The following is a 97,779-nucleotide window of genomic DNA, read 5'->3' on the forward strand; positions in this document are numbered from 1 at the left end:
ACCGAAGGGCATGCCGAACTGCAGTTGCTGTGCGCCGGGGTGCTGCTGGGCGGCAAGCAACAAGGCGTCGAGGTGCTCGGCTGCGGGCAGCCATTGGAGGAACTTCCCCTGGTGTGCGCGGCCATCCAGCCAGCAGCACTGGTGATTGCGCTGCAAGCGCCGGTGAACCCCATCCTGGCCAAGCGCCTGCGTTCGTTGCAGATGGACATCGCTTGTCCATTGGCCCTGATGGGCGCGGGGCTGGACCGTTCGCAAGCCGCCTTGGAAGGCATTCCGCTGTGCCTGTTGAACCAACAGGACGCCGATGTCGAGGGCGTGCTCAACGCCTTGATCAGGGGCAACCTGGATCTGTGACCAGCGTTTGCACGACTCTGCGGACAAGCATTCAGGCCATCCAAGTGATGGCCTTTTGATTTTAGTTGGATCCCGCTAGAATCCGCCACCCTCTCCATGAGCGGCATATAGCAAATTACGCAAGGAAGATGATATGCAATTTGGAAAAGCCATAGGCCTCGCCCTGGCCCTGAGCCTCACTGGCTGCGCCAGCTTCACCAAAGATGAAGTCGCCCCCGTGAACCTGCCTTCGATGGCCAGCTACTCGAACAAGCCGAACGTCTATGTCGACTTCGATTTCTACCAGGGCGAACCCGACAGCGCCAAGGCCACCGAGATGCCGCAAGCCCGGGACATGCTCAAGCCCGAGCTGAAACGTACCTTCGATGAATCAGGGCTGTTTGGCCGTGTGGTTTTCGATGAGTTCCAGAAGCAACCCGGCGACTACAGCCTGCGCCTGAAGGTGTACAACCACGCGCCAGGCGGTGGGCAAATGGTCCTGGCGTTCATCAGCGGTTTTTCGCTCGGGGTTATTCCTGCACTGGGAACAGATCAGTACACCATGAGCCTGGAAACCGTGGACGAGCGTGGTCAATCGTTGGCCAAGACCAGCAACCACGACGCGATCAACACCTGGATCGGCATCTGGTTCCTGCCGCTGGCAGGCAACACCCCCAAGGCGGCCGTCACCGACACCTTCAACCGCCAGGTCAATGCGCTGTTGAAGAACTGGGTCGACAACAACCGCATGAGATACTCCGCTGTCGACACCCGCATTCCACGGGGCTGACAGCCGATAAGAAAAGAGCTGCGATTGCGTAATAGCCGTCAGCAAAGCCTGTGGGAGCAAAGCTTGCTCGCGATAACGACAGACCAGTCAACATTACTGCTGACTGACTTACCGCAATCGCGAGCAAGCTTTGCTCCCACAGGTGTGTAGCTTAACTGACTGGCATTAGCTGCGATTGCGGCTCTTTATTTGTGCTTACTTCAACGCTTGAGTGAATTGTGGATCGCTGTACAAATTCTTGAGCAGGTCCTGCACCATCGGGTTGTAGTTGTTCGCAGCCGCCGGAATGGCGATCGGGCCGAAGAAACTGCTATCCCACTCACGCTGCACGTCCTTGGTGGTTTCGTAGAGAACCTGGTCACCCTTGCGTAGCGTGAAGCGCGCAGACAGCTCGCCATGACCGCTGCCCATGCCGGCAGTGAGCTGGTTCTTGATCAGTTGAACCTGCAATTGCCGGTCAGCACGTGGGTCCAGCAGACCCGCCTGGCGCAGCTCATCGTTGATCGCCGCCTGGATGTGCAGTGGAACGCTGCCTGCGGGGGAAGAGATCGGGTTCATGCGCACCATCAGCGACCCTTGGCCGGAATCGGCATTCACCTGGGCTTCGCGCAGGGGGTGCATCGGCTCATGTTGCTTGAGCTGCTGGACGTTCTGGAAATTGGGTTCATAGCGAGCCATGGTGACGCCGCAGCCTTGGAGCAGGAGAGCGCAGAACGGTAGAGCCAGGTAGAGCTTCTTCACAGCAAGTCCTTATGTGCTTTTTTGGAAGGAGGGGGATTATCGGTGGGTGGCATTGCGCTATCAAGGGTTGGAAGTGCTGACGTGCTCTTAAACATCGAGATGATAGGATCGGGTCTCTTTACATACGCGATTGACAACATGGACCAGAGATTCCAGGGAAGCTGTTTGTGCTCAGTGGTCAGGTACGAACTACTCACATCGCCAAAGGCAGTGAGTCATTGTCATTGCACTCAGTGCCGTAAAGGCCATGGGGCCGCATTTGCTTCATACGGTAGCGTTCCGCGGAGCGCGCTACGGATACTTGAAGGCGCTGCCAGTATCAAAGCATTTGCTTCCTCGAAGACGGTATTACGCGAGTTCTGCGTGGAATGTGGTTCGAGCTTGTTCTGGTCGAGAGCTGAAGGTCAGTTCGCTGATTGGGTATCGGTAGCGTTGGGTTCTCTTGATACGCCCTTCGTGGCTGGGAAGCAGAAACATGTGTATGTGGATTCTGTAGTTGATTGGTGCCCGCCATTGAAATCAGGTTCTCAGGGTGACTGAATGCCTTGGGATGGATTCATTGATCCTGGCTATTTAGACTTTATATATGAAGATTTCACTGGACTGACGGTACATGTCAAGGCGTGCCTGGAGCTCCAACATCCCTAAAGAATTTGATGTGCGTCCAGGCAGTGGCGCTGTAGTTCGCTTTCAGCCCAGGTTCGGTGAAAACGTTTGCGTCGATAGGGACAGGACTCCACGTTAAGTCTGTAGATATTCGGAGTCATCTTCACGTCTCTACAGGTCTGTCCGATATCATTCTCTTGCTTCTCTCAGATCAGGTCATGCCATGAACCATCATCCTATGGAATCCTGCCCCCGCTGTGGATCCGTCCAACACGTCAGACCAAAGGGAATTCTAATAGGAGCAGCAAGCCCAAAAAAACGCTTCAATGGGGAAGAAAAAGCAGGTTATCAACGCTTGGATCAACTAGCAGTTGATGAATGCAAACCTGCCTTTATGAAACCAGCGCCGCTGAAGCAACTGGTTGATGGTTTTTTTTGCGATCATTGCGGGGTGGGTTTTGTAACAAGCGATCTTGTGCAAGGTGTCGAGCGCTCATGAGGGACTGCATTGGTCAATTGCTACCGCTCGCTAATAGCGTCCTCCAACGGCTATCGCCCGCTTGACCCAAAGGCAAAAATGGTTATTGCCGACGGGCAAAAGTCGGTCAAGCATAGGCCGAACATATAACGGCTCAGGCGCAGCACGCGGCATCGACCACTCTCCAAGAACGACGTTTATCGTAGCGGGAAATTAATATTTGCCTTTGCCTCGGCTTTTCAACGTTTTACGGTCTCTCGATAGGTTTCTTATGAGTGAACTACCAACGGCCGGCGCGGGCCACGACGATGCGACGCGAAGAAAGGTCAAAGCAGCTGTCACTGCAAGAAATCTGACTAGCGCATCAAACAACACCAAATGGAATGAGCTGATCAGTCACTTCCGTCAGCGCGAGGGATGGCGTCCGTCTTACCGGTACAAGCCAGTAACGGGCTATGTCTCAGATTGGGATACAGAGTGGTTTTACCACCTGCCTTTTCCATTTGCAGGCGTCGAGTGGTTTGACATAGGCGTGTTCGAAAGCGGCCCGTGTGTCGGTCACTTGCTTGCCGGTGCAGTCGTCGACCATAGCGATGAAATAGCCGAGGTTGTTGGGCAGATTGGATTTGAGTTTGAAGTGTGTGGGGGCGTTTTGAGGATCTGGGGATATTTGCCGAAAACGTATGAAGACTTTCCTACAGCCTGATTGTTGCTTTCATCTGGAAGCAAGCCAGTCCGCAGCGAAACCGCGTTGGCGTTGGGGGCAAGAAAAATATAGAGCTGCTCAGGTAGGCTGTTTGCATATATTCGCGTTCAATAGCATCTCAACCAGATTCTCCGGCCATACCGTATCGCTCGTGGTTCTCAGCTCCTGAATCGACCACCAGTGATGATCCGCCATGACCATCTTCTCATGCGCTGTCCACTCAGATCGGGAAAGGACCGTATCCTGAGCATGCACGACGAAATACTGCTCAACAGCGAGCACTGTTTCGCCGCTGGGTAAAAGCAACGGAAGCCGCCGATTTGCCAAAGGCTCGCCAACGGTCGCGACTTGAATGCCTGTCTCTTCGCGTAGCTCACGTATTGCGGCTGTGTGGAGCGTCTCGCCATCCTCCAAGCCACCACCAGGCGTGGCCCAGTGGCTTTGGCCGGCCAACGCATCGTCCGTATGGTGAAATCGAAAAAGAAGGACTTCTTTTGAGGGGCTTATCACCAGTAATCGTGCTGCCTGTCGCTCTCGCATATGCGGTCCCTCGTGAAAGGGGCGCAGATTAGGGGCTGTTAAGTTAACCGGCAAGCTTGGAGAAAGGCAGGCTGGTGGCTGCCACATTCAGTGGAAAGGGACTGGTTGCACCGATAGCAAAGTAGAGACCGCCCAAGAACCTCCTTTCGTCTCGTAAAGTGGCAACCAGACTGACCCGTGTCTATGGTTTCGGGCGACAGATAGCTAACGGAGGCAAGGACATGGGCCAGAGCATTTCGCCCGCCGCTTCAGCTGTGCGGAACACAGGCATGGTGGTTACGCCCTTATGGGGGTCGGACAAAATCGGCGGTATCACGGTCGATTCGGACGGTGCAATCTGGCTGGGCGCTTATAGTCGCCTGGGACTAGGAGGCGAAGAGGATTCGGGTTTCACCGGCAGCCTGGTCCGGTTCAATACCAACGGTAGCCTGGACCGCAGCTTCAGTGGAGACGGTAAATCTCTGCTGCCTGTAACGCTCGATATCGAGGACGGCGGTAATGCCGCGGTGCAGCCGGGAGGCGGGTACCTGGCGACGCATTACGTGCAAGTTGGCGGCGCCTGGGTGTCGGGTATAAGTCGTACCTTGGCTGACGGGAGCCTCGATACGAGTTTCGGGAACGGCGGCGTCGCCACAGTGCCTTTCTACTGGAATGATTTTCTAAGCCAGCAAGCGTCGTTCTCTGTACAAACCGACGGCAGCTTTTTCGCAAGCGCTGGGTATCCCTCCGGGGAGATCCATATCGCCCGCTTCGACGCGACGGGGACTTTGGACTCGTCTTTCGCCGAGGGCGGGATCCTGGACCTGACGGCGTCCGTCGGCATTCACCCTGCCAGCATGATCGACGTTTCGCTGCAGACAGACGGAAAAGTATTGATCACGGGGCGGGATACCCTGACTCGCGTCAACCAGGACGGTACTCTGGATAGCAGCTTTGCGAACGGGGGCAGCCTGGCTCTGGATGTCCATGCAAATGCCCTCGTCATCCAGGACGACGGCAAAATCCTCCTGGCGGGCGCCTCGGGCGGCGTGGCGACTGTCATCCGACTCAACAGCGACGGCTCGCTCGACACCGATTTCGGTCATCAGGGGCAGGTCAGTTGGGGTTCGGAAAGCGCTCCTTTCGCTGTAGCCGACATGATCGTGCTGGCCGACGGCAAGCTGTTGATTGGCGGAAGCCAAGGAACGAGCGCGGACGGCTATCTGGCCGCCTTGGTTCAGTTGAACGCCGACGGCAGCCTGGACCACAGCTTCGGCAATCCCGACGACGGCTATCACCACCTTGATGGTGGCGGCGATGATGATTTCTTGCTGGGTACCGCCTCGTTCGACGATGCGATTTCGGGCGGCGCCGGTAACGATCTGCTCGATGGCCAGCAAGGCCGTGACCTGCTGACGGGCAGTGCCGGGACCGATACGTTCCGTTACCAGTCAGTCACGGATAGCTACCGAACCGCAACGGCCGCCCATAGCGACCGAATCACCGACTTCGACCCCAGCACCGATACCATCGAGCTCTTCTCCCTGGGCTTCCTCGGGCTGGGCGATGGACATGACGGAACGCTGGCGATACGAGTCAATGAAAGCGGGACGCGGACCTACCTCAAAAGCTTCGATGCCAACGCGAATGGGGAACGCTTCGAACTGGTTTTCGACGGTGACTTGAGCCAAACGCTGAATGAAACCAACCTTCTGTTTCAGCAAGCCAGCTTGACGGGCACCGAAGAAGCCGATCGTTTACAGGGCAACGCCCGAGGCGAAATCATCGAAGGATTGGCGGGCGATGATCGTCTTCATGGCGCGCTGGGGAATGACATATTGGTTGGCGGGGAGGGCCGGGACCTGTTGGTGGGGGGCGGCAACAACGATGTGTTCCGCTTCGATGCACTGAACGACAGCTACCGTACCGCCACCGAGAACCACACTGATCGGCTGATTGACTACACCGTGGGTGAAGACAGGATCGATGTGTCCGCCTTGGGCTTCACCCAGTTGGGAAATGGTTACAACGGCACCTTGGACGTGGTGTTCAATGAAACCAAGAACCTGACGTACTTGAAGACCTATGAAACCGACGATCATGGGGCTCGATTCGAGTTGAGCTTGGTAGGGGACCACTCCGGTTACCGGAACCTGGACATCATCTTCGCCGAGCCTTCGGGAGAGGAGGTTTTTCAATTGATCGGAGTGGTGGATCTCTGGGTGTAGGACTCTTTTCGGGTGTTTTTGGGGGCGGCGATACTACGTCAGTAAGCGTCTTCGTCAACAACAATCGGTCAGCGGGACAGGCTGCTTCCGGCCGATTGTGTTGAAAAAGTCGGTCCTTCCTGATTGCCCACATACTGGCTGCTGAAAATGCCTTTTTTGCGCGCAGCTATGCGAAATCTGAGCTCGGAATCCTCTGCACAAAGTAAAGATTTCAATCTCAAGCGCTTACTTTTCTGCAGTGGAAACCATGGCAGACTTTTTCAACAGAATCGGCCGAAAGCAGCCTTCCGGGTTGTGAGTTTTGATGGCAGTCTTCGGTTACGCATGATCACTGACATGTTCGATAAAACCGACGCATTAGTAAGGCTTGAGGACGCGAACGGGTGAGTCTGCCTGTGCAATCCTCCGGGAGGAAAAAACGGGCACTCTCAAGCGCACGTCGTTCTATCAGCTTTCAACCTGCGCCTGAAGTCTTCGTCCAATCACCCCCAGCAAATCACATCCATCACGCAACGGAATCACCAGAAGCTGTGCAAAGTCCGAAAGCACCACCGTATCGCTGGCAATCTCTGATCGGAACGCCATGTTCTCCAATACCTGAGTCACCACACGAATCCGGTAGTCAGCGGTTGCGTGAAGAACGTCAAGCGGTGCTTGTGTATCGATGAGCAGGGAAGCCGGGGTGCAGTCAATGCCTGTGATGGGGACGTATCGTTCCATGTTTGAAACTCCGATCTAGTGAGGTTAGACCACTCAATCGTCGCCAAACAATTGGGTGGCAGTTGCACGCAGGTTGGCGAACCGGGATCGGAAACCGGCAGACCCTAAGGTCTCCCGCGCGCAACTACCATAACGGGTAGCCGCGCAAGTGTGCCAAAGCCTTCGCAAAAAGCGCAGTACTTTTGCACGTGATCCCAGGTCGCCAAACCTGATCGCCCCCCTTGGGCGACGGGAAAGACTATAGTTTTTCGCGCCCAAACCGGACAAGGTGAGAGATTCCGAGAGCATCGTAGGAATCGTGAGAGTTCTGCGCGGAAACGAACCAACATTTTCAGGATTCGTAGGACAGTGAGAAGGAGTTCTGCATGTTGATCGGACACCGCTTCGAACGCACCGCCCAGGATGACCTGCATATCCACTCGCACAATAAGGTGCAGAGTACCGCCGTGTTGCTGGTAGGCGCGCTTGCCTTCCTCTTGCCGATGGCGTTCGCCGTGTTCGCGGTCGCTGAGGGACTTTCGCCATCGGTTGGCCTGGATCCGCTGTCCTCGTTGCTCATCGTTCTCGGGCTGCTGCTGATTCCGTCCCTTGGCCTGATGCTGATGGTTTACACCGGCATCCGCGAGAGCTTGGTGTTGTCGCGCGTCGACGGTGAAGGCAAGCGCCTGACCCGAAACTTTTTTGGACGTCGCGAGCGTGTGCAGTTGGTATTCAGAATCGACGCCGTCAAATACCTTGAACTTCGTCGTCTTCCGCAGGCTGAGCAAGCCCGAACCCAGCTGTGGCTGGTGATGCGCGATGGCAGTGAGCATCGCCTGACCACCGATAACGTTCCGGTAGTGCCGGGGAGTCAACGCACCGACGTGTGGCTGCGTGAGCTGGCCGGCTATCTGAACGTGGCGGTGCCTACCGAGGTCGTCGGTGCTTCGGCGGTGGCTGCGAAAGTACCCTACAGGCCGGTTCCAGCGCCTACCAGCGGCAAGGCGGTGAGGGAAGCCAGAAGGCGCAGAGGGAAGGGGGCCGCGGCTGCGTCCGAATCGAGCGAGGAGCTCGGTATGCCTGCCCGCGCCTTGCTCATGCTGTTGGGTACTTTCCTGGCGGTGCTGGAGCTGATTAACCTGGTCGCATGGGTGCCGTCTGTGTTTACCGGACGGTTGCATGCCAGCGGTTTTCGGACGGGCTCGACGATTTTCTATTGGGCCGAGAAACCGCTGACCTTTTCCTTCAACTTGCTGATGGGGGGCGCGGAGGTGTTGATCGTTGGAGCCATCGCCTGGGGGTGCCTGCGCGTGGCGTTTCGGGGGCGGATGGGTTCCAATTCCTGAGTGCAGTTCTGACGCCTCGATGGGGGCCGCTTCGCAGCCCAGCGGGGATGAATCCCCTCGCCACATACAAGGATATTGCCAGCGCCATGACCAACCGCAATCAACTCCACCTGGATGGCTACGTCCTGCTGCATCGTGCGATCCCAACCGAGTGGCTCGCAGAGCTGCGTAGCCTATTCGATGCGGGCGTAATACCGTCTGATCAATGGCCAACCCCCCGTGGCTGGGATTGGCGTCATTCGCTGCTGGACTGCAATCCAACGATCCAGGCGGTGTGTCGTCTGCCACCGTTGCTGGCGGCAGTGGGCGAGTTGATCGGCGAGCGTTTTTTTCTCGCGCAGGTGGAAGGACGCGAGCCCCTGGCAGGTGGCGGTCATCAGCAGTTGCACCGCGACCTGTCGGCCCAACGGCCAGGGGATACGGCAGTTGCCCTGGCTTTTTTCGACGATTACGGTCCCGAGAACGGCGCGACGCGTATCGTGCCTGGCAGCCATCGCCCGACGCCGGGAACGCCGTCTTTCGACTTCGCTGACGAGTCCCGCTCCGTGCAGCTTTCAGGGGGGGGCGGCGACATCCTGGTGTTTGATGCCGAGCTGGTTCACGCGGCCAGTCTGAACGTGAGTGGGGCTCGTCGTCGTTCGATCTTGGTGGGCTATTTTTCGGAACAGCTTTATGCGTCGCACCTGGAAACGGCGCACTTACGGAATATCCGGATGGACACGAGCGAGCGGTTCGAGCCTGCCGATTTTGTCTTTGGTTCGGTATAGCCGATGCAGCTTTCAGTTACCGTCTCTGAGTAGTACGCCCCAGCCACTGCTCACGGTCCAATGCCCATACCTCTTTGTCCAATTCCCCGCTGACAAATCGCCCCCGTTCAGTCCTGAGTAATCGCATCCCCTCACGTTCCGAAATGCGCCGAGAGGCCTGGTTACCAACGGCCTTGGGCACCACCATTACCGGGCGATCAAGCGTCACGAACCAATACTCGTTGATCACCTCGCACGCCTCGCTCATGTAGCCGAACCCTTGCCATTGCGGTGACAACCAGAAGCCGCGGTGGTTGTCTGGTTGGTCAAAGAGGGAAATGCTGCCGATGATCTGGGTCGGGTCTGACGCCAGGCGGATCATCCAGTGCCACTCTTTGCCACGCTCGATGGCGGGCAGGGCGTGGTCGCGCACGTAGGCCAGCGCGCCGTCGGCGGGGTAGGGCCAAGACACTCGGCTATCGAGGTAGCGGACCACTTCCCATTGGGGGAACAGCGCCTGGATGGCGGGGGCGTCGGTCAGTTGCAGTGGAGTGAGGATCAGGCGTTGGGTTTGGAAGGTCGGGAAGCTGGGCATGGCGGTCGGTCCTTGAGCGCGGATGGATGAAGGTAATTGGATTCCGGTATCGATGTCGACTGGGATGGGAGTGAAAACGGTAGGTCTGTTGGCATCGGTGCTGGATGTGCTGCCGTCTTCGCGAGCAAGCCCGCTCCCACATTGGATTGTGGCCTGCTACATGACCTGAGTTCGTCCCCGGATCCCCTGTGGGAGCGAGCCTGCTCGCGATAGCGGTGGGCCTGCTGGCATCGGTGCTGGATGTGCTGCCGCCATCGCGAGCAGGCTCGCTCCCACATTGGATTGTGGCCTGCTACATGACCTGAGTTCGTCCCCGGATCCCCTGTGGGAGCGAGCCTGCTCGCGATAGCGGTGGGTCTGTTGGCATCGGTGCTGGATGTGCTGCCGTCTTCGCGAGCAAGCCCGCTCCCACATTGGATTGTGGCCTGGTTACATGACCTGAGTTCGTCCCAGATCCCCTGTGGGAGCGAGCCTGCTCGCGATAGCGGTGGGTCTGTTGGCATCGGTGTTGAATGTGCTGCCGTCATCGCGAGCAGGCTCGCTCCCACAAAAGCAGAGCCTCGGGATTCCTTAGTGACTCATACCCTTGAGCCGCTCCGACATTTTGACCAACGCCGCCAACGAGTCCGCATCCATCTTGCGCATCAACGCGCCGCGCCGGACCTTCACGGTCACTTCGCTCAACCCCAAGCGTCCGGCCACTTGTTTGTTCAGCAAGCCTGACACCACCCACTCCATCACGTCCCGTTCGCCGTCAGTCAGGCTGTCATAGCGCCGTTTCAAGTCATCCATCACCGAGGCGGCCTTGCGCCGTTCCCTGTCGCGGTTCAGGCCCTGGCTGATGGCGTCGAGCAGGTCTTGCTCACGGAAGGGCTTGGTCAAGAACTCCAGCGCCCCGGCCTTCATGGCTTTTACCGACATGGGGATGTCGCCGTGGGCGGTGATGAAGATCACGGGGAGCTGGAGGTTCAAGCGTGCCATTTCCTGCTGGAAGTCCAGCCCGCTCATCCCCGGCATGCGCACGTCGAGGATCAGGCAGGCGGGGATGTCTGGCAGCGCGGCGTCCATGAATTCGCGCGCCGAGGCGAAAGCCATGCTCGGCAGGCCCACGGAGGCCAGCAGGTCTTGCAGTGAGACGCGTACGGAGCTGTCGTCGTCAACGATGTACACCATCGCTTCGGCAAGTTGGGGCTCAGTCATCGGATTCTCTTGTCACCGCCGGCAGGGTGAAGTGGAAGGTTGCGCCGGATTGCGGGTTGCTGGATACCCAGATACGCCCATCATGGGCCTCGATGATCGAGCGACTGATGGCCAGGCCCATGCCCATGCCGTCTGGCTTGGTGCTGTAGAACGCGTCGAACGCCCGCTCGTGGTCGTTTCCAGACAGGCCCTTGCCCTGGTCGGACACGGAAAACAACAGTTGCTGACCGGACTCCAGCACGGCATGAAACTCCAGGAACCGCTGGTCGGCGTCGACCTGGCGCATCGCGTCGATCCCATTCATCGCCAGGTTCAATATCACCTGTTGGATCTGCACTTCATCCGCCAGCATCGGCGGCAGGCCTTCCTGGATATGCACGCGCAGGGTGATGCCTTGCTCGTTCAGTTCTCCGGCCAACAGTCGCAGGGCGGTATTGACCGTGTCGGCGACGTTCAACCATTGCTTGGTGGGGGCCTGGTGCCGGGCCATGCCGCGCAGGCGGGTGATGATTTCACTGGCCCTATGGGTATCGGCGATGATGCGTTCCACCGCCAGGCGGGCCTTGGGCAAATTGGGTGGCTCCGTTGCCATCCAGCGCAGGCAGGCGCCGCTGCTGTTGGCGACGGCGGCCAAGGGCTGGTTCACTTCGTGGGCGATGGAGGCGGCCAGTTCGCCCAGCATGTTGACCCGAGCGATGTGTGCCAGGTGTGCGCGGGTTCGATGCACGGTTTCGATGGCGGCCGACAGGCGCAGGGCCAGGTAGGTCGTGCCGGCGATGGCGGCGAGGCTGATCAGCACGTTGATCTGGCCGGCCTCCGAATCACCGAAGCGTGTCAGCCGATAGCTGAAGATCGTCAGCACCATGCAAATGAACGATACGCCCGCGACCGCACGCGCTGGCAGGATCCTCACGGCAATCAGCACCACGACGATCTGGAAGACTCCCACGGCGATCTCGAGATCGGTGATGGTGTCTATCGCCGCGATGCCGAGCGCCAGCCCCAGCAGAAGCAGCAGACGCAGCGCCCATTGAGTTTTTCTCATTGAATATTCATCTCGTATCGCTCGATCCGGCCGGGCTTCGACCTTGTCATTTGAATCACCTCAGGACGGATTGTCCAGGCTGAACTGATCGGCCACTTCATCGTAGGCGAACAGCTCCGCATAGCGTCCCCACTGCGTGACGCAGTCCAGGGTGTGGGCGGCGTCGTGCTCGGACATGAAGTCCTCCAGTTGGTCCCGGAAACGTCGGGCGGGCGCCGTGCGGGTAGGGCGGTCGTCCAGCACTCTTCGCACATGCCCCACCAGCGGGACATACCGGAGCAGGTGCCGGGCGAACAATTGCTTGCGCTCATCGACATCTGACTCCCCGTAGCGATGCCCGGCGGGTAGCAGGGTGAGGGTCCCATCATGCAGGTCGGCGAAACGCATCAGCTGCAGCACCTCGGCGACCGGAAAAAGATCACTGTCGCTGTAGCGCAGCGCCCCCGCAAGCTCCCGCAGATCGGCCTGGCCGTCAAAGGGGTGATCCTGGACCGCTTCGATCAATCCGGCCAGTGCGTTGGTGGAGATCGACGGCAAGACCATGCCCACGCCCGTACCTGCAAACACACCCTGGCGTGGAGAATCCGCACGTCCACCACCGGCCATCTGCACGTAGATGTGTTCCACCAAGGCCTGGAACGCCAGGTCGGAGCGATTGCGCGGCTGGGGTAGGTCGACGCTGATTTCCTTCATGATGCGCCCCGGATTGGAGGAAAAGATCAGTATCCGGTCGCACATCAGCACGGCTTCTTCGATGTTATGGGTGACCATCATGATCGACTTGAGCGGCATCCTCCCTTCGCGCCACAGGTCCAGCAAGTCGGTGCGCAGGGTTTCGGCGGTGAGCACGTCCAATGCGGAGAACGGTTCGTCCATCAACAGCACATCCGGGGCGACCACCAGCGCCCGCGCCAGGCCGACACGCTGGCGCATGCCGCCGGACAACTCCTTCGGGAAGGCGCTTTCAAAGCCGTCGAGGCCGATCATGTCGATGGCGGCCAGGGCCCGTCGGCGGCGCTCGGGCACCGGCACGTTCAAGGCTTCGAGGCCGACCTCGACGTTCTGCAATACCGTCAGCCAGGGAAACAGGGCGAAGCTCTGGAACACCATGCGTACCGAACTCGCTGATCCCTGGGCATCGACGGGGAATTCAACCACGCCCGCGGTCGGCGAAATCAGGCCTGCGATGGAGCGCAGCAAGGTCGACTTTCCAGACCCTGAGCGTCCCAGCAGACCGACGATTTCGCCCTCGTTCAGGCGCATGCAGACATCGTCCAGGACCCGCCGCTCGGCGCCGCCGGCCGTGCCATAGACATGACCCACTTGCTGCACGTCGACCAGGCAGCGCTTCTCCATCACTTGCATTGGTTCATCCTCAATCGATTCGCAGTCGGCGCTCGGCGAAACCGTACAAGGGACGCCACAGCAGTTGATTGAAACCCACGACAAAGATCGCCATGACCGAAACCCCCAGCGCCACCCGTTGCATGTCTCCCGCCTCGGTGGCCTGGGCAATGAAGGCGCCGAGCCCTGACGCGTACAGATGCTCGTTACCCCAGGATACGGCCTCGGCGACGATGCTGGCGTTCCACGATCCGCCCGCCGCCGTCAGGGCGCCGGTGACGTAGTAGGGAAAGACGCCGGGCAGGGCGAACTGTCGCCACCATTGCCAACCGCGCAGGTGGAAGCTGCGGGTGGCTTCTCGCAGGTCGGTTGGGAGCGCACTGGCCCCGGCGATCACGTTGAACAGGATGTACCACTGGGTGCCCAGCACCATCAGCGGCGACAGCCAGACATCGGGGTTCAGTTTCAAGGCAACGATGGCGACCACCGCAAACGGGAACAGCACGTTGGCGGGAAAGGCCGCCAACAGTTGTGCGATGGGCTGCAGGCGTTCGGCCCAGCGCGGGTTCAGGCCGATCCACACGCCGACGGGTACCCAGACCAGACTGGCGAGCGCGATGAGCACGACGACGCGCAGCAGGGTGGCAAGCCCCAGGCTGACGGCGCTGATGACGTCCTCCAGGCCCAAGGTACTGCTAATGAAGGCTGACAACTGAAAGATTCCGGCCATGCAGGCCAGGACGATCAAGGCAATCCAGAGTAGGTCGGTCGTGCGGCTGAAACGGGCACTGGCCTTGAAGCGCAGGCGGGGCAGCGTGGGGAGTTTGTCCAGGAATAAGGAACTCCTGAGACTGCCCAGTGCCAGCAGCGCCAAGGGCACCAGGCGAGTCGAGCGCAGCAGGTCGTAGACCCTGGAGCGAGGGCGCTTCTGGGAGGCGGTCTGCTCGAAGCGAAACCGGTCCGCCCAGGCCACGATCGGCCGGAAGAACAACAGGTCGTAGAGCATGATCACCACGGCCATGGCCAGCACGGCCCAGGCGGTCGCGACGATGTCTTTGCGTTCGATCGCCAGCGCCAGCCAGGAACCGATCCCCGGCAAATTCACGGTGGTGTTGCCCACAGTAATGGCCTCGCACGCCACCACGAAAAACCAGCCACCGGACATGGACATCATCATGTTCCACACCAGCCCTGGCGTGGCGAAGGGCAACTCCAGCCTGATGAACCGCTGCCAGGGCGAAAACGCAAACTGCCGGCTGACTTCGTAGAGATCGTTGGGTACGGTCCTCAGTGATTGATAGACGCTGAAGGTCATGTTCCAGACCTGGCTGGTGAAAATGGCGAAGATCGCTGCGCACTCCACCCCGGACTCCTTGCCTGGGAAGAGCCCCATGAAGAACACCACGGTGAAGGTCAGGAACCCCAGGACCGGCACGGATTGAAGAACATCCAGTGCCGGCAGGATGACCAGGGCGGCCTTGCGACTTTTCGCCGCCAACGTGGCGATGAGCAGGGAAAACACAAAGGACGCAAACAGCGCGATGAACATGCGCAAGGTGGTACGCAGGGTGTATCCCGGCAAGTGGGCCAGATCGAGTGACAGCGGCGAGGCATCCAGCACACCGAGCGGCTGGTTCATTTGCTCGACGCCGTAGGTAATGAATACGACCAGCACCACGATGAGGCCAACCAGCGTGACATCAGCCCACCAGGCACCTGGCTCGTTGTATTTGAAAGGGGTCAATGCTGAGGCGGCGAGTGGAGAGCGCATCGTGCACCTCTTTTGTATCGTCGGTGTTTGAGTGCGGCGAGATTAAGTCCAGCCTCTGGCGATGACCACTGAGATTAAGGGCGGGAAAATATACGTTGGTATATCGAGGGGCGTGGCAAGGGGATCTGATCCGGTTTTTTTGCTGACAGGTGCGGCTGTAATGCAACCTGAGTTTCAAGCCAGAATATTGCGAGGTATTCATCGGAAACCGAGTTCACCTCAGAGTCCTGTGGGAGCGAGCCTGCTCGCGATGGCGCTCTGTCAGTCGGCAAGGAAGTTGACTGTGCCGACGTCATCGCGAGCAGGCTCGCTCCCACAGGGGTTATGAAGTGGCTGCTTGCTGTGTGTTTCTTTCTGGAGTGCTTATGACGAAGATGGCAATTTTTCTGGGTGGTTTCCTGGCGTTGACCTTGCTGATTGGCGTGCTTGCGACGATTCCGCCGGTGTAGACGCCTGTGGCGAGGGGATAAATCCCCTCGCCACAAAGCCCCCGATGGCTACCGATGCAAAATCACCTGCGCAATCTCCTGCAACCCCATCACCCGTTGTGCGGCGTTGAGTTTGATGGCTTCCTTGGGCATGCCGAAGACCACGCAGCTGGCTTCGTCCTGGGCCACGGTGGCGCTGCCGGCGTCGAGCATTTCCTTCAGGCCGCGGGCGCCGTCGTCGCCCATGCCGGTCATGATGACGCCGGTGGCGTTGCGGCCGGCGAATTTGGCCACTGAGCGGAACAGCACGTCCACCGACGGGCGATGGCGATTGACCAGCGGCCCGTCCACCACCTGCACGTGATAGAACGCGCCGCTGCGGGTCACCATCATGTGTTTGCCGCCGGGGGCGATGAGTGCCAGGCCCGGGTGGATGCGGTCGTTGTTGCGGGCTTCGCGGACTTCGATCTGGCACAGGCTGTTGAGCCGGGCGGCGAACGAGGCGGTGAATTTTTCCGGCATATGCTGGACGATGACGATCCCCGGACACACCCGCGGCAGGGCAGTCAACACCGCCTCCAGGGCTTGCGTGCCGCCGGTGGAGGTACCGAGGGCGACGATGCGTTCAGTGGTCTGCGCCATGGCGTGGCCGTTCGCGGCGGGCAGCATGGCATCGGCGTTGAGCTTGACGGCCGGTACCAGTGGCGCGGGACGCTTGCCCAGATTGCGGACATTGACCTGGGCGGCCCCCCTGATTGCCGCCACCAGTTCCGCCGCTGACTCCAACAGAAAACTCTTCAAGCCGCTGGTGGGCTTGGTGATGATTTCCACCGCGCCGGCGGCCATCGCCTGCAAGGTGGTTTCCGCGCCCTTGGGGGTCAGGGACGAGCAGATCACCACCGGAGTCGGGCGCTCGTTCATGATTTTCTTGAGGAAGGTGATGCCGTCCATGCGTGGCATTTCCACATCCAGCACGATCACGTCGGGCCACTCCCGGGCCAGTTTTTCCATGGCGAAAATCGGGTCGGAGGCCGCGCCCATGACGTGGATATCCGGGGTGTCACTGAGAATCGCCAGCAATACCTGGCGAACCACGGCAGAGTCATCCACCAGCAATACATTGATCTTTTTTGACATGGTTAATGCCGGGTCCTTATCGGTTGGTGCCTGACCCACACATCGCCGCTGCACAGGTCGAAGATGATGTTGCGGTAGCCGGTGCTGCCCATGTCCTGGGCAATCAGGTCCAGGCGGTAGAGGGCGGCCATTTCCAACGCCGCATTGACGTTCAGCCGCGCGACATCACCAAAGGGGACATGCCGTTGCAGCTCGGGGAACATCTCGCCGCCGCCGAACAGCTTGAGCTGGTACTCCTCGGGTTCGGTATGATGGACCCGCGCCTCACGGATGAACAGTTCGATGGCTTCGTCGGCGTACATGCCGTTGAGGGCCGTGGAGCAGCGTATGCGGCTGGGCAGCATGAAATGGCACATGCCGCCGATCCGGTGTTCGGGATGCCACAAGGTGATCGCCACGCAGGAACCGAGGATCGTACGCAGCCGGGTCGGGCACGTGGCGAAGCGGAATTCGCCCGGTGCCAGGTAGACCTCGGCAACGTCCCTTGTCGCGGGTTGCATGGCGGCGCTCATGGTTTGCGATAAATCGATGGCATCACCATCTTCAAGGCATCGGAAACCCCGTTGAGGCTTTCCGAATGGCTCACGATGAAATACCCCCCAGACTTGAGTCGGGGGATCAGTCGGGCAACCACTTTGCTTTTGGTGGGTTGGTCGAAATAGATCATGACGTTGCGCAGGAAAATCACATCGAACTCCCCCAGCTCCGGCAGGGTGTCGTTGAGGTTGACCTGGACGAAGTTGACGCGGTTGCGCAACGCCCGGTCGATCAGGAACGTGCCTTGCTGGCTGCCGGTGCCCTTGAGACAGTATTTCTTCAGCAGCGGCTGGGGCAGGGTGCGGGCGCGCTCCATCGGATAGTGCCCGGAGCGCGCCTTGGCCAGCACCTGGGTGCTGATGTCCGAACCGATCACTTCCCAAGGTGTGGTGCCCAGCCCTTCGGCCAGGGTCATCGCCAGGCTGTAGGGTTCTTCTCCCGACGAACTGGCCGCGCTCCAGAGGCGAAAGGTCTTGCCCGGTGTCGCCTTGGGCAGTACATGCTGGCGCAGGAAATCGAAGTGCTTGGGTTCGCGAAAAAAGTAGGTTTCGTTGGTGGTGAGCAAATCCAGCGCCACCTGCAATTCATCGCTGCGCTGGCCGTTCATGATCAGTTTGAAATACTCGCCGTAGCTGCCCAGCTCATAGTGCTTGAGGCGCTTGAACAAACGTCCGGCCACCAGGGCTTTCTTGGCGTCGGACAGGTTGATTCCGGCAGCCTTGTACAGCCAGGATTGAAACTGGCTGAACTCTCGATCACTGAGGGCCAGTGAGTTCACGGTGCGTTCCTTGCAGGTGTCGGCGTTCACTGGCTTTCAAACTCCAGCGCGGTGGGGCTGGCTTCGGCCAGTTGGGACATTTCGTCGATGGACAGCACACGCCCCACCTCCAGCACGATCACGAACTTGCCGTCGACCTTGGCCATGCCGCTGATGAAGTCAGCACGGATCTTCGCCCCGAAACTCGGTGGCGGTTCGATCTGCGAGGCCGGGATTTCCAGCACCGCCGACACTGTGTCCACTAGCAGGCCGATGTCCTGGGCGTGGCCGTCTTCGGTGTTGGCCTCGATGATCACTACGCACGAACGCCGGGTGATCGACGAGTTCTGCCGACCGAAACGGGCCGACAGGTCCACCACCGGCACGACCGCGCCGCGCAGGTTGATCACCCCGCGGACGAAGGCCGGCATCATCGGCACCACGGTCAGGTTGCCGTACTCGATGATCTCCTTGATGCAGAGGATGCCGATGGCAAACATCTCTGTGCCGAGCATGAATGTCAGGTATTGCGCTTCTTCCTCGACCGCGATGGCGGTCTGACGGGTAGTAGCGATGGCGCCCATGGCTTTTCTCCTTTAAGCGAGCCTGTGCAAGCGGACCGTCAGAACCGGGTGAATTCGGATTCGTCCGGTGCGCCGGCCATGTTGTAGGCGAACGCCTTGGGCAGAGTAGTCACCGAGGCCCGGGCCGGCTTGCGGTTGGTCGGTCCGGGTGTGTGGTCGACCTTCACTGGCAGGCTGGCCGACTTGGGTGGCGTGTCCAGGGTGAAGAAACTCATGGCCTGTTGCAGTTGTTCGGCCTGGCTGCTCATTTCCTCGGCGGTGGCGGCCAGTTCTTCGCTGCTGGAGGCGTTCTGCTGGGTCACCTGGTTGAGCTGGGTCATGGCGGTGTTGATCTGCGCCACGCCGGCGGCCTGTTCTTCGGAGGCGGCGCTGATTTCCTGCACCAGGTCCGAGGTCTTGTTGATCGAGGGCACCATCTCATCGAGCAGATTGCCGGCCTTCTCGGCCATGTCGACGCTGCTGGAGGACAGTTCGCCGATTTCCTGGGCGGCGACCTGGCTGCGCTCGGCCAGTTTGCGTACCTCGGCGGCGACGACGGCGAAGCCTTTGCCATGCTCGCCGGCACGGGCGGCTTCGATGGCGGCATTGAGCGCCAGCAGGTTGGTCTGGTAGGCGATGTCGTCGATGATGCTGATGCGCTGGGCGATTTTCTTCATCGCCACCACGGTCTGCTGCACTGATTCGCCACCGTCGGTGGCTTCCTTGGCGGCCTTGCTGGCCATGCCGTCGGTGACCTTGGCGTTCTCGGTGTTCTGGTTGATGCTGGCGCTCATCTGCTCGATGGAGGCGCTGGTTTCCTCGACGCTGGCCGCCTGTTCGCTGGTGGCCTGGCTCATGGACTGCGCGGTGGCGCTGACCTCTTCGGAGGCGCTGGCCAGGTTGTCCGCGGCGTTGCGCACTTCACCGATGATGTGGGACAGCTTGCCCACCATGTTCTGCATGGCGTTGAGCACCATGCCGGTTTCGTCCTTGGAGCCGGCCTCGATTTTCGCGTTCAGGTTGCCTTCGGCCAGCTGTTCGGCCACCAACGCGGCTTGCTTCAAGGGACGGGAAATGATCCGGGAGATGAACAGCGCCAGGCCCAGGCCGATCAGCAGGGCCGCAGCCAGCACGGCGATGATCGACAGACGTGATTTTTCAAACAGTGCCGTGCCGCGTTCGCTGGCCGCGCCAGCACCGACGTCATTGAGTTCCACCAGTTTCTGCAGGTCACCGGTCACCAGCTCGAAACGACGCCGGGACTCGCCCTTGAGCAGCGCATGGGCTTGCTCGGTGAGGTTTTGCCGGGACAGTGCCATCAGGTCTTTGCTGATCGCCAGATAGGCGACCCAGTCATTGCGGGTTGTCTCGAACAGCTGACGGTCTTCGGCGTTGGAAAGCAGTTTTTCGTAGGTCGCCATACGGGTCTCGAAACCTTTCCTGGCTTCTTCCGCTTCCTGTTCGACTGTGGTGCGTTCCTGCTCGGAATCAGCGGTGATGTGACGGTTTTCCTTGAGGCGATAGTTCGCAGCGTAGAAACGCATGCCGGATGCCGCGCGCATGGACGGCATCCAGTTTTCACGGATTTCGGTGGTGGTGCCGTTCACTTCGCCCAGTTGGATGATCGAGAACACCCCCATGACGGCGGTCAGGGCCAGCACCACAAGAAATGAGGTGATCAGTTTGGTGGCGATTCTAAGATCGTAGAACCATTTCATTGGGAAATACCTCTCCATGGAGTTGCTAAAGCGTCAGCGAGCGTTGGCTTGTGAGAATTGGGTAGGGGTGTAGCGGTTTTCTATCTGGGCGATCTGGGTGAGCAGCGCCGGCACGTCGAGAATCAGGGCCACGGCGCCGCTGCCCAGGATGGTCGAGCCACTGATGCCGCGCAGTGCGCCGAACAACTTGCCCAAGGGCTTGATGACAGTCTGGAATTCGCCGAGCAGGTCATCCACTACCAGGCCGGCCTTGAGTTCGGCATAACGCACCACCACCACGTTCTGCCGGCGCGAAGCCCGGCCTTCGTGATTGAAGTGGTCGCGCAGGTACACCAGGGGCAGCACCTCGCCGCGCAGATCCAGGTAGCCCTGTTCGCGACTGGCGGTGCCGTCGTCTTCGCTCAGCTCGATGCACTCCTGGACCATGTCCAGTGGAATGACATAGGTGGACTGATCGATGCCCACCAGGAAGCCATTGATGATCGCCAGGGTCAGCGGCAAGCGGATGCGCACCACGGTGCCCCGGCCCGGCTGGCTGTCCAGGTCCACGGTGCCGCGCAGCAGGGTGATGTTGCGCTTGACCACGTCCATGCCCACGCCCCGCCCCGACAGGTTGGTGACGGCCTGGGCGGTGGAGAAGCCGGGTTCGAAAATCAGGTTGTAGATCTCCTGGTCGGTCGGGCTGGCGCCTGGGGCGACCAGGCCACGCTCCTGGGCCTTTTCCAGGATCCGGTCGCGGTCCAGGCCGGCGCCGTCGTCGGCGATCTCCAGCACGATGCTGCCCGAGTCGTGGTAGGCGTTGAGGTGCAGATGCCCCTTGGCTGGCTTGCCGGCGGCCAGCCGCGCTTCGGCGGTCTCGATGCCGTGGTCCATGGCGTTGCGCAGCAGGTGCATGAGCGGGTCGCCGATTTTTTCCACCACGGTCTTGTCCAGTTCGGTTTCCGCGCCGCTGATGATCAGGTCGATGTCCTTGCCCAGTTCCTGGCTGACATCGCGCACCACCCGGCGGAACCGGTTGAAGGTTTCACCGATGGGGATCATGCGCAGGCGCAACGCACCGTCGAGGATTTCTTCCACCAACCCGGACACCGTCGAGGTGGCTTCCTGCAACGAGTCGTCGTGGCAGTTGCGGGCCAGCAGGCTGGTGCCGGCACTGGCGATGACCAGTTCACCCACCAGGTTGATCAGTTCGTCGAGCTTGTCGGCATTGACCCGCACATAGGCGCCATCCTTGGCTTTGTTTTCACTGCTGGCCGGTGGCCTTTCGGCAGGAAGTTGGGCCGCCGTTCGCGGCGTCTTGCGCTGGTCCGGCAGCAGTTCGCCGGTGGCGACCAGCGCCGTGCTCTCGTCGTTCGATTCCTGGGCGGTGGCGACCAGCCCGGTGTTCGCACGCTCGTCGACGGCCACGATCTCGATCAGACAATCTTCCCGGACGAAATCGAAGACTTCGTTGATTGCGCTGTGGCTGGCGGCTGAACGGAAGTCGATGTCGAATCCCAGGTAGCAGGATTCGGCGTCAAAGGCTTCGACGCTGGGCAACGTCTCTGTCTGTGTGTCGAGGTGGACGATTTCACCGAGGGTCTGCAAATAGCGCAGGAACGACAGTGGGTCCATGCCGTTGCGGAACACGTCCTGGCCGAAGCGCAGGGAAATGTGCCAGAGGCGCGTTTCGGACGGCTCCTGCGTTGTGGCTTCAGCCGCCGGTGCCGGCGCGTCGTCAGGCGGGGGCGCCTGGTACTCCTGCAAGATCTGGCACAGCTCCATCTCCCGTTTCAGGGCCGGCGGGGTCAACGTCCCGCCCTGGTTGGCCACCACGTTGATCAGTTCCAGCATGTGATCGCTGGACTTGAGCAGCACGGCGATCAGGCCGGTGTCTACCTCGACGCTGCCGTTGCGCAGGCGATCGAGCACATCTTCGACGATGTGGGTGAAGCTGACGATCGGTTCCAGGCCGAACAGTCCGGCCGAGCCCTTGATGGTGTGGGCCGCACGGAAGATCGCACCGATGGCGTCATCGTCGGCCGGGTCGTTTTCCAGTTGCAGCAGGGATTCTTCCATTGCCTGCAACTGCTCCCGTGCCTCGACGATGAACGTTTGTTGTGCCTGGTCGAGATTGATGCTCACGCTCATATCCTTTGTCGTGTCGGGCGATGACGGCTGGACCCTAGGCCAGCAGGTTGCACAGCTCGAGCGTTTCGCTGACAGCTTTGCTGCGAGCGGTCAGGGTCAACTGGGTGCCGGCCTTCGGCGCCTCGCGTAGGGCTATCAGCAGCAGTTGCAGGCCGGCGCCGTCCATTTCGGTCACCTGTGACAGGTCCAGCTCCATGGCCGGCGCATTGCCCAGGCATGGCAGCAATTGCGCGGCCAGGTCGGCGGCGGTGTAGATCGTCAGCTCGCCGTCGATCTGCACCTGTGCGGTGTCACCCTGTGTTTTGTACAGCAGCGGCATCACAGCCTCCGGCCATCAAGGAAGGATCAGTTTGGAAACCGCCGCCAGCATTTGCGCGGGTTGAAACGGCTTGACCACCCAGGCCTTGGCGCCTGCCGCCTGGCCTTCCTGTTTCTTCGATTCCTGGGACTCGGTGGTGAGCATGATGATCGGCGTGAACTTGTAGCTGGCCAGCTTCTTGACCTCCTTGACGAAGGTGATGCCGTCCATGTTCGGCATGTTCACGTCACTGATGATCAGGTGCACTTTCTGCCCGTTGAGCTTGCCCAGCGCATCCTTGCCATCGCTGGCTTCGATCACGTCGTAGCCGGCACTTTTCAACGCAATGCCGACGACCTGCCGAACGCTCGCGGAGTCGTCGACAACCAATACACTTTTAGCCATGAACGGCTCTCCTAAAAGAAGGTTATTTCCTGTGAAGCTTGTTGCACGCCCGAGTCGCCGTGGTGGTTGCGGCGTTGCTCGTCGGTGGCATAAGTGGTTTCCATGCGGGCCAGCCATTGGCGGGCATCGATGGACACGGCCTGGTCGGGCGACTGGCTGGCCTGCTGCATATGCACGTGCAGGTCCTCGATGTTGTCGCGCACGTGGCTGAGGATCTGGCTGACCCGATCCTGGAATTGCAGGCTGACCAGCACCTCGGTGAGTTCGTCGCGGATGCCGAAGCTTTCCTGCTGCAGCAGGTCCGCCGACTGGGCCAATTGCCCGGTTACGTTTTTGAAACGCTCCAATACGTGCTGGATGCTGTCCTCGGACGTAGAGACCGATTGGCTGTCCTGATCGGCGCCACTGGAGGCGGCCTGGACCAACTGGGTGATGGCGGTATTGATGATGTCGACCTTGGCCGACATCTGCTGGCCGGTCTCGCTGGACTTGCTCGACAGGCTGCGCACGGCGTCGGCCACCACCGCGAAACCGCGCCCGGCTTCACCGGCCCGAGCGGCTTCGATGGCGGCGTTGAGGGCCAGCAGGTTGGTTTGCGCGGCAATCGCGGCGACGTCGGCGGCCATGGTCCGCAGCTCGCCGGTGTAGGCGGTAAGGTTGCGCACCTGGGCCAGGGTTTCGTCACGGCTGGCTTGGGTGGCTTTCAGGGAATCGATCACCCGCACCAGTTCATTCTCGCTCTGGGCCAGCACCTGCACGGCACCGCCACTGCTTTTCCCGGCCAGCTCGCCAGCGGCCAGTTGCGAGGCTTGCACGGTTTCTTCCAGGCGTGACGAAATGCCGGTGAAGCGGCTGGTCAGCGAGACGATCGCGGCCTCGGTCTGTTGCCGGGAGCTTTCGACCTGCTTGGCCCAGATCGGCATGGCCCCGAGGATGACTTCGTTGAGTTGCGTGCTGGCTTTGTGATTGGCGTGTTCGATGGTGTGCAGGTCATGCCGGGCGGTGGCGGCGGTGACCGCGTGATCCAATTGCCGGCGCTGCGCGCGCGCGCCCCATACGCCAACACCGAGACCAAGGACCAGCAGCGCTGCGCTGAAACCGATGTTTTGTGCGTTCGTTTCGTTGAGCAGCAGCACGCCGGCGGTGGCGGCAACCGCCACGAGCACGGGACTCCAGAGGAGGCGAGGTAGGTTGGAGGAAAAGGAATGACCGTGTGGATACGACGTCATGGTTCGGTCCTTGAACAGTGTTGCTAACAGGTTATTGGCGAATAACTGGTTATCTGCGACCTCGGATTTGTCTTGAAGACCAGTCGTCCGATTTCTGACATCTGTAGGCAAGGGCCTACTCAGGGCGTGGCACTGTGCTACTTCAGGTTAGCTACAGTCTGTGAAATGTCGAATCGGGCCGACGGGATGAAACCTGTGGGAGCAAGGCTTGCCCTGATACACGAACCTGTGGGAGCAAAGCTTGCTCGCGATTGCCGTAAGTCTGCCAGCAACCATTTTGGCTGGTCTGCCGCTATCGCGAGCAAGCTTAGCTCCCACAGTTTTTGCGCCGTTTGATCCTTGACTGACTGGCATTAGGGCAAGCTTTGCTCCCACAGTTTGCTCAGGATTGCGCTAAATTACCGACACCTGAATCGTCGAACCTGCCATCAAGAGCCCCCATGCCGACCCAGCCGCTCTGGAAAACCTACCTCCTGTTCCTCATTCCCATGGTCCTGTCCAACTTCCTGCAGTCGATGTCCGGCACGCTCAACAGCATCTACATCGGTCAGATGCTCGGCACCCAGGCACTGGCGGCGGTGTCGGGGATGTTTCCAATCCTGTTTTTCTTCATTGCACTGGTGATCGGCCTGGGCGCGGGGGCCGGGGTGTTGATCGGGCAGGCCTACGGCGCCCGGGAAACCGGCACGGTGAAGGCGATTGCCGGCTCGACGCTGTTGTTGGGAGCGATCATCGGACTGGTGGCGGCGGTGCTCGGCAGCGTCTTTACGCGTCAGGCCCTGCAAGGCTTGGGCACGCCGGCGGATGTGCTGGAAGACGCCGTTGCCTATGCCCGGGTCATGATGTGGATTCTGCCAATATTGCTGGTGTTCGTATTGTTCACCCAGCTGTTGCGCGGGGTCAGCGATACGCTGACGCCGTTGCTGGCGTTGATGGTGTCCACCGGGGTCGGGATGCTGCTCACCCCGGCGCTGATTCGTGGCTGGCTGGGCTTGCCGCAGATGGGCATCCAGAGCGCGGCACTGGCGGGGCTGGTGGGCACGGCGTCGGCCATGGTGTTGCTGGCGTGGCGCTTGAACCGTCGTGAGCATGCCCTGGCACCGGACCGGGCGTTGTTCGCGGCGATGCGCCTGGACCGGGAGATCCTCGCCAAGGTGCTGCGCATCGGCCTGCCGACGGGGTTGCAGATGGTGGTGATCTCCCTGTCGGAACTGGTGATCCTGGCGCTGGTCAATCGCCACGGTTCACAGGCCACGGCGGCCTACGGCGCGGTGACGCAGATCGTCAACTACGTGCAGTTCCCGGCGTTGTCGATTGCCATCAGTGCCTCGATCCTCGGTGCCCAGGCTATTGGCGCCGGACGCCTGGAGCGCCTGGGGCCGATCCTGCGCACGGGGCTGCAGATCAACGTCTACCTGACGGGGGGACTGGTGCTGCTGGGGTACCTGTTGTCCCATTGGCTGCTGGGGTTGTTCATCACCGACCCGGCGGCACGGGTCCAGGCCGAACACCTGCTGCACATCATGCTCTGGAGCTTGCTGGTGTTCGGTTTCCAGGCCATCGTCAGCGGCATCATGCGCGCCAGCGGCACGGTGCTGCCGACGGTGGCGATTTCGATTTTCTGCATCATTGGCGTGCAGGTGCCGGCGGCTTACCTGCTCGACGCTCACTTCGGCCTGGAAGGGGTATGGATAGCGTTTCCCGTGGCGTACCTGAGCATGTTGTTGCTGCAGGTGCTGTATTACAAACGGGTCTGGCAACATCAGTCGATCGAGCGGTTGGTATAAATACCCCAGACACCATAGCCCCCCTGTGGGAGCGAGCCTGCTCGCGATAGCGGTGTGTCAGGCAACCTCCAATCGACGGTGCCGACGCATTCGCGAGCAAGCCCGCTCCCACCGGGGACCAATGTTTTGACTGTGAGAATCCGATGTCCGTAAAGCACTCATCCAAGGCCTACCACGCCTTTCTCTTCGACATGGACGGCACCCTGCTGAACTCCATCGCCGCCGCCGAGCGGATCTGGACCCGCTGGGCGCTGCGCCACGGCGTGGACGTGGCGGCGTTCCTGCCCACCATCCATGGCGTGAGGGCCATCGACACCATCGCGCGCCAACATCTGCCGGGCGTGGACGCCCAGGCTGAAGCCGAGCGGATTACCCGGGAGGAAATCGAAGACGTCGAAGGCGTGGTGGCCGTGCCGGGCGCCGTGGCGTTCTTGAATGGCCTGCCTCCCGAGCGCTGGGCGATCGTCACCTCGGCCCCTATGGCACTGGCTTTGCGTCGGATGGAGGCCGCCGGCATCCCGCGTTCCGCCGTGATGGTCACCGCCGAAGATGTCAGCGACGGCAAACCCAACCCCGCCTGTTATCGATTGGCTGCCGAGCGGTTGCGAGTGGCATCGGAGGATTGTCTGGTGTTTGAGGATGCCGACGCCGGTATCCGGGCCGGCGAGGCGGCGGGAGCGGATGTGATGGTGGTGACGGCGACGCACGTGCATCCGGTGGACACTGTCCATCCGTCGATCAAGGATTACCTTGGGCTTGGCGTTGGATTGGATGCATCAGGATTGATGCAGCTGAACACAATTCTGTAGCCGCAGCAGACCCCTGTGTGGGAGCGAGCCTGCTCGCGATGACGGCGGTACATTCAGCATCAATGCAACTGAACCACCGCTATCGCGAGCAGGCTCGCTCCCACAAGGGGCCGGGTGTTCCGGAGGGTCAGGTCACCACGCGATAGCACGGCACATAGGCCGCGCCGCCCGGCAGTTTCATCCGGTGCTGGGCGACGAAGGCCTGGAGCAGGCGGTCGAGGGGTTCCATGATGGCGGGGTCGCCGTGGATTTCGTAAGGGCCGTGTTCTTCGATCAGGCGGATCCCCTTGTCCTTGACGTTACCGGCCACGATCCCGGAGAACGCACGGCGCAGGTTGGCGGCCAGCTCATGGGACGGCAGGTCGAGGCTCAAGCCCAGGCTGGCCATGTTGGCGTGGGTCGGATCGAACGGACGCTGGAAGCCTTCATCGATCTTCAGCAGCCAGTTGAAGTGAAAGGCGTCGTTGCGCTCGCGGCGGAACTGCTTCACTTCCTTGAGCCCCTGAGTCATCTGCCGTGCCACTTCGGCCGGGTCGTCGACGATGATCTGGTAATGCTTCTGGGCCGCTTCGCCGAGAGTCGCACCGACAAAGGCATGCAACTGATCGAAGTACGGCGCGGCGCTTTTCGGCCCCGTGAGCACGACCGGGAAGGGCAGGTCCTGGTTGGCCGGGTGCATCAGGATGCCCAGCAGGTACAGGAACTCTTCCGCCGTACCGGCACCGCCCGGGAAGATGATGATGCCATGGCCGACACGCACGAAGGCTTCCAGGCGTTTCTCGATGTCCGGCAGGATCACCAGCTCGTTGACGATCGGATTTGGCGCCTCGGCGGCGATGATGCCCGGTTCGGTCAGGCCCAGGTAGCGGCCGCCATGGATGCGTTGCTTGGCATGGGCAATGGTGGCGCCTTTCATCGGGCCTTTCATCACGCCCGGGCCGCAGCCGGTGCAGATGTCCAGGCTGCGCAGGCCCAGTTCGTGGCCAACCTTCTTGGTGTACTTGTATTCTTCGGTGTTGATCGAGTGACCACCCCAGCACACGACGATTTTCGGCTCTACACCTGGACGCAAGGTGCGGGCGTTGCGCAGCAGGTGGAAGACGTAGTCGCTGATGCCCTGGGACGAGCTCAGGTCGATGCGCTGGCTGTCCAGCTCGTTCTCGGTGTAGACGATGTCGCGCAGGGCGCTGAACAGCATTTCCCGGGTGCTGGCGATCATCTCGCCGTCGACGAAGGCGTCGGCCGGCGCGTTCAACAGTTCCAGGCGCACGCCACGGTCCTGTTGATGAATGCGGATCTCGAAGTCCTTGTAGGCCTCCAGGATGGTCTTGGCGTTGTCGACATGGGCGCCGGTATTGAGGATGGCCAGGGCGCACTGGCGGAACAAGGTATAGATGCTGCCGGAACCGGCTTCGCTCAGTTGCTGGACTTCGCGCTGGGACAGGGTCTCCAGGCTGCCTTTCGGGCTCACTGAAGCGTTGATTACATGTCTTTGAGTCATTCAGCTTTCCTTGAAAACGATGCCGTGCACACAACGACGGCATCTTGAAAAAAACGTCCCCGCGCAAAGATCGCACGATCCTTGTGGTATCGCCATGGACTTTGATCCGGTTCCTTCGGCTCGTCTGCCGCACAAAATGAGCCCCAGCATAGCTAAATCGGCCGGGCAGGCGATAATGCTCGACTCTTTTTGTCCCGTACAAGGAAATTGCACTGCGATGTTCGAGATCAAACCGTGGGACGCCGACCTCTACCGACAGCAGACCCGCCGCAGCACACTGATCATCGCCGTGGTGTTCCTGGCGCTGGCCATGCTGTTGTCCAGCCTGGCCGTGATGCTGTTCGGCACGCCTGGGGCCGATAATTTTCGCTTCAACCTCGGCGGGGTGATTGTGGCAGTGCTGGTGATGGCCGCGCTGATGCGTCTGTATCTCTGGACGCAACCCTGGATGGCGGCGGCGGTGTACGGCTGGCAACTCAAGCGCAATTTGATGCGCGTCACCAACGTCATGCATCAGGTGACGGACGGCGTACAGGCCCGGGATCCGGTCGCCATGAAGGTGTTGCGGTTCTATCACCTGGGGCTGGCCCAGATGCATCACCTGGATGCCAACTCAAGTGATCAGCAGGCGCTGGTGCGAGAAGCCGATGGACATGCGGAGACGATGCGGGGGATGGGCCTGGAAACTGAGCAGTCGAGCCTGGACCTGGCGTGGATCGATACGCTGAAGAAGACTTATGCGCAGCGTTGATCGGCTATCGGATAACCTGATAAACATTTAAACACTATCAGCTATGGCTGTTTAAAGTGTCCGGGTACGCCATGTTCCTGTTCAATGGGGCGTGTTCTTTTCTGAACTTGAACATCACTCAATTGAACGTCTTGGAGTTCACTGAAAGAAACTCTTAACAGGGCTTCGGCTTCGCTGACACTCAATGTCTCGCTGTCGGCTTCCATCACGCGGCTATCAGGTTGGCCGTTGGCGATAAAGCTGACGATGAACCGCTCCTGGTTGCTCATGCTTCACCTCGACTCATCGAGCACCAGGGCGCAGCAAGGCTGCGCCCCAGCGGGTCTCAGGGGTTAAGACTTCCTGCCAGCGCCGCTTTGGCCGCGTTCGCTGCCTTTGCTGCCAGCGCCAGAGCCTTTTTGGCGGTCGTTGGTGTTGCTGCCGCCCGATGCCTGTCCGCCTTTCTTACCGGCTTCAGATGCTTTTTCACGATCATTTGCGAAGTTGCCTGGGTTTTTGTTTCCGCTGTTAGCCATTTCGAGAATCCTCATACTGGTTTAAGCGAGCAACGTGCCTCGCATTAAATGTGAAAGGTAAGTGGCGAAGGAAGTTTAATAAAAGCGTTGTACTGGCGACGAATGGTCATTGGATGTTAATTAAAAGAGTTGTCTCGCCGCTTCGCTTCGTAGTTATAGGGAATTGAATATTTTTATAATGAAGCAAGGAATACCTCATTTTGTTAATCGCATTAAAAGAGCGTTGCTCCCACAAACGGTGGCTTAACTGACAGGCGTTGCGCCACCCGGGGCCTCAATCCTCACCACCGCTGACTTTCCAGTGCCTGGCGTCCGTGGGGAAGACCACCTGTTCGACCCGGTGGGCGATGCCGAAGGCCAGGGAATTTTCCGCCGGAATGACCCTTTCCTCGTTGCACAGGCATTTGAATATATCCAGCTGCGTGGCAGCCCCGGCGGTTTCCTTGACGTAGATCTCCACGTATCGCGCGACGTCGTTGTCCAGGCTGGACAGGTATTCGCGCAGACGCGAGTGATCCACCGATTTCTGGCCGAAATACCAGTTCATGGGATGGATCAGGAAGCGCGAATGAGGGGTTGTGGTGCGGTCGCTGGCGGCCAGGTACATGACGATGCCCATGGATTCGATATTGCCGGCGTTTACCGCACGCACCGGCACGGGGAGGGACTTGATGAAGGTGTAGAGGGTGAAGCCGAAGTTGGTGCTGCCGCCGACCGTGGAGAGATTGAGCATCAGTGAATCTGCGCCTTTCTCGATCGCCTCCAGGCAGTTGTCGCGGAAACGTTCGGTGGTTCCCTGATCGATCTGGCAATGAAAATGGACAATGTGTTCAGACATCGAGGACTCCTGTCGATTTCACGCGTGAGGTATTGCGGGACCGTACAGTTGGGAGTTCACCGTTGGCTGGATGTTCCTGAGGGAGAAACCATTGTTCGGGTCGTGTCAGCTTCCGAACTTCGACTCGCACGCTTGCGTGGCTTGCATCACCCGTTGCAAAAAAATCGCCAGCCCGGCTTCTTCTTCGCTGAGACCTTTACGGGCCCGGGGCTTGGGCAGTTGCTTCAACGTGCCGAGCAGGAAACCTTCCAGCACCGCAGGATGAATGTAGCACTTGCGACAGACGGACGGCGTATTGCCCAATTGCCGGGCGACCTGCCTGACCATCTCGGCGATGTGTTTTTTCGCTTCTGTCTCGGTTTCCCAGCCCAACGTCCGCAAGCCTGCCAGGGCCGCCGCACTGCCGGCCCAGGTGCGGTAATCCTTGGCGGTGAACTCGGCGCCGGTCAGGGTCTTGAGGTAGGCATTGATGTCCGAGGAACTGATGGCGTGGCGCTCACCGTGTTCGTCCAGGTACTGGAACAGATTCTGCCCGGGTATTTCCTGGCAGCGCTTGATGATCCGTGCCAGGCGCCGGTCCTTCACGGTGATCTGGTGCTCGACGCCGCTCTTGCCACGGAACTGGAAGGCGATGGCGCTGCCGTTGACCTCGACATGTTTGCTGCGCAGGGTGGTCAGGCCATAAGAGCGATTCTCCCGGGCGTACTGGCTGTTGCCGACGCGGATCAAGGTCACGTCCAGCAAGGTGATAACGGTGGCCATGACTTTGTCGCGACTGAAACCGGGTGTCGCGAGAATCGCCTCCAGGCGTTTGCGCAAGCGGGGCAGGGTGCGACCGAACTCCAGCATCCGCGAATACTTGTCGGCATCGCGCACCTCGCGCCAGCGCGCGTGGTAACGGTATTGCTTGCGCCCGCGGGCGTCCCGGCCGGTGGCCTGGAGATGCCCGCGCGGGTCGGTGCAGATCCACACATCGGTATAGGCTGGCGGCACCGCAAGGGCATTGATGCGCTGGATTTCGGCCGCATCGGTGATACGTTGACCCTGAGGATCGAAATAACAGAACTTGCCCCGTAACTTCCTGCGGGTGATACCGGGGCCGGTGTCGTCGACATAATGCAGATCGGCCGGCAATGCTTCGGGCAGCGGAGTGTCGGGCATGGAGAAATCCTTGGCAGCTATGCGGTGGCCTATGGATTCATTGACCGCGGCCCGTTGCGGTCGTGCCGAAATTCTGAGAACACCCAGAACCCCTGTGGGAGCGAGCCTGCTCGCGATGACGGCGGTACGTTCAGCATCAATGCAACTGAACCACCGCTATCGCGAGCAGGCTCGCTCCCACAGGGAATAGCGAACGCTTCAAAAGACCGGTCGGCTGTCAGGCCGCGTCTACTGCTCAGGCCAACACCGCCACCGCCTTGATCTGCGCCCACAGCACCTGCCCCGGGTGCAGCGCCAACTGATCGCGGGAATAGCGGGTGATGCGGGCCAGCAGCGGCGTGCCGGCGGCTTCCAGGCGGATCAGCACGTGGGCGGCGTTGTCGGCGGCCAGTTCGCTGGTCACCGTGACCGGCAAGCGATTGAGGATACTGGTCTGGGCATCGTTCGCCAGGCTGAGGCTGACGTCCCGGGCCTGGACCTTGAAGCGCAGCGGCTGCCCGATGGCCAGCGGCGTATGGGCTACCCGCACGTGCAGCGGGCTACCGGGCAGTGTCAGGGTGAGCAATTGATAGGCGGGGTCGTAATCGCTGACCGTACCCTGGATCACCACGCCGGCGTCATCCCCCAGGGCCAGCGGCAGGTCGAGCCGCGCCAGGGTCTCGCCAATCGGCCCGCTGGCCAGCGCGCGGCCACCGTCGAGCAACACAATGTGATCGGCCAGGCGCGCCACTTCGTCCTGGGAATGACTGACGTACAGCACCGGGATGTCCAGCTCATCGTGGAGCCGTTGCAGGTAGGGCAGGATCTCGTTCTTGCGCCGGATGTCGAGCGCGGCCAGCGGCTCATCCATCAACAACAGGCGTGGGCTGGTCAGCAGGGCGCGGGCGATGCCCACCCGCTGGCGCTCACCGCCGGACAGGTTGTGGGGCTGGCGGTCGAGCAAGTGGCCGATGCCCAGCAGTTCGGTGGCCTGGTCCATGTCCACCCGCCGTTGCCCCGGGGCGATGCGCTTGAGACCGAATGCCAGGTTGGCCCGCACCGACAGATGGCTGAACAGGCTCGCCTCCTGGAACACATATCCCACTGCCCGTTGATGGGGCGGCACGAACATACCGCGCTCGCTGTCCTGCCACACCTCGCCGTTGATCCGCACGAAGCCTCGTGGCGCGCGCTCCAGACCTGCGATGCAGCGCAGGCAGGTGGTCTTGCCGGAGCCGGATGGACCATACAACGCCGTCACGCCCCGGCCCGGCAGTTGCACATCCAGGTCCAGGGAAAAATCGCCCTGGTCGAGCTGCAAACGCGCCTGAATCATCGATCAGCTCCAGGCTGTCCGGGTCCTGCGGCGGGTATACAGCGCCAGCAGCACAACGAATGAAAATACCAGCATCGCCGCCGCCAGCCAGTGGGCCTGGGCGTATTCCAGGGCTTCGACGTGGTCGTAGATCTGCACCGACACCACCCGGGTCTTGTCCGGGATATTGCCGCCGATCATCAGCACCACGCCGAACTCGCCGACAGTGTGGGCGAAGCCGAGGATGGCCGCGGTGATGAAGCCGGGGCGGGCGAGGGGCAGGATGACGCTGAAGAAGGTGTCCCAGGGACCGGCGCGCAGGGTGGCGGCGACCTCCAGGGGGCGACTGCCGATGGCCGAGAACGCGTTCTGCAGGGGCTGCACCACAAACGGCATGGAATAGATCACCGAGCCGACTACCAGCCCGGCGAAACTGAACGTTAGGGTGCCCAGCCCGAGGGCCTGGGTCAACTGACCGATCCAGCCATTGGGCCCCAATGCCAGGAGCAGATAGAAACCGATCACCGTAGGCGGCAGCACCAGCGGCAGGGCCACCACCGCACCCACCGGCCCGCGCAACCAGGATCGGGTGCGCGACAGCCACAGGGCGACGGGCGTGCCGATGAGCAGCAGAATCACTGTGGTCAGCGAGGCGAGTTTGAGGGTCAGCCAGATCGCTGAATAATCGGCACTGGTCAGCGGCATTTAGCGTTGGTAACCGTAGGCTTGGATGATGGCGGTGGCTTTCGGGCCCTTGAGGTAGTCCATCAATGCCTTGGCGGCGGGGTTGTCGCGGCCTTTACTGAGGATCACCGCGTCCTGTTTGATCGGGTCGTGCAGTTCGGCCGGGACGATCCATGTCGAACCGCTGGTGAGCTTGCCGTCCTTGTACACCTGGGACAGCGCCACGAAGCCAAGTTCGGCGTTGCCGGTGGAGACGAATTGATAGGCCTGGGTGATGTTCTGGCCTTCGACGATCTTACCCTTGACCTCTGCGGCCAACCCCAGTTTGTCCAGCACCTGGGTCGCGGCCAGGCCGTAGGGCGCGGCCTTGGGATTGGCGATGGACAGGTGCTGGAAGCCGTTGTTCTTGAGGACCTGGCCCTGGTCGTCGACATAGCCGTCCCTGGCCGACCACAGCGCCAGCGTGCCGATGGCGTAGGTGAAGCGTGAACCCTTGACGGTGTCACCTTCGTTTTCCAGCTTGGCCGGGGTGGTGTCATCGGCGGCGAGGAACACTTCGAAGGGCGCGCCATTCTTGATCTGGGTATAGAACTGCCCCGTTGCACCGTAGGCTGCCACCAGTTTGTGGCCGGTGTCTTTTTCGAAGTCAGCGGCGATGGCCTGGATCGGTGCGGTGAAGTTGGCGGCCACGGCCACCTGTACTTCATCGGCCTCGACGGCGCCAGCGGCCAGGAAGGTGGTCAGCAGCAATGACGCGAAGCGGGTGGGGCGCATTGAAGACTCCGTAAGGGGTGGTTTCGCTATATACGGAAATATATAGCGAATGCCTGACAAACGGAATGTGAGTTTTGTGTTGTTGCTGTTGGCAGTGGGGTGAGAATGTGCCGGCCTCATCGCGAGCAGGCTCGCTCCCACAGGGATCTGTGCTTGATCCTGTTCTAGTACCGGACACTGTGGGAGCGAGCCTGCTCGCGATGGCGTCCGGGCCGGCGATGAGGCTCTCAGGCACTTGAACACTTGCCAAGCCGCGCCAGTGTTTCATCAGCCAGGCGCCGGGTCAGTTCGCCGGTCGGCAACTCCCGGCCCATGGGAAACGCCTGGCCCGCCCAGAGGTTGCTGAAATCGGCTTCGTCCTTGGCCCGTAGCGGCATCAAGGCACCACCTGCCAGGGGAAATGCCGGTGCCAGCGGGCTCATCGGGCCGACTTCGCGCATCACCCGGTTGACGATGCCCCGGGCCGGCCGCCCGGTGAATAGGTTGGTCACGGCGGTCTGGCTTTCCCGGGCGGTGCGCAGCGCCCGGTGGTGGGATGCGCTGATCTTGGCCTCGGGGGTGAACAGGTACGCGCTGCCCAGTTGCGCCGCCGATGCGCCGAGGGCAAACGCCGCAACGATTCCCCGCGCATCGCCGATGCCGCCGGTGGCGATCACCGGCACTTTCACCGCATCCACCACTTGGGGCAGCAAGGCGAACAGACCTACCTGGGTGTTGAGGTCGTCGCTGAGAAACATCCCACGGTGGCCGCCGGCTTCGTAGCCCATGGCGATGATCGCGTCGCAACCGTGCTGTTCCAGCCAGATAGCCTCCTCGACGGTGGTTGCCGAAGAAAGGATCTTCGCCCCGGTGGCCTTTACCCGATCCAGCAGGGATTGCTCCGGCAAGCCGAAATGGAAGCTGACCACTTTCGGTCGCATCTCCTCCAGCACCCGGCAGGCGGCATCGTCGAATGGCGTGCGGTTGGACACCGGCGTCGGCGCCTCGAAATCGGCGCCCAGTTCGTCATAGTAGGGCTTGAGTCGCTGCTTCCAGGCCTCGGCCCGCTGCTCGTCGAAGGCCGGTGGCTGATGGGAGAAAAAGTTCACATTGAACGGCTTGTCGGTCTGCTCGCTGATCGTCGTCAATGCCTGGCGCAGTTGCTCGACGTCCAGCATCGCCGCCGGCATCGAGCCCAGCCCGCCGGCATTGCAGGTGGCGACCACCATGGCGGGCCCGGTCACCCCGGCCAGCGGCCCCTGGATAATGGGCAGCTCGATACCGAGCAGGTCGAGGAGGCGGGTGTCTGGCCATTGGCTCATGTGCAGGGTGCTCCGGCAGGGCAAGAAACCCCGTTTGTAGCAGGTGTGGCCCCGCCAGGGCCAGTCGAGTTTTTCAATCGAAGGCAGCGCTTGATCCCTCGGGCGAGAGGATTACCATGCGTGCTTCACTCACCCAGGAGCCTTAGCCATGGATGTAAAACTCAAGGCAGTCGAACCCTTTAGCGTGGCGGGTTTGCAGGTCCGCACCCGCAACACCGATGAGCAGCAACCCGACACGGCAAGGATCGGCCCGATGTGGGAGCAGTTCTTCACCGAGGGCCTGTTCGACCGGATTCCAGCCAGACGCTCGGAGTCGTTCGTCTATGGGGTGTATTCCAATTATGAGTCCGATGCGACCGGGCACTTCGATGTGACGGCCGGCGTGGAGGTCGACGCGACGAGTCCAGGCTACCCCGCCGTGGACATCGAGGGCGGGGATTACCTGGTGTTCTCGGCCAAGGGGCCGATGCCCGACTGCGTGATCCAGACCTGGGGTCTGATCTGGGCGTATTTCGCCGACAACCCACAGACGGTGCGCCGCTTCGCCACCGACTTCGAGGTCTACAGCGGCCCCGATTCGGTGGCGATCTACATTGGCGTTCAGTCCCCGGACGAGCGCTCCAACGCCAGCAACTGACGCTTGCGCTCCACGCCCCAGCGATAGCCCGAGAGGTTGCCGTCGCTGCGCACCACCCGGTGACAGGGGATCGCCACGGCCAGGCTGTTGGCGCCGCAGGCCTGGGCCACTGCGCGCACGGCCTTGGGCAGGCCGATGCGCTGGGCGATCTCGGCGTAGCTGGCGGTGCTGCCGGGCGGAATCTCCCGCAGGGCCTGCCAGACTCGCTCCTGGAACGCCGTGCCTTGTAAATCCAGGGGCAGGTTCAGGCCCAGGGCGGGCGCTTCGATGAAGCCGACCACCTGGGCGACCAGTTGCTCGAATTCCCGGTCGGCGCCGATGAGGTTGGCGCGGCGGAATTTATCCTGCAGGTCGCGGACCAGCGCGTCCGGGTCGTCCCCCAGCAGGATGGCACACACGCCTCGTTCGCTTTGCGCCACCAGGATCGCTCCCAGGGAGCATTGCCCGACGGCGAAGCGGATGTCGGTGTTCTGCCCGGCGGCACGGTAGTCGGCGGGTTTCATGCCCAGCACTTTATCGGCCGCTTCGTAAAAGCGGCTGTTGGAGTTGAAGCCGGCGTCGTACAACGCTTCGGTGACGGTCCCCGCGTCGGCCAGGCGTTCGCGCACCCTGCGCGAGCGGTGGGCGGCGGCATAGCCCTTGGGGGTCAGGCCAGTGACGGTCTTGAAGATCCGATGGAAATGGAAGGGGCTCAGGCCTGCGCTTTGCGCCAGTTCATTGAGCCCTGGCAGCTCCTCTGCCGCCTCGATCTGCCGGCAGGCCGCCGCGACCCGGGCGGCTTGTTGGGCGGCCACCTGGGTCTGGTCCCTGGCGGCGCGTTTGCTGGGACGATAGCCGGCGGCCTGGGCCTGTTCCGGCGTGTCGAAGAATTCGACATTCCGCGGATTGGGCAGGCGCGACAGGCTGCTGGGGTGGCAGTAGATACCGGTGGTTTTCACGCCGTAGACGAATTGCCCATCAGCGCGTGGGTCCCGGGCGAGCACGGCGGCCCAGCGGGGATCCAGTTCAGGGGCGAGGGTGTTCGAAGTGGTGTTCATGGTCGTTTTGTCCATTGGCCCGTTTTGGCTACCGTAACCAGCCTGCGGGAGGGCGACACTCCGGCTCTTGCGGTTGAATTCTGCACGGTTATCCGGCGGTGCGGAATGTCATGTTGATGCGCTGCGCGCCCAGCCGTGAATGCCGGCCGTCCTTGAGCGGCAGCACGCCGTGGTAACGCAGCCGGTCGACGCCGCCCCAGACCACGATGTCGCCGTGAAACAGCGGAACGCGCAAGGGCTTGTCGCTGCGCTCGAATCCGCCGAACTGGAACACCGCCGGCAGACCCAGGGAGATCGAGACGATGGGGGCGGTGAGGCTGTGCTCGTCCTTGTCCTGGTGCAACGACATCCGCGCGCCCGGCACGTAGCGGTTGATCAGGCAGGCGTCGGGCACGAAGTCCTCGAAATGTGCTGTCCGCGCGGCGGCCCGGGCCAGTTCGCGGAACAGCGTCGGCATGTCGGGCCAGGGGCGGCCGCTCTGTGGGTCATAGGTGGTGTAGCGATAGCCGCTGCGGTCGGTGGTCCAGCCCAACGCGCCGCAATTGCTCAAGGCCACCGACATGGTAAAGCCGCCGGGCGTGACCATCTGCCGAAACGGCGCAGCCTCCAAGACCGTTTCCAGGTCCGGCAGCAACCGTTCCAGCCAAGGCAGGGCGAAGCCGCGCAGCACGAACGCCTGCTGGCCAATCTGTTCGATCTGCCCGGCTGTCGTCGTCGGCTCGTCGGCGAACAGGTCCAGCGTGATCGGGGTGTCGTCATTGCGCGTCATGAAAAATGATTCCGAGGGTGTGCCGTTGGCCGCTGTGCACGCGGCTGACGCCATGGCGCATGTTCACCCGATAATAACCGCGAACGCCTTTGACCGGTCGTTGATGCACGGCAAACACCACGGCATCGCCTTGTTTCAGACCGATGACCTGGGGACGTGACTGCATGCGCGGGCGTTGTTCGGTAAGCACGAACTCGCCACCGGTAAAGTCCTGGCCCGGTTCCGACAGCAGAATAGCCACCTGCAGCGGGAACACCTGCTCGCCGTACAGATCCTGGTGCAGGCAGTTGTAATCCTGGGGACCGTATTGCAGCAGCAACGGCGTCGGACGCTGTTGCCCGGCGTCATGGCAGTGCTGGATGAAATCGCTGTGCGCGTCGGGGTATCTCACCTCAAGGTCCATGCGTTCGTTCCAGCGATTGGCCAGGGGCGCCAACAGCGGATACAACGCTTCTCGCAGTTGCTGGACGATAGCGGGCAGCGGGTAGCGGAAATACTGATATTCACCGCGTCCGAAGCCGTGGCGAGCCATGATCACCCGGGAACGGAACAGCCCGGACTGCGCGTACAGGCTGCTGAGCTGTCGGCATTGAGTCGCCGACAACAGGTGGCGAAGCACGCCGCTGCCATCCTGTTCGAGGCTCTGTTCCAGGGCTGGAAGGTCGACTGCGTTGATGAACTGGGGCGGAGGAGACATGGTGACAATCCTGGGGGAGAGGATTGGTCAGTTTGGTGGATGTCCTGTTGGCCAACACTCCGGGGCTTGCGGTCAATGTTCCATTCTGGACCGGGGGCCATCTCTCACGCCGCATCACCCTGTGGCGAGGGGGTAAATCCCCTCGCCACAAAAAGCTTTACAACGCCTTGCTGACCTTGACCTCGCTGATCACATCGTCGGACTTTCCATGCATCGCTTCCAGCGCCGCCCGGGCTTCTTCCTCGGTGCCGGTTTCCAGCTGCGCGAACTCGAAGCGGCGTTCGTCGTTGAGTTTGTACTTGATGACGTATTTGGTTGTCTGGGCCACGGTTTTGCCTATGTGAGCTGGGGGCTCAGCTCAGTTTCGAGCTGGAGCGCCGGATGATTTTGATCTTGTGGGTCAGGGTCGGCTTGCGCGTGACGCTGATGGCCCGACGGCTGACGGTATCGATGGTGATGTTCCAGAAACCGGTGCTCGGTGCGGTGATCCGCGCCGGGAACGTATCGAACGCGCCGCCATGGTAAGTATGCCGTCCGCCATTTTTGAAACTGCGGAAGTTCGCGTCGTTCATCAAGCGGATGTTGCACGTTTGGGAGCATTCGATGACGACAATATCGTCTTCGTTGAGGTGCTCGCGTTGGTGGATGAATTTCATGGGCGCCTCCAGAAGGGCTTTTTCTACACGCTCGACACGGTAGGGGGCTGCAATAATGGGACGCAGTTTATCAGCACCGAGGGTGAAATAGCCGCCCTCGACCTAGGCTCTGTACGAAAAGCCTAATACGGCGCAAAACCTGTGGGAGCAAAGCTTGCTCGCGATAGCGACAGAGCAGTCCACATTGCTGCTGACTGGCTTACCGCAATCGCGAGCAAGCTTTGCTCCCACAGGTTTGTGGCTTGACTGACTGGCATTAGCCCTCGACCCGGCTTTGCTGATTTAGCGCAGCAGTAGCGGATAAAAAAATGCAGGGCACCGGAGAAAAACAGCTTCTACGCTGTCGGAGGGTCTTTGTCGGAGGAATCATATGAAGCGTAGTGCGTGGGTGTTGGCAGTGGCCGTAAGTGGATGTGCATCGGTATCGGACATCAACCAGACGCCGCCCACCATGAGCGTTATCTCCGGTAAGAAACCTCACGAATATGCCAAATGCGTCGCCGACAAGCTGGCCGGCAGCCGTGGCGCATTGCAGATGGAACCCCATAAGAACGGCGTCCGGCTGATCGTTCCCGGCAAACTATCGAGCCTGCCGGCGGCCGTGTTCGATATTGACGAACGCTCCAGCGGCAGCAGCATCAAGCTGCATGAAAGCATGTCCAATGTACCGCTGCGCCCGGGTGATGTGCAGGATGCGGCCAACGCCTGCATTTCCGGTTGAGAAAGGTATCAGCTCCGGCTGGAGCTTACTTGCATACCACCACGACACTGCGGCTGGTGAAGTTGCCGACATTCACGCCCAGGGTCTTGTCGCTTTCATTGGCCTGGGGCGTACCTTCGGTGCCGACGATACGGTAGCCGGTGCCGGCGCAGGAGGCATCTGCCTTTTCATAGCAGGCGGCCCAGGAATTGGCTTCGCCTGAACAGTCAATGGTCAGGCCCTGTTCGCCGTTGGCCAGATAGGTATTTTCAGTCGAGGCACAACCCGCCAGGGCCAGGACCGTAAACAGCGCCAGAAAAGTTCTCATGGAGTGGTCATCGCAAGGGAAGGGACAAGCGCGAGGTTATAGCGAATGGTCATTTCGGTACAGATAAACAACAGGCCTGCGCCAACGCCACAAGGCAATTGACCCAGGCCCGTCCGGTTATTTCTTGCGGCGATCGGTGCGTGCCGGAGCTTTTTCGCGCTCCTTGGCGGCGGGCGCAGGGCGCTCATCCTGGAACACCGCGGCCACTTCCACCGCCATGGTCTTGGTGGGCAAGGGACCGGCAACCTGCTCGCCATGGTAATTGACAATCCACCACTGGCCGTCCTTGTCCTGACTGACCGAATAACCGTTTGCGTTTCGTGTTGCCGACATCTAGCTGCCTCATTGGCGGGATCAAGGGCGCCATGATACGCCAAATGCACGCAAACGGTGCCTGCGGGCTTGCAGCAAGACCGTTGAACCCCCGAAACGAAAGGCGATTGAACTATCCGCCGGTTTATTTCTCTATGATGGCATCGGTTGGCCAGTGCAGGCATTGTAAGGTGCCTGCGGCCTGATTAGACTGCGCCGAAACTCGTCGTACACACCGCCTTTTAAAGGATTCATATGATCAAGAAATGCTTGTTCCCAGCAGCCGGTTACGGTACTCGCTTCCTGCCAGCGACTAAGGCCATGCCCAAAGAAATGCTGCCGGTGGTGAACAAGCCACTGATCCAGTACGGTGTCGAAGAAGCCCTTGATGCGGGCCTGACGGAAATCTCCATCGTGACCGGCCGTGGCAAGCGCGCGCTGGAAGACCATTTCGACATCAGCTACGAGCTGGAAAACCAGATCAAGGGCACCGACAAGGAAAAATACCTGGTCGGTATCCGCAAGCTGCTGGATGAGTGTTCGTTCTCCTACACCCGCCAGACCGAAATGAAAGGCCTGGGCCACGCGATCCTGACCGGCCGTCCGTTGATCGGCGACGAACCCTTCGCCGTGGTACTGGCGGACGACCTGTGCGTCAACCTGGAAGGCGACGGCGTGCTGACCCAGATGGTCAAGCTGTACAAGCAGTTCCGCTGCTCCATCGTGGCGATCCAGGAAGTCGATCCGCAGGAAACCAACAAGTACGGCGTGATCGCCGGCGAAATGATCCGCGACGACATCTATCGTGTGCACAGCATGGTTGAAAAGCCAAAGCCTGAAGACGCTCCGTCGAACCTGGCGATCATCGGCCGTTACATCCTGACGCCGGACATTTTCGACCTGATCGAACAGACCGAACCAGGCAAGGGCGGTGAGATCCAGATCACCGACGCCCTGATGAAGCAAGCCCAGAACGGCTGCGTCATGGCCTACAAGTTCAAGGGCAAGCGTTTCGACTGCGGTGGTGCCGAAGGCTACATCGACGCGACCAACTTCTGCTTCGAGAACTTCTACAAGACCGGCAAGGCTTACTGATAGCCCACGCCGCGGACTGAAAAACGCCCCGACTGGTTCGGGGCGTTTTTTTTGGGGCAATGTATTGCCGTGTCTGGCATAGAACCCTGTGGCGAGGGGATTTATCCCCGCTGGGCTGCATAGCAGCCCCAAACCAACCAACTCAATCTGCCTGACACACCAAGTCGCCTGGTTTTAGGGCCGCTTCACAGCCCAGCGGGGCGGTGCGACGTTTCGCTAAATCCCCTCGCCACAGGAGCCGCGCTTGGCTTGATGACGCTCACCCTGGCTTTTTCATTTTCCGCCCCCATAACCCACGCAACGCTGACCCGTCTGGAAACAGCGGGTATGCTGATGGCCTGCCTAAGGAGACAGTAAATGGCCTACGATTTTGACCTGTATGTGATTGGCGCCGGTTCCGGTGGTGTGCGGGCTGCGCGGTTTGCCGCCGGTTTTGGCGCCAGGGTGGCCGTGGCGGAAAGCCGTTACCTGGGCGGTACCTGTGTGAACGTTGGCTGCGTTCCGAAAAAGCTGCTGGTCTACGGCGCGCATTATGCCGAAGATTTCGAGCAGGCTTCGGCCTACGGCTGGTCGGCGGGCGAGGCGAGTTTCGACTGGGCCACGCTGATTGCCAACAAGGACCAGGAGATCAACCGCCTCAACGGCATCTATCGCAATCTGCTGGTCAACAGCGGCGTGGCGTTGCATGAGGGCCATGCGAAGATCACCGGTCCCCATGAGGTCGAGATCAATGGCCAGCGCCATACTGCCGAGCACATCCTGGTTGCCACCGGCGGTTGGCCGGTCATCCCGCAGATTCCGGGGCGTGAGCATGCCATCAGCTCCAACGAGGCTTTTTTCCTCAAGGAATTGCCCAAGCGCGTGCTGGTGGTGGGGGGGGGCTACATTGCGGTGGAGTTCGCTGGGATTTTCCACGGCATGGGGGCGCAGACGTCCTTGCTGTATCGCGGTGAGCTGTTCTTGCGCGGCTTTGACGGCGCGGTACGCAAGCACCTGGCCGAGGAACTGACGCGCCGGGGCCTGGATCTGCAGTTCAATGCCGATATCCAGCGCATCGACAAGCTGGCCGATGGCAGCCTGGAGGTGACGCTCAAGGACGGCCGCACGCTGTTGACCGATTGCGTGTTCTACGCCACCGGCCGGCGGCCGATGCTCGATAACCTCGGCCTGGAGAACACCGCTGTCACGCTGGATGAGAAGGGCTTTGTCCAGGTCAATGAAAAATACGAGACCTCCGAGCCGTCGATCCTTGCCATTGGCGACGTGATCGGGCGCGTACAGCTGACACCCGTCGCGCTGGCCGAAGGCATGGCGGTGGCGCGGCGCCTGTTCAAGCCCGAGCAGTACCGCCTGGTGGACTACCGGATGATTCCCACTGCGGTATTCAGCCTGCCGAACATCGGCACGGTTGGCCTGAGCGAGGAGCAGGCCCGGGAAGAGGGGCATGAGGTGCAGATTTTCGAAAGCCGTTTCCGGCCGATGAAGCTGAGCCTGACCGACTGTCAGGAACGTACGCTGATGAAACTGGTGGTGGATGCCCGGACCGACAAGGTCCTGGGTTGCCATATGGTTGGCCCGGACGCCGGGGAAATCGTCCAGGGCCTGGCCATTGCCCTCAAGGCCGGCGCCAGCAAGCGCGATTTTGACGAAACCATTGGCGTGCATCCGACTGCCGCCGAAGAGTTCGTCACCATGCGCACCCCTGCGGCCTGACGCTGTGGAGTAGAAGCTGCCGGGCTGCGGCAGCTTCTACAGATTTTTTCTATCTATACCGTTCCCTGATAGCCAAAACCAATTATTCGCATCAGCTTTGCCAATGAGCCAGGTTGGGCATGAGTGGGTAAGCTTCTCTCCATCAACTTTTCAACCCTGATGGAGAAACACCGATGCCTATCATCAACAGCCAAGTTAAACCGTTCAAAGCTACCGCATTCAAAAACGGCGCTTTCGTCGAAGTGTCGGACGCCGACCTGAAAGGCAAGTGGTCTGTCGTGTTCTTCTACCCGGCTGACTTCACCTTCGTTTGCCCAACCGAACTGGAAGACCTGGCCGACAACTACGCCGAATTCCAGAAACTGGGCGTCGAGATCTACAGCGTGTCCACCGACACTCACTTTGCCCACGCTGCCTGGCACAACACTTCGCCAGCCATCGGCAAGATCCAGTACACCATGATCGGCGACCCGACCCTGACCATCTCCCGCAACTTCGACGTGCTGATCGAAGAAGCTGGCCTGGCTGACCGCGGTACTTTCGTGATCAACCCTGAAGGTCAGATCAAGATCGTCGAAATCAACGACGGCGGTGTAGGCCGTGACGCTTCCGAGCTGCTGCGCAAGATCAAGGCCGCCCAGTACGTCGCTGCTCACCCTGGCGAAGTCTGCCCAGCCAAGTGGAAAGAAGGCGAGGCCACCCTGGCTCCGTCCCTGGATCTGGTTGGCAAGATCTAAGCCCGTGGGTCATCCGAGGGCGATCAGCTCTTGATCAAGTAAGCCGCTTCGCCCCCAAAAACGCCCGGGCGAGATTCGCTCGGGCGTTGTTTTTTCTGAAATTCAAAAATGGAAATCGCCCGTATGTTGGACGCCAATCTTAAAGCTCAGTTGAAGTCATATCTGGAACGGGTCACCCAACCGATCGAGATCGTTGCATCCCTCGACGACGGTGCGAAATCCCAGGAAATGCTGGCGCTGCTCAAAGACATTGCCAGTCTCTCCACCCAGATCATCTTGCTCGACAACGGCACCGATGCGCGCAAGCCGTCGTTCTCGTTGAACCGCCCGGGAGCCGATATCAGCCTGCGTTTCGCCGGTATTCCCATGGGCCACGAATTCACTTCGCTGGTGTTGGCGTTGCTGCAAGTCGGCGGCCACCCTTCGAAGGCCAGTGTCGAAGTCATCGAACAGATCCGCGCCCTTGAAGGCGAGTTCAACTTCGAGACCTATTTCTCGCTGTCGTGCCAGAACTGCCCGGACGTGGTCCAGGCGCTGAACCTGATGGCGGTGCTGAACCCGAACATCCGCCACGTCGCCATCGACGGTGCGCTGTTCCAGGCCGAGGTCGATGAACGTCAGATCATGGCCGTGCCGAGCATCTACCTGAACGGTGAGAACTTCGGTCAGGGCCGCATGGGCCTGGAAGAGATTCTCGCCAAGATCGACACCAGCGGCATCGAACGCCAGGCCGAAAAAATCAGCGCCAAGGACGCCTTCGATGTGTTGGTGGTCGGCGGTGGCCCGGCCGGTGCGTCGGCGGCGATCTATGCGGCCCGTAAAGGCATCCGCACCGGTGTGGCGGCCGAACGCTTCGGCGGTCAGGTGCTCGATACCATGGCCATCGAGAACTTCATCTCGGTCCAGGAAACCGAAGGGCCGAAACTGGCCGTCGCCCTGGAAGAGCACGTCAAGCAGTACGACGTGGACATCATGAACCTGCAACGTGCCGATGCGCTGATACCAGGCACGGACGGCGCGCTGCACGAAGTCCGGTTCGCCAGTGGTGCGCGCCTCAAGGCCAAGACCGTGATCCTGGCAACTGGCGCCCGCTGGCGTGAAATGAACGTGCCGGGCGAGCAGCAATACCGCAACAAGGGCGTGGCGTACTGCCCGCACTGTGACGGTCCGCTGTTCAAGGGCAAGCGCGTGGCGGTGATCGGCGGGGGCAACTCCGGTGTCGAAGCGGCCATCGATCTGGCCGGCATCGTGGCCCATGTGACTTTGCTGGAGTTCGATGTGCAATTGCGCGCCGACGCGGTGTTGCAGCGCAAACTGCACAGTTTGCCGAACGTGACGGTGGTGACCAATGCCCAGACCACCGAAGTGACGGGCGATGGTCAGAAGGTCAACGGCCTGCGCTACAAGGACCGTCCAAGCGGTGAAGTGCGTGACGTGGCGCTGGAAGGGATATTCGTGCAGATCGGCCTGTTGCCTAACACTGATTGGCTCAAAGGTACTGTCGAGCTGTCACCGCGTGGCGAGATCATCGTCGACGCCCGGGGTGAAACCTCCATCCCCGGTGTGTTCGCCGCTGGCGATGTGACCACCGTGCCGTACAAGCAGATCGTGATCGCCGTAGGCGAGGGGGCCAAGGCTTCGTTGAGCGCCTTCGACCATCTGATCCGGACTTCCGCGCCAGCATAAACAGCCAGGCACTGGAAAAACAAAACCCCATGGGCCTGGCCCATGGGGTTTTTTATTGAGCTTTCATATCCACCACCGAGCCCTGTGGGAGCAAAGCTTGCTCGCGATAGCGCTAGACCAGTCAACATTGTTGCTGACTGAATTTACCGTCGTCGCGAGCAAGCTTTGCTCCCACAGGTTTGTGGAGGGCGAGCCTTGCTACCACAGCTAGGTTTCTCGGTGGGTCTTAGAGCGGCGCAGGCTGGATAATCTCGACCCAGTAGCCATCCGGGTCCTTGATGAACGCCAGGCTTTTCATGCGGCCGTCGCTCAGGCGCTTCTGGAAGTCACAGCCCAACGCTTCGAAGCGTTCGCAGGCTGCGACCACATCCGGTACCGAGATGCAGATGTGACCGAACCCGCGTGGGTCGGTGTTGCCGTTGTGGTAGGCGAACGCCGGGTCGCTTTCGGTGCCATGGTTGTGGGTCAGTTCCAGGATGCCAGGAATCGATTTCATCCACTCGGTGCGCGCCGCAGCGTCCGCCGGGATCTGGCGCTTGTCCACCAGGGCGAGGAAATACAGGCTGAACTCGGCTTCAGGGAAGTCGCGCTTTTCCACCAGCGAGAAACCCAGTACGCGGGTGTAGAAATCCAGGGACTTGGTTATGTCCTTGACCCGCAGCATGGTGTGGTTGAAGACGAAGTTGGCCGTGGCGGCATCGGGTTGGGCGGTGACGCCCGGGAAAGTGTCGAGTTCGTGCAGGCTCATGGGCCCTCCGGAAAATAAGTGGGGCAAACGACGTCGCAGGGCTTGGCGCGACGGTTCTGTGGCTTGCGTCAAACATGATACGCAGGGTGCGCGGCATCGCCAAACCGTGTGCGGCTATTGCCTGGTGCTGCAGTGAGCTTCAGACTTCGCGATTCGTCCTTGAGTGCAGCGCAATGATTCGACCGTTCCTTTCGTTGTTCGTCCTGTTTTTTGCCATGGCTGCAAATACCGCCGTCCAGGCCGCCGAACCGCAGGTCACCTGGCCCCAGGGCTGGTTCATCGAGCCGCTGCCTGCCGATGCATCTGTCGCGCCGGTGGCACCGGGAACCTCTCGGCAACGGGCGACAAAGAATGACCCGGCAGGCAATGCCGTGATGGTCATGGAACTGACCACCACGCCCACCGAGCCCGGTCATCAAGTCAACTTGCAAGGCGTGCTTCTGGAAATGCGCAAGTCGATCCAGAAGGATTTTTTTCAGGGTGGTTATCAAAGTGTATGCAATAAGATTCATGCATCCCTATTGGGCGGCGTAACCGCCCTGGAAACTACCTGTACGATCACGCAGAACGGCCGACATGTGTTGTCTCAGACACTGGTCGCAGCACTTAATGAAGGTCGGGCTTATGTACTGTCCTATGCGGGACAGGCCCAGGTGTTTGTTGAAAGCCAGGATGAAATACAGGCGGTACGAAATAGTCTGAAACTATAAGGCTATCCACCTAATGCACCAGGCTTACTCCAGAAGTGTGAGTCCATGAAAAAGCCCTGCTATGTTCAGGGCTTTTTTATTCATCCTGGATGTCAGGTACGTACCCAGGAGTCGACGGTGCTTGCGCCGTATTGTTCTTTCCAGGCTTTCAGGCCGCGGTGATTACCGCCCTTGGTTTCGATCAGTTCGCCGGTGTGTGGGTTCTGATAGACCTTGACCACTCGGGCACGGCGGGTTTTAGGCGCCTTGGCCGATGAAGCCCCCGCTTTTGACGGGTTTGGGTCAAGAATTGCGATGATGTCGCGCAAACCCTTGTCGTAGGTCTTCATCAGTGCCTGGAGCTTTTCTTCGAATTCGATTTCTTTCTTGAGCCCGGCATCATTCTTCAGCAATTCCAACTGTTTGAGCTGATCCTGAAGGGCCTTTTCGGCTTTACGAAATTCAACGAGTCTGGACAATTATCGTTACTCCAATCAAATATTTGGCTGAGACCAACCGCAGACAAAGCTATAAGCCAAGCGCTTTGAAGCGCCTCGTGATAAATGACTCTCCTGCTATCCAGCACAGGCAGAAAAATTGTAGTAGTTAAACCGGACAGTGTAAATCGTATCTTTTTCATCATGTAACAAGAGCAAACGTTTTCCTCAAGTTGCATCGCAGTCTGCGCCAGGTCGGTGTGTGTACAAAGTATAGATTCAAATGGGTAATCCGATTGGAAGTTGTGCTTCGCTTGTCGATAGATGGCATTACGATATCGCCCAGTACAACCCAGGCTTTCTTCATTCAATAGCCAAAGCCAATTCGATAAATGCCCGAGTGGCAGGCGAAACCTGGCGACTGTCCAGCACCGCCAGGCCGATCTGGCGCGGTACCGGGGGCGACAAGGGCCGTACGACGAAGTGCGGTTGGTCCCCCTGTGGCAGCGAGCCTTCGGAGATCACGGTCACGGCCTCGCCCCGGCTGACGGTGTTCAAGGTGCTGAGCAGCTGTGAACAGCGATAGCGCACATTCGGGGTGAGCCGGGCGGCACTGAACAGGCGAGTGACCAGCTCCGCCGATCCGGCCTCGGTGAGCACGAAGGGGTCGTGGCACAGATCGCTGAGACTCAAGCTGGTTCGGGCAGCGAGGGGGTGGGCGGTGGGAAGGAGGGCGACCATCTGGTCCTCCATCAGGGCAAACGTATCGAAACGGTCCTCAGGCAGTACCACGAAGCCGACATCGATCCGTCGCTCATCCAGCCATTGGATGACTTGCCGGTCCGGCCCTTCGTCGATGTGCACCTCGATCCCCGGATGCAAGGCACGATAGCGCTGCAGGATGGCCGGCAACAGCTTCATCGATGAGGTCGGGCCGAACGAGCCGATGCGCAAAGTGCCACGGCGCATGCCGCGGGCGTCGGCGGCTTCCTGGCGCAGGGTGTTGGCCAGCCCAAGCATGGCGCGGGCGCGCAGGAGCAATTGCTGGCCGATGTCGCTGAGCTCTACCAAGGACTGGTGCCGCCTGAACAGTTCGACCCCCAGTTCCTGTTCCAGCGATTTGATGGCATGGGACACCGCTGATTGGCTGATGCCCAAGCGCGTCGCCGCAGCGGTGAAACCATGCAGTTCGGCCACCAGGGAGAAGATTTCGAGCTGGGTGAGGGTCATGAGGAATTGCTCATTTTACGATGACTTAATATGAGCTGGATAATGGGGCATCCGATTCGAACTGGATAGACACCATCTTGTGGCGAGGTGGTGTACCTCGTTTTATTTGTCTGTGGTGAACATGAAAACCCTCGAACACACCTTTTCGACCCCCTCGGACCTGCCGGTCTACCTGAAGCTGTCCATGGTCACCATGATCTGGGGCGGCACCTTCGTGGCTGGCAGGGTTCTGTCCGATGCCCTGGCGCCCCTGTTGGCCGCCAGTCTGCGCTTTTTGCTGGCCAGTGTGGCACTGCTGCTGTTCCTCGGCCTGGCGAGGATCCCGCTGGCCAGGCCGACGGTGAAACAGGGTCTGCAACTGGCGGTGCTGGGATTCTTCGGCATCCTTTTCTACAACCTGTGTTTCTTCTACGGCTTGCACTACATCAATGCGTCGCGGGCCTCGCTGATCGTGGCCTTGAACCCGGCGGTGATCGGCCTGGCGTCCTGGTGGTTGTTCAAGGAGCGGTTGAGTCGGTCCAAGGTTGGTGGCATCGCGCTGTGCATCGGCGGCGCGGGGCTGGTCATTGTCAGTCGCGATCCTTCCTTGCTGCAGGCGTCCGCGCAGGGCTGGATTGGCGACCTGTTGATTTTCGGCTGCGTGCTGGGATGGGGCGTCTATTCGTTGTTTTCGCGCAGCCTGAATGAAAGTCTCGGCCCGTTGCAGACCGTCACCTGGTCGATTCTGCTGGGCACGCTGATGCTGTGGCTGGCCTGTGCGGTCGGCGGTGAGGTTCGCTTCGAAGCCCTGCGCGGGTTGGACGGCAGGCAATGGTTGAGCTTGCTTTACCTGGGGGTGTTGGGCTCCGCCCTGGCCTACATCGCCTGGTACGACGGCATTCGCCGGATCGGCGCTACCCGTTCCGGTGTATTCATTGCCCTCAACCCACTGACGGCGGTGCTGTTGGGGGCGGTGCTATTGGACGAACGGCTCACGGCCTTGATGAGCGTGGGCGGCGGGCTGATCCTGACAGGCATTTTCCTGTGTAACAGACCCCTTGCGCGGTCGGCGAAAAAGACGATTTGATAGAGGAGGCGGACAAATCCGGTTACGCTGTGTAGAATCGATTTACGCATATAAGAATAACGTCTTCTGGCAGCAGAAGCCTCGCCCGCAAAAGCCTTGGGTCGACAATGAAGATACTTGGGTTACAACTGATCTATGGCGATTTCCTCGCCCGCAGCGTTCGCGGTATCTCCTGCGCGCCACCTTGCACCCTCAGCATGGCCAGCAACTAACGTTCCGTTAATTGATAAGCATGATGAGGCGCCGACATGGCAGATCTATACGAAAACCCGATGGGCCTGATGGGCTTTGAATTCATCGAATTCGCATCGCCTACACCCAATACCCTGGAGCCGATCTTCGAGATCATGGGCTTTACCAAAGTCGCCACGCACCGTTCCAAGGACGTGCACCTGTATCGCCAGGGCGCGATCAATCTGATCCTCAACAACGAACCCCACAGCGTGGCGTCGTACTTTGCGGCCGAGCATGGTCCGTCGGTCTGCGGCATGGCGTTCCGGGTCAAGGACTCACAGCTGGCCTACCGGCGTGCCCTGGAACTCGGCGCCCAGCCGATCCATATCGAAACCGGTCCGATGGAACTGAACCTGCCGGCGATCAAGGGCATCGGTGGTGCGCCGCTGTACCTGATCGACCGTTTTGGCGAAGGTAGCTCGATCTATGACATCGACTTCGTGTTCCTCGACGGTGTCGACCGTCATCCGGTGGGCGCGGGCCTGAAGATCATCGACCACCTGACCCACAACGTGTATCGCGGCCGCATGGCCTACTGGGCGGGCTTCTACGAGAAACTGTTCAACTTCCGCGAGATCCGTTACTTCGACATCAAGGGCGAGTACACCGGTCTGACGTCCAAGGCCATGACCGCCCCGGACGGCATGATCCGTATTCCGTTGAACGAGGAATCGTCCAAAGGCGCAGGGCAGATCGAAGAGTTCCTGATGCAGTTCAACGGCGAGGGCATCCAGCACGTGGCGTTCCTCACCGACGACCTGGTCAAGACCTGGGATGCGCTGAAGAAGATCGGCATGCGCTTCATGACCGCGCCGCCGGACACCTACTACGAGATGCTCGAAGGGCGTTTGCCGAACCACGGCGAGCCGGTGGATGAACTGCAATCGCGGGGCATCCTGCTGGACGGTTCTTCCAACCCGGACGACAAGCGCCTGCTGCTGCAGATTTTCTCGGAAACCCTGATGGGGCCGGTGTTCTTCGAATTCATCCAGCGCAAGGGCGACGATGGGTTTGGCGAAGGCAACTTCAAGGCATTGTTCGAGTCCATCGAGCGTGACCAGGTGCGGCGTGGGGTGTTGACGACCGAGTAATACCCGAATCCTGTGGGAGCGAGCCTGCTCGCGATGGCGGTGTGTCAGTCACCGATGCATTGACTGACAGGCCGTCATCGCGAGCAGGCTCGCTCCCACATGGGTCAAGTCCGGCGCCGCTGCCGCGTCAGATGCTTGAAGCCTTCAAACACCAACACCGCCACCGCCAGCCAGATGGGGATGTAGGTCAGCCACTCGGCGGCCTTGATGCTTTCCCCCAACAGCAGCGCAACCCCCAGCAGCAACACCGGTTCGACGTAGCTCAATAACCCGAACAGGCTGAACGGCAACAACCGGCTGGCGACGATGTAGGTCACCAGCGCTGAGGTGCTGATCACGCCGAGCACGGGGATCAGCAGCGATAACCATGGGTGTTGATCGAAAACGGCGAAACCTTGTTCACCGCTTTGGACGAACCAGAGGGCGACCGGCACGATCAGGGCCATGTCCAGCCAGAGGCCGCCCAGGTGGTCGGTCCTAAGGCGTTTGCGCAAGATAAAATAGATCGGATAACCCACTACCACCAACAGGGTCGCCCAGGAAAAGCCGCCGACCTGGATCAGCTCGTTGAGCACGCCGAGGGAGGCGAGGAAGACGGCGATTTTCTGAAAGTAGGACAAGCGTTCGCCAAAGAACATGCGCCCGGTCAGGACCATCGACAGCGGCAACAGGAAATACCCCAGCGACACATCCAGGCTGTAGCCGTTGAGCGGCGCCCACATGAACAGCCACAGTTGCAACCCCATCAACGCCGAAGAAGCCATCGCCCCGAGCAACAGGCGCGGCGTGGCGATCAGGCGCCGGACCAGTTCAGTGACCCGCGTCCACTCCTTTGCCATCAGCATGAACACGGTCATGCAGGGCATCGTCAGCAACATGCGCCAGCCAAAGATTTCCAGGCCGCTCAATGGAGAGAGCAGCGAGGTGTAGTAATACATGACGGCGAACAGCGTGGAGGCCGAAACTGATAGGGCGATGCCTTTGGACACGATAACTCTCTGGAAAATGAGACAGCACCAGAACAATGAGCGCAACACTGTGGGAGCAAGGCTTGCCCGCGATGAAGTCAACGCGATTCACCTGGGAATCGAGGCGTCTTCGTCGCGGGCAAGGCTTGCTCCCACAGCCCGGCACACCACAATGAGGTTCGCTGTACGCAGTGGTTTTATGACGTCCGCGGCACGCGCCCCGGCACGAAATGCCCCACGTCGTTGAACCCCGGTGTCGACGCATGCCCCGGCGTCACCAGCGAATCGATGAAGGCTTCGTCCTCGGCGGTGATCGTCACGGCTTGCGCCTTGGTGTAGCCATCCCACTGTTCCTCGGTGCGCGGCCCGACGATGGCCGAGGTGACGGCGCGGTTGTTCAGCACCCAGGCAATGGCGAACTCGACGATACCCACGCCCCGTTCCTGGGTGTACTGCTGGATCTGCTGGGCAATGCGCAGGGACTCGACCCGCCATTCGGTTTCCAGGATGCGTTTGTCCTGGCGGCCGGCGCGGCTGTTGGCGTCCGGTGCCACGTCCGGCGCATATTTGCCGCTGAGCACGCCCCGGGCGAGAGGGCTGAAGGGCACCACGCCAAGGCCATAGTTCTGGGCGGCGGTGATTTGCTCGGTTTCCGCCTGGCGGTTGACGATGTTGTACAGCGGCTGGCTGATCACCGGCCGGTCGATGCCCAGGCTGTCGGCGATGCGGATCACTTCGGCGATGCGCCAGCCACGGTAGTTCGACAGGCCCCAATAGCGGATCTTGCCTTGGCGGATCAAGTCGCCGATGGCCGACACGGTGACGTGCAGCGGTGTGTTGTGGTCTTCGCGGTGCAGGTAATAGATGTCCAGGTAATCGGTGCCCAGGCGGGTGAGGCTGGCCTCGATGCCATTGAACAGGTGCTTGCGGCTCAGGCCGCTGCGGTTGGGCACGCCGTCCGCCGGGCCGAAGCCGACCTTGGTGGCGAGCACCCATTCCTGGCGGCGACTGGCAATCGCCTCGCCGACGATTTCTTCGGAGCGTCCGTTGGTGTAGACGTCCGCCGTGTCGATGAAGTTGATGCCCTGGTCCCAGGCCTTGTCGATGATCCGCAACGAATCCTCGGTGCTGGTCTGTTCGCCGAACATCATGGTGCCCAGGGTCAATGTCGAGACGTGTAACCCGGAGTGACCCAGTGTGCGGTAGCTCATGACAAGATCCTTTTTATCGATGGGAAAGGCTCAATCAAACCCCAGAACCACCGCACGGATCAAACACATTTATCAAACACCCAGGAACCCATATGGGCGGGCCTCTGTGGGAGCATGGCTTGCTCCCACAGTCTTGCTCCCACAGTCTTGCTGTCACAGCCTTGCTGTCGCAGATCTGGTGTCAGGCTTTCAAAGTACGGGTCATGCGCAATGCCAGCCCGCTCCCGCAGACAATCACCCCCGCCAGCAGGTACAGCGCCGCATCGGTCGACCCGCTGGCGTCTTTAACCCAGCCCACCAGGTATGGGCTGAGAAAGCCCGCCATCTGTCCCATGGAATTGATCAGCGCCAGGCCGCCGGCCGCCGCGCCCGCGCTGAGCAGGGCGGTGGGCACCGGCCAGAACATTGGCAAGCCGGTGAGGGCGCCCATGGTGGCGATGGACAGGCCCAGTATGGCGATGACCGGGGTGCCGGCGAAGTTGACCGCGATCAGCAACCCCAGCGCGCCCATCAGCATCGGCACCACCAGGTGCCAGCGACGTTCCTTGTGCAGGTCCGCCGAGCGCCCCACCAACAGCATGAACAGCGCAGCCAGCAGGTAGGGAATCGCGCTCAGCCAACCGATTGTCAGGTTATCGCTGAAGCCCAGGTTCTTGATGATCGACGGGAGCCAGAAGTTGATCGCGTACACGCCACTCTGGATGCAGAAGTACACCAGGCCGAACGCCCAGATCGCCGGGTTCCTGAACACGGCGAGCAGGGAGTCGCTGCTGGTCATCGGTTTGTTCGCCAGGTCTTGCGCGTGGTCGGCGGTGAGCACGGCGCGTTCTTCCGCGGTCAGCCACTTGGCGTTGGCGAAGGTGTCGCTGAGCAGGAAAAACGCCAGGGCGCCGAGAATGACGGTGGGGATCCCCTGCAGCAGGAACATCCACTGCCAGCCCGCCAGGCCGCCCTGGCCCGCCGCGAAGTGGTTGAGGATCCAACCGGAGAACGGGCTGCCCAGCAGGCCGGACACCGGGATGGCCGACATGAACAACGCCATGATCCGGCCGCGGCGGAACGTCGGGAACCATTGCGAGAGGTACAGCACCACGCCGGGAAAGAACCCGGCTTCGGCGGCGCCGGTGAGCAGCCGCAAGGTGTAGAACTCGGTAGGAGTGGTGACGAACAGCAGGCAGGTCGACAAGGTGCCCCAGGTGATCATCATCAGCGCGATCCAGCGCCGTGGGCCGAATCGGGTCAGGGCCAGGTTGCTCGGCACACCGCACAGCACGTAGCCGATGAAGAAGATCCCGGCGCCGAGGCCGTACACGGTTTCGCTGAACTTCAGCGCGTCGAGCATCTGCAGCTTGGCGAAGCCGACGTTGACCCGGTCAAGGTAGTTGAACAGGTAGCAGATGAAGATAAAGGGGATCAATCGCAGGGTGATGCGTTTGTAGACGCTGTTTTTTTCGTCTGGAGTAGCCAGGACGGCTGTGGCGCTCTGGGACATGGCGAGTCTCTCTTTATTATGATTTTTGCGGGCCAAGGGGTAACGTTGACCGCCCCTTGAGTCTCGGCCAGCCCAAGGCCCCGTGTCTTTGTGCCTGGGCACAGGGTTTGCGCCCGGACCCTGTGCGCCTGACCAATCCCCCTTGCAAGGAACTCCGCCCATGTTCGAACTCGATCACGACCTGGCGCAGGACATCGTCGACCGGGCGATGGCGATCCTGCCGTACAACGTCAATGTCATGGACAACCAGGGCCTGATCCTGGGCAGTGGCGAGCGCGAGCGGATCAACACCCGTCATGAGGGCGCGCAACTGGTCCTGGCCAATGGTCGGGTGGTGGAGATCGATGCGCACACGGCGCTGCGGCTCAAGGGCGTGCAACCGGGCATCAACCTGCCGCTGATGCTCGATCAACGGCTGATCGGTGTGCTGGGCATCACCGGCGAGCCGGAGCCGTTGCGCACCTATGCCGAGCTGGTGCGCATGACCGCCGAAATGCTCCTGGGCCAGCGCAACCAACAGGCCGAACAGCAGTGGCGCCGCCAGCGTTGCGATGACTTGCTGGCGTTGTTGCTGGGGGACGCGGGGGATTCGCCGAGGTTGCTGGATGAGGCGCGGCAGATGGGCCTCAAGCCGCAATTGTCACGGGTGCCGTATCTGTTCGAGTTGGGGCTGGAACATGGGCCGGGGCAGACCGTCGAGGCGCTGAGCGCCTGGCTGATGTCCCGCTACCCCGACAGTTGGTGCCTGACCTCGTCCAAGTCCTCCTTGCTCTGGTGCCGACCGGTCACCGCCTCGGTGGAGAACGAGCGCTTGCTGGGCAAGCTCGACGGGTTGGGCTGGAATATCCTGCGGGTCGCGGTGGGCGGCCAGGCCGAGGGACTGGCGGGTCTGCGGCGTTGCTACCGACGGGTGGGGGACTTGCTGGCCTATGGGCGTGATGTGCTGCCGCAATCGAGGTTGCTGACGCTCAATCGCTATCGGTTGCCGGTGATGCTCTGGCGCCATCGCAACGATGACGCCCTGGACGAGTTGCTCACGCCGTTGCGCAAAGTCATCGCCAAGGACAGCAACGGCCAACTGCTTGCGACCTTGCGCAGTTGGTGTGAACACGACGGCCAGAGCCAGGCCTGCGCCGAAGCCCTCGGCATCCATCGCAACAGCCTGCGTTACCGCATGGAGCGCATCGCCGAGCTCAGTGGTGTGGACCCGCTGCGGTTGGATGGGATGCTGGCGTTGTACCTTGGCATCCAACTGCTGCCACAGACCGAAAGTCCCGCCACATAACCCTGTGGGAGCGAGCCTGCTCGCGATAGCGCTGTGTCAGTCCACATCAAGGTTGATTGAACTGACGCTATCGCGAGCAGGCTCGCTCCCACAGTGGATCTTCGGTGTACGCACCTGCTTTTGTGAATCTGAACAATAATCCCACGTGTCTTTTGTGCGGCAGACCGGCGCGACGTCGGCGGTCTGCTGGCAGCATGTCGAGCATCGGAACCGGAGACCAGAATGAAAATAATCATTGCCCCCGACTCGTTCAAGGACAGCCTCAGCGCCCAGGGCGTAGCCGATGCCATCGCCGTCGGGCTGGGTGAGGTCTGGCCGGATGCGCAGTTGATCAAATGCCCGATGGCCGATGGTGGCGAGGGGACGGTGGAGTCGGTGCTGGCCGCGTGCAACGGCGAATGGCGTCATACCCGCGTCCGTGGCCCCCTGGGCGCTGCGGTCGAGGCGCGTTGGGGCTGGTTGGCCGACAGTCGCACGGCGATCATCGAAATGGCCGAGGCCAGTGGCTTGCAGTTGGTGCCGCCGGGGCAGCGCGATGCCTGTACCAGCAGCACCTATGGCACCGGCGAGTTGATTCGTGCGGCCCTGGATGAAGGGGCAGGGCGGGTGATCCTGGCGATTGGCGGCAGCGCCACCAACGATGCCGGTGCGGGTGCCATGCAAGCACTGGGCGTGGCGCTGCTGGATGAGCACGGGCAACCCCTGCCGCCCGGCGGCCTGGCCCTGGCAAAGCTGTCGCGCATCGACCTGAGTGGCCTGGACCCGCGCCTGGCCGGGGTGAGTGTCGAGATTGCCGCCGATGTCGACAATCCCCTCTGCGGGCCTCACGGTGCTTCAGCGATTTTCGGTCCCCAGAAAGGCGCCTCCGCGCAGCAGGTGCAGCAACTGGACCGGGCCCTGGCGCACTTCGCCGGACACTGCGCCCAGGTGTTGAACCGCGACGTCAGGGACGAACCGGGCAGCGGCGCCGCCGGTGGGCTGGGATTCGCGGCCAAGGCATTTCTGGATGCGCAGTTTCGGGCCGGCGTGGACGTCGTCGCCCAACTGACTGGCCTGGCCGATGCCATCGAGGACGCCGACCTGGTGATTACCGGAGAAGGCCGCTTCGACGCCCAGACCTTGCGGGGCAAGACACCCTTTGGCGTGGCTCGCGTTGCACGCCGTCATGGCGTGCCGGTGCTGGTCATTGCCGGCACGCTGGGGGAGGGTTACCAGGCGCTGTACGAGCATGGCATCGATGCCGCCTTCGCATTGGTCAGCGGGCCGATGACGCTGCAAGAGGCTTGCGTCGACGCACCACGTTTGCTGCGCGAACGAGCCCGGGACATCGCCCGGCTCTGGCGGGTCGCCGCCCGGTGACCGGCTAACCGTGGCGCAGGGAGCACGCGCCCTTGCCACGATTTTTTGACACATTATGAAATATATTTCATGGGTGCCCTAAATGAAGGCTCACGTCCAGCCGATAACGGGGCAAGCGTTCTCATAGCTCCTGCAATCGATACGCTGACCGGCATGGACGCTCGACCCCATCACACCGAGGTCCACCCATGTCGTTACGCAGCCTGAATATCGCCCCCCGAGCCTTTCTCGGCTTTGCCTTCATTGCCTTGCTGGTCATTATCCTCGGTGTTTTCGCCGCCGATCGTATGTCCGACGTTCGCCAGGCCTCGCTGGACATGGAGCAGAATGAGGTACCCAGTCTCGGCCACCTGTCCAATGTGATGGAGAGCGTGCTGCGCATGCGCATTCTCTCGTTTCGCATATTGGTCAACCGGGACCCGGCCAGCTTGAAGGAAGCCGAGACCCGTATCGGTGTTCTGGTGGAAAAGCTGAACAAGGCTAACGCCGCTTACGCGGCGCTCCCGGCCGGCGCCGAAGAGGCCGGGCTGTACAAGACCTTTTCCGTGACCCTTGAGAAATACCTGAAGGATCAGGAGCAAATGCTCGAGCTGTCGCGACAGGACAAGCTTGATGAGCTACGTGCGCACATCAATACTCGGATCAAGGAAGGCACTGACCTCATGGGCGAGCAGCTCAACGGGCTGATCACGCTGAATGTGGCCAATGCCAGCAAGGCCTCGGCCAGCGCGGGTGAACACTACAGCGGCGCCATCACCGGAATCATCGCCGTCTCGGTCATTGCCGCATTAGCCACCGTATTGCTCGCTGTGCTCCTGACTCGCAGCATCGTCACGCCGCTCAACCGCGCGTTGGAGGCGGCACGGGTCATCGCCGGCGGTAACCTGGTCCAGGCCATTGAAGTCGACGGCAAGGATGAACCTGCTCGTTTGCTCCAGGCCCTGGCCGACATGCAAAGCAGCCTGCGCAAGACCATCGAGCAGATTGCCGGTTCCGCCACCCAATTGGGCGCGGCGGCCGAGGAATTGAGTGCGGTGACCCAGGAATCCTCCCGTGGCCTGCAACGCCAGCACAATGAAATCGAACAGGCGGCGACCGCCGTCAATGAGATGACCGCCGCCGTGGAAGAGGTTGCCCGCAACGCCGTGTCGACCTCCGAAGCGTCAAACCAGTCGACCCAGGCCGCACAGGAGGGGCGCAGCCGGGTGGTGGAAACCGTCGAGGCGATCCAGACCATGACCCATGACGTGCAAGCCACCGCCACCATGGTCGAGGGCCTGGCCGTCCAGGGGCGCGACATTGGCAAGGTGTTGGACGTGATCCGTGCCATCGCCGAACAGACCAACCTGCTGGCACTCAACGCCGCCATCGAAGCGGCCCGTGCGGGCGAGGCCGGACGCGGTTTCGCCGTGGTGGCCGATGAAGTCCGGGCCCTGGCCCATCGCACCGCACAGTCGACCCAGGAAATCGAAAGGATGGTCGCCGGCATCCAGAACGGCACCGGCGAGGCGGTGCAATCGATGCAGCAGAGCAACCAGCGCACCCAGAGCACCCTGGAGCTGGCCCGCGCCGCCGGCGTCGCCCTGGAACAGATCACCCAGTCGATCCACCAGATCAACGAACGTAACCTGGTCATTGCCAGCGCTTCGGAAGAACAGGCCCAGGTGTCCCGTGAAGTGGACCGCAACCTGGTGAACATCCGCGACCTGGCGACGCAATCGGCTTCGGGCGCGCAGCAGACGAGCGACGCGACCCACGAACTGTCGCGCCTGGCAGTGGGCTTGAATGCGATGGTGGCGCGGTTTGTGATTTGATATAGGGTTGAGGCTGGACACCGCATAAACCAGGAGCCGTACATGCGCTATTCAGCCTTGACCCAACGCATCACCGGCGAGGGTGCCGCCGCGTGGCAGATCCACGACCGGGCACTGGCCATGCGTGAGCAGGGCAGGGACGTGTTGTTGCTGTCGGTGGGCGATCCGGATTTTGACACGCCGCGGGCCATCGTCGACGCCGCCGTGGACAGCCTGCGGGCCGGGGACACTCACTATTGCGACGTCCGTGGCCTCCACGGTCTGCGCGCCAGCATCGCGGACCGTCATCGTCGGCGTAGCGGCCAGTCGGTCGGGGCTGAGCACATCACGGTGCTGCCGGGCGCGCAGTGTGCGGTGTATGCGGTCGCGCAATGTCTGCTCGACCCCGGCGACGAAGTCATCGTGGCCGAGCCTATGTACGTCACCTACGAAGCGGTGTTCGGCGCCTGCGGGGCGAAAGTGATACCGGTGGCGGTACGCCCGGAGAATGCGTTCCGGGTCGAACCGGCCGATGTGGCCCGCCTGATCACCCCGCAGACCCGGGCCCTGCTGCTCAACAGCCCCAACAACCCCTCCGGGGCCAGCCTGCGACTGCCCACCTGGCAGGCGCTGGCGCAACTGTGCATCGAGCATGACCTGTGGCTGATCAGTGACGAGGTCTACAGCGACCTGTTGTACGAGGGCGAGCACATCAGCCCGGCCAGCCTGCCGGGCATGGCCGAACGCACCGCGACCATCAACAGCCTGTCCAAATCCCACGCCATGACCGGTTGGCGCATCGGCTGGGTCATTGGCCCCGAACCCCTGGCCGAGCACCTGGAGAACCTGTCGTTGTGCATGCTGTTCGGTTTGCCGGAGTTCGTGCAGCGGGCGGCCCAGGTGGCGCTGGAGCAGGATCTGCCTGAGGTGGCGCAGATGCGTGAGGAGTATCGCCAGCGTCGCGACCTGGTGTGCGCCATGCTGGATGACTGCCCGTGGCTCACGCCCATTCGGCCCGACGGTGGCATGTTCGTGATGGTGGATGTGCGCCGGACGGGGCTCGTTGCCCAGGCATTTGCCGAGCGGCTGTTGGATGGGTATGGCGTGTCGGTGCTGGCGGGGGAGGCGTTTGGGCCGAGTGCGGCGGGGCATATTCGCATTGGGTTGGTGGTCGACCGGGTGAAGCTGACGGAGGCGTGCCGGCGGATTGCGTTGTGTGCGGCAGAACTGATTCGATGTGCTTGAGGGGCGGTTGAAACGCTTTCACCTCTTGGCTCTCAACCATGGCGGACAACTCCAAGTTGTAAAAAAGCGTCCGCTATGACTAATCAACATTCAAGTGCCTATCCTTATTGTTTACAGCCGCTCCAATGCCTTTTTCGTTTCAAAACATCCGGTGATCGCGGGCTGTCTGCGCACGTATCGCTCCGTCAAATCCGATAAACGGTATTCAGACCTGTCAGATATGACAGTAGGCAGTCGGATAAGTCCAGTGCCTAATTGAATCGAGGGTTTCTCTAGAAAAACATGTGCACAAAAGCACTTTCTCCGGAGTGAATATGTGATGTCATCTCCTAACGAGCAAATCACCGCTCAGCCATTGCGTATAGACGGAGTGAGTGATCAGGATCCGGAGGGCAAGATACCGCTGGAACAACTGATTAATGGCACAACCGGAAGAATACCGCGTTGGGCGGATTTTCCTGATCAACCTGGGGAATATACCGATCTTGTCGTATTTTGGGTTCAGCCTAATGACAGAGAAATTTATCGGAATAGATATACGCCCGCTGATGACAGGCCGGAGTTTACGTTTCCGATAACGCCTCAAGACATGAGTGTGGACGGTATCGCTTATATTCATTATCTGTTGACTAAGCACGACGGTAATACGGATCCTTCACCCGTACGCCGGCTGACCATCGATCATACACCTGTGCTTGTGCCGACGTTGGCGGAACCGACCTTTCCGGACAGCAACCTATGGGGCTACCTCAACTGCACTTCACCCGTGCCGATCTGGGAAAAGGTCCGAGTGGCAATAGCGCCGGAATCCATTTTCAGCGGGCAGGATGAATGTGTTCTTGAATGGCAGGGTTTTGACACTTTGAATGGTAGTCCACCGGCATTGACGCCTGTTTATGAGTTTCGCAAAACGCTAACTAGTAGCGAGGCGGTCAATGGCTTTGTCATGGAGATCCCTTTCGTACCTTACGTAAAGCCCATGGTGAATAACGATTCCGGTATTGCTCAATATACGATTTATCGAAATCGTATTCCCATAGCCAAGTCGTATAAAGGCTTGGTCAAAATTGACCGCGTCATTCCTGGGGAGGAAATGCCGTGCGGGGGATTTGCTTGAGGGAAATGGAGTTTGGGTAAGGATGAGTGTGTAAGTCGGGTCGAAGCAAGATAAGTGCTTGAGGCGTTCGTCGGTGTGGTTGGATAGATCCGCCAATTCAAATCAGGTGGTCGAGTCGATGCGTGTGGTCAATCTGGGTTCGCATGACTTGATCGATTTAATGTCATGGAGAAACGAGAGATGACTAGTAGAAGCGTAAATGTAAATGGTGAGATCTTGACGCTGCGGCAGATTGCCGACCGTTCTCGATTGGCGTTGCGCACCTCGACGACACGTTCCGGTGTCTTGGTGGAGACGCCAATCATTGTCGGTAAGATTGTAGACGACTTGATACCTAAATCGATACTGGATTCGGGTACCATGATTCTGCAGTTTAAAACCGCTGAAATTCAACCTCCTGATGAATTTGATGCATGGAGTTTGTACCAGCTTGCACCGGATGGGTCAGAAACATTAGTGGATCAACGAGCCTTCGGTCCGATAGGTAATCGCCCAGTATTACTTGATGTTCCAATACCAACTGTTCCGCTGCTGGATACTGACACGACTAAGGGTTCAAGTACTTACCAATACCAATTTAATATTATCTGGGGAGGCAATACTAACCCAGATCCATTGCCTTGGGTCCCCGTTGAAATTGACCGGTATGCACCTGAACATGACAAATCATCAGGCGTGAGGCTAAAGCCAGAGGCGGCTGAATTCGTAAACTTGAGCACCGGCGAAGTCATTGATGACGAGTGGCTCGATAACAATACGGCACTTGAACTCACCGTCAATACGACCTATGCCTTCTATCGTGAGGACGACCGTATTGACGTCTATGCAGGGTCCAATTATGGCATCGGGACGCCGATCCACACGCAAACGTTGGCGCCGTCAGGCGAGGTGTCCGTGCCAAAGGCTGATATCCCAGAACCGGATGGGCTCTACTATATTTGGTATGTGTTGCATGACGTGGTGGGCAATGAAAGTGAACCCGCATTCGCGAGTCCTTTCAATGTCCAGAAGCGTCCTCGACCTCTACTTCGAGATCCCGTTATTCCAAAAGGGATATTGCCGGATGTCATAGACCTAGCCGACTTGGAAAGCCCGGTTTATGTAGAGGTGCCCTACACCATCAACGGCCAGGAGAACGATCAGATTCTTCCGCTGATTCGCAATGCCAATGGCAATACCTCATTTAATTTGCCGCCGCAGCCGTTAGGTACGGAGGTGCCTAACAAAAGGCTCCAGTTTCTCCTTCAGAAAAATGTGTTGGTTGCACTTTGGGGGAACTCTACTGCGGACTTGCCTGTCTTTGCGGAATATAACTTTTCACGAGGTGTCGAGGGCCTGATTCCCTCCAATCCGACGGAGTCCGCCCTGGATTTTACCTACCGCGGCCCTATAAATCCGATTTTTCCAGGGTTGGAAAACCCGAACATGGTGAAAGTTACGGTTGTAGCAGTCAATGGTTCCGGCACACTCAACCATATTACTGCGGACGACCGGGGAAAACCGGCGACAATCAGCACACCAATGGTTGACGGGACCAGTACCTGGGTGCCAGTTGGCGATGAACTTGCCAAGTTGTGGTTCGATGGACAGGAAGTTCACAGTGAAGCGCTCGTGGCCGGGACGGTGTCGACATTAACGTATGAGATGGATGCTGCATTCATTGACAGCGTCGGGGTGGGTAGAAAAGTTGCCCATTGGACCATTGAGGAAAATGGTGGCCGTAACCGAATGAGGTCACTGCCTACCGAGGTCCAGATCGATGCCGTTAAGGTTGATTTACCCCCTCCTAGAATCAGCGTATTTGGATCGGGAAGTTATGTTTCGTGTGCTTCCTTGATAAGGAATACTTGGGCATTGCCGGTGAAGATTGATATCGATCCGGTTCATATGCCTGCCGGCACTGTCGTTACCTTGAAGTCAGTTGGTACAAGGGATTCGCTAGGGCTTGATCCTATTATTGGCACAGAGTACAGCGATACTTACACTATCTTGGGTACGGAGCCGGGAGGGGAGTTCCAAAAAAATATCGAGCCTTATCTGACAAAAATTAAACCCATCCAGCCTCCTTATAGTTCCGGTCTGCCGAATGGCTTTATAAAGGTATGGTATGAGGTGACTATTGGAGGCGTGCTCACGCCTTCGCAAGAGTTTTTTAATGAGGTTTCTCTACTTAACACCAGTCATAACTATTGCGAAGGAACTCCAACTCTGTAGTCGGCATTGCGCCAATGTCGGGAACGATTCGATTTCTCGACATTGGCGCTTGGTAAGACGAGGAAAAACCCCGCAGCACGATCGGACTTTTCCTACATCAGTCTGTGACAGATATCTGTAGTTTACCCGCCGTCTGGGTGAAGGGTTCGTCGCTCGTTAATCAACTTCGTCATTCTTTGTGGAGTGGCAACTGTGGGTAGTTCTGTTATGCGATCAATAAAGTACGTTGGAATGAGACCGGGGACAGCAAGATGGCTAAGCAGTTCGTCGCTGTCTTTGTCATTATTACTGGTTGAACCAACACTAGCCGGGACATTGGTCGGCCAAAGCGAGACCATTACCAACGGTCACGCCGTGGAAAGCTGGGCGCTTTCGCAGAACGCCACATTGAATGTCGATGGTGCGCAAACGCTCGATATCGTTGCTACACAATCGACGGTAAATGCCAGTGGCGCCACTACCGAACGCATTATTGGCAGGCAGGATTCAACCGTAAACCTGTCAAACACCACGGTCGTCGGTGGCAACTCGTTTGCCGGGCTGGAGCTCCAGAACAGCAGTGCTACCGTCAACGGCAGCACCATCACTGGAAATAGCCTGGGTTTATCGGCCCTGCATGTTGTCGGTACGACGACCGGCTCGACGGTAACGGCTACGGACAGCAGCTTTACAGGCGTCACGGGCGGTGCTCTCGCGACAGCCTTCAGTTCCCTGGGGTTCTCGAACTCGACAGTCGAGGGGACGGGAGCCACCAGCTTCGGGCTTTCGCTGCGCAGTGCTTCAGCGTCCGCCAGCAACGGCACACGCATTATCGGTGGTCAAAATGGCGTCGTCATGGGGCTTGAGACTGGCATATCCACTGCCAGCCAGCTAACGCTGGATCGGTCGAGTGTCGAGGGCAGAAACGGTTCTGCCATCGTTGTGGATTACGCCGGCGGATCTGCTCCAGTTGCGCAGATCGACGTGCTCAATGGTTCGACGCTCACCGGCAGCAACGGGACGATTCTGGAGGTGCGTGGGGCGGGTGACGCCGCCATGAATGTCGGACTCAGCGACCTGACGGGTAATGTCCTGGTTTCCGACAACAGCACCGCCGCATTGACGTTTACCCAAGGTTCTTTGACCGGTGACATAACGGCCGAGGCGGGCAGCACCGCGACGGTGGCGCTGCAACAAGGCTCGCACTTGACCGGTGTCATGACCAATGTCGCGACGGCCGGTATCGACGCTCAATCGAGTTGGACCATGACGGGCGACAGTCAGGTCGGTGACCTCACGCTCAATGGCGGTACGGTGAGAATGGGCGCCGATAATGCGTTCTATCAATTGAACGTGGGAACCTTGTCCGGCAATGGCCTGTTCCTCATCGGCACCGATTTTACGACCAACCAGACCGATTTTCTCAATGTCACGGGAACAGCGACTGGCAATCATCAACTCATGGTTGCCAGTAGCGGCGTCGACCCGGCCAGTGGTCAGCCTATCCAGGTGGTCCATACCGGAGGCGGGGACGCGTCGTTCTCCCTTGCCAATGCCGGTGGCGAGGTCGACCTGGGGGCATACTCCTATGGCTTGAAGCAGAGCGACACCGGCAACGATTGGTTCCTGGATCCGACGGCCCGCACAGTCAGCCCTTCCACCCGCGCAGTCATGGCGTTGTTCAATACCGCGCCGACGGTGTGGTATGGCGAACTCACGTCGTTGCGCAGCCGAATGGGGGAGTTGCGCTTCAATCCGCAGAAATCCGGTGCCTGGCTCAGGGCTTACGGTAACAAATACAACGTATCCGACAGCTACGGCGCGGGCTACCGCCAGGCCCAGCAGGGCTTCACGCTGGGTGCAGACGCGCCTTTGCCGGTAGGCGATGGACAGTGGTTGCTGGGGGTCATGGCCGGTCATAGCACTTCGGACCTGGATCTGCATTACGGTACTTCGGGCACGATTAAAAGCTACTACATCGGTACCTACCTGACATGGATGGACGATGTCAGCGGCTACTACGTCGATAGCGTGCTCAAGCTGAACCGGTTTCGGAATGAAGCCAAGGTCGGTATGAGCGATGGGCGTCGATCCAAGGGCGACTATGACAACAATGGCCTCGGCGGTTCGGTGGAGGTCGGTCGCCATATCAAGCTTGACGATGGTTACTTCATCGAGCCGTTTACCCAATGGTCTGCCATGGCGATACAGGGGAAGGATTATCACCTGGACAACGGCTTGCAGGCAGAGGGTGACCGCACTTATTCATTCTTGGGTAAAGCCGGTGTGACGCTGGGGCGCGACATGCAACTGGACAACGGCGCGACGGTACAGCCTTATGTTCGTGCGGCATTCGCCCATGAGTTTTCCAAGAACAATGAAGTCAAAGTCAACAACAACGTGTTCAACAACGATCTTTCCGGATCACGCGCTGAATTGGGAGCAGGTATTGCCGTCAACCTGTCGCAGCGCTGGCAAGCTCACGCCGAAGTTGAATACATGAATGGTAAGGGTATTGAAATGCCAATAGGGGGCACCGTCGGCGTGCAATTCAAATGGTAGGGTGCCAACAGCAGACCATCTGATGAGTGGTTAATCAGAAAACAAAAGCCCTGATTCAGAGTCAGGGCTTTTTTTATGGCCATTTAATTTACGAGCTGAGTACAGTATCAAAGCGACCTCTGCACAAATAGCTGCCGTTCCCATCGGCCTTGTCAATGTTCGCTTCGAATGATCCAGTGAAGCGTTGTGATGATCCCATTGTGTAGGTGATGCTTCCGGATCTCGCTTTCTGCAGGGTTGGATTGTCCGGATCTTCGTAGTTGTTGTAGATCAGATTGACGTGTCGATCGATATCGGTAATTTCCGCACCGATAGCGTCCTTGATATCTCTCGAATAGGTGATCGTGAATGTCCTGGGTTTGCCGTTGCTCCATTCAGTGGCGATCACGACCCACACATCACCCCGCACAGGGGTGGTAGAAGCCCTCAATGTGGTGAGGGCGGCGCTGAAATTCGAATTGTCTTCAAGGTTGGCAGTGAAGTCCACCTCGGTCTCAAGGGGGGCATTATCTAAGTTTGTGGCTGCGCTGCTCATGAGTAAAAATCTCCATACTGTTCGACGGAAGATCCAGCGGCATCCTACGATGTCGCATGCGTGGACAGTTCATATAAGACTCATATTCTTCCGCTGTATACTGTCAGACATTACAACTATACAAAGCGCAGCTTCTGTGCTTGATGCCGTGTGACGTCCTTGTCAAACCCATTCAGTTAAGATCCTTCCGGCGACCACGCACCAACCTCATCACCCCCACAAAAAACACCGGCACAAACACCACCGCCAACGTCGCGCTGATCATCCCGCCAATCACCCCGGTCCCGATGGCCTGCTGGCTCGCCGAACTGGCCCCGGTGGCGATTGCCAGGGGCACCACACCAAGGATGAACGCCAGGGAGGTCATGATGATCGGCCGCAGGCGCAGGCGTGCGGCCTGGAGGGTGGCGTCGACCAGGTCGTGGCCTTCGTCGTACAGGCTCTTGGCGAACTCGATGATCAGGATTGCGTTCTTCGCCGACAGGCCGATGATGGTCACCAGGCCGACTTTGAAGAACACGTCGTTGGGCATACCGCGCAACGACACCGCCAGCACCGCGCCGAGTACCCCCAGCGGTACTACCAGCAGCACCGAGGCGGGAATCGACCAGCTCTCGTACAGCGCCGCCAGGCACAGGAACACCACCAGCAATGAAAGGCCCAGCAGGATTGGCGCCTGGGTGCCGGACAGGCGTTCCTGCAACGACAGACCGGTCCATTCCTGGCCCAGGCCTGCCGGCCCCTGGGCCACCAGCCGTTCGATCTCCGCCATGGCCTGGCCGGTGCTGTAGCCCGGTGCCGGTTCGCCGGAAATGCTGATGGCCGGGTAGCCGTTGTAGCGGGTCAGTTGCGTCGGGCCCTGAGTCCACTTGGCCTGGACGAAGGCCGACAACGGCACCATTTTCCCGGCATCGTTGCGCACATGGATCTTCAGCAGATCGGCCACCTGGCTGCGCTGGTCGCCTTCGGCCTGGACCACCACCCGCTGCATGCGCCCCTGGTTGGGGAAGTCATTGATGTAGCTCGAACCCACAGCGGTCGCCAGCACATTGCCAACATCGGCGAAAGATACTCCCAGGGCATTGGCCTGCTTGCGGTCGACTTCCAGCTGTACTTGCGGCGCTTCGGCCAGGGCGCTTTCGCGCACGTTGATCAGCACCGGGCTTTTTTCGGCGGCGGCGAGCAATGCGTCGCGGGCCTGCATCAGCGTCGCGTGGCCGAGACCGCCGCGATCCTGCAGGCGGAACTCGAAGCCGCTGGACGTTCCCAGGCCATCTACCGGGGGTGGCAGCACGGCGAAGGCCATGGCGTCCTTGATCCCGCCGAAGGCCTGGTTGGCACGCTCGGCAATGGCACTGGCCGAGTCGTCGCTGCCACGGTCCGACCAGTCCTTGAGGGTGGTGAATGCCAACGCCGCGTTCTGCCCGCTACCGGAGAAACTGAAGCCCAGGATCACCGTGCTGTCACCCACACCCGGCTCGCCGGCGTTATGTGCCTCGATCTGCTCAACCACTTGCACCGTGCGGTTCTTGCTCGCGCCGGGCGGCAGTTGGATGTCGGTGATGGTGTAGCCCTGGTCTTCCACCGGCAGGAACGAGGAGGGCAGGCGACTGAACAGCAGACCCATGCCCACCAGCAGCAAACCGTAGATCACCAGGTAGCGTCCGGTACGTTTGAGGGCATAGGCGACCCAGCCTTGATAGCGCTCGCCCAGTTGATCGAAGCGGCGATTGAACCAGCCAAAGAAGCCGCCCTTGGCGTGATGCTCCCCCTGGCCGATAGGCTTGAGCAAGGTGGTGCACAGTGCGGGCGTCAGGCTCAGGGCCAGGAACGCCGAGAACAGGATCGACGTGGCCATGGACAGCGAGAACTGTCGATAGATCACACCCACCGAGCCCGGCATGAACGCCATAGGAATGAACACCGCCACCAGCACCAGGGTGATGCCGATGATGGCCCCGGTGATCTGGCGCATCGCCTTGCGCGTCGCGTCCTTGGGCGACAGCCCTTCGCTGGCCATGATCCGTTCGACGTTCTCCACCACGACGATGGCGTCGTCCACCAGGATGCCGATGGCCAGCACCATGCCGAACATGGTCAGCACGTTGATGGATAAGCCCAGGGCCAGCATGGTGGCGAACGTGCCCATCAGCGCCACCGGCACCACCAGGGTCGGGATCAGGGTGTAGCGGATGTTCTGCAGGAACAGGAACATCACGGCGAACACCAGCAGCATGGCTTCACCGAGGGTGTAGATCACCTTGGTGATGGAGACCTTGACGAACGGCGAGGTGTCGTAGGGAATCTTGTACTCCACGCCGGCCGGGAAGTAGCGCGCCAGTTCGTCCATTTTCGCCCGCACCAGGGTCGCCGTGCTCAAGGCATTGGCCCCCGGCGACAGCTGCACGCCGACGGCCGTGGAGGGCTTGCCGTTGAGGCGGGTGGAAAACTGATACTCCTGGCTGCCGACCTCCACCCGCGCCACATCGCCGATGCGCACGGTGGAACCGTCGGGGTTGGCCTTGAGCACGATGTCGGCGAACTCTTCCGGCGTCGACAACTGGCCCTTGACCAGGATGGTCGCGGTGATTTCCTGGGTGCCGCGGCTCGGCAAGTCGCCAATGCTGCCCGCTGAAACCTGGGCATTCTGCGCCAGGACGGCGGCGTTGACGTCGGCCGGAGTCAGGTTGAAGCCGAGCAGTTTCTGTGGGTCGATCCAGATCCGCATCGCCCGTTCGGCGCCGTACAACTGCGCCTTGCCGACGCCGTCCAGGCGCTTGATCTCGTTCATCACGTTGCGCGCCAGGTAGTCGCTGAGGGCGACGTCGTCGAGCTTGCCGTCGTTGGACGTGAGGGTGATCAGCAGCAGGAAACCGGCCGAGACTTTGTCCACCTGCAAGCCTTGCTGGGTGACCGCCTGGGGCAGGCGCGACTCCACCGCCTTGAGGCGGTTCTGCACGTCGACCTGGGCCAGTTCCGGGTTGGTGCCGGGCTTGAACGTCGCGGTGATAGTGGCGCTGCCCAGGCTGCTCTGGGAACCGAAGTACAGCAGGTTGTCGGCGCCATTGAGCTCTTCCTCGATCAGGCTGACGACACTCTGGTCCACGGTTTGCGCCGAGGCACCGGGGTACACCGCGTAGATCTCGATTTGTGGTGGCGCGACGTCCGGGTACTGGGCCACCGGCAATTGCGGGATCGCCAGCACACCGGCCAGCAGGATGAACAACGCGACCACCCAGGCAAACACCGGACGGTCGATAAAGAACTGCGGCATGGGAAACGTCCTGCTTACTGACCAAGTGCCTGGGCGAGTGGGAGAGGGGAGTTGTCGATCTGGACTTTTTCACCGGGGCGGGCATGTTGCAGGCCTTCGACGACGATGCGGTCGCCCGGCTTCAGGCCGTGGGTGACGATCCAGCGGTTGTCCTGTACGCCGCCCAGTTCCACCGGTTGCAGGCTGACTTGCTGCTCGGCGTCGACCAGCAACACCTGGGCGACGCCGGCACTGTCACGCTGGATGGCCCGTTGTGGCACGCTGATGCCTTGACGGTCGAAGGCCTGCTCCAGGCGCACGCGCACGAAGCTGCCGGGCAGCAGGTCGAGATCGGGGTTGGGGAACTCGCTGCGCAGGGTGATCTGGCCGGTGCCCGGGTCGACGCTGATGTCGGTGAACAACAGCTTGCCCGGTAGCGGGTAGAGGCTGCCGTCGTCCTGGATCAGCGTGGCCTTGGCCTGGTCCTGGCCGACCTGCTGCAACTGGCCGGCACGCAAGGCCCGGCGCAGCTCGTTGAGTTCGCGGGTCGATTGGGTGAGGTCGGCGTGGATCGGGTTCAATTGCTGGATGAGGGCCAGCGGCGTGGTTTCGTTCTGCCCCACCAGCGCGCCCTCGGTCACCAGTGCCCGGCCGATGCGTCCGGTAATCGGCGCGGTGACCGTGGCATAACCCAGGTTCAACCGGGCCCGCTCGACGGCGGCCTTGTTGGCGGCGACATCGGCGGCGGTCTGGCGTGCGGCGGCGCGGGCGTTGTCGTAGTCCTGGGCGCTGATGGCGTTGTCCTCGATCAACCGGGCGTAGCGCTGCTCCTGCAAGCGCGCCTGGAACGCGTTGGCCTCGGCCTTGCGCAACGCCGCCTCGGCGCTGTCCAGGTCGGCCTTGAACGGCGCTGGGTCGATGCGGAACAGCACGTCGCCCTTTTTCACATCGCTGCCTTCGCGGTAGACCCGTTGCAACACCACACCGGGCACCCGTGCGCGGACTTCGGCGATGCGCGGCGCGGCGATACGCCCGCTCAATTCGCTGCTGATGGACAGCGGCCGGGCTTCGACGGTTTCGATGGCAACGGTGGGGCGCGGTGCCTCGTCCGTGGGTGGCGAGGCCTTGTCGCAGGCGCTCAACGACAGTACCCCGAGCAACAGGCCCAGGGTGGCGAAAGAGTTCTTTGGCATGGTGCTTCCCCAATGATGAACATCGCCATGCTACGGAGAGCGGTGGGGGACAGCGGTAAAGGTTTGTAGGGGGTGTGTGAAATTGTGTAAGGGGTTTGCTCGCGAGCGGGTGAGGACGTATATCCTTGGCAGCTTGAGATTTTCTGCGCCTGGCAGGGCCTCATCGCGAGCAGGCTCGCTCCCACAAGGTTCACGCAAAACCCTGTGGGAGCGAGCCTGCTCGCGATGGTGCCCTGCCAGGCGCCACAGCACTTTCTGGAACTCCCCATGCCCAACATCCTCCTGGTGGAAGACGACACCGCCCTCAGCGAACTGATCGCCAGTTACCTGGAACGCAACGGCTATCAGGTCAGCGTGCTCAGCCGGGGCGATCATGTGCGCGAACGGGCGCGGGTCGATCCGCCGGACCTGGTGATCCTCGACCTGATGCTGCCGGGGCTGGACGGCTTGCAGGTGTGCCGTTTGCTGCGGGCCGATTCGGCGACCCTGCCGATCCTGATGCTGACCGCCCGGGACGACAGTCACGACCAGGTGCTGGGCCTGGAGATGGGCGCCGACGACTACGTCACCAAGCCGTGCGAGCCGCGGGTGTTGCTGGCGCGGGTGCGCACCTTGCTGCGGCGCAGCAGCCTCAGCGAGCCGCAGACGGCCAACGACCGCATCCTCATGGGCAACCTCTGCATCGATTTATCCGAACGTACCGTGACCTGGCGCGGGCAAGCGGTGGAGTTGTCTAGTGGCGAGTACAACCTGCTGGTGGTGCTGGCCCGTCATTCCGGCGAAGTGTTGAGCCGCGACCAGATCCTGCAACGCTTGCGCGGCATCGAGTTCAACGGCACCGACCGCTCGGTGGACGTGGCGATTTCCAAGCTGCGGCGCAAGTTCGACGACAACGCCGGCGAAGCGCGCAAGATCAAGACGGTGTGGGGCAAGGGGTATCTGTTCAGCCGCTCCGAGTGGGAGTGCTGAGTCGATGTGGAAGCTGTTGATCCGCCTTTACCTGGTCACCATCGTGTCCTACAGCGCGGCGATCTACCTGATGCCGGAACTGGTGATCCGCCTGTTCCATGAGCGGTTCATGAGCTACAACCTCGACTACTCCCGTGGCCTGCAAACCCTGATGAGCAAGCAGTTCCATGCCGTGCCGAGTGAGCAATGGCCGGCGCTGGCGGCGCAGATGGACAAGGAATTCGAACCGCTGCGCATCGAGTTGGCTGCCATTGATGACGCGGATTTCAGCGCGGATGAGCAGGCGCGTCTCAAGCGTGGCGAGAACGTGGTGCGCCTGGGTGACTGGGCCTGGCGCACCCTGGCGGTGGCGCCTCTGGACGAGCGCACGGTGGTCAAGATGATCGTTCCTCCTGACCCGACCGACGTCAATTGGTTGTACTGGAGCATCAACGTGTTGATCGGCGCGACGATGCTGGCGTGCCTGTTGCTGTGGCTGCGGCCGCACTGGCGCGACCTGGAGCGCCTCAGGAGCACCGCCGAACGCTTCGGCAAGGGCCATTTGAGCGAGCGCACGCACATCGCCTCCAGCTCGAACATCGGTAGCCTGGCCCATGTGTTCGACACCATGGCCAGTGACATCGAGAACCTGCTCAACCAGCAGCGGGACTTGCTCAATGCGGTCTCCCATGAATTGCGTACCCCCTTGACCCGGCTCGACTTCGGTCTGGCCCTGGCGCTGTCCGATGACTTGCCACCGGCCAGCCGCGAGCGCCTGCAAGGGTTGGTGGCGCACATTCGTGAACTGGACGAGCTGGTACTGGAATTGCTCTCCTACAGTCGGTTGCAGAATCCCGAGCGCCTGCCGGAGCAGGTCGAAGTGCCGCTGGACGAGTTCATCGACAGCATCCTGGGCAGCGTCGACGAGGACCTGGCTGCGCCGGACGTGGTGATCGACGTGCTCTTGCATGGGACGTTGGAGCGTTTTGTGCTGGACCCGCGGCTGACGGCCCGGGCACTGCAGAACCTGTTGCGCAATGCCATGCGTTATTGCGAGAAGCGGATCCAGGTCGGTGTGCGAGTGGGCGACGAGGGCTGCGAGATCTGGGTCGACGACGACGGCATCGGCATTCCCGACGGCGAGCGCGAGCGGGTGTTCGAGCCGTTCTACCGCCTGGACCGCAGCCGCGACCGCGCCACGGGCGGTTTCGGCCTGGGCCTGGCCATCAGTCGCCGCGCCCTGGAAGCCCAGGGGGGCACCTTGACGGCTGACGTCTCACCGCTGGGCGGCGCACGCTTCAGGTTGTGGCTGCCAACGCCCCAGCCATAACCTGCAGTTTCCTGTGGCGAGGATTTACTGTGGCGAGGGGATTTAGCGAAACGTCGCACCGCCCCGCTGGGCCGCAAAGCGGCCCCCCCTTCATCACCCAAACAACCCCGCCGCAATATTGATCGAGAACCCGAGAATCGCCGTGTTGAACACAAACCCGATCAACGACTGCGCCAGCACGATCTTGCGTAACTGCCGGGTGGCAACGCCCACGTCCGAGGTCTGGACGGCCACGCCGATGGTGAACGAGAAATACAGGAAGTCCCAGTAATTGGGCGTGGTCAGCCCTTCGGCAAACCGCAGGGCCGGCTCCTTACCGTCCCAGGTGTAATACAAACGCGCGTAATGAACGCTGAAGATCACCCCGATCAGCAGCCATGAACCGATCACCGTGAGCGCGGTGAAACCGTAATGCAGCAGCTTGCCTGCGGTTTGCAGGTCGCGGCTGCCGGCCAGCTCGAAGGTGATGGTCGCCAGGCTGGCCAGCGCCGCGATGCAGACCACCAGCAGGACCAGCCCGGCATTTTCGTCTTCGATCTCGGCGATGCGCCTGACGTCGGGCGCCTTGGCGCGCACGGTCAGCCAGACCATCAGTGCCAGGTACGTCCAGACTCCGACATTCCAGCCGATGAGGATTTTGCCGATGACTGAATCCGCGGGAACCAGGAGTCCCGCGATCAGGCCAAGGGCCGTTGCGCCGGAAAGGCGTGGGTGGGTGCGAGCGAGGAGGGGCACAGGTTAGTTCGTCATGTCGGTGGACTGAATCAATTGCACACCCGCTTGTTGCATCCGTCGGAGCGCCGCGTCTATCGAACCCTCGATATCGATGCCCCGGCAAGCGTCGAGTACCACGACGGCATTGAACCCCGCGATCCGCGCATCCAGGGCGGTGAACATCACGCAGAAATCCAGGGCCAGCCCCACCACATAGACGGTGTCGACGCCGCGCTCCTTGAGGTAACCCGCCAACCCGGTGGGTGTCTGGCGGTCGGCCTCCATGAACGCCGAATAACTGTCGATGTCCGGGTTGCAGCCCTTGCGGATGATCAGTTGGGCATGGGGCAGGTCCAGTGCCGGGTGCAACGCCGCGCCTTGGCTGCCTTGTATGCAGTGGTCGGGCCACAGGGTTTGTTCGCCGTAGGGCAACGGGATGGTGTCGAACGGTTGCTTGCCAGGGTGGCTGGACGCAAACGAAGCGTGTCCGGCCGGGTGCCAGTCCTGTGCTAGGATGACCCGCGTGAATGACCGGCCCAGACGGTTGATCAGTGGCACGATCTCATCGCCCCCTGGCACGGCCAACTGGCCACCCGGGATGAAATCGTTCTGTACGTCTATCACCAGCAATGCAGTAGTTGTGGCGCGAGTCATGGCTACGTTCTCCTTGAAGTCGTCTGCAAGCTTAGCGGAACCGGATCGGATCCAGTATCGTCGCGGGCTACTACGTCATCGCGAACAGCCGCGCGAAGCGGCGGCACACCCAACAGTAATCTCCATGCACGGCGAAGTGTCTTTCGTCGTAAACATTCCCAGATTGATGGCTTTTTGATACTTCCTGCGAAGGGATTGAGTACAATCGCAGCCTCAACCGGGCATGGAGGCAGTTCGGCGTTTCAGCTACGAGAAAACCCCCCATGCTCATCGGCAGTTATTCCCCCGCCCTTGTTTTGATTTCCCTATTGGTTGCAGTACTGGCGTCCTACACCGCGCTGGATCTGGCCGGACGTATCGCCACCACCCGTGGCCACGCTGCTCACCTCTGGATGGCCGGTGGCGCATTCGCGATGGGGGTGGGTATCTGGTCAATGCATTTCATCGGCATGCTGGCATTCACCTTGCCGGTGGAACTTGGTTACGACCTGTCCATCACTGCGCTGTCGTTGCTGATTGCCATTCTTTCCAGTGGTTTTGCCCTGTGGCTGGTCAGCCAGCCACGTTTACCGGCCTGGCAGTTGGCTTTTGGCGCGCTGATCATGGGCGCCGGCATCAGCGCCATGCATTACACCGGCATGGCGGCCTTGCGGATGCAGCCGGGCATCGACTACGACCCGACGCTGTTCGGCGCTTCGCTGGTGATCGCGGTAGGGGCCTCCGCCGCGGCGTTGTGGATTGCCTTTCGCCTGCGCCACAACAGTCCCCGTGTTCGACTGGCCCGTGCCGGCGCCGCCGTGATCATGGGCGTGGCCATTGTCGGCATGCATTACACCGGCATGGCGGGGGCGCAGTTCAGGGAGGGCAGCTTCTGTGGTTCCCTCGACGGCTTGAGCGGCAAAGGCCTGGACAATGTGGTGCTGATCACGACGTTGGCGGTGCTGGCCATTGCCTTGCTGACGTCGATTCTCGACGCACGCCTGGAAGCCCGTACCGCGGAACTGGCCCAATCGTTGACCCAGGCGAACCGGGAACTGACTCAACTGGCCCTGCACGACCCCCTCACCGGATTGCCCAACCGGGTGCTGCTGGCGGATCGCATCGACCAGGCCATGCACCGGGTGCAGGAGCAGGGTGGCTGCTTCGCCTTGATGTTCATCGACCTGGACGGCTTCAAGCCGGTCAACGACGCCTTTGGCCATCACATGGGTGATTTGCTGCTGCGCGACGTGGCCCTGCGCCTGCGCGAAGACTTGCGAAGCCAGGACACCCTGGCGCGGATCGGCGGTGATGAATTCGTGCTGCTGGTGCAACTGGCCGAGCCCGACGATGCCCTGCGGCTGGCGGCGCGCCAGGTCGGCTTGATCGGCCGCACGTTCCGGGTCACTGAGCATGATCTGCAGATTTCCGCCAGCGTCGGTATCGCGCTGTTCCCCGGTAACGGTCTGAGCGCCGAAGAGCTGCTGATGAACGCCGACGCGGCGATGTACCACGCCAAAGGCGCCGGCAAGAACGGCTACAGCTTTTTCGATGCTTCGATGAACAGCAATGCCCGCAAGCAATTGCAGTTGCTGCAAGACCTGCGCATCGCCGTCGAACAGCGGCAGTTCAGCCTGCATTATCAACCCAAGTTCGACGCGGCCAACGGTCGTCCGGTCGGCGCCGAGGCGTTGCTGCGCTGGCACCATCCGACCCAGGGCCTGTTGATGCCCGACACCTTCATCGACCTGGCGGAAAAGACCGGGCTGATCATTCCCATTGGCGAATGGGTACTGAACGAGGCCTGTCGGCAGATGCGTGAATGGTACGTGCTCGGTTATACCGATTGGCGTATCGCCGTGAACCTCTCGGCCTTGCAGTTCTGCCATGCCGGACTGGTGCAAAGTGTCGCCAAGGCCCTGGAGGTGCACCATTTGCTGCCCAACAGCCTGACCCTGGAAATCACTGAAACCACCGCCATGAGCGACGCGGATGCCAGCATGACGGTATTGCAGCAGCTTTCGGACATGGGTGTGGACCTGTCCATCGACGACTTTGGCACCGGCTATTCGAGCCTGATGTACCTCAAGCGGCTGCCGGCCAACGAGCTGAAGATCGATCGCGGCTTCGTGCGCGACCTGGAGCACGACAGCGACGACGCCGCCATCGTCTCGGCCATCGTCGCCCTCGGCCAGGCCCTTGGCCTGCGGATCGTCGCCGAAGGGGTGGAGACCGATGTGCAACAGGACTTCCTGACCCAACTGGGCTGCGACTCACTGCAAGGCTACCTGCTGGGCCATCCAATGCCGGCCGATCGCTTCCTGCAGAATATCCGCCAGGTGCCACGCTTGGCGGTGGTCTGAAACAGCATCGCCTGTGGGAGCGAACCTGGTTCCGGGATGACCGGAGAGCTCATGTCTACCGCCATTCCCTGTGGGAGCGAGCCTGCTCGCGATAGCGATGGCTCAGTTGCAGGTGAGTCGACTGCGCAGCCGTCATCGCGAGCAGGCTCGCTCCCACAGGGGGAGTCATGGTGCAGGAGATATCGAGTACGCCGCTGGACCTGTGGGAGCCGGGCTTGCCCGCGAAGGCGGCGGTCCATTCAACATTTTTGTGGCCGATATACCGCTATCGCGAGCAAGCCGCTCCCAGGCTTTATGTATCTTGGTTGGTCGCTACAGTAAAAGGAATGATTCGCCACCGTTGAAGTCGGAGATTCAGTACCTTGATAACTGGAGTCTTTCTATGCGTAAACCAACCTTGATCGCCAGCCTGGCGCTGATCGTCGGCCTTGGAGCCCTTGGGCCTGTTGCACAAGCGGTCGAGAAAACCGGGGATGCCTTGGAGCATTCGCCGAGCAATGGCCGCAGGCTGGTGGAGAACGACCGGGTACCCGCGGATTACCAGCGCGCGGACAGGGCCATGAAAGACTGGAAACAGAAGAAGCTCGAACAGCCGACAAACGACCAGCAATGGGTGCATATCGACGACAAGTACTTGCTGATCGAAACCGTGTCCGGCGCGATCGTCAAGATCGTTCCGGCCACGCGTTAGGCTCTGTGTGAAAAGTCTTTAGGACTTCAGAGCACTTCCCCCTTGTCCCACAGATGAACCAGCTCGCCGGGTGCCCGGTCCTCGGGCACCTGTAACACCATTTCATTGTCCTGATCGTCAGTGCGATAGCGTACTTCGATCTGGAAGAAGCGTTGATCCCCCTGACCCGAGGTGGAGGAGGTCAGCGGCAGGCAACCCTCCAGAACCGAATGGATGCGCGTGCGCTGGTCGAGGTCGCATTGGGCGAACTCGATTTCCCGCGGGCGGGTCAGGGCATGGATCGCTGCCACGCCGCCCTGGCGCGACAGGCGCACCACGGCGTTGTCGTCAAGGTCTGGAAGGGTTTTCATCAGCTCTCCTCGGTCAGGTTGACGCCGACCTGGGCCCAGCCGTCCTGTACCGCTCGTACCTCCCGCTCGCCGAACCGCTGGCGTGCATGCTCGACGGTCAGGTGGGCGAAGGCACTGAAAGTCGCGTCGTTGGCCAGGTTCCTGTCGCACAAGGTTTCATACCAGATCCGCCCGGCCTTTTCCCAGGCAAATCCGCCCAGTGCGGTGGCTATCAGATAAAAGGCGTGGTTGGGGATACCGGAGTTGATGTGCACACCGCCGTTGTCCTCACGGGTAATGACGAACTGGCGCATGTGAGCGGGCTGCGGGTCCTTGCCCAGCAGCGGGTCATCGTAGGCGGTGCCGGGATTGGCCATGCTGCGCAGGCCATCGCCGTTGATCTTATCGGTGAGCAGGTCGGCACCGATCAGCCAATCGGCCTGGTCGGCCGTCTGTTCGAGGACGAACTGCTTGACCAGCACACCGAACACGTCGGAGATAGACTCGTTCAGGGCACCGGATTGATTGGCATAGATCAACCCGGCTTCGCTTTCGGTGACGCCGTGGGCCAGCTCATGAGCCACGACGTCCAGGGAGCGGGTAAAACGCTGGAAAATTTCCCCATCGCCGTCGCCAAAGACCATCTGCGCGCCGTTCCAGAAGGCATTCTCATAGCCCTTGCCATAATGCACGCTGCCTACCAGGGCAAAGCCTTTGTTGTCGATGGAGTCGCGGCCCAGGACCTTCCAGAAGAAATCATAGGTAGCGCCCAGGGCGTCGTAAGCCTCGTCCACGGCCGCATCGCCACTGGCCGCTTGACCCTCGAGGCGCACCGGCTGGCCGGGCAGCTCCATGCTGTTCTGGGCATCGTGAACGCTGCGCTGTGGGTGTCCGGCCTTGCCCTTGGGCAGCACAGCGGCGGCGGGAGAGTTGCCAGGCGGACCCGGGTTGTGCCGCAGGCTACGCACATGGGTCAGGGTGCCGAGGGCACTGGAGCGTTGCTGTTCTGAGCCGTGGGCGATGATGCGATTGAGGATATAGGGAGGAATAAAGCCGTTGAGAGGGCGAGAGTCGATCATCAGAACATCCTTATCTGAATAGCAGGGTCGATACCCATGTGAACCGACGCGGGCGCTACGGTTCCCTCCTGTTTACCGGATTCATCCGCCGGCGCACGTTGCGCTCAAAGACCATTGGAGTTGCCAGGCGCGCCGATTTCTGCGAAAAACCGCGCCTGGAATCACTCGGGAATACCCATGAACGAAGTACTGCAAATCATCGACCTGGAACAGGGCGACGGCAAAAGCGTAGTCAAAGGCGCGCTGATTACCACCCAATACCGCGGCACCCTGGAGGACGGCACCGAGTTCGATTCGTCCTACAGTCGCGGCAAGCCTTTTCAGTGCGTGATCGGCACCGGGCGCGTCATCAAGGGCTGGGACCAGGGCCTGATGGGGATGAAAGTCGGCGGCAAGCGCAAGCTGCTGGTGCCGGCGCACCTGGCCTATGGCGAGCGATCCATGGGCGCCCACATCAAGCCCAACGCCAACCTCATCTTTGAAATCGAACTGCTGGAAGTGCTGACCAGGGACGATTGACTAGCGCTGGGGCACGTCAAGGTGCTTGGGTGCCTGACTGGTCGCTGAACATCGGGATGCGTCCGTTGATCGAGGGGCGGTAGCTCCAGGTCAAACGGTCCCATCGCGGTTCTCGTTCAAGCATCGCTTCGAGTGTGGCGTGGGCGATGCTCAGCGCCAGGGTTTGCCCGGGACATTCATGACGCCCGGTTCCGAAACTGACGCTGCGACGGTTCGAGCGATCCAGCAGGAAGTCGTCCGGTTGCGGATTGAGCCGCGGGTCACGGTTGGCCGAGGCCAGCAGCACCAGGATCACATCGCCGCTGTTCAGCGTCGCGCCGAGGATTTCGCTGGGGGCGGCGACGAAGCGGCGGGTGTTTTGCACGCCCGGGTCGAAGCGCTGGACTTCGGCCAGCAGCGGGCTGATCTGCTTGGGGGCGGCGATGACTGTCCGTCGCAACGCCGGGTCGCGGATCAGTGCCAGCACCGCGTTGCCGATCAAGCCCGCCGTGGCTTCATAGGTCTGCGAAAGCAGGCCGATCAGGTTGGGGACCAGGCTGTCCGGATCGGTTGCCAAGTCCTGACAGATGCGTTTCAGCAGAGGGCTGTCCGGCGTGTCGATGCGTTCCCGGAACAGCATTTCCAGTTGTTCGGTGGCCCGGTGCGCCGCATCCAACTGCGTGGTTTGACTCAAGGGCGACAGGCAGGCGACGAAATCCCCGGTGAGTTCACTGACCAGGTGGCTTTGCGTCGGACTGAAACCCAGCAGCGTCGCTACCACGCTGGCCGGTCCGATGAACTGCCGAGGGTGCAGGTCGACATCGTCCTCCGTGATGAAACGTGCCCTGACCAGTGCCTCCACCTGTTGCGGGTCGATGTCCTGTAGCCCAGGTGCAATGGCCGCTCGGGGGCAACGCTGGCGCTCGCCTTCGTTCATGCGCATCAGGCGCCCGAACACTCGGCCGGCAGGGCCATCGGCAATGGCTTTCGGCACGGGTTCGTGGGCCGGGCGCACATGGCAATCGGCGTGGCGCAGCACGGCACACACCGCCTCGGCGCTGCTGGCGATCCACAATTTCAGGTGCGGATCGAAGGTCAGCCCTCCCTGGGCTCGCAGGCTGGCGTAGTAAGGGTAGGGGTCGGGATGGGTCGCGGCGGTGATCGGGTCCATGCAGCGCTGCCTTGTTCGTGTTGACGAAAGTGTTGCTACTATCCCCAGTCGATGCATGACTTGATTCGTCCGGGAGCGAAATATGAGCGCAGAACACTTTGATCTAGGTGTGTCCCAGGTGGCTGCGGCCATTGCCGAACCGGCGCGTACCCGGATGCTCTGCTCGTTGATGGACGGTCATGCCCGTACCAGCACAGAATTGGCGAGCATCGCCGAGGTCAGCGCCTCCACCGCCAGTGCCCATCTGGCGAAGCTCAAGGACCTGGCCCTGGTCCGTCTACATGTCCAGGGCCGCCATCGCTACTACAGCCTGGCGGACAAGCGTGTCGCCCAGGCGCTGGAAGCGTTGATGGTGATCGGTCAGAAGCCCGCGCCGGCTTTTGTGTCGCGTACTCCGGATCGCCTGCAATTTGCTCGCACCTGCTACGACCACATGGCTGGCACCCTGGCGGTGCGGTTGCATGACCGCATGATTGACGCCGGATGGTTGGTAGAGGGGGAGGGGCAGGATTATCGGCTGAGCGAATCCGGCAAGACGCTGTTCGAGGCGTTAGGCATTGACGTCCAGGCACTGGCCAGTGAACGGCGCCGATTTGCCTGCCCCTGCCTGGACTGGAGCATGCGTCGGCCGCATCTGGGCGGTGCCTTGGGGGCGGCGTTGCTGCAATTGGCGATCAGGCGCCAGTGGCTGACTCAGGATCTGGACAGCCGGGCATTGGCCGTGACGGCCAAGGGGCGCCGGGAAATGCCCGGGCGATTGGGTGTCAGTGCGCAGAGGGATGTCGAACCCGCCGGTGCTATCGCGAGCAGGCTCGCTCCCACAGTGGATTTGCGTTGAACGCAAGCCTCATGACCACTGAGAATCCCTGTGGGAGCGAGCCTGCTCGCGATGGCGTCATCAGCAACACCATGCGAGAGGGCAAGCCCCCTCGCTTCTATCGGATCAGACCTTGACGATCCAGCCAGCCGGCGCTTCCACATCGCCGGTCTGCACGCCAGTCAGCTCTTTATAGAGCTTCTGGGTGATCGGGCCGACTTCGGTTTCGCTGTGGAACACGTGCAGCTTGTCCTTGTAGCTGATGCCACCGATCGGGGTGATCACCGCCGCGGTACCGCAGGCGCCAGCTTCCTTGAAGTCCGACAGCTTGTCGATGAACACATCACCTTCAATCACTTCCAGGCCCAGGCGGGTCTTGGCCAGCTCGATCAGTGACAGGCGGGTGATGCCCGGCAGGACCGACGGGGAGTTGGGCGTGACGAATTTGTTGTCATGGGTGATGCCGAAGAAGTTGGCCGAGCCGACTTCCTCGATTTTCGAATGGGTCAGCGGGTCAAGGTAGATGCAATCGGCGAAGCTGGCTTTCTTGGCCTGAGAGCCCGGCATCAGGCTGGCGGCATAGTTGCCACCGACCTTGGCGGCCCCGGTGCCTTGTGGGGCGGCGCGGTCGAAGCTGGAGATCAGGAAGTTGTGCGGGGTCAGGCCGCCCTTGAAGTAAGCGCCGACTGGAATGCAGAACACCGAGAAAATGAACTCGGGGGCGGTGCGCACGCCGATGTTGTCACCCACGCCGATCACGAAGGGGCGCAGGTACAGCGCGCCGCCGGTGCCGTAAGGTGGAATGAAGCGCTCGTTGGCGCGAACCACTTGCTTGCAGGCGTCGATGAACTGCTCGGTGTCGACGTGTGGCATCAGCAGGCGGGCGCAGCTGCGCTGCATGCGGGCGGCGTTCTGGTCCGGGCGGAACAGGTTGATCGAGCCGTCCTTGCAGCGGTAGGCCTTGAGGCCTTCGAAGCACTGCTGGCCGTAGTGCAGGGCGGTGGAGCCCTCGCTGATGTGCAGCACGTTGTCGTCGGTCAGGGTGCCGGTGTCCCAGGCACCATTGCGCCAGTGCGACAGGTAGCGCTTGTCGGTCTTGATGTAGTCAAAGCCCAGTTTGTCCCAATTGATGCTCTCGTTACCCATGACACCCTCTATATCTTCATAACCGTCGAAACGGTCAAGGCTTCTGACGTTTTTTGGATGGGGACAACAATACTTCATTCCAGGGGTGTTTCGCAGCCTCACTCGCATGATTGTTCACACGCTCCGCGTGGGAATACTTCAACGGACGCTCCGCGTTCGGCTTTGGGACGCGGAGCGTCCCTGGCTGCATTCCCACGCGGAGCGTGGGAACGATCCTCAGGTCGCTATCTCACAGATGCAACGCATGCCCCAATGCCCGCAGCGCCGCTTCCTGTACCGCCTCGCCGAGCGTCGGATGGGCGTGGATGGTGCCGGCGATGTCTTCCAGCCGTGCGCCCATTTCCAGGGATTGGCCAAACGCGGTGGACAGTTCCGAGACGCCGACGCCGACCGCTTGCCAGCCGACGATCACATGGTTGTCCCGACGCGCCACCACCCGCACGAAACCACTCTTCGACTCCAGCGTCATCGCCCGGCCGTTGGCGGCGAACGGGAAGCTGGAAACGATGCAGTCCAGACCGGCTGCCTTGGCTTCGTCCGGCGTCTTGCCCACCACCACCAGCTCCGGATCGGTGAAGCACACGGCTGCGATGGCCGTCGGGTTGAACTCGCGAGGCTGGCCGGCGATCAGTTCGGCGACCATTTCACCTTGGGCCATGGCCCGGTGGGCGAGCATCGGTTCACCGCTCAGGTCGCCGATAGCCCAGACGTTACGCATGCTGGTCTGGCAGCGACTGTCGATTTTCAGCGCCGAGCCGTTCATCGTCAGGTTCAAGGCCTCGAGGTTCCAACCTTGGGTATTGGGCTTGCGACCGACCGCCACCAGGACCCGGTCGGTGGACAGGCTCAAGGTGTCGCCGGCGGGGTCACGCACTTGCAACGTGCTGGTCTGGGCGTCGAAACCCTCGACGCTGTGCTTGAGGTACAACTTCACGCCCAATTGCTTGAGCGCCTCATGCACCGGCTGGGTCAGCTCGCCGTCGTAGGCCGGCAGCATCCGTTCCTGGGCTTCCACGACGCTGACCTCGGCACCGAGCTTGCGGTAGGCAATGCCCAATTCCAGGCCGATGTAACCGCCACCGACCACCACCAGGTGCTTGGGCAGCGAGGTCGGGGCGAGGGCTTCGGTGGAAGAAACGATCGGCCCACCGATGGGCAGCATCGGCAGATCGACGCTTTTCGAGCCGGTCGCCAGCAGCAGGTGTTCGCACTGGATGCGGCTATCGCCGACCTCGACGGTCTTGCCGTCGATGATCTTGGCCCAGCCGTGAATGACCTGGACCTTGTGCTTTTTCAACAGTGTCGCCACACCGGTGGTCAGGCGATCGACGATGCCGTTCTTCCATTCCACGCTCTTGCCGATGTCCAGCACCGGCGCGGACACCGTGATACCCAGGGTTGAACCCTGGCTATGGTGTTGTGCCTGATGAAACTGTTCGGCCACATGGATCAACGCCTTGGACGGGATGCAGCCGATGTTCAGGCAAGTCCCGCCCAGCGCCTGGCCCTCCACGAGAATGGTCGGGATGCCCAGCTGACCGGCGCGGATCGCCGCTACGTAACCGCCAGGGCCACCGCCAATGATCAGCAGGGTGGTGTTCAAAGTCTGTTGCATGCCTGCTCCTGGTATCAGTCCACAAACAAGGTGGCGGGTTGTTCAAGCAGGCCGCGCAGGGCCTGGATGAATTGCGCAGCATCCATGCCGTCGACCACCCGGTGATCGAAGGAGCTGGAGAGGTTCATCATCTTGCGGATCACCACCTGGCCCTTGATGACCACAGGCCGCTCGACGATTTTGTTCACGCCCACGATCGCCACTTCCGGCAGATTCAGCACCGGAGTGCTGACGATCCCGCCCAACGCGCCGAGGCTGGTCAGGGTGATGGTCGAGCCGGACAGTTCGTCGCGGCTGGCCTTGCCATTGCGGGCTGCCGTGGCCAGGCGCGCGATCTCCGCCGCGCTGTCCCACAGGCTGCGGGCCTCGGCATGACGCACCACCGGCACCATCAGGCCGACATCGCTCTGGGTCGCGACCCCGACATGCACCGCACCGGAGCGGGTGATGACCTGGGCCTCGTCGTCATAGCGCGCGTTCATCTGCGGGAAATCCCGCAAGGCCACGACCAGCGCCCGCACCAGGAATGGCAGCAAGGTCAGCTTGCCACGGCTGGCACCGTGTTTTTCATTCAGGTGAACCCGCAGCTCTTCGAGGGCGGTGACATCGATTTCCTCGACGTAGCTGAAATGGGCGGCGCGCTGGGTGGCTTCCTGCATGCGCTGGGCGATCTTGCGCCGCATGCCGATCACCGGGATCTGCTGCTCGTCGTGGCGCTCGGCGTAGCCTGAGCCGCCCTTGGCCGGCGTCGAGGGGCCTTGGGCCAGATACGCTTCCAGGTCCTCGTGCAGTACCCGGCCGGCAGGGCCGCTGCCCTGGACCAGACGCAGTTGGATGCCCAGGTCCAGGGCGTGTTTGCGCACAGCCGGCGAGGCCAGTGGGCGCTCGTCGGGATCGCGGGCCACAGGGGCCTGGGGTTGCTGGGCCGGGCGGGGCGCGGCGGCAGGTTTTTCCGCCACCGGCTCAGGCGCTTTGGGCGGTGCGGGCTCGGCAGCCGGAGTCGCAGCCGCAGCCGGTGGTTGTGCCGATTCCTTCAGGTTGCCGGCGCCTTCCACTTCGATACGGATCAGTTCGCTGCCCACCGCCATGACTTCACCCGGCTCACCACCCAGGGCGATGACCCGGCCATGTACGGGCGAGGGGATGTCCACCATGGCTTTATCGGTCATGACATCGGCCAGAACCTGATCCTCGGTCACCAGGTCGCCAACCTTGACGTGCCATGCCGCCAATTCCACTTCCGCGATGCCTTCGCCGATGTCCGGCATCTTGATAACGTGCGTGCCCATTCAGACCTCCATGACCCGTTTCAACGCCGCGCCCACCCGGGACGGCCCTGGGAAATATGCCCACTCCTGCGCATGCGGGTAGGGGGTATCCCAACCGGTGACACGCTCGATAGGGGCTTCCAGGTGATGGAAGCAGTGTTCCTGGACCAGCGACACCAGCTCGGCGCCGAAGCCGCAGGTGCGGGTGGCTTCGTGGACGATCACGCAACGGCCGGTCTTCTTTACCGACTTGACGATGGTGTCCAGGTCCAGCGGCCACAGGCTGCGCAGGTCGATGACCTCGGCATCGATGCCGGTTTCCTCGGCGGCGGCCTGGGACACATAGACCGTGGTGCCGTAGGTGAGGATGGTCACGTCCTTGCCTGGGCGGGTGATGGCGGCGACGTCCAGCGGTACCGTGTAGTAGCCGTCGGGTACTTGTGCCGTCGGGTGTTTCGACCACGGCGTTACCGGGCGGTCGTGATGGCCGTCGAACGGGCCGTTATACAAGCGCTTGGGTTCGAGGAAGATCACCGGATCATCGTTTTCGATGGAGGCGATCAGCAGGCCCTTGGCGTCATAGGGGTTCGATGGCATCACGGTGCGCAGGCCGCAGACCTGGGTGAACATCGCCTCGATGCTCTGGCTGTGGGTCTGGCCGCCGTAGATGCCGCCGCCGCAGGGCATGCGCAGGGTCATGGGCGCGGTGAACTCGCCGGCCGAGCGATAGCGCAGGCGCGCCGCTTCGGAAATGATTTGGTCCGAGGCCGGGTAGACGTAGTCGGCGAACTGGATCTCGGCCACCGGCCGCAATCCGTAGGCGCCCATGCCCACGGCCACGCCGACGATGCCGCTTTCGGAGATCGGCGCGTCGAACACCCGCGAGGTGCCGTATTTGTTCTGCAGGCCTTCGGTGCAGCGGAACACGCCGCCGAAGTAGCCCACATCCTGGCCGAACACCACGACGTTGTCGTCACGTTCGAGCATCACGTCCATGGCCGAGCGCAGGGCCTGGATCATGGTCATGGTGGTAGTGGTCATGGCGGTATCCAGCGCAATAGTGTTGTTGTGATCGTTCATGTCAGATCCCCAACTGCTGACGCTGGCGCTTCAAGTGCTCCGGCATCTCTTTGTAGACGTCTTCGAACATCGTCGCGGCGCTCGGTACCTGGCCGCCGGCGAGGGTGCCGTACTGTTCGGCTTCCTTCTGGGCCGCGATGATCTGCGCTTCCAGCTCGGCGGTGACGGCGGCGTGTTGCTCTTCCGACCATTGACCGATGCGGATCATGTGCTGCTTGAGACGGGTAATCGGATCGCCCAACGGGAAATGACTCCAGTCATCGGCAGGCCGGTACTTGGAAGGATCGTCGGAGGTAGAGTGCGGGCCAGCGCGGTAGGTGACCCATTCGATCAGGGTCGGGCCGAGGTTGCGGCGGGCGCGTTCGGCGGCCCAGCGCGAGGCGGCATAGACGGCCATGAAGTCGTTGCCGTCGACCCGCAGCGAGGCGATGCCGCAACCGACGCCGCGTCCGGCGAAGGTGGTGGCTTCACCGCCGGCAATGGCCTGGAAGGTGGAGATTGCCCACTGGTTGTTGACCACGTTGAGGATCACCGGCGCCCGATAGACGTGGGCGAAAGTGAGGGCGGTGTGGAAGTCCGACTCGGCGGTGGCGCCGTCACCGATCCAGGCCGACGCGATCTTGGTGTCGCCCTTGATCGCCGACGCCATGCCCCAGCCCACGCCCTGGATGAACTGCGTGGCGAGGTTGCCGGAGATGGTGAAGAAGCCGGCTTCCTTGACCGAATACATGATCGGCAACTGGCGGCCCTTGAGCGGGTCCCGCTCGTTGGACAGCAACTGGCAGATCATGTCCACCAATGGCACGTCACGGGCCATCAGGATGCTTTGCTGGCGATAGGTCGGAAAGCACATGTCGTCGATGTTCAGCGCCAGGGCCTGGCCGCTGCCGATGGCTTCCTCGCCGAGGCTCTGCATATAGAACGACATCTTTTTCTGGCGTTGGGCGACCACCATGCGGTTGTCGTAGATCCGCGTCTTGAGCATGGCGCGCATGCCCTTTTCCAGGATGTCGAGGGGCACGTCTTCGGCCCAGGGACCATGGGCATTGCCCTGGTCGTCGAGCACGCGGATCAGGCTCCGGGCCAGGTCGGCGGTATCGGACGGCTCAACGTCGATGGAAGGTTTGCGCACCGTGCCCGCATCGCTCAGATGCAGGTAGGAAAAGTCGGTCTTGCAGCCGGGACGGCCCGTAGGTTCGGGGACGTGCAGGCGTAGCGGTTCGTACGCTGGGTTCATGGCTTTCTACGCTCGATCTTGTGAATTTCTTGTAGTGGGCGCGCTAGCTGACAAATCCCCTGGATGAGGAGAATTGTCCTACAACAATCATAGGCTCGACGGCGAAGAATATTTTTCTCAGTTGGCTTGCTGTTCGGACCAATTGCAGATAAAAAATCTGCACAACGATAAAAATCAGGAATATCTGTCTCATGCGTAAACTGGATCGCACCGACATCGGCATTCTGAACAGCCTTCAGGAAAACGCCCGCATCACCAACGCCGATCTCGCCCGTTCGGTCAATCTTTCGCCGACGCCGTGCTTCAACCGGGTCCGCGCCATGGAAGAGCTGGGGGTGATCCGCGAGCAGGTCACGCTGCTGGATGCCGACCTGCTGGGCCTGCACGTCAACGTGTTCATCCACGTCAGCCTGGAGAAGCAGGTGGAGGAGGCGCTGCAGCATTTCGAAGAAGCGATCTCGGACCGGCCCGAGGTGATGGAGTGCTACCTGATGGCGGGCGATCCGGATTACCTGATCCGCGTGCTGGTGCCGACGATCCAGTCCCTGGAGCGGTTCATGATGGACTTCCTGACCAAGGTCCCGGGCGTGGCGAATATCCGCTCCAGCTTCGCGCTCAAGCAGGTACGCTACAAGACTGCATTGCCGCTGCCGGCCAATGGGTTGACCTTGGGTACCTGAACCTCAACGGATAGTCGCAATCCCCTGTGGGAGCGAGCCTGCTCGCGATAGCGTCAGCGCCTGCGACATCAATGCAAGCTGGCCCACCGCTATCGCGAGCAGGCTCGCTTCCACAGGGTTTTTGCCCTTAAAGCTGATTGAGCGGAATCTTCAGATACGTCACGCCATTGGCCTCGGCGGGCGGCAGGTTGCCTGCCCGCACATTGACCTGGATCGCCGGCAACAGCAGCGTTGGCATACCCAACGTGGCGTCGCGCTGGGTGCGCATGGTGACAAAGGTGGCTTCGTCGATGCCATCGTGAACGTGGATATTGTGCTGGCGCTGTTCGCCCACGGTGCTCATGCAGTGGGGCTCGCGATGATCCGGCGGATAGTCATGGCACACATACAGCCGCACGCTGGCGGGGAAGGCCAGCAGCTTGCGGATCGAGGCGTAGAGCTGGTGCGCGTTACCGCCGGGGAAGTCGCAACGGGCGCTGCCGACATCGGGCATGAACAGCGTATCGCCCACCAGGATCACATCGTCGTCGATCAGGTAGGCAATGTCCGCCGGGGTATGGCCGGGCACGTGTAACGCGGTGGCCTTGAGGTTGCCGATGAAGAACGTTTCATCGGGGCCAAACAGATGATCGAACTGCGAACCGTCCACGGCAAACTGCGCTTCGAGGTTGAACAGTGCCTTGAAGACGTTCTGGACCTGGCCGATGGACTGGCCGATGGCGATCTTGCCGCCCAGTTCCCGACGCAGGTAGGGCGCGGCGGAAAGGTGGTCGGCGTGGGCGTGGGTCTCCAGCAGCCACTGCACGGTCAACCGGTGTTCGCGTACGAACGCGATCACCCGGTCAGCCTGCGTGGTGCCGCTGCGCCCCGAGGCCGGGTCGTAGTCGAGCACCGGATCGACCACCGCGCATTGTCCTGCGTCCTGCTCATAAACGACATGGGTGTAGGTCTTTGAAGCGGGGTCGAGGAAGCTTTGGATCTGCGCGGGCATGACGACTAACCTGTACGGAAGGAACCGGTTGCAACACGTAAGGTTGGCAACATATGGTCCGCAGCTTAGTGAGGGCCAAGGCCTCCTGCAAATGCGATCGCACCTGCCAACAGGTGTGCGCGGCTTGAGAGAATCTTATGTTGCTGGCAAGTTTTTTCGGCGTGGTCATGGGCCTGGTCCTGGGATTGACCGGGGCGGGCGGCGGCATCCTCGCGGTTCCGGCGTTGGTGCTGGGGCTGGGCTTGACCATGACCCAGGCCGCGCCCGTGGCGTTGTTCGCCGTGGGCAGTTCGGCGGCGGTGGGCGCCATCGATGGCTTGCGCCATGGCCTGGTGCGCTATCGCGCGGCGTTGTTGATCGCATTGCTGGGGGCGGTGTTTTCGCCACTGGGCATCTTCCTGGCCCATCAACTCCCGGAAAAAATCCTGATGATCCTGTTCAGCTTGTTGATGGTGCTGGTGGCGGTGCGCATGTTGCGACGGGAAAGCGCGCAGCCGGGGCCGAGCGACCACGGTGCGGCCAGTTGGGGCCAGAAGAATTGCATGCTCGATCGCCAGACCGGACGCCTGGCCTGGACCCCGCGCTGCACCGCCACGCTGGCGACGCTCGGCGCGGTGACCGGCGTGGTGTCCGGCCTGCTGGGCGTGGGCGGTGGTTTCCTGATCGTGCCGGCATTCAAGCAACTGACCGACGTGCAGATACGCGGGATCGTCGCCACCTCGCTGATGGTCATCAGCCTGATTTCGCTGATCGGCGTGGCGGGGGCCTTTCATGCCGGGGTGCGTATCGATCAGGTTGGGGCAATGTTCATCGTGGCCAGCATTGTCGGCATGGTGCTGGGCCGGCGACTGGCGTCCCGGGTCCCGGCCCGGGTGTTGCAGGTCGGGTTTGCCGGAGTGTGTCTGGGGGTGGCGGCGTACATGTGGGTGCGGGCGTAATGCGCGCAGCTGTGGAAACCCAGTGTGGGAGCAAGGCGCGCCCGCGATGAAGTTAGCGCGGTTTTTACCTTGGACCGTGTCGCCTCTATCGCGGGCAAGCCTTGCTCCCACGGCAAGCTCCCCCGCCACAGGGATTACAATGGCTTGCACTGCATCGAAAACCCCAACGCCACAGACTGCCCTTGTTCCAGCAGGCGCAACCCCGGTCGCCCTGGCAGGTGGTGCGCGTTGACCGGGTGGCTGACCGGTTCGATGCAAAAGAAGTCCAGGCCCACCGGGCAGTACAGCAGGAAGTAATCGCTGCCGCTGGCTCGGCATTCCAATGCATAGCCCAGGTCGGGTTGTTCGATCAGGCAGTGTCCGTCCCAACCGCCGAAACCGTTATCCACGAGGGCATCCGGCAGCGCACGAGGCTGCTGGAAGTCCCAGTGTGCGGGAATATCACTCAACTGCGTCGGCAGCTTCGTGGCGTCGCACAACCAGACGTCGGTGGCGCAGGTCTGCAAGCGGGTGTTGATGGTCCGGGGGAAGTAAGGATGCAAGCCCAACCCATGCCAGGCCGGCTGTTCGGCCAGGTGGGTGACCTGCATCGAAACCTGCAATTGGCCACCGTCCAGGCGGATGCGCAGATTGGCGCAATAGGCGAACGGGTATTGGCTGTGCAGTTGCAGCAATGCCTCCTGAGGGCTCTGTTCGATCACCTGCCACGCCTGTTGCCAGGCGCTGCCATGGATCGGAAACGGGTCGTTGGGGCTGTTGGCCTCCAATGCCAGCCAGCCGCCGGGACAATCGAAGCCGCCGTTGGCGATCCGGTTCGACCAGGGGATCAATGGAAAACAGCCGAGCTTGCCAGGCAGGCAGTTTTCCAGCGCCTGCGGTGCGGGCGGGCGCAACAGAGGCTGGCCGTTGCTGCGCAAGGTCCAACTCACCAGGCTGGCACCCAGGTGCGGCGCCACGGTGAGGTGGGTGAGTTCGTCTTCGAGGTGCAGGAGGGATGTCATGGTGGGCGTTGTCTGCCGAGTGGGAAGGGGTGGTGCAGGAGTTCTTGTGTGAACGCAGTTGTGGCGAGGGAGCTTGGCTGTGGGAGCAAGGCTTGCCCGCGAAAAAGGCGACACGGTTTCAAAGTAAAACCGCATTGACTTCATCGCGGGCAAGCCTTGCTCCCACAGCAAGGTCCCTCGCCACAAGGGGGCTTGCTCGCTTATGGGATTACAACACCAGATGCGGCAGCCACAGCGAAATGGCGGGGACGTAAGTCACCAGGATCAGCACCAGGAACAACATGGCGTAGAACGGCAGCAGGGCCTTGACGGTGGATTCGATGCTGACCTTGCCAATGGCTGAGCCCACGAACAGCACTGCGCCCACCGGCGGCGTGATCAGGCCGATGCCCAGGTTCACCAGCATGATCATGCCGAACTGTACCGGGTCCACGCCGATGCCCATGATCACCGGCATCAGGATTGGCGTCAGGATCAGTATCAGCGGCGCCATGTCCATCACGGTGCCGAGCAACAGCAACATCACGTTGATGCACATCAGGATCACATAGCGGTTGTCCGACAAGGTCAGGAACGCGGTGGTGATCTTCGCCGGGATTTCCATCAGCGTCATGATGTAGCCGAAGCTGGCGGCGAAGCCGATCAGTATCATCACGATGGAGATGGTGCGCACCGTACGGTGCATCAGTTTTGGCAACTCGCTCCACTTGTAGTCGCGATAGATGCACATGGTCACGAAGAATGCCCAGACCACGGCAATGGCGGCCGACTCGGTGGCCGTGAAAACACCCGAGAGAATGCCGCCCAGGATGATGAACAGGGTCATCATGCCCCACATGGCTTCCTTGCAGATCTTCAACGCTTGCTTGAGCGGAATCACCTCGCCCTTGGGGTAATTGCGCTTTCTCGCAAAGACCAGGCACAGCGCCATCAGGCAGAGGTTCATCATGATGCCGGGGACGATGCCGGCCATGAACAGCGATCCGATGGAAACGGTGCCGCCAGCGGCGAGGGAGTACAGCACCGCGTTGTGGCTGGGCGGTGTCAGCAGCGCTTGCACCGAACCACTGACGGTGACGGCGGTGGCGAACTCACGGGGATAGCCGCGGCGCTCCATTTCCGGGATCAGTACCGAACCGACCGAAGCGGTATCGGCTACCGAGGAACCGGAGATCGCACCGAAAAAACTCGAGGCCACGAGGTTGACCAATGACAGGCCACCGCGCACGAAGCCGACCAACACACTGGCAAAAGCCACCAACCGGCGGGACATGCCGCCCTCGGCCATGATCGCACCGGCCAGGACGAAGAAGGGAATGGCCAACAACGAGAATTTGTTCACGCCGCCCGTTATCTGAATCATCATGGCCTGGAACGGAATATCGATCCACCACGCCCCGATCAGGGCGGCAGCGCCCAGCGCGTAGGCGACCGGCATGCCGATCAGGATCAACAACAAAAAACTGCCCAGCAGAATCAGAGCGTCCATTAAGCGGCACCTTCGTTTTCTTCAACCAGGTCGAACTGCACGACCCGACGCTTGCTTTGATCACCCAACAGGAGCTTTTCCAGGACAAAAATCAGTGTCAGGAAGCCACCGACCGGGATCGGCATGTAGGTGATGCCGACGCGCAGGGTGGGGATGGCGCTCATGAATTGATTCCAGGTGGTCATGCACAGCTTGGTGCCCCAGACGGTCATGAAAATGCACACCGCGGCCATCAGGAGCTGGGTGAAAATCGAAGCCAGGGTTTGCCAGCGTGGGGGCAGCCGGCTGGTGACCATGTCCACGGCCATGTGCGAGCCGGAGCGATAGCTGGCGGCGGCACCGATGAACGTAAAAACGATCATCAGCAGGATGGCGGTGGGCTCCGGCCAGCTTGAGCCGGTACCGAGTACGTAGCGGGCGAACACCCCCCACGGAATCATCAGCGCAACGGCAAGGACAGAAAGGCCGGCCACCCAGATGCAAGTCATGTAAATCGTGTCGTTGATACGCAGCAGCAAATTCTTCATCGGGTTCCACCGTAACCGGGCGCGCCTTTTAACCGCAGGCGCGCCCAGCCTTTTCATGAGTACAGATCGAGAGGGGTTACTGGACCGCTTCGATACGCTTGATCAGATCGGCATAGGGTGCGCCGTATTTGGCTCGGATCGGTGCGGTGGCGTCGTAGAAAGGTTTCTTGTCGACGGTGATGAACTCGACGCCGGCAGCCTTGAGTTTTTCTTCACTGGCGGCGGACTTCTTGTCCCACAGCACGCGCTCTTCGGCCTGGGCCGCCTTGGCGGCTTTTTTCACCAGGTCCTGTTGCTCCGGCGTTAGCTTGTTCCAGGTGATCTTCGACATCACGATCGGCTCGGGCAGGATCAGGTGACCGGTCAGACTGTAGAACTTGGCGTTCTGGTAGTGGTTGTGCTCGAGCATGGTCGGCGGGTTGTTTTCCGCGCCGTCGATCACGCCGGTCTGCAAGGCGCTGAAGATCTCACCAGTGTCCATCGCGATACCGTTGCCGCCCATGGCATTGATGGTCTCGATGAACATCGGGTTGCCTTGCACGCGAATCTTCATGCCCTTGAGGTCTTCGAGCTTGCGCACTGGCTTCTTGGTGTAGAGGTTGCGCGTGCCGCCGTCCATCCAGGCCAGGGCCACCAGGCCAAACTCGGAGTTGGTGATCCGGTCGAGAATCGCATCACCCACTTCACCGTCGATGACGGCGCGCATATGGGCCTGGTCGCGGAAGATGAATGGCATGTTGAAGACGTTCACGTCTGGCACCACAGGGCCGACGATACCCAGGCTGACGCGGGACATCTGGATCGCGCCGGCTTGCATCTGCTCGATGACTTCTTTTTCAGAGCCCAGTACGCCACCTGGGAAGTACTTGAATTTCAGCTCGCCGTTGCTCTCCTTCTCCAAGGTTTTACCCATGGATTCCTCGGCGACCACGGTCGGGTAGCCCTTGGGGTGGATGTCGGCGATCTTGATATCGAGGGCATGAGCTGCCTGCGCCAGGAAGGCCAGGGGCAAAGCTGCGATCAAAAGCGTGCGTTTGAAATTCATGATCAATCTCCAGTGTTGTTGTTTTTATGTCTATCGATGTGAAGCGGCAAAGCAGATCAGTTCGCGGAGTGTTTCCGTCCTCCGAAAGCAGGTTCAGCCAGGCCCTTGATGCCGGGGTTGAGGGCAAACACGCCACCGGCCAGGGATTGCGGGTCGTTGTCATCGCCTGGGCGGATCGAGGTGACGAACAGGGTGTCCAGACGGCTGCCGCCAAAGGCGCACATCGTTGGTTTCTTCACCGGTACGGCCAGCGAACGGTCCAGGCGGCCATCCGGGGTAAAGCGATGGATCAGCCCGGCATCGTTGGCGCAGATCCAGTAGCAACCTTCGGCATCCACGGCCGCGCCGTCGGGGCGCCCGGCCAACGGTTGCATATCGACGAACACGCGCCGGTTGGAGGGCGTACCGCTGTCGGGGTCGTAGTCGAAGGCCCAGATCTGCTGCACCAGGGGGTGAGAGTCGGAGAGGTACATCGTCCGTCCGTCCGGGCTGAAACCGAGGCCGTTGGGCACGATGAAACCGCTCAGTTGCGCCTCGACCGGGCTGCGTTGCCCCGCCTCATAACGGTACAGCCGACCTTCGGCGGCATTGGCGCCCATGTTCAGTACCATGCTGCCGGCCCAGAAACGCCCCTGACGGTCGCAACGGCCGTCGTTGAGGCGCATGTCGGCGCGGCTATGCTCGACGTTGGCGCACAACTCACTGTCCAGCGTCCCGTCGTCATTGGGGTGCAGGCGAAAGAAACCGCTCTCCATGCCGGCCACCCAGCCACCGTCCTGGTGACGGGCGATACAGGCGAGCATTTCCGGCGTTCCCCAGCCCTTTAGTTGGCCGGTCCCGGCGTTCCAGCACTGCAGGCCGCCACTGGGGATGTCCACCCAATACAGCGCGTTTTCCTCGGGGACCCACACCGGGCTTTCCCCGACGGCGTTGCGTGCGTCGACAATCAATTCAGCTTGCATGGTGATTCCCTTGTGCATTCGTATCCCATGAAAAACAGGCGAATCAGTCGTCGAACGGGCCGGCCGCTACGAAAGCACCGCCCTGGTAGATCCTGGCCGGGTCATCGGCGGCCGGCATCGGCTGGGCTTCGACCTTGGCACGGAAGATTTCGGAACTGTCCTTGGGCTGATAACCCAGGTGTGCGGCGTGGCTGTTGTCCCACCAGACATCGCGGTTGGCGGACATGCCGTACACCACGGTGTGCCCGACGTTCGGGGTGTAGAGCGAGCATTCGATCAACTGGGTGAGGTCGTCGTAGCTCAGCCAGGTGCTCATCATCCGGCGGTTCTGGGGTTCGACGAACGAAGAGCCGATGCGGATGCTGACGGTCTCGATGCCGTAGCGATCGAAGTAGAAGCTGGCCATGTCTTCGCCGTAGGACTTGGACAGGCCGTAGTAGCCATCCGGACGGCGAGGGGAGAGGGCGTCGAGGGCTTCATCTTGCTTGTAGAAACCGATGACGTGGTTGGAGCTGGCGAAAATGACGCGTTTGACGCCGTGCTTGCGGGCGGCTTCATAGATGTGGAACACACCGCTGATGTTGGCGCCGAGGATTTCTTCGAACGGACGCTCTACCGAAACGCCACCGAAATGCAGGATCGCATCGACGCCCTCCACCAGTTGATGCACCGCCTGTTTATCGGACAGGTCGCACAGCACCACTTCCTCGCTTTCGTCGATGGCCGGGGTCATGTTGGCGATGTCCGACAGGCGAATGTGTCGGGCGAAAGGCTTGAGACGTTCGCGCAGGACTTTGCCCAGGCCGCCGGCGGCGCCGGTCAGCAGCAAGCGATTGAAGGGATGACGGATGTGTGTGGTAGTCATGGAGTTACCTGAGCAAAACAGTGAGAGGTATCAGTTATGGGTTGCCGTTTGACCGCTGGAAAATATCCTTGTCCTCATGCTGATCTTCAGCGCCATTCCCCTGTGGGAGCGAGCCTGCTAGCGAAAGTGGTGGGTCAGCTTGCATAGAAGTTGGATGTACCGCCGCCATCGCGAGCAAGCTCGGCTCCCACAGTGGTTTGGCGTCGCGTGCAAATAATGTGTTCATCACCATCCCCTGTGGGAGCGAGCCTGCTCGCGATAGCGGTGGGTCAGCCGTCACTTGAGCGACAGACCCACCGCAGCCGCTTTACAACAAGCTGATCGGGTAGCTGATAAAGATGCGGTTCTCGTCGAACTCATTGGTACTGTAGTCCCGACGAATCGACGCATTACGCCACTTTACGTTGAGGTTCTTCAGTGCACCGCTCTGCACGGTGTACGCCAGTTCGCTTTCACGACCCCATTCCTTGCCGTCGTCCACCGTGGCGGTGTGCACGTTGTCGCCGCTGATGTAGCGGTTCATCAGGGTC

94 protein-coding genes and 2 pseudogenes (1 of these 96 only partly in view) are annotated in these 97,779 nt (G+C 60.9%); 36 read left to right on the forward strand and 60 right to left on the reverse strand.

The features are described 5' to 3' along the window. A protein-coding gene (locus tag FGE05_RS23055; protein ID WP_139648584.1) for a MerR family transcriptional regulator crosses the window boundary here: on the forward strand, positions 1–354 show its end. The gene continues 534 nt to the left of window position 1, outside the view; 354 of the gene's 888 nt are visible here — the last part of the coding sequence; its start codon lies off the left edge, out of view; its stop codon occupies positions 352–354. 133 nt (positions 355–487) lie between these two features. Further along, positions 488–1,123 (forward strand): hypothetical protein, encoded by a 636-nt coding sequence (locus FGE05_RS23060; RefSeq protein ID WP_139648586.1) that lies wholly within the window; start codon positions 488–490, stop codon positions 1,121–1,123. Positions 1,124–1,318: 195 nt separating this feature from the next. Here the strand turns inward: FGE05_RS23060 and FGE05_RS23065 are convergent, their stop codons facing one another. After that, complete coding sequence (locus FGE05_RS23065) at positions 1,319–1,864, reverse strand: hypothetical protein (RefSeq protein WP_139648588.1); 546 nt, start codon at positions 1,862–1,864, stop codon at positions 1,319–1,321. 138 nt (positions 1,865–2,002) lie between these two features. On the opposite strand from FGE05_RS23065, the gene FGE05_RS23070 reads away from it, so the two are divergent. From FGE05_RS23070 to FGE05_RS23080, 3 genes are all read left to right on the forward strand, one after another. Then, positions 2,003–2,404 (forward strand): GFA family protein, encoded by a 402-nt coding sequence (locus FGE05_RS23070; protein ID WP_139648590.1) that lies wholly within the window; start codon positions 2,003–2,005, stop codon positions 2,402–2,404. A 289-nt stretch (positions 2,405–2,693) separates the two neighbouring features. Then, positions 2,694–2,969 (forward strand): hypothetical protein, encoded by a 276-nt coding sequence (locus FGE05_RS23075; protein WP_139648593.1) that lies wholly within the window; start codon positions 2,694–2,696, stop codon positions 2,967–2,969. A gap of 250 nt (positions 2,970–3,219) precedes the next feature. Next, positions 3,220–3,654, forward strand: a complete 435-nt coding sequence (locus FGE05_RS23080; RefSeq protein ID WP_139648595.1) for a DUF6678 family protein — start codon at positions 3,220–3,222, stop codon at positions 3,652–3,654. 78 nt (positions 3,655–3,732) lie between these two features. On the opposite strand, the gene FGE05_RS23085 is transcribed toward FGE05_RS23080, so the two are convergent. Next, positions 3,733–4,194, reverse strand: a complete 462-nt coding sequence (locus FGE05_RS23085) for an NUDIX hydrolase (protein WP_139648597.1) — start codon at positions 4,192–4,194, stop codon at positions 3,733–3,735. Positions 4,195–4,415: 221 nt separating this feature from the next. On the opposite strand from FGE05_RS23085, the gene FGE05_RS23090 reads away from it, so the two are divergent. Then, positions 4,416–6,401, forward strand: coding sequence for a M10 family metallopeptidase C-terminal domain-containing protein (locus FGE05_RS23090; RefSeq protein WP_139648599.1), 1,986 nt, complete (start codon positions 4,416–4,418; stop codon positions 6,399–6,401). 447 nt (positions 6,402–6,848) lie between these two features. On the opposite strand, the gene FGE05_RS23100 is transcribed toward FGE05_RS23090, so the two are convergent. After that, the gene (locus tag FGE05_RS23100) at positions 6,849–7,121 is read right to left on the reverse strand and encodes a hypothetical protein (protein ID WP_139648601.1); all 273 of its coding nucleotides are present in this window, start codon (positions 7,119–7,121) and stop codon (positions 6,849–6,851) included. Between the two features lie 365 nt (positions 7,122–7,486). On the opposite strand from FGE05_RS23100, the gene FGE05_RS23105 reads away from it, so the two are divergent. Both FGE05_RS23105 and FGE05_RS23110 read left to right on the forward strand, forming a co-directional pair. Further along, a complete protein-coding gene (locus FGE05_RS23105; RefSeq protein WP_139648602.1) occupies positions 7,487–8,446 on the forward strand; it encodes a hypothetical protein in 960 nt (319 codons plus the stop codon). 86 nt (positions 8,447–8,532) lie between these two features. Next, the gene (locus FGE05_RS23110; protein ID WP_139648603.1) at positions 8,533–9,213 is read left to right on the forward strand and encodes a phytanoyl-CoA dioxygenase family protein; all 681 of its coding nucleotides are present in this window, start codon (positions 8,533–8,535) and stop codon (positions 9,211–9,213) included. 16 nt (positions 9,214–9,229) lie between these two features. Here FGE05_RS23110 and FGE05_RS23115 read toward each other — a convergent pair whose 3' ends face one another. The 14 genes from FGE05_RS23115 to FGE05_RS23190 form a co-directional block, all read right to left on the reverse strand. Then, complete coding sequence (locus tag FGE05_RS23115; RefSeq protein ID WP_139648604.1) at positions 9,230–9,787, reverse strand: GNAT family N-acetyltransferase; 558 nt, start codon at positions 9,785–9,787, stop codon at positions 9,230–9,232. 570 nt (positions 9,788–10,357) lie between these two features. Next, positions 10,358–10,987, reverse strand: coding sequence for a response regulator transcription factor (locus FGE05_RS23125; RefSeq protein WP_139648606.1), 630 nt, complete (start codon positions 10,985–10,987; stop codon positions 10,358–10,360). Then, on the reverse strand, positions 10,980–12,032 hold the full coding sequence (locus tag FGE05_RS23130) for a sensor histidine kinase (protein WP_139648607.1): 1,053 nt from the start codon (positions 12,030–12,032) through the stop codon (positions 10,980–10,982). The genes FGE05_RS23125 and FGE05_RS23130 overlap by 8 nt, the downstream gene beginning before the upstream one ends. Before the next feature lie 60 nt (positions 12,033–12,092). Then, positions 12,093–13,397 (reverse strand): AAA-associated domain-containing protein, encoded by a 1,305-nt coding sequence (locus tag FGE05_RS23135; RefSeq protein ID WP_139648608.1) that lies wholly within the window; start codon positions 13,395–13,397, stop codon positions 12,093–12,095. Between the two features lie 10 nt (positions 13,398–13,407). Then, positions 13,408–15,015, reverse strand: a complete 1,608-nt coding sequence (locus tag FGE05_RS23140; protein WP_373682518.1) for an ABC transporter permease — start codon at positions 15,013–15,015, stop codon at positions 13,408–13,410. A 629-nt stretch (positions 15,016–15,644) separates the two neighbouring features. Beyond that, the gene (locus FGE05_RS23150; RefSeq protein ID WP_139648611.1) at positions 15,645–16,712 is read right to left on the reverse strand and encodes a chemotaxis response regulator protein-glutamate methylesterase; all 1,068 of its coding nucleotides are present in this window, start codon (positions 16,710–16,712) and stop codon (positions 15,645–15,647) included. A 2-nt stretch (positions 16,713–16,714) separates the two neighbouring features. Continuing rightward, positions 16,715–17,212, reverse strand: a complete 498-nt coding sequence (cheD, locus tag FGE05_RS23155; protein WP_139648612.1) for a chemoreceptor glutamine deamidase CheD — start codon at positions 17,210–17,212, stop codon at positions 16,715–16,717. An 8-nt stretch (positions 17,213–17,220) separates the two neighbouring features. After that, a complete protein-coding gene (locus FGE05_RS23160) occupies positions 17,221–18,057 on the reverse strand; it encodes a protein-glutamate O-methyltransferase CheR (protein ID WP_176563027.1) in 837 nt (278 codons plus the stop codon). Beyond that, on the reverse strand, positions 18,054–18,590 hold the full coding sequence (locus tag FGE05_RS23165) for a chemotaxis protein CheW (RefSeq protein ID WP_024778565.1): 537 nt from the start codon (positions 18,588–18,590) through the stop codon (positions 18,054–18,056). Before FGE05_RS23165 ends, FGE05_RS23160 begins: the two co-directional genes overlap by 4 nt. 38 nt (positions 18,591–18,628) lie before the next feature. Continuing rightward, on the reverse strand, positions 18,629–20,287 hold the full coding sequence (locus FGE05_RS23170; RefSeq protein WP_139648614.1) for a methyl-accepting chemotaxis protein: 1,659 nt from the start codon (positions 20,285–20,287) through the stop codon (positions 18,629–18,631). A 33-nt stretch (positions 20,288–20,320) separates the two neighbouring features. Next, a complete protein-coding gene (locus tag FGE05_RS23175) occupies positions 20,321–22,411 on the reverse strand; it encodes a chemotaxis protein CheA (RefSeq protein WP_139648615.1) in 2,091 nt (696 codons plus the stop codon). Positions 22,412–22,451: 40 nt separating this feature from the next. Then, positions 22,452–22,736, reverse strand: coding sequence for a lipid asymmetry maintenance protein MlaB (locus tag FGE05_RS23180; RefSeq protein WP_139648616.1), 285 nt, complete (start codon positions 22,734–22,736; stop codon positions 22,452–22,454). A gap of 15 nt (positions 22,737–22,751) precedes the next feature. Continuing rightward, positions 22,752–23,120: a response regulator gene (locus tag FGE05_RS23185; protein ID WP_003203044.1), complete on the reverse strand. Its 369-nt coding sequence runs from the start codon at positions 23,118–23,120 to the stop codon at positions 22,752–22,754. A gap of 11 nt (positions 23,121–23,131) precedes the next feature. Next, positions 23,132–24,349 carry a methyl-accepting chemotaxis protein gene (locus FGE05_RS23190; RefSeq protein WP_139648617.1) on the reverse strand — a complete coding sequence of 406 codons (1,218 nt, stop codon included), beginning with the start codon at positions 24,347–24,349 and terminating at the stop codon, positions 23,132–23,134. Positions 24,350–24,789: 440 nt separating this feature from the next. Here FGE05_RS23190 and FGE05_RS23195 point away from each other — a divergent pair, with 440 nt between their 5' ends. Beyond that, complete coding sequence (locus tag FGE05_RS23195; protein WP_139648618.1) at positions 24,790–26,136, forward strand: MATE family efflux transporter; 1,347 nt, start codon at positions 24,790–24,792, stop codon at positions 26,134–26,136. Positions 26,137–26,279: 143 nt separating this feature from the next. Beyond that, positions 26,280–26,945 carry an HAD-IA family hydrolase gene (locus FGE05_RS23200; RefSeq protein ID WP_139648619.1) on the forward strand — a complete coding sequence of 222 codons (666 nt, stop codon included), beginning with the start codon at positions 26,280–26,282 and terminating at the stop codon, positions 26,943–26,945. 127 nt (positions 26,946–27,072) lie between these two features. Here the strand turns inward: FGE05_RS23200 and ppnN are convergent, their stop codons facing one another. Further along, positions 27,073–28,446 (reverse strand): nucleotide 5'-monophosphate nucleosidase PpnN, encoded by a 1,374-nt coding sequence (gene ppnN, locus FGE05_RS23205; protein WP_139648620.1) that lies wholly within the window; start codon positions 28,444–28,446, stop codon positions 27,073–27,075. Between the two features lie 217 nt (positions 28,447–28,663). Here ppnN and FGE05_RS23210 point away from each other — a divergent pair, with 217 nt between their 5' ends. After that, positions 28,664–29,197, forward strand: coding sequence for a DUF3087 family protein (locus FGE05_RS23210; RefSeq protein ID WP_139648621.1), 534 nt, complete (start codon positions 28,664–28,666; stop codon positions 29,195–29,197). 41 nt (positions 29,198–29,238) lie between these two features. On the opposite strand, the gene FGE05_RS23215 is transcribed toward FGE05_RS23210, so the two are convergent. The 8 genes from FGE05_RS23215 to FGE05_RS23255 form a co-directional block, all read right to left on the reverse strand. After that, a complete protein-coding gene (locus tag FGE05_RS23215) occupies positions 29,239–29,466 on the reverse strand; it encodes a hypothetical protein (RefSeq protein ID WP_139648622.1) in 228 nt (75 codons plus the stop codon). 63 nt (positions 29,467–29,529) lie between these two features. Beyond that, positions 29,530–29,712, reverse strand: coding sequence for a general stress protein (locus FGE05_RS23220; RefSeq protein WP_139648623.1), 183 nt, complete (start codon positions 29,710–29,712; stop codon positions 29,530–29,532). Between the two features lie 274 nt (positions 29,713–29,986). Further along, positions 29,987–30,550 (reverse strand): ATP-dependent Clp protease proteolytic subunit, encoded by a 564-nt coding sequence (locus tag FGE05_RS23225; RefSeq protein ID WP_139648624.1) that lies wholly within the window; start codon positions 30,548–30,550, stop codon positions 29,987–29,989. 105 nt (positions 30,551–30,655) lie between these two features. Continuing rightward, positions 30,656–31,711, reverse strand: coding sequence for a DNA topoisomerase IB (locus tag FGE05_RS23230; protein WP_139648625.1), 1,056 nt, complete (start codon positions 31,709–31,711; stop codon positions 30,656–30,658). Positions 31,712–31,946: 235 nt separating this feature from the next. Further along, positions 31,947–33,026 (reverse strand): molybdenum ABC transporter ATP-binding protein, encoded by a 1,080-nt coding sequence (gene modC / locus FGE05_RS23240; protein WP_139648627.1) that lies wholly within the window; start codon positions 33,024–33,026, stop codon positions 31,947–31,949. 3 nt (positions 33,027–33,029) lie between these two features. Beyond that, positions 33,030–33,710: a molybdate ABC transporter permease subunit gene (gene modB, locus FGE05_RS23245; protein ID WP_139648629.1), complete on the reverse strand. Its 681-nt coding sequence runs from the start codon at positions 33,708–33,710 to the stop codon at positions 33,030–33,032. Beyond that, entirely contained in the window at positions 33,711–34,463 is a 753-nt protein-coding gene (modA, locus tag FGE05_RS23250; protein ID WP_139648631.1) for a molybdate ABC transporter substrate-binding protein, read from the reverse strand. It lies immediately after the preceding gene. Between the two features lie 227 nt (positions 34,464–34,690). Then, positions 34,691–35,764: a nitronate monooxygenase family protein gene (locus FGE05_RS23255; protein WP_139648632.1), complete on the reverse strand. Its 1,074-nt coding sequence runs from the start codon at positions 35,762–35,764 to the stop codon at positions 34,691–34,693. 148 nt (positions 35,765–35,912) lie between these two features. On the opposite strand from FGE05_RS23255, the gene FGE05_RS23260 reads away from it, so the two are divergent. Then, positions 35,913–36,401 (forward strand): GyrI-like domain-containing protein, encoded by a 489-nt coding sequence (locus tag FGE05_RS23260; protein WP_139648634.1) that lies wholly within the window; start codon positions 35,913–35,915, stop codon positions 36,399–36,401. On the opposite strand, the gene ada is transcribed toward FGE05_RS23260, so the two are convergent. The 5 genes from ada to FGE05_RS23280 form a co-directional block, all read right to left on the reverse strand. Continuing rightward, entirely contained in the window at positions 36,365–37,438 is a 1,074-nt protein-coding gene (gene ada, locus FGE05_RS23265) for a bifunctional DNA-binding transcriptional regulator/O6-methylguanine-DNA methyltransferase Ada (protein ID WP_139648636.1), read from the reverse strand. The two genes, FGE05_RS23260 and ada, sit on opposite strands and share 37 nt — an antisense overlap. Before the next feature lie 88 nt (positions 37,439–37,526). Continuing rightward, positions 37,527–38,207 carry a DNA oxidative demethylase AlkB gene (alkB, locus tag FGE05_RS23270; RefSeq protein WP_139648638.1) on the reverse strand — a complete coding sequence of 227 codons (681 nt, stop codon included), beginning with the start codon at positions 38,205–38,207 and terminating at the stop codon, positions 37,527–37,529. Then, on the reverse strand, positions 38,194–38,904 hold the full coding sequence (locus tag FGE05_RS23275) for a 2OG-Fe(II) oxygenase (protein ID WP_139648640.1): 711 nt from the start codon (positions 38,902–38,904) through the stop codon (positions 38,194–38,196). Before FGE05_RS23275 ends, alkB begins: the two co-directional genes overlap by 14 nt. A 157-nt stretch (positions 38,905–39,061) precedes the next feature. After that, positions 39,062–39,232 (reverse strand): hypothetical protein, encoded by a 171-nt coding sequence (locus FGE05_RS29925; RefSeq protein ID WP_167355716.1) that lies wholly within the window; start codon positions 39,230–39,232, stop codon positions 39,062–39,064. Between the two features lie 25 nt (positions 39,233–39,257). Beyond that, a complete protein-coding gene (locus tag FGE05_RS23280) occupies positions 39,258–39,560 on the reverse strand; it encodes a DUF1883 domain-containing protein (RefSeq protein ID WP_041022208.1) in 303 nt (100 codons plus the stop codon). 370 nt (positions 39,561–39,930) lie between these two features. On the opposite strand from FGE05_RS23280, the gene FGE05_RS23285 reads away from it, so the two are divergent. Continuing rightward, positions 39,931–40,281, forward strand: a complete 351-nt coding sequence (locus tag FGE05_RS23285; protein WP_139648642.1) for a hypothetical protein — start codon at positions 39,931–39,933, stop codon at positions 40,279–40,281. Positions 40,282–40,306: 25 nt separating this feature from the next. On the opposite strand, the gene FGE05_RS23290 is transcribed toward FGE05_RS23285, so the two are convergent. Both FGE05_RS23290 and FGE05_RS23295 read right to left on the reverse strand, forming a co-directional pair. After that, on the reverse strand, positions 40,307–40,588 hold the full coding sequence (locus FGE05_RS23290) for a hypothetical protein (RefSeq protein ID WP_139648644.1): 282 nt from the start codon (positions 40,586–40,588) through the stop codon (positions 40,307–40,309). Between the two features lie 117 nt (positions 40,589–40,705). Beyond that, complete coding sequence (locus FGE05_RS23295; protein WP_041022205.1) at positions 40,706–40,921, reverse strand: hypothetical protein; 216 nt, start codon at positions 40,919–40,921, stop codon at positions 40,706–40,708. A 234-nt stretch (positions 40,922–41,155) separates the two neighbouring features. Here FGE05_RS23295 and galU point away from each other — a divergent pair, with 234 nt between their 5' ends. The 4 genes from galU to ahpF all read left to right on the forward strand — a co-directional run bounded on the left by galU (position 41,156) and on the right by ahpF (position 46,131). Then, positions 41,156–41,995 carry a UTP--glucose-1-phosphate uridylyltransferase GalU gene (galU, locus tag FGE05_RS23300; protein ID WP_003182953.1) on the forward strand — a complete coding sequence of 280 codons (840 nt, stop codon included), beginning with the start codon at positions 41,156–41,158 and terminating at the stop codon, positions 41,993–41,995. Between the two features lie 357 nt (positions 41,996–42,352). Continuing rightward, a complete protein-coding gene (gorA, locus tag FGE05_RS23305) occupies positions 42,353–43,708 on the forward strand; it encodes a glutathione-disulfide reductase (RefSeq protein ID WP_139648645.1) in 1,356 nt (451 codons plus the stop codon). A 173-nt stretch (positions 43,709–43,881) separates the two neighbouring features. Next, complete coding sequence (gene ahpC, locus FGE05_RS23310; RefSeq protein WP_020294651.1) at positions 43,882–44,445, forward strand: alkyl hydroperoxide reductase subunit C; 564 nt, start codon at positions 43,882–43,884, stop codon at positions 44,443–44,445. A 123-nt stretch (positions 44,446–44,568) separates the two neighbouring features. Continuing rightward, positions 44,569–46,131 (forward strand): alkyl hydroperoxide reductase subunit F, encoded by a 1,563-nt coding sequence (gene ahpF, locus FGE05_RS23315; protein ID WP_139648647.1) that lies wholly within the window; start codon positions 44,569–44,571, stop codon positions 46,129–46,131. A gap of 226 nt (positions 46,132–46,357) precedes the next feature. Here ahpF and gloA read toward each other — a convergent pair whose 3' ends face one another. After that, on the reverse strand, positions 46,358–46,879 hold the full coding sequence (gene gloA, locus FGE05_RS23320) for a lactoylglutathione lyase (RefSeq protein ID WP_139648649.1): 522 nt from the start codon (positions 46,877–46,879) through the stop codon (positions 46,358–46,360). Positions 46,880–47,052: 173 nt separating this feature from the next. Here gloA and FGE05_RS23325 point away from each other — a divergent pair, with 173 nt between their 5' ends. Continuing rightward, positions 47,053–47,589, forward strand: coding sequence for a DUF4946 domain-containing protein (locus FGE05_RS23325; RefSeq protein ID WP_139648651.1), 537 nt, complete (start codon positions 47,053–47,055; stop codon positions 47,587–47,589). 92 nt (positions 47,590–47,681) lie between these two features. Here the strand turns inward: FGE05_RS23325 and FGE05_RS23330 are convergent, their stop codons facing one another. Both FGE05_RS23330 and FGE05_RS23335 read right to left on the reverse strand, forming a co-directional pair. Then, positions 47,682–48,047: a histone-like nucleoid-structuring protein, MvaT/MvaU family gene (locus FGE05_RS23330; RefSeq protein WP_139648653.1), complete on the reverse strand. Its 366-nt coding sequence runs from the start codon at positions 48,045–48,047 to the stop codon at positions 47,682–47,684. Positions 48,048–48,368: 321 nt separating this feature from the next. After that, entirely contained in the window at positions 48,369–49,235 is an 867-nt protein-coding gene (locus tag FGE05_RS23335; protein WP_139648655.1) for a LysR family transcriptional regulator, read from the reverse strand. A gap of 121 nt (positions 49,236–49,356) precedes the next feature. Here FGE05_RS23335 and FGE05_RS23340 point away from each other — a divergent pair, with 121 nt between their 5' ends. Together FGE05_RS23340 and hppD are read left to right on the forward strand one after the other, a co-directional pair. After that, the gene (locus tag FGE05_RS23340) at positions 49,357–50,301 is read left to right on the forward strand and encodes a DMT family transporter (RefSeq protein WP_139648657.1); all 945 of its coding nucleotides are present in this window, start codon (positions 49,357–49,359) and stop codon (positions 50,299–50,301) included. 248 nt (positions 50,302–50,549) lie between these two features. Further along, a complete protein-coding gene (gene hppD / locus FGE05_RS23345) occupies positions 50,550–51,626 on the forward strand; it encodes a 4-hydroxyphenylpyruvate dioxygenase (RefSeq protein WP_139648659.1) in 1,077 nt (358 codons plus the stop codon). Positions 51,627–51,730: 104 nt separating this feature from the next. Here the strand turns inward: hppD and rarD are convergent, their stop codons facing one another. From rarD to FGE05_RS23360, 3 genes are all read right to left on the reverse strand, one after another. After that, positions 51,731–52,615: an EamA family transporter RarD gene (rarD, locus tag FGE05_RS23350; protein WP_139648661.1), complete on the reverse strand. Its 885-nt coding sequence runs from the start codon at positions 52,613–52,615 to the stop codon at positions 51,731–51,733. A gap of 176 nt (positions 52,616–52,791) precedes the next feature. After that, on the reverse strand, positions 52,792–53,805 hold the full coding sequence (locus FGE05_RS23355) for an aldo/keto reductase (RefSeq protein ID WP_041022195.1): 1,014 nt from the start codon (positions 53,803–53,805) through the stop codon (positions 52,792–52,794). A gap of 181 nt (positions 53,806–53,986) precedes the next feature. Then, the gene (locus FGE05_RS23360) at positions 53,987–55,297 is read right to left on the reverse strand and encodes an MFS transporter (protein WP_139648663.1); all 1,311 of its coding nucleotides are present in this window, start codon (positions 55,295–55,297) and stop codon (positions 53,987–53,989) included. A 160-nt stretch (positions 55,298–55,457) separates the two neighbouring features. On the opposite strand from FGE05_RS23360, the gene FGE05_RS23365 reads away from it, so the two are divergent. From FGE05_RS23365 to FGE05_RS23400, 8 genes and pseudogenes are all read left to right on the forward strand, one after another. Next, complete coding sequence (locus tag FGE05_RS23365) at positions 55,458–56,582, forward strand: sugar diacid recognition domain-containing protein (RefSeq protein WP_139648666.1); 1,125 nt, start codon at positions 55,458–55,460, stop codon at positions 56,580–56,582. A gap of 222 nt (positions 56,583–56,804) precedes the next feature. Beyond that, the gene (locus FGE05_RS23375) at positions 56,805–57,941 is read left to right on the forward strand and encodes a glycerate kinase (protein ID WP_139648669.1); all 1,137 of its coding nucleotides are present in this window, start codon (positions 56,805–56,807) and stop codon (positions 57,939–57,941) included. Between the two features lie 188 nt (positions 57,942–58,129). After that, positions 58,130–58,849, forward strand: a pseudogene (locus FGE05_RS30480) (MCP four helix bundle domain-containing protein); the annotation flags it as partial. A gap of 306 nt (positions 58,850–59,155) precedes the next feature. Next, a pseudogene (locus FGE05_RS30485) lies at positions 59,156–59,755 on the forward strand (methyl-accepting chemotaxis protein); the annotation flags it as partial. Positions 59,756–59,797: 42 nt separating this feature from the next. Further along, positions 59,798–60,979 carry a pyridoxal phosphate-dependent aminotransferase gene (locus tag FGE05_RS23385; protein WP_139648673.1) on the forward strand — a complete coding sequence of 394 codons (1,182 nt, stop codon included), beginning with the start codon at positions 59,798–59,800 and terminating at the stop codon, positions 60,977–60,979. 319 nt (positions 60,980–61,298) lie between these two features. Further along, on the forward strand, positions 61,299–62,096 hold the full coding sequence (locus FGE05_RS23390; RefSeq protein WP_041022189.1) for a hypothetical protein: 798 nt from the start codon (positions 61,299–61,301) through the stop codon (positions 62,094–62,096). 180 nt (positions 62,097–62,276) lie between these two features. After that, entirely contained in the window at positions 62,277–64,310 is a 2,034-nt protein-coding gene (locus FGE05_RS23395) for a hypothetical protein (RefSeq protein WP_139648675.1), read from the forward strand. Between the two features lie 207 nt (positions 64,311–64,517). Then, positions 64,518–66,851 (forward strand): autotransporter outer membrane beta-barrel domain-containing protein, encoded by a 2,334-nt coding sequence (locus tag FGE05_RS23400; protein WP_041022187.1) that lies wholly within the window; start codon positions 64,518–64,520, stop codon positions 66,849–66,851. 88 nt (positions 66,852–66,939) lie between these two features. Here FGE05_RS23400 and FGE05_RS23405 read toward each other — a convergent pair whose 3' ends face one another. From FGE05_RS23405 to FGE05_RS23415, 3 genes are all read right to left on the reverse strand, one after another. Beyond that, positions 66,940–67,386 carry a hypothetical protein gene (locus tag FGE05_RS23405; protein ID WP_041022186.1) on the reverse strand — a complete coding sequence of 149 codons (447 nt, stop codon included), beginning with the start codon at positions 67,384–67,386 and terminating at the stop codon, positions 66,940–66,942. 172 nt (positions 67,387–67,558) lie between these two features. After that, positions 67,559–70,660 carry an efflux RND transporter permease subunit gene (locus tag FGE05_RS23410; protein ID WP_139648680.1) on the reverse strand — a complete coding sequence of 1,034 codons (3,102 nt, stop codon included), beginning with the start codon at positions 70,658–70,660 and terminating at the stop codon, positions 67,559–67,561. Between the two features lie 14 nt (positions 70,661–70,674). After that, on the reverse strand, positions 70,675–71,832 hold the full coding sequence (locus FGE05_RS23415; RefSeq protein ID WP_139648682.1) for an efflux RND transporter periplasmic adaptor subunit: 1,158 nt from the start codon (positions 71,830–71,832) through the stop codon (positions 70,675–70,677). A 267-nt stretch (positions 71,833–72,099) separates the two neighbouring features. Between FGE05_RS23415 and FGE05_RS23420 the strand changes: the two genes are divergently transcribed. Further along, positions 72,100–72,801, forward strand: a complete 702-nt coding sequence (locus FGE05_RS23420; RefSeq protein ID WP_024777367.1) for a response regulator transcription factor — start codon at positions 72,100–72,102, stop codon at positions 72,799–72,801. A 4-nt stretch (positions 72,802–72,805) separates the two neighbouring features. Continuing rightward, on the forward strand, positions 72,806–74,110 hold the full coding sequence (locus tag FGE05_RS23425) for an ATP-binding protein (RefSeq protein ID WP_139648684.1): 1,305 nt from the start codon (positions 72,806–72,808) through the stop codon (positions 74,108–74,110). A gap of 93 nt (positions 74,111–74,203) precedes the next feature. Here FGE05_RS23425 and FGE05_RS23430 read toward each other — a convergent pair whose 3' ends face one another. Then, entirely contained in the window at positions 74,204–74,845 is a 642-nt protein-coding gene (locus FGE05_RS23430) for a DUF1345 domain-containing protein (RefSeq protein WP_139648687.1), read from the reverse strand. Between the two features lie 3 nt (positions 74,846–74,848). Further along, positions 74,849–75,478, reverse strand: coding sequence for a bifunctional nicotinamidase/pyrazinamidase (gene pncA, locus FGE05_RS23435; protein ID WP_139648688.1), 630 nt, complete (start codon positions 75,476–75,478; stop codon positions 74,849–74,851). A gap of 263 nt (positions 75,479–75,741) precedes the next feature. Here pncA and FGE05_RS23440 point away from each other — a divergent pair, with 263 nt between their 5' ends. Next, positions 75,742–77,820, forward strand: a complete 2,079-nt coding sequence (locus FGE05_RS23440) for a bifunctional diguanylate cyclase/phosphodiesterase (RefSeq protein ID WP_139648690.1) — start codon at positions 75,742–75,744, stop codon at positions 77,818–77,820. A gap of 382 nt (positions 77,821–78,202) precedes the next feature. Next, positions 78,203–78,511, forward strand: coding sequence for an RcnB family protein (locus FGE05_RS23445; RefSeq protein WP_041022179.1), 309 nt, complete (start codon positions 78,203–78,205; stop codon positions 78,509–78,511). A 26-nt stretch (positions 78,512–78,537) separates the two neighbouring features. Here the strand turns inward: FGE05_RS23445 and FGE05_RS23450 are convergent, their stop codons facing one another. Both FGE05_RS23450 and FGE05_RS23455 read right to left on the reverse strand, forming a co-directional pair. Further along, positions 78,538–78,861, reverse strand: a complete 324-nt coding sequence (locus FGE05_RS23450; RefSeq protein WP_139648692.1) for a protealysin inhibitor emfourin — start codon at positions 78,859–78,861, stop codon at positions 78,538–78,540. Then, the gene (locus tag FGE05_RS23455) at positions 78,861–79,919 is read right to left on the reverse strand and encodes a M4 family metallopeptidase (protein WP_139648694.1); all 1,059 of its coding nucleotides are present in this window, start codon (positions 79,917–79,919) and stop codon (positions 78,861–78,863) included. The genes FGE05_RS23450 and FGE05_RS23455 overlap by 1 nt, the downstream gene beginning before the upstream one ends. Positions 79,920–80,096: 177 nt before the next feature. On the opposite strand from FGE05_RS23455, the gene FGE05_RS23460 reads away from it, so the two are divergent. Then, complete coding sequence (locus FGE05_RS23460) at positions 80,097–80,438, forward strand: FKBP-type peptidyl-prolyl cis-trans isomerase (RefSeq protein WP_139648696.1); 342 nt, start codon at positions 80,097–80,099, stop codon at positions 80,436–80,438. 16 nt (positions 80,439–80,454) lie between these two features. Here the strand turns inward: FGE05_RS23460 and FGE05_RS23465 are convergent, their stop codons facing one another. Further along, positions 80,455–81,588 (reverse strand): cytochrome P450, encoded by a 1,134-nt coding sequence (locus FGE05_RS23465; RefSeq protein WP_139648698.1) that lies wholly within the window; start codon positions 81,586–81,588, stop codon positions 80,455–80,457. Positions 81,589–81,670: 82 nt separating this feature from the next. Here FGE05_RS23465 and FGE05_RS23470 point away from each other — a divergent pair, with 82 nt between their 5' ends. Then, entirely contained in the window at positions 81,671–82,426 is a 756-nt protein-coding gene (locus FGE05_RS23470) for a helix-turn-helix transcriptional regulator (protein ID WP_139648700.1), read from the forward strand. A 105-nt stretch (positions 82,427–82,531) separates the two neighbouring features. On the opposite strand, the gene FGE05_RS23475 is transcribed toward FGE05_RS23470, so the two are convergent. The 5 genes from FGE05_RS23475 to FGE05_RS23495 all read right to left on the reverse strand — a co-directional run bounded on the left by FGE05_RS23475 (position 82,532) and on the right by FGE05_RS23495 (position 88,751). Further along, a complete protein-coding gene (locus FGE05_RS23475; protein WP_139648702.1) occupies positions 82,532–83,551 on the reverse strand; it encodes a branched-chain amino acid aminotransferase in 1,020 nt (339 codons plus the stop codon). Between the two features lie 229 nt (positions 83,552–83,780). Next, positions 83,781–85,166, reverse strand: a complete 1,386-nt coding sequence (lpdA, locus tag FGE05_RS23480; protein WP_139648704.1) for a dihydrolipoyl dehydrogenase — start codon at positions 85,164–85,166, stop codon at positions 83,781–83,783. A 14-nt stretch (positions 85,167–85,180) separates the two neighbouring features. Continuing rightward, positions 85,181–86,455: a dihydrolipoamide acetyltransferase family protein gene (locus FGE05_RS23485; RefSeq protein ID WP_139648706.1), complete on the reverse strand. Its 1,275-nt coding sequence runs from the start codon at positions 86,453–86,455 to the stop codon at positions 85,181–85,183. Next, positions 86,456–87,514: an alpha-ketoacid dehydrogenase subunit beta gene (locus tag FGE05_RS23490; RefSeq protein WP_139648707.1), complete on the reverse strand. Its 1,059-nt coding sequence runs from the start codon at positions 87,512–87,514 to the stop codon at positions 86,456–86,458. A gap of 1 nt (position 87,515) precedes the next feature. Beyond that, the gene (locus FGE05_RS23495) at positions 87,516–88,751 is read right to left on the reverse strand and encodes a 3-methyl-2-oxobutanoate dehydrogenase (2-methylpropanoyl-transferring) subunit alpha (protein ID WP_139648709.1); all 1,236 of its coding nucleotides are present in this window, start codon (positions 88,749–88,751) and stop codon (positions 87,516–87,518) included. A gap of 191 nt (positions 88,752–88,942) precedes the next feature. On the opposite strand from FGE05_RS23495, the gene bkdR reads away from it, so the two are divergent. Next, positions 88,943–89,431, forward strand: coding sequence for a Bkd operon transcriptional regulator BkdR (bkdR, locus tag FGE05_RS23500; RefSeq protein ID WP_003202929.1), 489 nt, complete (start codon positions 88,943–88,945; stop codon positions 89,429–89,431). A gap of 127 nt (positions 89,432–89,558) precedes the next feature. On the opposite strand, the gene FGE05_RS23505 is transcribed toward bkdR, so the two are convergent. Then, entirely contained in the window at positions 89,559–90,422 is an 864-nt protein-coding gene (locus FGE05_RS23505; protein WP_139648711.1) for an MBL fold metallo-hydrolase, read from the reverse strand. A 137-nt stretch (positions 90,423–90,559) separates the two neighbouring features. On the opposite strand from FGE05_RS23505, the gene FGE05_RS23510 reads away from it, so the two are divergent. Then, positions 90,560–91,360, forward strand: a complete 801-nt coding sequence (locus FGE05_RS23510) for a sulfite exporter TauE/SafE family protein (protein WP_139648713.1) — start codon at positions 90,560–90,562, stop codon at positions 91,358–91,360. A 134-nt stretch (positions 91,361–91,494) separates the two neighbouring features. Here the strand turns inward: FGE05_RS23510 and FGE05_RS23515 are convergent, their stop codons facing one another. The 7 genes from FGE05_RS23515 to FGE05_RS23545 form a co-directional block, all read right to left on the reverse strand. Beyond that, positions 91,495–92,361 (reverse strand): aldose 1-epimerase, encoded by an 867-nt coding sequence (locus FGE05_RS23515; RefSeq protein ID WP_139648715.1) that lies wholly within the window; start codon positions 92,359–92,361, stop codon positions 91,495–91,497. A 208-nt stretch (positions 92,362–92,569) separates the two neighbouring features. Beyond that, on the reverse strand, positions 92,570–93,850 hold the full coding sequence (locus tag FGE05_RS23520) for a TRAP transporter large permease (protein WP_139648717.1): 1,281 nt from the start codon (positions 93,848–93,850) through the stop codon (positions 92,570–92,572). Then, positions 93,850–94,377, reverse strand: coding sequence for a TRAP transporter small permease (locus tag FGE05_RS23525; protein WP_139648719.1), 528 nt, complete (start codon positions 94,375–94,377; stop codon positions 93,850–93,852). The genes FGE05_RS23520 and FGE05_RS23525 overlap by 1 nt, the downstream gene beginning before the upstream one ends. Before the next feature lie 76 nt (positions 94,378–94,453). Next, positions 94,454–95,422 carry a TRAP transporter substrate-binding protein gene (locus tag FGE05_RS23530; RefSeq protein WP_139648722.1) on the reverse strand — a complete coding sequence of 323 codons (969 nt, stop codon included), beginning with the start codon at positions 95,420–95,422 and terminating at the stop codon, positions 94,454–94,456. A 56-nt stretch (positions 95,423–95,478) separates the two neighbouring features. Further along, positions 95,479–96,384 (reverse strand): SMP-30/gluconolactonase/LRE family protein, encoded by a 906-nt coding sequence (locus FGE05_RS23535; protein ID WP_139648723.1) that lies wholly within the window; start codon positions 96,382–96,384, stop codon positions 95,479–95,481. Positions 96,385–96,427: 43 nt separating this feature from the next. Beyond that, positions 96,428–97,249 carry an NAD(P)-dependent oxidoreductase gene (locus FGE05_RS23540; protein ID WP_139648725.1) on the reverse strand — a complete coding sequence of 274 codons (822 nt, stop codon included), beginning with the start codon at positions 97,247–97,249 and terminating at the stop codon, positions 96,428–96,430. A gap of 307 nt (positions 97,250–97,556) precedes the next feature. Continuing rightward, positions 97,557–97,779, reverse strand: a 223-nt coding sequence (locus FGE05_RS23545) for an OprD family outer membrane porin (protein ID WP_139648726.1), incomplete at its 5' end; no start/stop codon positions are given.

This window comes from Pseudomonas sp. ICMP22404, from assembly GCF_006227205.1.
GTDB lineage: Bacteria > Pseudomonadota > Gammaproteobacteria > Pseudomonadales > Pseudomonadaceae > Aquipseudomonas.

Bases quoted from the DNA above. Each gene is read 5' to 3' on its own strand.
- gorA (WP_139648645.1), top strand. From the start codon at position 42,353: ATGGCCTACGATTTTGACCTGTATGTGATTGGCGCCGGTTCCGGTGGT.
- FGE05_RS23260 (WP_139648634.1), top strand. From the start codon at position 35,913: ATGGATGTAAAACTCAAGGCAGTCGAACCCTTTAGCGTGGCGGGTTTG.
- FGE05_RS23470 (WP_139648700.1), top strand. From the start codon at position 81,671: ATGAGCGCAGAACACTTTGATCTAGGTGTGTCCCAGGTGGCTGCGGCC.
- FGE05_RS23375 (WP_139648669.1), top strand. From the start codon at position 56,805: ATGAAAATAATCATTGCCCCCGACTCGTTCAAGGACAGCCTCAGCGCC.
- FGE05_RS23220 (WP_139648623.1), bottom strand. From the start codon at position 29,712: ATGGCTAACAGCGGAAACAAAAACCCAGGCAACTTCGCAAATGATCGT.
- FGE05_RS23485 (WP_139648706.1), bottom strand. From the start codon at position 86,455: ATGGGCACGCACGTTATCAAGATGCCGGACATCGGCGAAGGCATCGCG.
- FGE05_RS23090 (WP_139648599.1), top strand. From the start codon at position 4,416: ATGGGCCAGAGCATTTCGCCCGCCGCTTCAGCTGTGCGGAACACAGGC.
- ada (WP_139648636.1), bottom strand. From the start codon at position 37,438: ATGAACACCACTTCGAACACCCTCGCCCCTGAACTGGATCCCCGCTGG.
- FGE05_RS23455 (WP_139648694.1), bottom strand. From the start codon at position 79,919: ATGATCGACTCTCGCCCTCTCAACGGCTTTATTCCTCCCTATATCCTC.
- gloA (WP_139648649.1), bottom strand. From the start codon at position 46,879: ATGAGCCTGCACGAACTCGACACTTTCCCGGGCGTCACCGCCCAACCC.
- FGE05_RS23210 (WP_139648621.1), top strand. From the start codon at position 28,664: ATGTTCGAGATCAAACCGTGGGACGCCGACCTCTACCGACAGCAGACC.
- pncA (WP_139648688.1), bottom strand. From the start codon at position 75,478: ATGACTCGCGCCACAACTACTGCATTGCTGGTGATAGACGTACAGAAC.
- FGE05_RS23400 (WP_041022187.1), top strand. From the start codon at position 64,518: ATGCGATCAATAAAGTACGTTGGAATGAGACCGGGGACAGCAAGATGG.
- FGE05_RS23490 (WP_139648707.1), bottom strand. From the start codon at position 87,514: ATGAACGATCACAACAACACTATTGCGCTGGATACCGCCATGACCACT.
- ppnN (WP_139648620.1), bottom strand. From the start codon at position 28,446: ATGACTCAAAGACATGTAATCAACGCTTCAGTGAGCCCGAAAGGCAGC.
- FGE05_RS23385 (WP_139648673.1), top strand. From the start codon at position 59,798: ATGCGCTATTCAGCCTTGACCCAACGCATCACCGGCGAGGGTGCCGCC.
- FGE05_RS23355 (WP_041022195.1), bottom strand. From the start codon at position 53,805: ATGAGCTACCGCACACTGGGTCACTCCGGGTTACACGTCTCGACATTG.
- FGE05_RS23200 (WP_139648619.1), top strand. From the start codon at position 26,280: ATGTCCGTAAAGCACTCATCCAAGGCCTACCACGCCTTTCTCTTCGAC.
- FGE05_RS23150 (WP_139648611.1), bottom strand. From the start codon at position 16,712: ATGTCAAAAAAGATCAATGTATTGCTGGTGGATGACTCTGCCGTGGTT.
- FGE05_RS23280 (WP_041022208.1), bottom strand. From the start codon at position 39,560: ATGAAATTCATCCACCAACGCGAGCACCTCAACGAAGACGATATTGTC.
- FGE05_RS23255 (WP_139648632.1), bottom strand. From the start codon at position 35,764: ATGAGCCAATGGCCAGACACCCGCCTCCTCGACCTGCTCGGTATCGAG.
- FGE05_RS23395 (WP_139648675.1), top strand. From the start codon at position 62,277: ATGACTAGTAGAAGCGTAAATGTAAATGGTGAGATCTTGACGCTGCGG.
- FGE05_RS23440 (WP_139648690.1), top strand. From the start codon at position 75,742: ATGCTCATCGGCAGTTATTCCCCCGCCCTTGTTTTGATTTCCCTATTG.
- FGE05_RS23495 (WP_139648709.1), bottom strand. From the start codon at position 88,751: ATGAACCCAGCGTACGAACCGCTACGCCTGCACGTCCCCGAACCTACG.
- FGE05_RS23130 (WP_139648607.1), bottom strand. From the start codon at position 12,032: ATGAGAAAAACTCAATGGGCGCTGCGTCTGCTGCTTCTGCTGGGGCTG.
- FGE05_RS23290 (WP_139648644.1), bottom strand. From the start codon at position 40,588: ATGAGAACTTTTCTGGCGCTGTTTACGGTCCTGGCCCTGGCGGGTTGT.
- FGE05_RS23115 (WP_139648604.1), bottom strand. From the start codon at position 9,787: ATGCCCAGCTTCCCGACCTTCCAAACCCAACGCCTGATCCTCACTCCA.
- FGE05_RS23410 (WP_139648680.1), bottom strand. From the start codon at position 70,660: ATGCCGCAGTTCTTTATCGACCGTCCGGTGTTTGCCTGGGTGGTCGCG.
- FGE05_RS23405 (WP_041022186.1), bottom strand. From the start codon at position 67,386: ATGAGCAGCGCAGCCACAAACTTAGATAATGCCCCCCTTGAGACCGAG.
- FGE05_RS23110 (WP_139648603.1), top strand. From the start codon at position 8,533: ATGACCAACCGCAATCAACTCCACCTGGATGGCTACGTCCTGCTGCAT.
- FGE05_RS23540 (WP_139648725.1), bottom strand. From the start codon at position 97,249: ATGACTACCACACACATCCGTCATCCCTTCAATCGCTTGCTGCTGACC.
- FGE05_RS23080 (WP_139648595.1), top strand. From the start codon at position 3,220: ATGAGTGAACTACCAACGGCCGGCGCGGGCCACGACGATGCGACGCGA.
- FGE05_RS23510 (WP_139648713.1), top strand. From the start codon at position 90,560: ATGTTGCTGGCAAGTTTTTTCGGCGTGGTCATGGGCCTGGTCCTGGGA.
- FGE05_RS23230 (WP_139648625.1), bottom strand. From the start codon at position 31,711: ATGCCCGACACTCCGCTGCCCGAAGCATTGCCGGCCGATCTGCATTAT.
- bkdR (WP_003202929.1), top strand. From the start codon at position 88,943: ATGCGTAAACTGGATCGCACCGACATCGGCATTCTGAACAGCCTTCAG.
- FGE05_RS23335 (WP_139648655.1), bottom strand. From the start codon at position 49,235: ATGACCCTCACCCAGCTCGAAATCTTCTCCCTGGTGGCCGAACTGCAT.
- FGE05_RS23325 (WP_139648651.1), top strand. From the start codon at position 47,053: ATGATTCGACCGTTCCTTTCGTTGTTCGTCCTGTTTTTTGCCATGGCT.
- FGE05_RS23275 (WP_139648640.1), bottom strand. From the start codon at position 38,904: ATGTCTCCTCCGCCCCAGTTCATCAACGCAGTCGACCTTCCAGCCCTG.
- FGE05_RS23195 (WP_139648618.1), top strand. From the start codon at position 24,790: ATGCCGACCCAGCCGCTCTGGAAAACCTACCTCCTGTTCCTCATTCCC.
- FGE05_RS23425 (WP_139648684.1), top strand. From the start codon at position 72,806: ATGTGGAAGCTGTTGATCCGCCTTTACCTGGTCACCATCGTGTCCTAC.
- FGE05_RS23465 (WP_139648698.1), bottom strand. From the start codon at position 81,588: ATGGACCCGATCACCGCCGCGACCCATCCCGACCCCTACCCTTACTAC.
- FGE05_RS23070 (WP_139648590.1), top strand. From the start codon at position 2,003: ATGGACCAGAGATTCCAGGGAAGCTGTTTGTGCTCAGTGGTCAGGTAC.
- FGE05_RS23060 (WP_139648586.1), top strand. From the start codon at position 488: ATGCAATTTGGAAAAGCCATAGGCCTCGCCCTGGCCCTGAGCCTCACT.
- FGE05_RS23515 (WP_139648715.1), bottom strand. From the start codon at position 92,361: ATGACATCCCTCCTGCACCTCGAAGACGAACTCACCCACCTCACCGTG.
- FGE05_RS23460 (WP_139648696.1), top strand. From the start codon at position 80,097: ATGAACGAAGTACTGCAAATCATCGACCTGGAACAGGGCGACGGCAAA.
- FGE05_RS23415 (WP_139648682.1), bottom strand. From the start codon at position 71,832: ATGCCAAAGAACTCTTTCGCCACCCTGGGCCTGTTGCTCGGGGTACTG.
- FGE05_RS23180 (WP_139648616.1), bottom strand. From the start codon at position 22,736: ATGCCGCTGCTGTACAAAACACAGGGTGACACCGCACAGGTGCAGATC.
- FGE05_RS23420 (WP_024777367.1), top strand. From the start codon at position 72,100: ATGCCCAACATCCTCCTGGTGGAAGACGACACCGCCCTCAGCGAACTG.
- FGE05_RS23340 (WP_139648657.1), top strand. From the start codon at position 49,357: ATGAAAACCCTCGAACACACCTTTTCGACCCCCTCGGACCTGCCGGTC.
- FGE05_RS23165 (WP_024778565.1), bottom strand. From the start codon at position 18,590: ATGGGCGCCATCGCTACTACCCGTCAGACCGCCATCGCGGTCGAGGAA.
- FGE05_RS23140 (WP_373682518.1), bottom strand. From the start codon at position 15,015: ATGAACCAGCCGCTCGGTGTGCTGGATGCCTCGCCGCTGTCACTCGAT.
- FGE05_RS23285 (WP_139648642.1), top strand. From the start codon at position 39,931: ATGAAGCGTAGTGCGTGGGTGTTGGCAGTGGCCGTAAGTGGATGTGCA.
- FGE05_RS23185 (WP_003203044.1), bottom strand. From the start codon at position 23,120: ATGGCTAAAAGTGTATTGGTTGTCGACGACTCCGCGAGCGTTCGGCAG.
- FGE05_RS23360 (WP_139648663.1), bottom strand. From the start codon at position 55,297: ATGTCCCAGAGCGCCACAGCCGTCCTGGCTACTCCAGACGAAAAAAAC.
- FGE05_RS23085 (WP_139648597.1), bottom strand. From the start codon at position 4,194: ATGCGAGAGCGACAGGCAGCACGATTACTGGTGATAAGCCCCTCAAAA.
- modC (WP_139648627.1), bottom strand. From the start codon at position 33,026: ATGATTCAGGCGCGTTTGCAGCTCGACCAGGGCGATTTTTCCCTGGAC.
- hppD (WP_139648659.1), top strand. From the start codon at position 50,550: ATGGCAGATCTATACGAAAACCCGATGGGCCTGATGGGCTTTGAATTC.
- FGE05_RS23450 (WP_139648692.1), bottom strand. From the start codon at position 78,861: ATGAAAACCCTTCCAGACCTTGACGACAACGCCGTGGTGCGCCTGTCG.
- FGE05_RS23535 (WP_139648723.1), bottom strand. From the start codon at position 96,384: ATGCAAGCTGAATTGATTGTCGACGCACGCAACGCCGTCGGGGAAAGC.
- FGE05_RS23100 (WP_139648601.1), bottom strand. From the start codon at position 7,121: ATGGAACGATACGTCCCCATCACAGGCATTGACTGCACCCCGGCTTCC.
- FGE05_RS23225 (WP_139648624.1), bottom strand. From the start codon at position 30,550: ATGTCTGAACACATTGTCCATTTTCATTGCCAGATCGATCAGGGAACC.
- ahpC (WP_020294651.1), top strand. From the start codon at position 43,882: ATGCCTATCATCAACAGCCAAGTTAAACCGTTCAAAGCTACCGCATTC.
- FGE05_RS23170 (WP_139648614.1), bottom strand. From the start codon at position 20,287: ATGAAATGGTTCTACGATCTTAGAATCGCCACCAAACTGATCACCTCA.
- alkB (WP_139648638.1), bottom strand. From the start codon at position 38,207: ATGACGCGCAATGACGACACCCCGATCACGCTGGACCTGTTCGCCGAC.
- FGE05_RS23525 (WP_139648719.1), bottom strand. From the start codon at position 94,377: ATGAAGAATTTGCTGCTGCGTATCAACGACACGATTTACATGACTTGC.
- FGE05_RS23520 (WP_139648717.1), bottom strand. From the start codon at position 93,850: ATGGACGCTCTGATTCTGCTGGGCAGTTTTTTGTTGTTGATCCTGATC.
- FGE05_RS23125 (WP_139648606.1), bottom strand. From the start codon at position 10,987: ATGACTGAGCCCCAACTTGCCGAAGCGATGGTGTACATCGTTGACGAC.
- FGE05_RS23475 (WP_139648702.1), bottom strand. From the start codon at position 83,551: ATGGGTAACGAGAGCATCAATTGGGACAAACTGGGCTTTGACTACATC.
- FGE05_RS23295 (WP_041022205.1), bottom strand. From the start codon at position 40,921: ATGTCGGCAACACGAAACGCAAACGGTTATTCGGTCAGTCAGGACAAG.
- modB (WP_139648629.1), bottom strand. From the start codon at position 33,710: ATGCCGCTGACCAGTGCCGATTATTCAGCGATCTGGCTGACCCTCAAA.
- FGE05_RS23365 (WP_139648666.1), top strand. From the start codon at position 55,458: ATGTTCGAACTCGATCACGACCTGGCGCAGGACATCGTCGACCGGGCG.
- FGE05_RS23190 (WP_139648617.1), bottom strand. From the start codon at position 24,349: ATGACGTCGTATCCACACGGTCATTCCTTTTCCTCCAACCTACCTCGC.
- FGE05_RS23105 (WP_139648602.1), top strand. From the start codon at position 7,487: ATGTTGATCGGACACCGCTTCGAACGCACCGCCCAGGATGACCTGCAT.
- FGE05_RS23075 (WP_139648593.1), top strand. From the start codon at position 2,694: ATGAACCATCATCCTATGGAATCCTGCCCCCGCTGTGGATCCGTCCAA.
- FGE05_RS23530 (WP_139648722.1), bottom strand. From the start codon at position 95,422: ATGAATTTCAAACGCACGCTTTTGATCGCAGCTTTGCCCCTGGCCTTC.
- galU (WP_003182953.1), top strand. From the start codon at position 41,156: ATGATCAAGAAATGCTTGTTCCCAGCAGCCGGTTACGGTACTCGCTTC.
- modA (WP_139648631.1), bottom strand. From the start codon at position 34,463: ATGCGCCCCACCCGCTTCGCGTCATTGCTGCTGACCACCTTCCTGGCC.
- lpdA (WP_139648704.1), bottom strand. From the start codon at position 85,166: ATGCAACAGACTTTGAACACCACCCTGCTGATCATTGGCGGTGGCCCT.
- FGE05_RS23215 (WP_139648622.1), bottom strand. From the start codon at position 29,466: ATGAGCAACCAGGAGCGGTTCATCGTCAGCTTTATCGCCAACGGCCAA.
- FGE05_RS23390 (WP_041022189.1), top strand. From the start codon at position 61,299: ATGTCATCTCCTAACGAGCAAATCACCGCTCAGCCATTGCGTATAGAC.
- FGE05_RS23445 (WP_041022179.1), top strand. From the start codon at position 78,203: ATGCGTAAACCAACCTTGATCGCCAGCCTGGCGCTGATCGTCGGCCTT.
- FGE05_RS23505 (WP_139648711.1), bottom strand. From the start codon at position 90,422: ATGCCCGCGCAGATCCAAAGCTTCCTCGACCCCGCTTCAAAGACCTAC.
- ahpF (WP_139648647.1), top strand. From the start codon at position 44,569: ATGTTGGACGCCAATCTTAAAGCTCAGTTGAAGTCATATCTGGAACGG.
- FGE05_RS23135 (WP_139648608.1), bottom strand. From the start codon at position 13,397: ATGCAAGTGATGGAGAAGCGCTGCCTGGTCGACGTGCAGCAAGTGGGT.
- cheD (WP_139648612.1), bottom strand. From the start codon at position 17,212: ATGCAACCCGCGACAAGGGACGTTGCCGAGGTCTACCTGGCACCGGGC.